Genomic DNA, 115,343 nt, shown 5'->3' on the forward strand with positions numbered 1-115,343 from the left:
AAAAATCCAAAAAAAGTATCAAAAACTATTATGAAATAAATATTTATTAAATTATAATTTGATAAAATAAAAAACATTTTAACAGAAGGATAAAGAAAAATGAATAATCCAATATTTATTTCGATAAAAGGTAGTACACAAGGTTTAATTACAGAAGGTACATTTACACCAGAATCAGTAGGTAACTCATACCAAAAAGGGCATGAGAATGAAGCATTAATAAAAGGTTTTGCACATAACATTAATATACCAAGAGATCCACAGTCAGGACAACCATCAGGACAAAGAGTACATGAACCATTAGTAATATCAAAACTATTTGATAAATCATCACCATTATTATATAACGCATTAACAAAAGGTGAGACATTAACAGAAGTAGAATTAAAATGGTACAGAACAAGCTATGCAGGGAAACCAGAGCATTACTTTTCAATCGTATTAGAAGATGCAGTAATCGTAGATATAGACGCATACATGGATAATGAAGAAGGACAAGCAAAAACACAAGTAGCACCTTTAGAAAAAGTATCATTTGCATATAGAAAGATTACATGGAGACATGAGACAGCAAGTACATCAGGAGAAGATGACTGGAGAATTGGTGTAGGATTAAATGCCTAAACATAAATAAAAATAAGGAGGGAACTCCTTATTTTTTATATATCAAAAAGTAATAGAAAATAAAAAAAAGATAAAAATAAGAATAAATAAAATAATAAAAGTAGCGAGAAAAAATATTATTTTTTAATATATAAGATAAAAAGAAGTATAAAAAAATAAGTAAGGCTAAAAATTGTCCGAAGAAATAAAAAAAAGAATAAATGAGATAGAAAATAACTTACAAGAAGAAATAGAAGAAGCATTTAGTTTAAAAGAGTTAAGAAAAGAAGTAAACCAAGAAATAAGCTGTAGACTAAAACTATTAAATTATAAAGAAAATGAAATAATAGGATTAGGAATATTAGATGGAAGCTATAGTGTATATAAACTAAAAGGGAAAAGTCAAGTAAATAAACCCTATAGCTTTGAACTAATATTTGTAAGTGATGAGTTTATAAATATAGAAGAACTAGTAGATACAGATGTAGAAATAAAACTACAAGATGAAATAAGTCCTATAATAAAAAAAACAATATATGGGAAAATATATAAAGCAAGTGAAGATAGTATAGTAGCAAGAAAACATCTATATAAAATAGAAGTAGTATCACCTCTATATTATTTAGGATTAAATAATAGATATGAAATATATCATGAAAAAAAAACAAGTGATATAATAAAAGAGATAATAAATAGATATAACCAATTATTAAACCTTCAAATAGATATAAAATTAGATTTATTAAAAGCCCCAATAAGAGAGTATACAACTCAATATAATCAAAGTGATTTAGAATTTATACAAATGCTTTGTGAAGAAGAAGGATATAGCTTAATAATAGACTATAGCTCAAATGATCCATATAAACTAATATTGTGTGAATTAAATGAACATGTAATAGTAAATACATACTCTTCAACTTGTTCTTTTAATCATAGTAAAGAGTTTAAAGCAAGTAATCATATAGAAGACTATTATGATAAAAATAAACCAAGCCAAGAATATAAAACACAAAGTGGAGCAAATATAGTAAGCTCAATAAAAGATAATGAATCAACATCACAATTAAGAAATGATATAAAGAAATATACATTAAGAGATAAATTAAACTTGTTAGATGAGAGTTACTATAAAGATTTAAATAGATATACAAAAATAGATTCTCAAAGAGAATATGTACAATCAAATATAATAGAAGGAAGTTCACAAGAGTTAAATATAGAAGATAGCTTGTGTATAAGATTAGAAGATGAGAAAGCAAATAAAAAGATAGATAGTATCATCATAGAAGTAGAATATAAAGGACATTTCCCAAATGCCCTAGATGAATATAGACAAAATATAAATGAACAAGTAAAACATCAACTGCAATATGAAGTAGAATTTAAAGCCATACCAAAAGATATAGAATATAAACCCGAAAAAACGATAAAGAAACCAAGAATAAACTCAATATTAACAGCAAAAGTATCAAATGGGAATTCAAATACAAAAGATTATGATAATAGTATAGATGTAGATGAAGAAGGAAGAATAAGAGTACTGTTTGCATTTGAAGAGAATCAAATAACATCAACATACCTAAGAGTATCAAATATACAATCAGGGAATGGGTATGGGAGTCAATTTATACCAAGAGTAAATCAAGAAGTAATAGTAGGATTTATAAATGGGGATCCAGATTGTCCTATAATAATAGGAAGTTTGCATAATGGGGAGAATAAGAAGGCATATAACTTGCCAGAGAATAAGACACAAAGTTATATAAGAACAAATTCAATGCCACAATATGAGGAGACAAAAGGGTATAATGAGTTATTATTTGAAGATAAAAGAGGAGAAGAGAGAGTATCAATAAGAGCACAAAGAGATTTAAATTTCCATGCTTTAAATAATCAGAATATACAAATAGAGAATAATTCAAAGACCATAGTACAGAAAGATAAAGAGGAGACGATACAAGAGAATTCAAATTTAACAGTAGGGAAAGATTTAAATGAGAATGTAAAGTATAATCATATTTCGACGATACAGAAAGAAAAACTTACTTCTGTTTTGGAAGATTATGAATTACATGTATTAAAAGATTTAAATACAATAGTAAAAGAAGATTTAAAAACAATAGTAGAAAAAAACTATGCTCAAAGAGTAAAAGGGAATAAAACAACATTTGTAGAAAAAGATGTAAAGAAAAAGTATTTACAAAATTTATTTACACAAATAGCAAAAAACTATAGACTAGATGTGCAAAAAGCATATCATATAAAAGCAAAAACAATAAAACAAACAGCAGATAAAGTTGAAATAGTAGCAAGTAATGGGATTAGCTTAAAATGTGGAGGAAATGTATTAACTGTAGATACAGGAGGAATACACCTAAAAGCAGGGACTATAGATACATCATCTGGTAATGGTGGAGTAAGTGCTCAAGAAGTAGAAAAACCAGAAATACCAAAACCACTTTATAATAAAGTAAGAGTATTAAAGCTAATTCCAAGTATCACAAAACAAAATGAAATAGAAGAAGTTCTAACATATACAGCAGAAGTAGAAAGATATGAGAATGATGCATGGGTAAAAACAACTCAATTAACAAAAGGGCAAGAAACACAACTGCAATGGGTGTTTATAAAAAATAATGATCAAACAGATAAAGATATTTTACTAGATAATCCAACAGAAGATAACATAACAATAAATGGTTTAGAGATGAGTGTAAAACTAAATAAAGAGAATAGATATAAGTATGGACATGCCCATTGTTATGTTGTAAACTCAGAAAAAGAGGGATATGCTCAAAGTGAACTAAAAAGATACCTAGAAGTAGAAGATATAATACCAATACATACCTCACAAGAAGAGGGAGAGTGTAAAGCAAAATTAAATATAGAAGAACCAAGAGAAGAAGAGCTTTCACTTATAAGATGGACAGTAGAAGGAAGAGAAGAGAGTAAATATAATGGTAGAAAAGTTATAAACCATAATTTGAAAGAAGAAAAAGTATATGAGATAAACTTCACAGCGTATATAGAAGGAAAACCAGAAGATGCCGCAAATGCAAAAATGAGTTATGATGAGAAAGCTAAGATTATCACAGATTTAAAGGCAAAACGTGGATAAATACACTCTAGAAGAAAAAATAATTATTTCTACAAGAACAATAAATGTAGAAATAGGAAAAAAAGTAAGAGTTGTATTAAAATTACAAATACATGAGGTAAAAAAAGGTGAAAACCTATCTTCTATAGCACAGCAATATAATACAACATATCAAGAAATAACTTCAATAAATAAAATATTAAATCCAAATCTAATATATCCACAACAAAAATTAATTATCCCTCAAGAAGATAAAGAGAAAGAATTAAATAAGATTAAACTTAATGGAACAATGATTCCTTTGGGAACTAAAATTAATGTTGTAGCTAAGGGAACAAGAGGAAGTACAGCTACTATAAAAATATTAGTTAAAGATTCTATATTTGAATTTTTGAAAGATAATCAAAATATAACACAATTTGATGTGACATTTGATGAAAATTGACAAGCTATTACACCTATAACATTAAGACCCAAAAGTGATGAAAAACTTAAACAACTTATAGATAGACTTTCTCCAAGTATCAGAGGCTTTATAAAAGAAGAAAAGTTAACTTTAAAAGGTGAAATAAATAAAGAGAATTATCAATCTTTATTAGAAACAGATGATATGAATACAATAGGACTAGTTCATTATCAAACATATATAAAAAAAGCCTATATAACTAACCCAAATACAAGACAGGTCCAAACAGAACTTACTGCTAAACAGCAAGGTAATGATATAATATTTTTTGATGAAAATAATCAGGCAGTAGCTAGTACAAGTATGGATAATATTGTAAATACCCTTGGTAATATTAATAATGGTCTTGGAGGATTAGCAACAGGTATGGAATATGTTGATGGAACCTTTGCCTTAAAAGATACAAAAGGTATCCATATAAAACACTATGAAAGTGGTTGGCATGGTAATCAATATGTGAAGACTTATAGTATGTCTAAGTGGGCAGGTAGAATTAGCAATGGAACATTTGTTATTAGTGTGGTTATTGGTGCAGTACAAATTAATTCAGCTCTTGATCAAGATAAAATAGAACTTGAAAGTCAAGGGATTAAGACTTCATCATTTATAGATGGAATTGGACAGCATACAGAAAAACAAATAGGAAGTACTGCTTTAGGGTTTGCTGGGGGAACAGCTACTGGTATTATTGCTGTTGCATTACTTCCGGCTAGCGCAGGAATATTATTAACTCTTGGTACCTTTACAATAGTTGGAGGAATTGTAGGTTGGGCTCTTTCAGAAATAGGAAGTGAAGGAATTGAACTAATACAAGAAGTAAAAGGGAATACAATATTAAATGATTATTCACTATACTAAAACTAAAAAGAAATTTCAATGAAACAAATAGAATATTTTTATAATATAATATATTACTTTTTTTATAGAGGAGCTATAAGCTTTGCTAATGGGAGCATATATTTAGGAATGCCTATAATCAAGGTATTTTATTTTTTTGTAAATAAAATACCTTCAATTCGTAAGTATTATGTAACTGAAGATAATGATGATCCTCTGGATGTTGCACTTAAAAGAACAAAAAAAGTTACAGAAAATCCATCATTAGGTTTAGGAACAATTATAGGACATGGCTTTGCCACATCAGTTATACTCTTTTTCTATATGGGTATATATCATATAATTAAATATCTTTTATTTCCTACTTTTGAAGATGTTTTTGTATATGTTATAAGTATAAGTGCAATATTAGCGTACGCAACAGATATTATATTTACTCAAACATATGATAAAAGTGAAAAATATATAAAAGAGTTTGATAAAAAGAAAGGCTGGTGGAGAACTAAATGGAAAATCATAACAATAGCTTCACTTTTCTTAAGTCTTTGGTTTTCTTTATCCACTTCTAGTGGAGGAATGATAGGACAGTATCTTATAAGCTTACATAATTAAAAAAGGTCAATTGAGTTTGAATACACAAATATTAGCAATTCGTTACTTAATAGGTTTAAGTGAAATATTAAGTATAAACTTCCTTAATAATACATATAATATAAAAATAAATAAACTTATTAAATAATTTTTGATATAATTATTAAAACTTATTAAGGTATTAAATGTTAACAAATGAAAAAATAAATAAGTTGAATTTGATTAATGATTCTGCAATATTACAGATTAAAGACGATAGTTTAAATTTTGATGTATATGCACAAGTTTTATCAGAAGCAGTACTTCAAACTCCAACACCTTTTACTATTGGAATATATGGAGAGTGGGGTAGAGGTAAAACTTCTTTATTAAATTTTCTTATGAGAGAAATCGAAGTAAATAAAAAGTCAAGCAATACAATCAATATATTTTATGATGCATGGAAATTTGAGAATGATAATAAACCTTTATTATCTTTACTTAATGTAATTGAAAAAAATATAAAAAAAGTAAGATTTGAACATGATGAAGACTTAATATTAAGTATTTTAGAATATATAAAATATACTAAAACGGCAGTAAGTAATATAAGTGACGAATCTAAAATGGATGTTGCCGATATAGAATATGAAAATATTGATGGTGATATAAATAGGCATATAATAAATCAAAGCACATATTTTGAAATTTATGAATTATTAAGAGGTTTAGAAAAAATTTTAGAAAAAGAAAAGTTTAGAATTATAGTTTATATTGACAATTTAGATAAATGTAAATCACAGAATACTTTTAAAATTTTTGAAAGTATAAATTTGATTTTGGACCTTAAAGGCTTTTCTTTTATATTTGCAGCAGATAGAAATATTCTTGAAACAAGTTTAGAGTCAAATATTTCAAATAGTAAAGATTATTTGGATAAATTAGTGCAACTTCCTTTTATCTTACCAAGTTTTGAAGGTAAAATAAATACCTTGCTAGAAAATATATCTTCTAAGAATGGAAATAGTTTTGTTTTGGAAGATAGTATAAAAAATGTGATTAATTCTATATCTTCTTTAAATAAATTGACACCAAGGTTAATTATTAGATTAATAAATAGAATAAAAGTTTCTAGTGAAATTTATATAAGATTAAATAATCAAGATAAATCAAAAACAGAAGAAATATTCTCTTTATTTTCAATTTCATGTACTATAGATGAATTATTTAAAGAACTTCATTTAGAGCTAATAAAAAATGATAACTTGATTAAATACTTAGTTGGTTCTTTACGAAATGAAACTTTTATTAAAGAGTCAATACCTCTAAGTTTAGTTGATTCTGATAATAAATATATAATTGAAATTATAGAAAAGTATTTTAATATATTGAAAAGGATTTTTAATACAGAACAAGGTAAATATTGGTTAGAGAATAAACAACTAAGAATAAATACTTATGAATTCTTACAATTAAATAATATCTATAAGAATATAGAACCCAAAGCATCTACTTTGTATAAATCAGATTTTCTTGAAAATGCAATAATCACACATAAAGATTTCGAAGTAAAACCAAAAGAATTTATTCAAATACCAAATCAAGATTTTGAAATGAGTAAATATGTGGTTACAAACAAATGGTTTAAGGAATTTATTTTAGCAGAAGGATATAATAATTCTAAGTATTGGAAAAGTATTGCTGCTAATGTATGGCTTATGAACAATAAAATAAATACTCTTGATGAAAAATATGAAAAAATGCTTGAAAAAGAATCTGAGTTTTTTCAAAAGAAATATAAAGAACAACTATTAAAAGAGAATTTCAACAAGGACTTACAACCTGTGGTGTATGTAACTTATTATGAAGCAGAGGCATTTTGTAAATATTTAAGTGATATCGATCAAGAATATACTTATCAAATTCCAACAAAAGAACAATGGGAATATGTGGCAAAAGCAGGAAGTGAAAATAGAATTTATCCCTGGGGAAATAATTGGAATCCAAACTATTGTAATAATGCTATCACACAATTAAATAAGACTTCTGAAATTGGGATGTTTCCTCAAGGAGATAGTAAATTTGGTGTAAGTGATATTGCTGGTAATGTTTGGGTTTGGACTTCTTCTCTTGAAGAAAATGAATTTAATTATTTAAAAGGTGGTTCTTGGGATTTTTCAGATTCATCTTATTTTAGAGTATTTGGGGATTACTCAACATTTTATAATAATCCTTCATATCAACATTATGATATAGGATTTTATTGTATAAGAAAAAGAAAGTAAATTTAGATAATCATAAAACTTTTAGTTTTTATGATTATCAATTCTTTGTTTTACTTCTTTGACTATATTTGACCAGTCTTTTATAAAAGGTTTATATTCTGTCTTTTTTTCTTCAGAAAGTGATAGATAAGTTCTAAGATAACTTCTTTTTTTACCTAATGATAAATTTATTATTTCATTACATTTTGATAGTCCCAAAACCTTTAGTTTTTCAAAGCTTGGATATTGCATTTTGGTTTTATTGAAAGCAAACATATTTTCTTTTAAAATATTATTTTCTACACCTGTTGTAATAAAAAGCAAATTATTATTTAAGTCATATAAATTATCCGCTGTTATAAGACACCCAGCATGATCTAAATAAGGATTTTCCCCTGTTGGTAGTATTATTAAATTTGATTTTTTAATAAGTTTTAGAATTGTTTTATCAATAAAAAAACATCCTGCTAGATCAATAATTACAATTTTAGAATTTTTAATCTTTTCATCTATCTCAAAATCATAAGTTAAATATGTATGTTCATAAAACTTGATTGCGCCAGATATAGCAGAACCTTGATCGTTTGTAATATATGGGGCATTTAATTCTTTTGCAAGACCTAAAGAAATTACTGATTTTCCAATACCTCCTTTATATCCTGCTCCAAAAATTATAAATTTATTTTCTAAAGCATTCAAAAGATTTTTATTTAACATGAATAAATTCATTGTTGCATACCTAATATAATTATTTTTATGCATTATACTAAAGTTGTTTTAAACTAAGTTTAACAATTATTTTGTAATAATTATGACAATTATATAGAAGGGTTATATAAAGTGAATTTTGAAAACTATAATAAAATATATCAAGAAATTTTAAATGATGAAAATAACGAAATATCAGCTAATTATCTATTGAATAAGTATGAAATAAGTCATGATGAAGAATTAATAAATATATTAAATCAAATAAAAAAAAATGAGTATATTAGTAGTGATAGTGAAATAATAAATAAACTTCTAAAAGAACTTGATGACAATGAAGAATTGTTAAATATTTATGACATAATAAATGTGAAAGAAAAAGTAATAAATTCTGATACAGTTGAAACATATATTAATGACTCAGAAGTAGAAGAAGATAGTATTAAAAATTCCTTAAAGGATGAAGAAAAAACGAAATTTGATTTAACTAAAATCAAAATATATTTAGTTTATTTACTTGGGTTTTTATTGATTATTGCTTTAATTATATATCTTACAAATACTACTAATGAGGTAGAAACACCTAAGTTGGAAGCTGATAAAAATATCGCCAACGCAAATATATCGAAAGACCTTGAAGAAAAAACACAAAATAATATAATAGAAGAAAATATAGAAGTTCTTGAGAATTCAAAAGAAGAAAAATCTGTGAAGCAAGAGATAAAGAAAATTGATTTAGAAAAAACTTCAATAATAAATGAAGAAAAAATTGATGATAAATTAAATGAAGATATTAAAATAAATGAAGTTAATCAAAATAATGAAAATATTGAATTAGAAAAATCAATATTAAATGAAGTAAATCAAAAAGAAGAAGTTAATAATGATGAAAAAACTAAACTCAATGAAGATTCAGATATAGAGTACAGTGTTGAAGAAAAGTTAAATATACTTATGACTAATTCAAACAAACAAGACGAGATAAAGTTGAACTCTCTTGATGATATTCAAAAGTATGTAAAAGAATTTACGTATAAAAATGGACAATTATCATTTAGAAATAATTTATATAAAGAAGATGATAGTTTATTTGGTTTTAAAATATATAAGATAACTTCTATCTATATTAAGTTCCAAGATGAAAAAAAACAAATTAGAAAAAGATTTTTATTAAAATAAACAAAAAAGGAATGTATATGAGAAAAAATTTAGTATTAATTAGTGTTTTATCTATGCTTTTTATTGGATGTGCAGCTCAAAATAAAGTAGAAAAAGAAGATGTACCTGTTGAAAAAGAAGAAGTCTTAACAAAAGATAACAATAAAGAATCTTATTCTTATGATATTGAAGTTAAAAAGAAAAAAGTAAAAAAAGTAAAATTTACATATTATAGAATTATACCTTCTAAAATTGAAACATTTCAATATAGACTAGGAAAAAACACTATAATTGATGATAGTAGACTTAAGAATTCTTTTTATCTTAAAGGAGATAGAATTAGAATTGAAAAGATTTATACGTCAAAGATTGGCGATAGATATGGAAAAATTGCAGGGAAAAACTTAATAGTATCTATGGATGATTTAAAGAAATAAATATAAAAGACTATTTAATAGTCTTTTATATTATTTAAAAGCTATATTTTGGAAATTAAGTCAAAAAACAATTTAAATAAAAATATTATTATCATATTTTTGATATTTCTTGTAGTGTCTTTTTCATATATCTTTTATTTAAATTTAAATATTTTGGATTTAAAAAAAGATATAGAAATAAAAAACAATGTATACAAAATCCAAATAAATAATAGAATAAATGAAATTGAACAATTGAATACTCAATTATCAGATTTACAAAATTTATTAGATATTGGATTAGATTTATCTTTATCTCCCAAAATTTATATGAATGAAGAACTTACTAATAAGGATAAAAAGTATATTTTATCTTCTATTCCTAGTTCTTCACCTTTAAAAAAGGTTTTCATTACTTCTGAGTATGGATATCGGATTCATCCTATTTTAAAAACAAATAAGCTTCACTCAGGAGTGGATTTAAGAGCAAAAATAGGAACTAATATTCACTCAACAGCTAATGGTATAGTTTTACTAGTGAGAAACTATGATCCTGGTGGATATGGGAAAATGATTAAAATAATACATAATTATGGATTTCAAACTCTATATGCTCATTTAGATGATGTTTTTGTTGAAGAAGGAGATATCATAAAAAAAGGAGACATTATTGGATTATCTGGTAATACAGGAAGAAGTAATGGTCCTCATTTACATTATGAGATTAGGTTTTTAGATAAACATATTAATCCAAGAGATTTTCTTTATTGGAATATAAAAACTTTTGAAAAAATATTAAATAGAAATATAAATTTAATAGATTGGGAAAAATTAATTAAATCAATAAAAGATAATAATTTAATAAAAAGCGAGGGGAAAAATATTGTCAGATAAAGAAATATACCAAAATATTTTAGCGCAAATGCATGAATTAAATAGACAAAATCTTTTAACAGAATATGAAAGAAATGAAAATATTGTTACTAAATTAACTTTAATTGAAGAAGAAATAAAAAAGAAACAAACCAAAAATGATTTGGACTTAACAAAAAAAATACTATTTATAATAATATCTTTATTAGGAGTTAATATAATCTTAACTTTATTTTTACTTTTTTCTTCAAATAATGAAGAAAAAACATTAAAAAATGAACCTATTACAAAAGAAAATATTGTGCCAACTTTAAAAGAACCTAATATCGATAATACTATTATAGATATTGAAGATAAAACTCTTAAGAATGAAAAAACAATTATATCTAATGAAAAAGATATTACTGTTTTTGATAAAAAGAAAATAGAAATTGAAGAAGAGTTTACAGAAGTAAAACCAATAATCAAAGTAGGGACTACTTATACTTGTGAAGATGATAATTATATGCAAAAATATAAAATACCATATACTGTAGAAATTAAAGGTAAATTATATACTGATAGGTTTGTTTTTATTCTTAAAAATGGTTCTGAAAGAAAAGTTTGTAAAATAAATAAGTTAGATATGTGAGTTATTTAAAGACTAAATTTAGTCTTTAAATAATGTTGAACCAACTCTTATCATATTTGAACCACAAGCAATAGCTAGTTCATAGTCAGAGCTCATCCCCATAGAACAATATTTTGCTCCTAAAGGTACTAGTTCATCAAAAACTTTTTTAGTAGTTTTAAAAGATTCTTTTATAATTTTTTCATCCTCAACATGAGCTCCAATACTCATAACACCTTTTAATTTTAAGTTTGGACAAGTATCTAATATCTCTTTATAAGTTGATACAGCTTCCTCTGGCATTACACCTGCTTTTGTATCTTCTTTTGCTGAGTTTATTTGAAGTAAGGCATTTATCTTTTTATTTCTAGCTTCTAGTTTTTTATTAAACTCTTGTGCTAGTTCAAGAGAATCTATTGATTGAACTAATGCAGGATTTAAATCAATAAGATTATTGATTTTATTTTTTTGAAGTCTTCCTACAAAATGCCATTCAATTGGTAGTTCATCAAGTTTTTCACTTTTTTCTCTTAAGTCTTGTACCTTGTTTTCTCCAAAAGCTCTTTGACCTGCTTCATAAAGTGTAGCAACATCATCTGAACTTGAGTATTTACTAATACCAATTACTTTTACAATATGGTGTTCAGATACTCTAAGTCTAGCACCTTCCACTCTTGTAATAATATCATCTAAATTTCTAGTAGCTGTTTTTTTATCCATAATATGCCTTTATTCTTTTAAAAATATTCTATTTATATCATTATATATACCAAGAAGCATAAGCCCTGCTAGTATCACCCAACCCATTATTGTTAAAAACATAAATACCTGATCACTTGGCTTTCTTCTAAGAATCATTTCATATAAATTAAACATAATATGTCCTCCATCAAGTGCAGGAATTGGAAGAAGATTTAACACTCCAAGATTTACAGATATTAAAGCTGTTATACTAAGTAGTGCAATTATACTAGATTCGCTTGCGTCTGAAATTACCTTTCCTATAGTAATAACTCCACCAATTTCTGAACTTGGAATTATTCCTTGAATTAGTTTTTGAACGCCTTGGAATATCATAGTTGAAGCGAAGATTGTTTTTTCATAAGCAAATACTAAAGATTCACTAAAAGATAAGTCAAGATTGATTATTTTACCTGATGGTGAAATTCCAATCATTCTTTTTTTTATTTTTTCTTTAAACATATTTTGTGAATCAGAAATATAAGGGTTAATTGTTTTTGCTAAATATTTCCCCTCTCTTTTTATATAAAACTTTAAAGGACCTTGTGTTGATGTTATAATTTTTCCAATATCATTCCATGTTTTAACTTCTGAATTATTTATTTTTAATATTTCATCATTTTTTAGAATTCCTGCTTGTTTCGCAGGGGAATTATCTAAAACTGTTCCTACTTGAGGAGCTAAAGCACTAGCTCCTAAAACAGCTATAAAAAAGTATAACACCGCAGCCAAAATAAAGTTAGCAAAAGGTCCTGCAAAAAGTATTACTATTCTTTGCCATGGTTTTTTATTATTATAAGAATCATCTCCTTGCTCTTCAAGGCCTGGTTTTGAATCATCTTGACCTTTCATTCTTACATATCCACCAAGTGGTATTAATGCAAATTGCCAAACTGTACCTTTCCATTCTTTTGCAAAAAGTTGTTTTCCAAAACCAATTGAAAATACATGAACTTTAACACCAAAATAACGTGCTGCTAAAAAGTGTCCTAATTCGTGAAAAAATACTAAAAAAGATAATACAAGTAAAAAAGTAATAGTACCCAAGATAATCTCCAGTTAATTATTTAGTTTTTGAAATAATCTCTAGTATATTCATATCCAGAGTAAATTGTAAGGGCAACAGCTAGCCAAAGTAGTGCCGTTGCAAAAGGCCAGTTCATTATTAAAAATCCTATAGCTATCATTTGAACTACAGTTTTAATTTTACCTGCCATTGTCGAAGCAACATCTTTTCCTTCACCAATTGCTACAACTCTAAGGCCTGTAATAAAAAACTCTCTTGAAAGAATCAAAAATACAGCCCATGCACTTGCTCTATCAATTGCCATAAGTCCTAAAAAACCTGCAAGCATAAGCATTTTATCTGCTAAAGGGTCTAAAATTCCACCTAATTTTGTCATTTGGTTCCAAGATCTTGCTATAAAACCATCAAAAAAATCTGTAACAGATGCAATTACAAAAATAAGTCCTGCAAAATAATCAAGCCATGAGGGGTGCCATGTTTCAAATATTGCATTGTCTCTATCTACTAAAAACCATAGCATTAGCGGAGCTAATGCTATTCTAAAAAGAGCAAGTGCGTTTGGTAAATTTAAAGTTTTTGTCATTATTTAAATGTAGTCCCACCATCAACGATTAGTGTATGACCTGTAACCCATGAAGCATCATTTGTACATAAAAAGTAACATGATTGAGCTAAATCTTCTGGTTGACCAATTCTATTTAATGGCGAGTATTCAGCAGTTTTTGCTTTAACTTCTTCATAGTTTGTAAAAGCTTTAAGTGCATCTGTGTCAATTGGACCACCAGAAACTGCATTTACTCTAATATTCATTTCACCAAGTTCTGTTGCTGCATATCTAACCATAGCTTCAACAGCTGCTTTATTTGTACCATGTCCTGAATAGTTTTCAATATACACAAGATTACCTGTAGAAGATAATGAAACAATTGCCCCACCACCTACTTTTTGCATTCTTTTTGCAGCTTGTTGTGCACCACAAACAAATGCATTTACAGTTGCTGTATAAATATTATTTAATCCTCTTGGTTTTAATTTCATAAATTTACCATATCCACCAACTACTGCTCTTCCGTAAATCATAGCATTTGAAATAAAGAAGTCAACTCTATCAAAATCATTATCAATTTCTAAAAATAACTCTTTAGCAGTTTCAGGTTCTAAGATATTATATGCATAACATCTACATTTTACACCAAATTTATCTTCTACATCTTTACAAATATCTTGTGCAATTTGTTCATTTGAATTATATGTAAAAGCTACATTTACTCCATTTTGTGCAAATTTATATACACACTCTTTACCGATACCTTTTGTACCACCTGTAATTACTAAAGTTTTACCTTTCATTTCGTTACTCATTATTTTATTACCTCATATAATTTTAAAGTTTCTTCTAATTTTTTCATTGTTTCAGCACTTGGTGCTGTTAATGGTAGTCTATATTCTAACGTATCAAGTAATCCTGCTAAATACATTGCTGCTTTAATTGGAATAGGGTTACTCTCCGTGAATAATACACTATTTAATGGATATAAATCTTCATTTATTTGTCTTGCTACATTAAACTTTCCTTCTTCTACACTATGAACTAGTTGAGATTTTAAATTTGGTAATATGTTAGATGTTACAGAAATGATTCCTTTTCCTCCGTTTACTAACATTGGGAAATCAATTGCATCATCTCCTGAAACTACTACTAAATCTTTTCTTCTTGATAAAAGCTCTACTGTTCTTTCAAGTGAACCAGTTGCTTCTTTTATTGCATAGATATTTGATACATCATCAAATAGTCTAATAGCTGTATCAGCTTCTAAGTCAACACCAGTTCTCCCTGGCACATTGTAAAGCATAAATGGAATTTCTACAGAATTAGCAATTGCTTTATAATGCTGATATAAACCTTCTTGAGTTGGCTTGTTGTAGTAAGGAGTTACAGATAATAGTCCATGTGCTCCTACATCTTGAGCATGTTTTGCAATATCACAAGCTTCATGAGTTGCATTTGAACCAGCTCCTGCTATAACTTTTACATTAGTTCCTTTACAAGCTGCAACAGCAACAGAAATACAATCTTTATGCTCTTGATGTGAAAGTGTAGCACTCTCTCCTGTTGTTCCAACTGGAACTACTGCGTCCATACCTTGCTCTATTTGTCTTTTAATTAAAGACTCATATTTTTCTAAATCTACTTTTCCATTTTTAAATGGGGTAATAAGTGCCGTCATTGCACCTGTAATAATTTCCATATTATTTATCCTTTCCTACTACTAAATCTTAAAGTCTTCACTCACAGGAGTATTAACTGTATGTTTTGAAAATTTTTCTAAAAAATCCCAGAAGCTTTGTTTAGCTTCATCTGAAATATCTGTTTTTCTAAGAATTTCTTCCATTGTTCCAAGCCATTCTCTTCTTGCTTTTTCTGTAATTGAGAATGGTTCATGGGCTTTAACCATATCAAAGTGTCCTACAGTTTCACTATAATGTTTAGGTCCACCTGCTGCTTCTATAAAAAACTTCACATTATGAGCTTTAACTTTTTCTAATTCTTCTTCCTCTTGTGGGAAGAAGTTCCCAATATCACTATCTACAATTAAATCATAAAATTCATCAAATAGTTTTATTAAGCCTTCTTCTCCAAGCTCTTCAATAAAGATTGGTTTTGGGTATTCAAAGTCAGGTTTTTCACCAAAATTTGTTTTGCTTACATGATAATCCATACTATTTTTCCTGTTTTAAAATTACTGTAGTTGAATTATTTTTTATTAAATATTTATTGGCAACTTTAATTAAATCTTTTTTACTTAATTTTTCAACTTCATTTTCATAAGATAATAAAGGCTTTATATTATCTCTTACTAAATATGAACCAAATAAATTAGCAACTGATGAAGAGCTTTCTAATGAGAAAATAAAATCAGCTTTTGTATTGATTTTGATTTTTTCAATATCTTTTTTAGTGATTTTACCTTTTTTTACTTCATCAATTATTGCTAAAATTTCTTTTTCAATTTTTTCAGCTTTTACCCCTTCATTTGCAACTGCAACAAATAAGAAAAGACCTGGATCTTTTAATTCTAAATTATAGGCATAAATAGTGTTAACTAATCTTTTTTCATCTACTAATCTTTTTTGTAAAATAGAGCTTTTACCTGAACTTAAAAGTTCACTTAATGCAGATAAAGCAACTTGATCTTTATGTTCAAAATTTGGTAAATGGTATGCAATTGCAAGCATTTGTACAGCTGAGTCTTTATTTATAGTAACTCTTTTTGCTCCATCTTGCTTTGGCTCTACTGTATGAATAGTACTTGGAATTTCTTTAGTATTTTTAATTTTGCTAAAGTGTTTTTTTGCTGCTTTAAACACTTCTTCTTTTGTAATATCACCAGCAACTACAACTATTGCGTTTTTTGGTTGATAATATGTACTATGAAAATCTTTTATGTCTTTAATAGTCCAGTTTTTGATATCACTCATAAAACCAATTGGTGTCCAATGGTATGGATGATAAATATAAGCATTATTAAAAAGTCTAAATTGTAAATATCCCATAGGGTTATTATCAGTTCTCCATCTTCTTTCCTCTGCAACTACATCTCTTTCTGGTTGAAATTCTTCATCTTTTAATGTAAGGTTTTCCATAAGCTCAGCAAATAAATCTAAAGATTTACCCATATTTTTTGAAGCTGATTTAATATAGTAGTGAGTGTAGTCAAATGATGTTGAAGCATTATTAACTCCCCCAAAACCTTTAACTATTTCATCAAACTCTCCAGCATTTAAATTTTTAGTAGATTTAAAGTTTAAGTGTTCTAGCATGTGAGCTATTCCACTTTTTCCCATTTTTTCATCTCTACTTCCTACTTTATAAAAAATATCTGTTGAGACAACATTTGATCCATTGTCCATAGGAATAGCTACTATTTGTAGCCCATTTTCTAAAGTTTTTGTATAATATTTTGGTAAACTACTACTCATTAATTCTCCCGAAATTATAATTAATAATGAAAAATGAATTAGTAATAATTTAAATGTACTTCTCATTTTTCTTTCCTTTTACTTTAAATCTGCGCCAATTGCTTCACTAATATGTGAATATCCATCTTTTTTTAGAAGTTCTAAAAGTTCTTCATTGATATTTTTAACCATTGAAGGACCATCAAAAACTAAGCCTGAATAAACTTGAACCAAAGAAGCACCTGCTTTTATTCTTTCATAAGCTTGTTGTCCTGTTGAAATTCCTCCAACTGAAATTAAAATAGTTTTACCATATAGGGCTTTAGCTAATTCTTTAAATAAAGAGTATGACTTTTGCGTTAAACAAGCACCACTTAAGCCACCAAAATTTTGACAGTTTGGAACTAAACTATAATCTATTGTTGTATTTGTAGCAATTATCCCAGCTGCTCCTGCATTTACAGCACAATTAGATAATTCAATTGCTTGTTCTATTTCCATATCAGGGGCAATTTTTAATAGTATTGGTTTTTGTGTTAACTCTTTTGCCATTGTAAAAAGTTCAGTAATAAATTTTTCATTTTGTAAATCTCTTAAATTTGGAGTATTTGGACTTGAAATATTTATTACTAAATAATCACTTATTTTTTCAAATTTTTTTATAAGTGTTTTATAATCGCTTAGTGCAAACTCTTCAGGTGTAGTTTTGTTTTTCCCAATATTTACACCTACTGGAATCTCAAAAGGGTGTACTTTTTTTAAGTTTTTTAAAACTGTGTGTGCCCCTTTATTATTAAAACCCATAGCATTTTGTACTGACTTATGCTCAGGATATCTAAACATTCTTGGTTTTGCATTTCCATCTTGTGGTCTTGGAGTCATTGTTCCAATTTCAGTAAATCCAAATCCCATTGCTGGCATTGCTTTTATCATTGTTGCATTTTTATCAAAACCAGCAGCAAGACCAACAGGATTTACAAATTTAACATTAAAGATTTCTTGCGTAAGTTTTTCATCACTTATAAAATTCTTTTTTTCCATAGGATTTTTTAATAGTTTACAATTACCTACTAATTTTAAACCTACTTCTGCAATATTATGAGCTGTTTCTGGCTCAAACTTGAATAGAACTTTTTTGATATTGTCGTAACTTAACAAGTGAATCCTTTTTTAAAATTTAGATATTTTATCTAAAAATCGTTAAATATAAGTTTTAATGAGGTTTTAAAAGTATTTCTAGCAAATATTTTTTTAAATATTTGCTAAATTATATAGTCGTTGATACTCTTCACAAGTATTTAATAAGTTTTTTTCATTATCAATTGCTATAATTTTCCCATCTTTAAATACAGCAATTTTGTCAGCATTTTTAATTGTGCTTAATCTGTGAGCTATAACAAAGGTAATTCTATTTTTTGATATTTCGTCAATTACTTCTGAGATAATTGATTCACTTTCATTATCTAAGGCCGATGTGGCTTCATCAAGAATTAAAATCTGTGGTTGTTTATATAAAGCTCTTGCTATGGCAATTCTTTGTCTTTGACCTCCACTTAAATTTGTTCCAGATTCATCTAATTTAGTATAAATGCCATTTTCAAGTTCATTTATAAAATCAAGTGCATGTGCTTGTTTTAAAGCCTCAATTACTCTTTGTTCATCAATTTCATAACCGTAAGCTACATTTGCTGCTACTGTATCATTAAAGATGTAAACCCTTTGTGTAACAACTGAGATATTATTTCTTAATGAGTGAATATTTAAATCTTGAATATTTTCATTATTATATTTTATAAAACCTTTGCTAATATCGTAAAATCTGATTAAAAGATTAATTACAGAAGATTTTCCTCCTCCACTATCTCCAACAAGGGCAAACTTTTCACCTTTATTAACTTTAAAGTTTATATCTCTTAATGCCGTAAAATCATCATATTTAAGCTCTACATCTTTAAACTCAATAGTATTTATTTGTGAAGGGAAGTCTTTTTTCCCACTTGTTATTTGTGCTTTTTGAGCAAATATTTGTTTAATTCTTATATCTGCTGCTATTGCATCTTGCATCTGGTTATATAAAGATGAAAGTCTTTTTATAGGAGTGTATAAAGAGAATAGGGCAGTTGTAAAAGATAAAAATGAACCTGTAGTTAATTCACCACTAATTACTTGTGACCCTCCTACTATAATTACAACAGCAAATCCAATAGAACCAATTATTTCCATAATAGGAGATACTAAAGCATTTGTTTTTACAGTATTAATTGTAACTCTAAAAAAATTATAATTGTGTTTTTTGAAATTATCTAGTTCAATTTGATTTGTAGAGTTAGCTTTTATAAGCTCAACATTATTAAAAGTTTCACTTAAGTGAGATGTAATATCTGAAATAGATTCTTGGGATTTAAAAGATAGTTTTTTCATCTTTTTAGCTAATTTTGATAAAGGAATAATTGCTATTGGAAGTACTACTAATCCATAAAAAGCAAGTTCTGCACTTTGATAAATAGCAACTGCAACTAATCCAATAATAGTTAGAATTTCTCTTATCATATCTGCAACAAAGTTTGACACTGCTTGTTGAATTCTATTAATATCATTTGTAATTCTTGATATTAATTCACCACCATGCTTTTTTTGAAAAAATTCCATATCAAGTTGTAACATGTGTTTTAAAAGTTTATCTCTAATAATTCTTACTATATCTTGACCAATAAATGAAATATAATATTTTTGGATATATCCACCCACTCCTTTTATGGCATAAATTCCTACAACTATAAAAGGCATTATATACAATAACTCTTTGTCTTTGTTAATAAATATATCATCTAGTAAGGGTTCGATTATATAAACAGTTCCAGCAGTTCCTCCTGCTACCATTATCATTCCCATTACTGCAAAAAAGAATTTAAGTTTATAGTTTTTTATATATGGTAAATAGTGTTTGTAAAACTCTCTCATTATTATCCTAATTTTATAAATAAGATAATATTATATCTAAAAGAAATTTAATACCTAAATAGGCTTTTTAAACATAATATAAAATTTTTTAAAACCAAACTCTTTTAATGTTAAGCCAAATAATATAAAACCGCTAAGTGTTGAAGCAAAAGCAAGTCCTGCTGCACCATAAGGTTGTATTAAAAGTAGTGAAAATATTATGTTGAAACCTAGACTTTTCATAGCAATTTTTGCAGCTAAAAACTGCTGTTCTTTTGCATATAACCAAAGTGAAAAAATCTTAGCAATTCCATAAGGAATAAGACCAATTAGATACATAGTTAAGATTAAAGCTGTGTTTATTGTATCTTCTTTGTCAAAAGCACCTCTTTCAAATAAAAGCCAAATAATAAACTCATCAAAAACTATACCTATAAAGGTTGCTAAACTAAGTAAAGCAAATAAAATTAATGAAGATTTTTTCATAAGTTTTAAGGCTTTATTTTCATCTTTATTTTTAATGGCTTTTGCTATCATTGGAAATAGTGCTATTGATGTTGCTATGGCAAATAAAGCTAAAGGTAATTGAAAAACTCTATTTCCATAATAAAGATAAGAAATAGAACCTGATACTAAAAATGAAGCAAGCCAAGTATCTAAGAAAGCAGAAATATGTGCAGTTGAAGAACCTAGTGTTGCTGAAAAAAAGTTTTTATAAAATTTGTTTTCTTCTTTTTTCTTATGTTTTTTAAAGTGAAATATTTTGCACAAGCTTAGATTTTTAATAGCTATTAAGTGAACTACTATTTGCATTAATCCTCCTGCTAAAACCCCATAAGATAAATAAAAAGTAATGTCATATTTTTCCATATCTTGTGAAATTAACAATGCAGCAATCATTCCTAAGTTTAAAAGTGCTGTAGCATAAGCTGTTGTAGCAAAATGATTTTTATATTGAAGTAGAGCAGCCATAAAAGTAACTACAAAAATCATAGGTAAATAGTAAAAGTTTATAGCAAAAAGTGGTGCTGCTAAATCAATAGTTTTTTCATCAAAACCTATGGCAATTGCTTTTGCTACTAAATGGGAAAAAGCAGTTACTAAAAGTGAGAGAATTATTAAAAATCCAAAGAGCTGCAAAAATATAATAGATGAAAATCTAATTTTATGTTTTGATTTTGCATAAGCTGGAATAAAAGCTTGTGTAAAAGCTCCTTCTGCAAAAACTCTTCTAAATAAATTTGGTAATTTAAATGCAACAAAGAAAATATCTGAATAAATATTTGCACCTAATATTGAAGCTGTTAAAAGGTCTCTAATAAAACCTAAAATTCTTGAAGTTAAAATACCTGTACTATTTGTAAAAATTGATTTAATTAACATTAAAACTCTACTTTATAATCTGATTTCTTGTGAATATTAATTTGAATATTACCCTTAAAAGTTGTTAAATGACCTGAAATAATTTTAATTTTAGAATTATTTGGCGGTAGTAGGTCTTTATTTTTTGAATAAAGTTTAATTTCTTTATCTTCAAAATATAATTTATTCTTTTTCACAAGACCTTTTAAGTTAGTAACTATTTCATTTTGATATGTCGGATTGAAAATATCTATATTTTTTGCATTTAAATATAGTTTTTTATAAGAAAAATCATTTTTTTCTTCTTTTAAAACTTTAAATTCTTTTACTTCTTTTAATCCATAAAAATTTTTTATTTCAAAGATATTTAAACTATAAATATACCCAAGTTTTAATTTTTCTGCATTTTTATAAAAGTATACTGCTCTATTATTTTTTTGTTTTAATATAGCATTATTTTTATTTTTGTAGATTACAATGGCATTTTTAATTAAAAAAGAATCTTTTATTTTCTCTTTTTCATATAATTTTGAGATTAATATTTCTTTATTTTCATTAGAATTTATATTAGAAATTAAATTTCTATTTTCATCTTTTATACTAAATTTAGCAAGAATGGGTAAATGATCAGAATATCCATATCCTAAATGAATTTTATTTTTCATTTGCCATCTATTAATTTGTTTATTTTTGTATAAATAATCTGCTTTAAGAACTTTAAAAGAGTAGGGAATATAAGATATTTTTTTTGTATCAAATAATGCTTTTGGTAAAATGATATTATCAGGTGTTTGATTTTGATTTCTAAATTTGTTTGAAAATCTTTCATGATTTGGCAAATCAAGCCATAGATTATAATGAGAAATTTTTTCTTTTTCCATTAAATCATCATAGGTATTAAACTCTTTTTTTAATTTGGTGTTTAAAACTTGATTTATTCCTGTAATACCATAGGTATCATTGAGTTTATTATATTTAAAAGTTTCATCTTCATTGTAATTTGAATTAAAGTCTCCCAGTAATATATAATCATAATCTTTTGGAAGTTCTTTTATTCTATTATATAATTTTTTTGCGAATTTTATTCGAAAACTCTCTTTTACTCTTTTTGAAGGCCAGTGATTATTAAATACTTTAAATTCATAATTTTTTATTTTAAAAGTAGTCTCTAAAATTGGTCTAAAAGTCTTATTTGAAAATTTTACATTAATATCTTTTGAATCTGTAATTTTTATTTTTGAGATAAAACCAAGACCAATTGCTGAATTTTTATACTTTGTAAAACTGTAATATTTATATTCAGGTAGTTTTTTAAGTAAAAGTCTTATTAGTTCTTTATTTTCAATTTCTTGTAATGCTATAATTTCACAATTTATATCTTTAATCACACTTAAAGTATTGTTTAGTTTTTTTTGAAAAGTTTTTTTATTCCAATTACTTTTAGAAAAAGGTTTGTATTCTTTATACTCGGTTTTTTGGTTTTTTAAATCAAATAAATTTTCTACATTATAAGATGCTATACAAAAATCTTTTGCATTTAAATTTATTAGAACTAAAAGGAAAAAAAGAAAGAAACTCCTAAACAAATATAAACTCCAATATTTTTTATAATATTATCAAATATATTATATTTAAGAGGTAAAATTAAAGAAGCAAAAAAGAAAATGCTTCTTTTTTACTTATTTTTTAGTATTTAATCTTGATTGATACTCTTGAGGGTGATCACATACGGGACAAACTTTTAGAGCTTTTTTACCTCTGTGCACATGACCACATACTTCACAGATCCACTCTTCTTCTTCATCACTAACAAATTCTTTACCACTTTCAAGTCTATCTTTTAATCTTTTGTACATATTTTCATGTTCAATTTCAACTTTTCCAATTAATCCTAGCATTCTTGAAATATCTTTATGTCCTTCGTCACTTGCTACTTTAGAAAAATCTGGATACATTGTTTCATTTTCATAGCTTTCTCCATCAATGGCAATTTGAAGGTTTCCAACTGTATCTTCAAACTCTTTCCCATAATTAAGTACATTGTATGCTTTTAGTTCTAATTGAGCATGTTTTTTTTCATTATTAGCTGCTCTTTGGAAGTGTTCTGCAATATCTCTATAACCTTCTTTTTGAGCAATCTTAGCAAAATACTCATATTTATTTCTAGCCATTGATTCACCAGCAAATGCTTTCATTAAGACAACAGAAGTTAAGTCCTCTGTAATACAGTCCATCTTTTTACCACAGCAGTGAAGTTCTCCTCCCCCAACTTTAGATAATTCAACCTCATTTCCACATACACTACACTTATAACTTTCGTATTGTCTCATTTGTTTCTCCTTGAAATTTAAAATTGTATTATTCTAACATCTGAAATTTAATTTGTTATTAAACTTGTAAAAAAACTTAACCTTTAGTCACGTCTTTATTTCTTTTCTTAAAATATTCTTTTTCAACTCTACATAAAGGACAGGCACCTGGAGGTTTTTTCCCTCTATGAACATGACCACAAACTTCACATACCCACTCTTCTTCAACATCAGACTCTAAGAATCCTTCATCAATTAAGGCTTGTTTTAATTCTAAATATTCATTTTCATGTTCAACTTCAACTTTTCCTATAGCTTTGAACATTCTAGCAATTTCTTTTAATCCTTCTTCTTTCGCAATTGCTTCAAAGTTAGGGTACATCTCTTCATGCTCATATTTTTCACCATCTGCAGCATATTGAATATTTTTTGCAGTTGAATCTAATTCTACATTATGAACTAATTTATTATATGCTTTGAATTCTGCCATTGCATGATATTTTTCATTATCAGCAGCTTCTTGGAAAAATCTTGCAATTTTGTGTAAGCCTTCCTCAAATGCTACTTCGGCAAAGAATTCATATTTGTTTCTAGCTTGTGACTCTCCTGCAAATGCTTTCATTAAATTTACTGCTGTTAAATTTTCTGTAATCATTTCCATTTCTTCACCACAGCAAGATAATTTTGCATTTGTTCCTGTTTCTTGTACTTCTACTTCACAACCACATTTGTTACATTTGTAAGTTTCATATTGTCTCATAATTTAATCCTATTATTAATATTTATTTTCTATGGAAAATTTTTTTCCGTTGAAGAAATTATAGTACATCTAAACTTAAAGGAAAATTATTCTCATTTAATAAAATTTATGTTATAATTAAACTTATGAAAATAAGTATATAGTTTTTCAAGATTATATATGAGATTATGTGAAATTAAATGATATATATTGTATTATTTCACGAAAGGAAGAGAAGTTATGACAAATTATACTACTTTATTAAAAGATTATGATTTAAAAGTTACTCCTCAAAGAGTAGCAATTGTAGAAGAACTTTATAAAAATGGTCACATGAATATTGACGATTTATATAAAAAATTATTAGAAAAATTTCCATCAATATCTTTAGCAACTATTTATAAAAATATAAATGCAATGGTTGAAAAGGTATTTCTTTCAGAAGTTAAAATCCCAAATACTAAATCAGTATATGAGTTAGTAAAAGAAGAACATGCTCACATGGTTTGTTCATCATGTGGTTATATAGAAGATGTTGTTGTAAATAGCTCTAATATTTTAGAAGAAGCTACTGTAAAGAGTAATTTTAAAATTCAAAGTGCTGATATTGTGATATCAGGTCTTTGCCCAAAATGTGCAAAATAGTTTAGCTTATGCTAAACTATTTTGAATCACTAATCCTAATACTACCATTAAAACAATTCCTGCACTTTTATTATAAAGTTTATTAGCTGTTATAAATACTAACATAAGTGATAGTATTACTGCTGCTGCAATATCAAAGAAGTATAAGTTTAAATCTACATTTAAAGGATTTAATAAAGAAGACAAACCTAAAACCATAGTGAAGTTAGCAACATTTGATCCTATAATATTTCCAATTGCTAAATCTGCATTGTTATTCATAGCAGATTTTATTGAAATTGTAAGCTCTGGTAAAGATGTACCAAAGGCAACTAGGAAAAGACCAATTATCCATTCACTAATACCAAAGTTTCTAGCAATATTTCCTGCACTATCAATAGCAAAATCAGCTCCACCCACTACAAATACAAATCCTATAATAAGTAAAAAAGATGTTTTTCCCCAAGCAAATTTTTCTTTTGCTAACTCTTCATCTATTTCTTCTACTTGATTTGAACTAATTAAGAAAATTAAATATGCAGCCATTAATAATAAAAATAAAATACCATCAATCATATTTAGTTTTCCATCAATTCCCATTAGAATAAATACAAATACAGGGAATACAATCCATGCTGAATCTTTAGCAAATAAATCTCTTTTTGGAGCTATTTTTTTAGCAACTAGGAAAACAGCACCTAAAACTAATGCAATATTAAATATTGTACTTCCAATGACATTGGCAACGGCAATATCTGCACTCCCTTTTAATGAAGCAGACATAGATACAGCCATTTCAGGTAAAGAAGTTCCAAGTGCTATTAATGTTGCTCCAATTACAAAGTGTGAAATATTATAATGAAGTGCAATTTTTTCACTTTGTTCAATTATAAAATCAGCACCATAAATAAGTGCAGCCATTGCTACTGTAAAAATTATAAAATCCATTTATGAATTCCTTACTATTAAACTTTTTGGTAGATTAAATTTATTAATCAACTCTTCTTCTTTATTTCTATGCTCACCATTGTCAACTTCATGATCATATCCAACTAAGTGAAGTAAGCCGTGAATAAATAGAAGAAAAAACTCATCTTCTTCTTTATGTTTATATTCATTCGCTTTACTTTTTACAAAATTTTCTGAAATTACGATAGAACCTACTGGCATATTAGGCATATCAAACTCTAAAGGGAAACTTAATACATCAGTTGGCTTATCTATATTTCTATGTTCATTATTTAATTCTTGAATTTCTTCATTATTTGTGATAATTAATTCAATATCTTTTGAAGTTACATATAAAGCTATCTCTTCTAGTTTTGATAAATCAAATTCTAAAGAGGAGTTGTTTTCTATATCAATCATCTTTTTCCCTTTCAATTTGCGCGATTGTATCTAAGTTTTGCAAATTAAAAGATAAAAAGAAAAAATTAGTTTAAAATAACTCAATCATTTTAGGTACTTCATCTACAGCAAAACATTTTAGCTTAAGGTTTAGGTTTGGTTTTTGAGATATTACAGCTTTTTTTATACCTTGTGCTTGTGCTTCTTTAAGTCTCATATCCATAGAATAAACATCTTTGATTTCACCTGTTAGTGAAACTTCTCCAATAAATACAGACTCTTTAGAAATAGGTCTATCCCTAAAAGAAGAAATGATAGCTGCAACCACTGCTAAATCTGCTGAACTCTCTTTAATTTTGATACCACCACTAATATTTACAAATACATCATAATGATTTAATGGTAAATCAATTTTCTTCTCAAGTAAGGCTAAAAGCATATTTAATCTATTTACATCAAAACCTGTAGCACTTCTTTTAGGATTTGGATGTGTTGATTCTGTAACTAGGGCTTGTACTTCAAGTATTAAAGCCCTTGAGCCTTCCATTGATACAGTTAAAGCTGAACCACTTTGGGCTTTTGTTTTATCAAAAAACTTTGAAGCTATATCTTTTGCACTAATTAATCCTTCTTGTGTCATTTCGAAAATACCAATTTCAGAAGTTGAACCAAATCTATTTTTAAAACCTCTTAGCATTCTAAGCTCTTTTGAAGCCTCCCCTTCAAAATATAAAACAGTATCAACCATGTGTTCAAGTACTCTAGGTCCAGCAATACTTCCATCTTTTGTTATATGACCAATAATAAACATCGCAATATCCGATTCTTTTGCTTTTCTCATAAGCTCAAAAGTAATCTCACGAACTTGACTTACACTACCTGGGGCTGATGTTAGGTTTGAAGAGTAGATAGTTTGAATAGAGTCAATAATACATACTTCATAATCTTGTCTAAGTAGTTCATCTTGAATTTCTTCAAGTTTTATTTCACTTAATAAAAACATATTATCACTATTTGCGTCAAGTCTATTTGCTCTTAGTTTTATTTGTCCAGCACTCTCTTCTCCTGATACATATAAAACCTTCTTCCCTGAAAAGGCAATGCTTCCTGCAACTTTAAGTAATAAAGTAGATTTACCAACTCCTGGGCTTCCTCCAATTAAAGTTAAACTTCCAGGTACAATTCCTCCTCCTAAAACTAAATCAAACTCTTCATTATATGAACTAAATCTTGTTACGTCATCTTGAACAATTTGAGTAATTGCTTTTGCTTTAGAAGCAGTGGTACTTACTTTTGATACTTGTTTTAGTACCTCTTGCTGTTCTTGGTTTAGCTCTACAAAACTATCCCATCCTCCACAGTTTGGACATTTACCCAACCATTTAGTAGATTGTTCTCCACAATGTTGACATTCAAATAATACTTTTTTCTTTTTAGCCATAATACTTCCTATTTATATCTCATGCAATTATAATCAAAAATTTTTAAGGAAAGTAAAAATATATCAAATTGTAATCTATTAAGATTTAGAATTAAGTTTTATGTTACAATATTTAAAAATTAAAAGGAGTTTTAAATGTTAAAAAAAACTATTTTATTTCTTATTTCAACTGTAGTTTTAAGTAGCTCACTGTTTGCATCGCCTTCTTTAAATGATATGCAATCATGTCAAGGTTTACTAGATTTTATTGATAAAAAACTTGAAAAAGCACCGTCAAAATACCCTTCTTCTGATATAAAACTTATAAAAGATGGTCTTAATGAGTATAATAAATATATCCAAAATGAAATTATAACACCAGGTTTAGCTAATTTTAACAAAGGTGATTATTCAAAAGCAAAATTAATGCAAAAACAAGTTGATGCTTATAAAGCAAATCTAGTTAAAGCTTATTCTAAAAAATATCCTCAAAATCGTTTATATAGTGATTATGCTATTGCTGTAAATAATTGTGCAAAGCTTGCAGTACCAAAAGGTAAAGCTTTAGAAAAATTAAAAGCTTCTTTACACACTATAATCAAACTAGCTAAAATGAAATAAGTCTATTTAATGATAAAACTATTTTGTGATGGAAGTGTTAATCCTCAATTAAAAATAGGCTTTGGGGCTTATTTTGTATTTGAAGACAATAGTGATTTAGAAATACTAAAAAAAAGTATAAAAGTAAAGATGTTTGAAAACACTTCTTCTACAAAACTTGAATTAGAGGTTTTATTATGGGCTTTAAAACAAGAGTCTGATAAAATCCAAAAATTAGAAGTTTATACAGATTGTCAAAATATTTTAAGTCTACTTCACAGAAGAGAAAAACTTGAAAGTAACAATTTTAAAACATCTACAAATAAAACAGTAAAAAATGAACTTTTATATAAAGAATTTTATAGTTTTATTGATGTTTTAGAAATTGATTTTATAAAAATAAAAGGTCATAAAGCTTCAAAGAAAAAAGATGAGTTTGATAAACTTTTTAATCTTGTGGATAAAGCTTCAAGAAAAGCTTTAAGACAGTATTTAAATAATGAGGAAAAATAATGATTATATATATACACGGATTTGGTAGTAGTGGACATGGAGGAAAAGCTTCATTAATAAGAGAATATTTCGATGATGAAGTAATTGCACCTTCTTTATCTTATGTACCAAATTTAGCAATTGATACTTTAGAACAGTTAATACAAATGCTTTTAGAAAAAGGTGAAAAAGTAGGTTTGGTTGGTTCTTCTCTAGGAGGTTATTATAGTATATATTTAGCAAATAAGTATGATTTAAAAGCTGTTTTAATTAATCCTGCTATTTATCCATATAAAACATTAGATAAAGTTGGAATGGCAAGAAACTATTATGATTTATCTACTTTTGAAGTTACAGCTGAACATATTCAAGCCCTAAAAGGTTTAGAAGTTCAAGAAATAAAAAAACAAGAAAATTTTATAACACTTCTTCAAACAGGAGATGAAGTTCTTGATTATAATGATGCTGTTGAAAAATTAGAACAAAGTGAACTTGTAATAGAAGAGGGTGGAACTCATTCCTTTGAGAATATAGAGAGTTATTTTAGAAAAATAGGTAGTTTTTTATCGTAAATTGATAGTTTGTAAAAAATAAGAAGTTTTTACTTCTTATTTTTCTTCAGGAGTGTAGATTTCATCTAAAATACTATCTACAAATTCATCAGGGCTAAATTCGATTAAATCATCTTGTTTTTCTCCCACACCTACAAAGAAAATAGGTAATTCAAGTTGATTTGAAATTGAAAATAGGGCACCCCCTTTTGCAGTACCATCAAGTTTTGTAACAATTATACCATCAACACCAACTATTTCATTAAAAGCTTTTGCTTGAGCAATTGCTGTATTTCCTTGTGTACCATCTAAAATCATTAACTTTTGATGAGGTGCGCCTGAGTATGCTTTATCACACACTTTTACAATTTTTTTAAGCTCATTATTCAAGTTTGTTTGAGTTTGTAATCTTCCAGCTGTATCAATAATCACATTATCAATATCTCTTGCTACTGCTGATGAAATTGTATCGTAAGCAACTGCACTTGAATCATGCCCTTGTTTTGTTTTTATAATCGGAACATTAAGTTTATCTGCCCATGTAGCAAGCTGTTCAATAGCCGCTGCTCTAAATGTATCTCCTGCTCCAAGAATTACTGATTTACCTTCTTTTTTAGATTTGTTAGCAAGTTTTGCTATTGTAGTAGTTTTTCCTGCTCCATTTACTCCTATGATTAATCTTACAAAAGGTTTTGGAAGATTTGATAAATCAACATCTGGTGCATGTTCAAATAGCATTACAAGTCTATGTCTTAATTGTTTTCTTGTAATCTCCTCTGGAAGTCCATCCATTGCTTTTTCAATAATTTCATATTCCATATCAGCTTCAATAAGCATTTCTTCTATATCGTCAAAGGCAATTTTTTCTTGTTTTTGAGGAATTACTGATTTGATATTTCCAAAGGTTTTTTCTAAAGCTCTTGAAAAAAATCCTTTCTTTTCTTCTTCTGTTTCAGATTCTTCTTCTACTTTAGATTCTATTTGGGTATTTGTATTATTTGCTTCTTCTTTTACAATTGTTTCTTCAATATCTTCTTCTTTTATATCTTTTTCAATTGTGTCATTTAAAACAACTTCTTCTTTAGTTTCAATTTCTTGTTTTTCTTCTTCAAAAGAGTCATCTTTTTTTACATCCTCTTCAAGATGTTCGCTTTTTACTGGTTCTTCTTCTTTTTTCTTTTTCTTAAAAAAACTAAACATTTATGACCTTTATTTTTTCAATAGTTTATTTATATCTAGTTCCATCATTTCAACAGGAACTATTCCAACGTATTTTTGGAAAATGCTACCATCTTTTCCTAACATAAACATAGTTGGTATTGATTTTACTGGACCAATTTTATTAGCAAGTTTATAGTTGTCTTCACTATTTGTTACATCATAGTTTATATTAAAGCTATTTGAAAACTCTAATATTTCTTCGTTTGTTTTATTTTTTTCAAGTAAAACTGAAATTACTTTAAAATTACCTTGGTATTTGTTTTGTAAAGTTATTAAATTTGGAATCTCTGCTTTACAAGGTGGACACCAAGTTGCAAAGAAGTTTAATAATATGATTTTGTTTGGGTACTCTTTTACTTTGTAAGTACCATTTTCTTCAATTAATGTTATTACTTTATTATCAATTGTTTTAAGATTAATTGTATTTGTATCTTTTACTGCTATGTCTTGTTGTGCTTCTTCTTGTTTTTTTTCTTTTTGTTCACAACCTGTGAATAATAATATAGATAAAATAGACAAAAATGCCAAGGTTTTAAACTGCATTTTAATTCCTTTGGGTAAAATTATTTATTGGGTTGAAATTTTACCCAAGTGAGGCTTAAATATGAATGTAAATCACAAAAGTGATTTTAGAAAATCGTGTATTAAAAAGTTAGAGTTTTCGAGTCGTTTTTCGAAGTTTTATAGAGATAAAATTATTATTAGAAATATAGAAAACTTGATTGATAAGAGTAAAGCAAAAAACATATTATTGTATATACCTTTAGGAACAGAGGTTGATACAAAACCTTTAATAAATAAATTAAGAAAATATAAAAATAAAAATGTTTATGTTCCATATATGTATAAAGATAGTTTTAAAATAGTGAAATATAGACTTCCTTTAAATAAAAAAAAGTTTGGAATAAAAGAGCCTAATAACTCTTTTTTTAAAACTGATAAAATTGATATGGCGATAGTTCCTATTGTTGGAGTTGATTGTATTGGAAAACGTATAGGTTTTGGAAAAGGCATGTATGATAGATTTTTTGATAGATTAAATTATAAACCAACAATAGTTTTTACTCAATTGACACTTTGTAAAAGTGACAAGATACTCACAGAAAACCACGATATTCAAGCAGATTATATAATTACTAGTTAAGGTTTAGAAAATGGAATATATTATTGTAGGAGGAGTTGTAGCACTTTTAAGTTCTGCAATCAGTATTTTTGTAGTCAGGAAAATAGATAAGGCAAAGTTGCAGGTTTTTATAGAGCAAGCAAAGGCCAAAGCAAAAGTTATTGAACATGAAGCAGAGGTTGCACTTAAAGAGGCACAACTTAAAGCTAAAACTGACTGTGATAGAGAATTCAAAAATGCAAGAAGAGATTATGATGCTATGCTTGCAAAAATTGAAAAAAAAGAAAAAGAACTTAATGAGCATTTAGAAAAAGAGTTAAATGCTATAAAAGATCAAAAAGAACAAATTATTGAAAAAAATAATAAGCTAAGTACTTTAAAAGAAGGACTTAAAAAACAGAAAAAGACTTATGAAGAGAAAACAGCAGAAGCTATTAAAATTTTAGAAAATGCTTCTGGACTTACAGAAGACGAAGCAACTGATTTAATGATTAAAAAAGTAAAAGAAGATTCAAGAGCAAAAATAGCTTCCATTTTTAGAAAAAAATATAAACATGCTGAACAAAACTGTAAAAATGAAATTAATAATATGTTATCTCATGCTGTTACAAGATATGCAGGAGAGTTTGCAGCAGAAAGACTTATCAATAATATTCCTTTAAGTGATGAAGAAACAAAAGGAAAGATCATTGGTAAGGAAGGAAGAAATATTAAAGCTCTTGAAATGCTTATGGGTGTTGATATTATTATTGATGATACTCCAAATACTATTACTATTTCTTCTTTTAATCTTTACAGAAGAGCAGTTGCTACTAGAACAATAAAAGAGTTATTAGAAGATGGAAGAATTCAACCAACTAGAATTGAAGAAGTTTATAAAAATGTAAAAGCTGAATTTGATAGAAATATTCATAAAGAAGGTGAGGATGTTGTTCTTGAATTAGGAATAAAATCAATGCACCCAGAACTTGTAAAATTAGTTGGGAAATTAAGATATAGAGCATCTTATGGTCAAAATGCTTTAGCCCATACCTTAGAAGTTGCACATCTTTCAGGACTTTTAGCAGCTCAAATGGGTGGAGATGCTATTTTAGCAAGACGTGCTGGTCTTTTACATGATATTGGAAAAGCTTTAACGCATGAAATGCCAGGTTCTCACGTACATCTTGGGGCTGAAATTTGTAAAAGATATGAAGAACCAGACACAGTATTAAATGCTATTTATGCTCACCATGGACATGAAGAACCTATAAATGTAGAGAGTGCTGCTGTATGTGCAGCTGATGCTTTAAGTGCTGCAAGACCGGGTGCAAGAAGAGAAGTTTTAGAGAGTTTCTTAAAAAGAGTAGAAGAAGTTGAAAAAATATCTACATCAAAAACAGGTGTTATAAATGCTTATGCAATTAATGCAGGTAGAGAAGTAAGAGTTATTGTAAAAGCTGAACTTGTAAATGATGATGAAGCAGTTTTATTATCAACAGAAATTGCTCAAGAAATTGAAGATAAAGTTCAATATCCAGGTGAAATAAAAGTAAATGTAATAAGAGAGCTTAGAGCAGAATCTTATGCAAGATAAATTTTAAAGAAAAGAGAAAATGAAAAATAATAAACCAACAACTAAAATAATTGCAGGAAAATATAAAGGAAGAGTTTTAGAACTTCCATCTTTAGAGGTTACAAGAAGTTCAAAAGCAAGACTTAAAGAGTCATTATTTAATGTATTACAATTTGATATTATAGATAAAATATTTGTTGAAGCCTTTGCCGGTTCTGGATCTATTGGTTTAGAAGCTTTAAGTAGAGATGCAAAAAGAGCTTATTTTGTAGAACTTAATAGAAACTCTTATAATATATTAGTAAAAAACTGTAAGTCTTTAGATATGAATTCATGTCAAACTATGCAAGGCGATACTTTTACTCAAACACCAACAATTTTAAATAGTTTAAAAAATTCAGAAGATGAGATAATTTTATATGTTGATCCACCTTTTGATTATAGAGAAGGTATGGATGATATTTATACAAAATCTTTTAAAATGATTGAAGAAATTGAAAATGATAATATTTATATAGTAATATTAGAACATGTATCAACACTTGAAATACCTGAGGTTTTAGGTAAATTTAGCTTAGATAAGACAAAAAAGTTTGGGAAAAGTTCCCTTTCATATTATACTTATAAGGATGAGAAATAAGATATGTTTAAATTGGCTTTATATTTACTAGTTACAACAGTTTTATTAGTATTTTTATTGCCTTTTTTTTATACTGTTTCTCCTTATGAATTAAACCCAAGTAAAATTCTTCAAGCACCATCTTGGGAACATCTTTTTGGTACGGATAGATTAGGAAGAGATGTTTTAGCAAGAGTTTTACTAGGTGGACAAACTTCACTTATTATTGGTTTTTTAGCTGCTTCTATTTCTTCTATAATAGGACTTTTTATAGGAATAAATGCAGGCTATTTCAAAGGTAATATAGATAAATCAATTACTATTATAATTGACTTATTTTTGACTTTTCCTACTTTTTTCTTACTTTTAGCACTTGTTTCGTATATTCAAGCTTCGGCACTTATTTTAATCATAGTTATTTCAATTACAGGTTGGATGGGAATGGCAAGATTAATTAGAAGTGAAAGTTTTGCTATAGGAAATAGACCTTTTATTAAAATATTAAGACTAGCAAATGTTTCTACTTTAAAGATTATTTTTAAATATTTTACACCATTATTAGCACCTATATTTTTAATATCATTTACCTTTGGAGTAGGTGGTTCAATTTTAGCTGAATCAGGACTATCTTTTTTAGGTCTTGGTATTAATCCTCCTGATATGTCTTGGGGGTCACTGCTAAGCGATGGGAAGGCAGTTATGGATATAGCGTGGTGGGTTAGTTTTTTCCCTGGACTTATGATTTTTATTATCACATTTTGTCTGATGCAAATATCAGATTTCTTACAAACTAAAGCTAATCAAAAAGAAATTCAAAAAACTTAAGTAAATGCTACTTATTTGTTATGTTTTTATTTTATAATTTAATTGTTGAGTATATGACTCAACAAAAAAGTATAAAAAGGGAGCTAAGGATGAAAAGGATAGCAGTTATTCTCGTATCTTTGTATAGTTTATCATTTGGAGTAGAATATGACGAACTTCAAGGAAAAATGTTGTCACTGTCATGTGCATCATGTCATGGAACTGATGGTAAATCTGAACTTATTACACCATATATTGCAGGTATGGAAAAAACAAGTATGTATCAAACACTTCTTGATTATAAGTATGGGAAAAGAGAAGGTACAATGATGCAAAAACATGCAAAAGGTTTTACTGATGCGGAACTAGAACAAATAGCTTACTATTTTTCAAAAGTAAAGAGATAAAGGATAAAAGATGATGAATAGAAGAAATTTTAATAAATTACTTATTGGATCTGTTGCTCTTTCTTTTACTGCTTGTAGTAGTCTTACAAGTGTTTCTTTACCAAAAGATAAAAAAAGAGTTGTTGTTGTAGGTGGTGGTTTTGGTGGTGCAACTGCTGCAAAATATCTAAAAAAATTTAGCCCTGAAACAGAAGTTATTTTAATAGAGCAAAATAAAGAATATTATACTTGTCCATTTGGAAATACTGTAATTGCTGGATTAAATGATATCGAATATATTAAACATGATTATAAAACTTTAGAGAGTAAATATAAAGTAAAAGTAGTTTATTCAAAAGTAAAAAAAGTTGATGGTTCAATAAATAGTGTGATTTTAGAAAGTGGAGAAATAATACCATATCATAGAGCTATTGTTTCTCCTGGAATTGATTTTAAATATGAAAAAGGTTATGAAAAAGGTTCTGAAAGATTTGCACCTCACGCTTATAAAGCAGGGGCTCAAACAACACTTTTAAGAGAACAACTTGAAAATATGAAAGATGGTGGAACTTATGTGATGGTATCACCTCCTAATCCATTTAGATGTCCTCCTGGACCTTATGAAAGAATCTCACTAGTGGCTCACTATTTAAAAACAAATAAACCAAATTCTAAGATTATCATCTTAGATCAAAAAAATAAGTTTTCTAAACAGGGATTGTTCCAAGAAGGTTGGGAAAAGCTTTATGGAGATATGATTGAATGGAGAAGTGCTGAGTTTGGGGGAAAAGTATTAGAAGTTAATCCTAAAAAACTTGAGATTACAACTGAAGATGAGGTAGTGAAAGCTGATGTTTTAAACTATATTCCTTCACAAAAAGCAGGTCAATTAGCCTTTGATTCTGGTTTAACAAAAGGTGATTGGTGTCCTGTAAATACTAAAACATTTGAATCAAGACTTGTAAAAAATGTACACGTAATTGGAGATGCAGCAATTGCTACAAAAATGCCAAAATCAGGTTTTTCTGCAAACTCACAAGGAAAAATTGCTGCTTTACAAGTATCAAGACTTCTAAGAAAACAAGCTGTAGTTAATCCTCCTAAATTAGCTAATACTTGTTATAGTTTAGTTGCTCCAAAATATGGAATTTCTGTTGCTGCTGTTTATGAAGCCCATGAAGATAAAATCGTAAAAGTTGAAGGTGCTGGTGGCTTAAGTCCTATGAATGCTGATCCTTCATTTAGAATGCAAGAAGCACAATATGCTGTAGCTTGGTATCAAAACCAAATGGCAGATGTATTTAGATAGATTAAAAAGAGAGTAAACTCTCTTTTTAATTACAATTTTTTTGTTTTTCTAATGTTGTTAAATTTTCAAGTCTAGTTTTAGCTGACTCTTTTGCTTCATTGTATTCTAATCTATTACCAATACCTAAATCTCCCAAGATACCAAATACATACTCTTTGTCGAACTTATTATTTTTTGTTTCTATGTTATTTATAAATTTTTGTGCTTTATCTATCTCTACTTTTATTGCTTGACAAGTTAAGTATTGACTTTCTAATTCTGTAACATTTTGAAGTCTTCCATATCTTTTTGTTGAACAAGCTGTAAAAATAGAAGCAATTGATACAGCAAGAAGTGTTGTTAAAATTGTTTTTTTCATGTTTTTCCTTTTTATGGTTATATTTTTAAAAGTATATATTTTTAATATGTGTAAAATATGTGAATAAAAATTTGATATAATCTTTCTTATGAAAAATGAAAAGTTTAAAAATATTAGATTACTATATGTTGATGATGAAGATCTTATTCGTGAAAATGCAATAGAGTATTTAAATAGATATTTTGATGAAGTTTATGAATCAAGAGATGGCTTGGAAGCTTTACAATTAATAGAAAAAGTTAAACCTCATATTGTTATCACTGATATAAAAATGCCAAATTTAAATGGTATAGAGTTAGCAAAAAAAATCCGACAAAGTGATAAAAAAACACAGATTATAATAGCTACAGCTTATACAGATACAAATTTTTTAATTACTGCAGTTGAATTACAACTTGTAAAATATATGGTAAAACCAATTTTAGAGACAAAATTAATTTCTGTTTTAAAGTCTTGTATTGAGACTATAAAAGAAGATGATACTAATATTAAAAAGTTTTCTTCAGATGTTTTTTTTGATATTTTTAATAAAACTCTTTTAGTAAATAATAAACTTAAAAAACTTACAAAAAATGAGATTTTATTTTTAGAACTTTTATGTTTAAATTCAAATAGAGTTGTTTCTTATGAAGAAATACAAACTTATATTTGGTATGACAATTATATGAGTGGTGATGCTATACGTTCTTTAGTAAGAGCCTTGAGAAAAAAACTACCAAATGGAATTATTGAGAATTTTTCAGGACTTGGATATAAAATAAATATTCTAACTTAACATTTTTTCAACATATTTTTTTATTATTATAAAATAAAAAAGGTTTTTTATGAAACTACTTTTTATATGGTTTCTTTTTATTGTTAATTTATTTGCTTTTTCTGATGATCCAATTATTTCAAAAATGGAAGTTTCAAAAGATAATAAAACTTATATAGATATATCTACTATAAAAGATGAAAACTATTTTGATAAATTTTATTTAAAACTATTTTTAAACAAAGATATTATTCAAAATAAGAAATATTTTCTTAGAATTTTACATAATTATAAAAATATAAAAGACATAAATATAGAAGCTTTTAGAAATGATAATGAATTAATAATAGAAATAGACAAACTTACTCAAAATGAAATAGTTATTGAAATAGATACAAGTGATTCTAAAGCAGGGCCTTATCTCAACTTAGAAATATTTGATGAAGAAGGCTTTAAAAATATTTTAGATACTGAAAAACTATATTTTGGTTTAGCTTATGGTATTGTTTTTTGTGCTTTTTTATATAACTTCGTTTTATTTCTTTATAATAGAGAAAAAAGCTTTTTATATTATTCATTTTTACAGCTATCTTTGCTTTTATTTATGATTACAAATATTATGACTTTGGATTTTTTTAAACCTTTGTATGAATATATTCATGTATCTGATTTCCTAGGACAACTATCTTTTATATTTGCAGTTTTATTTAATAGAGAATTTTTGGATTCTAAAAATACTATTCCCAAAGTTGATAAGTTATTATTAGTACTACTTTTTTTAGTTATTATTGACACTATTGTTTATGTTATTATTGGAAATAGCATTTTATTTGATTATCTACCAATTTCTATTTTTGTTGGTATTTTATTGTTATCATCATTTTTAGTTTATAAACAAGGATATAAAATAGCTTTATTTTATATTTTAGGTTGGAGTGTGATTTTTCTATGTCTTATTGTTGTAGAGTATGATTTTTTTATGGTTTCTGATATTTATGCTTTATATATTGGGTTTCCTTTAGAGTCCTTGATTTTATCTTTTTCATTAGGATATAAAATGAAGGAGTTAGAAAAAAAGAAAACTATGCATGAACAGATGCTTATTCATCAAAATAAACTCGCTTCAATGGGACAAATGTTAAATAATATCGCTCATCAATACAGACAACCTTTGACTCATCTAGGATATATAATGATGAATATAAATAGTGCTTTTGAACATGGGGAGTTAGATAAGAAATACTTGGATAAAAAAATAAAACAAGCAAATAATCAACTTCTGTTTATGTCAAATACTATTAATAGTTTTAGAGATTTTTATAAGCCAAAAAAACAAAAAGAATTGTTTTATATAAAAACCGCTATTTCAAATGCAGTCTTTATAATTAAACCAATAATAGAAGAATACAGTATAAAACTTGAAGTAAAAGTAGATAAAGATATACAAATTCTTGGCTTTGAAAATGAGTATTCTCAGGTTGTTTTAAATTTGTTAAGTAATGCTAAAGATGAATTAGTAAAAAATAGTATAGAAAATGCAAAAATAGAAATAAATTTTGAGAAAGGTAAACTTTTTATAAAAGATAATGCCAATGGAATACCCAAAGAGTTAGAAGAAAAAATCTTTGAACCCTATTTTACAACAAAAGAAAAAAGTAGTGGAATAGGTCTTTATATGTCTATGCTAATTATTCAAGAGCATTTTAATGGTGAACTTCTACTTCAAAACTCAAAAGAAGGGGCAACATTTATCATAAAAGTATGATTTTATAAACTTTATATTTATTTTTACTATAATTAATTAAAGAGTCTAAAATAAAAGGATTTTTATGAAGTATATGTCAGTTTTATTGATATTTTTTATATCTGTGTTTTTTACAGCATGTTCCTCAAAAAATCAAGTAAACTTTAATAAACAAATGAAGTCTATTTCTTTAAATGAAAATATAATAGTATCAAAACCTGTACAAACTGTAAAATCTCCTGTATCTTTAAATTTAGGTTTTGGAAGATATATTTCTCGTCATATAGGTATTCATGCAGGAACTAGTGTAAGACCTGATATAAAAAATAGTGAAGGTTTAAACTTTCAAAGAGCTTTAAATAAGTTTGATATTTCTTTAGAAAATCAGATAAAACAAGAGTTCAAAAAACAGATGAGAGAAGATAGTTTTTATAAAAATAAATTTGTTCCTTTTGGTGCAAATAATGTTATAAATTTATATGTAAAAAAATATGAAATTGATGAAAGTTTCTTTTCCAATACAGCTTATATAAAAATCTATATGCAAGTAAGAATAGTAAATACACAAAATGGGAAAGAATTATACCTAAATGATTTAGTAAATGAAACAGCAGTTTCTTCAAGAAAGTATAAACTTTCAGATATTTTTAGAAATAAGAGTGCTTTTTTAGAACTATTAAATAGTTCTATTTCTAATCTAATTAAAAAACATATAAAAGAAATGAAAGAAATATAAATACTATAAAAAACTAACTTATTGTAACTATTTTGTAACTTTAAAGTAAGTTAAGAGTATAATAATAAGTTTGATTTTTTATAAAAGGATTATTTTGACTAGTTTTTTAAAAACTTTTATACTAGTAGCTATTCTTCCTATAGCTTTACTAGCAGATACAAAAGATAATTCTGTTACCTTTGGAGCTTTAACCTTACTTCCTCCATTAGTTGCTATTGTATTAGCATTTGTAACAAGAAATGTAATCTTTTCTTTATTTATGGGTATATTTACAGGTACATTTATGGTAAATATCACTGGTGCGAATATTTTCGCTTCTTTTTTCAATGCTTTAGTTGATATGTCATCAAAAATGGTTGGTTCGCTTGCTGATTCATGGAATGCAGGTATTGTTCTTCAAGTTCTAACAATTGGTGGTATGATTGCCGTTATTACAAAGATGGGAGGGCCTAGAGCTATTGCTATTAAACTTGCAGCAAAAGCTAAAACTCCTGCAACTGCACAACTTTATACTTGGGTTATGGGATTCTTTATATTCTTTGATGATTATGCAAACTCACTAGTTGTTGGGCCTATTATGAGACCTGTAACAGATAAACTAAAAGTTGCTAGAGAAAAATTAGCATTTATTATTGACTCAACTGCTGCACCTATTGCAGGACTTGCACTTATTTCTACTTGGGTTGGTTATGAGTTATCACTTATTAAAGATGCTTATGTTGCTATTGGACAGCCAGAGGTAAATGCTTTTGCTGTTTTTGTAGAAACACTTCCTTATAGATTTTATAATATCTTAATGCTTGCTTTTGTTTTCTTTACAGCTTTCACACTTAGAGACTTTGGTCCTATGTATGAAGCTTCAAAAAGAGCTTATGAAAAAGGTGAGTTAACAAATCCTAAAACAGATAGTACTTTGATGAATCAAGAAAACTCATTTATGATGCCTAAAGAAGATGTTACTTATTCTATTTTTAATGCAATTATTCCTATTTTTGTACTTATTATAGTTTCTATTGTAGGATTTTATATAAATGGTGTTTCAGGTTTAGAAGGTGAAGCTTTAAAGATTGTAGAAGCTGCTCCTTACTCTTTTGAAGCAATTAGAGAAGCTTTTGGTGCTGCTGATGCGTCTATTGTTATTTTTGAAGCTGCATTATTAGCTTCACTTGTTGCTATTGGTATGGGATTACAACAAAAGATTTTCTCTCTACATGAAGCAATTGAGACTTGGGTTTATGGAGTTAAAGCCTTAGTTATTACGGCTGTGATTTTAATCCTTGCTTGGTCTTTATCTTCTGTGATGAAAGAGCTAGGAACTGCTCAATATCTTGTAACACTTTTATCAGATAGTACACCTCAGTTTATTTTACCAACTGTGATTTTTATACTTGGTTCTATCATCTCTTTCTCAACAGGAACATCTTATGGAACAATGGGAATTTTAATGCCTTTAACAATTCCTTTAGCAAGTGCTGTAGGAATTCATACAGGTTTAGAAGGGAATGAACTTCATAGTTATATTGTTCTAAATGTAGGTGCTGTATTAACAGGTGCTATTTTTGGGGATCATTGTTCGCCTATTTCTGATACATCTATTTTATCATCAATGGCTTCATCTTGTAACCACATGGATCACATCGCTACGCAATTACCTTATGCATTATTTGTAGGGGCTGTTGCTATTGTTTGTGGATATATCCCAGCTGCATTTGGAGTACCTGTATACTTCTTACTACCAATTGGATTACTTGTAGTATTCTTAGTAATCAGATTTTATGGGAAACCTTATATTACAAAATAAAAAGAAAGGAATTTAATTCCTTCTTTTTATGTCCTTACATATCTTATTTTATATAATTTTATTATTTTTTTAAATTTTTAATATATAATACTTTATTAAAATATTATTTAAAAGAGTACTATGTCAAACAACGAAAAACTATTAACAAAAAATGATGATTCAGCTTTAATAGTAGAATGTCACCATTGTGAAGAAGAAAATACAATTAATCTTTCTCAAACAATTAAATGTAAAAATTGTAAAAAGCCAATAAATGGCTCTATGATTAAATATAAGTCAAATGGAATTGTAGTTTTAGGAAGTTTAATGGCTGGGGTAACTGCTGGAGCAGTATTAGAAGATAAAGAGTTAGTTTCAAGTGAGGTTTTATATGTATCAGGAACAGCTGTGGTAACATACGCAGTTATTGCTAGAACTAAGCTTGAGACTGAATACAAAATGATGAAAAAATGTATTGATAAATTTGGCTCCACTGATGAGGTTAGAGATAATTGTTTTTGTGTGGTTAAAAAGTTAAGTTCTTTTATGACTAAAGCACTTTCAAAAGATAAAGAATGGGTTGAAGATGAATTAGAAAAAAAATATGAAAAATGTTCTTCAAAAGAAGATTAATCGAACCAATGTTCGATATCTTCATCTTTTAATAGTTCATGTTTAAAATATGAACTTTTTATAAACTTATAGTATTCTTCAAGTTCAAGATATGTGTTATTTTGAAAGTTGTTATTTGTTCCTACTCTTTCTTCCCATCTTTCAAGTTTTCTTTTTAAATTTTTTGCTGTTGTCTCGATATGAGGATTTTCTTCAATGTAATATTTACTAAATCCATGTAGTGTTTTAGGGGTAAATTTTTTGTTTGTTTGAACTTCTTTATAAAAGATTTCCCATAATTTTCTAAAATTTTTATTACTATCAATTTTTGTCCCCAATTTTGTCCCCTTGTTCTTTGTAATACTTACATTACTGATTAAATATTTAATTATATTATCAGGAAATTTAAAAGGAGGTTATTATGGCAAATAATAATCATAAAGCAAACCAAGCTAATTCAAACAAAGGTACAAGTGGAACAAATAATGCAAATGCAAAAGTTCATGGAAATAGAGGTGCTCAAATGAATCCAAATAATAAAGGTTCTAAAGGTAAATAAAAATATAGGAAGTTCTACTTCCTATATAAAAACTAAGGAAAAATATGAATAATAAAAAAGTGACAGTTTTTATTGATTGTGAGAATATAAGTAGTGAATATATTCCTCAAATATTTGAAAACTTAAAAAAATTTGCTTCAATATCTTTTGCAAAAGCCTATGGAAATTGGAAAATTCTAGGTAAGAATTGGGAAAAAATGATTTTAAAGTATGGAATAGAAGAAGAACATGTAATTTCTACAATAAAAGGTAAAAATAGCGTTGATATAAAAATGACTATTGATATTTTAAATATGAGTAATAAAAATAATGTAGATTCAGTAGTTATCATTTCAAGTGATAGTGATTTTAGAAGTTTAGTTTTAGATTTAAAATCTAAGAATATTGAAACAATAGGTTTTGGTGAGGTAAAAACCCATGAATCTTTAAAAAATGTATACAATACTTTTATAGAATTACCAATTAATTTAAATATTAAAAAAAATGATAAATTGTTAATTATTTTAAAGGATGCTATAAAAAATGTAAAGTCATTTAGGGGTGTTACTTTAATCTCTCAAATAGGTAGTTATTTAAAAGAAAAAGATCCTTATTATAGACCTAAAAATTTTGATGTTAAGTCTTGGACAGAAGCATTTAAAAAATATGAAGAAATTTTTCAAATTGGTTATTTAGATAAAAGAAAAAGTATTATGTATGTAAAAGAACTTAAATAGGATATAGATTATATCCTATTTAGAAGCTTATCTAAAAGTCTTGTAGATAAAACTCTTTTGAAGAAACCTAAGATATATGTAGCTTTTGTTACATAATATCTTGGTTTTGGATTGTTTGATTTCATGATTTCTAAAATCACATTTGCTACTGATGTTGCTGGAAGATTAAAAGGTGTAGTATCTTTGTCATTTTCAAGTCTAGCTTTTAGCTCTTTTTTGTATGTATCTTTGAAAAAACTATTTTCTATATCTATATTTTTATTGAATTTTTTTAGGGCATTTTCTCTAAACTTTGAAGTAACAGGGCCTGTATTTATCGATGAAATAAAGATATTTGTTCCCATAAGCTCTTGTCTCATAGTATCGGCTAAACCTTCAATAGCATATTTTGAAGCATTGTAAGCACCTCTGAATTTAAGTGAGATTATTCCTAAAACAGATGAGTGTTGTATGATTTTCCCATAGCCTTGAACTCTAAAAATTTTCATAGCTTGTAGTGTAACTTCATGTAGTCCAAAGAAGTTTGTTTCAAACTGTTCTTTTAGTGTTTCTACACTTACATCTTCAACTGCTCCTGGTTGTCCATAACCTGCATTGTTGAAAACAGCATCTAGTTTTTCATCTTTGTTTAAAATATATTTTAAAGCTTGTGAAATTTCCTCTTTTTTTGTAACATCAATCTTAAGTGCTTCAAAACCTAAAGCTTTTAATGAGTTGACATCTTCTATATCTCTTGCACTCGCATAGACTTTGTAACCATTGTCTTTGAGTGTTTTTGCTGTTTGCAGTCCAATACCTGTGGAACATCCTGTGATTAAAATATTTTGCATTTATTATCCTATTTTTGAAAAGAGTTTAATACTCTCCCATGATTATCTGTTCTAAAGCCCTTTTGGGTACACAATGAGTGTCATTTTTTTCTCTGTAGTAGTTCGTATCAAAGTTTGTTGTATCAACTAGTTTGATATTTTCATCTTCAACACCTACAGCTATTCCTATCATAACATCTAGATTATCTGGAATTACAAAAAGCTTACGACATAACTGTTTATCTATTGAAGCAAGTGGTGCTGTAGCTAAACCTTTTGCTTTTGCAGCTAAAGAAATAGCTGTAAAAGAAGCACCTGCATCAAACATAGGAAAACCATCTATCATTTGATCATTTAACATCAAAATAAAAGCACTTGGTCTCTCTTCTTCACTTTGAGACCAGTCTTCTAAATGACTAGCCCAAGAAGCACTTCTAGCTAGTTTTAGTACATCTTCTTCTTTTGTAACAAGGATGTATTTTATAGGTTGCATATTTTTAGCACTAGAAGTTATTCGTGCTAGGTCAATAAGCTCTTTTAAGTCTTCAAGATTTACTTTTGTATCTTTTTTAAATCTTCTTGTAGTTCTTGCATTTTGGATTAAAGTTTTTAGTTTTTGATAGTTCATTTAAACTCTTTTTTTTAATTTCTTGTTATTATACCAAACTGAAAATTAGGTAGGATTATGAAAGATATAAAAGAGCTTTTAGATAAAGAAGTTTGTAGTAGAAATAGTAACTGTGAGTTGTCATACGATAAACCAGACCCACTTTTAGTGGCAAGTAGATATGATGATGAGTTTATAATACTTATATGTGCACTTTTTGCTTATGGAAATGCAAGGTTGATAGTGAAGTTTTTGGATTCACTTGATTTCTCACTTCTTGATAAAAGTGAAGAACAAATAAATAAAGCACTATATGGATACTACTATAGGTTTCAAAATAGTGAAGATGTAAAGATGATTTTTCAAACTTTTAAAAAACTAAGATCTGAGGATAGCTTAGAAAATATCTTTTATGAAGGCTACAAAAAAGAAAACAATATCCTAGAAGGTTTAGATACACTAATCACAAAAATCCACCAAATAGCAAACTATAAATCTCAAGGTTTTACTTTTTTGGTTTCAAGTCCTTTCAAAAGAGATAAACAAGGAAATATAAAACAAATAGGAAATGCTCCATACAAAAGATGGAATATGTTTCTTCGATGGATGGTAAGAAAAGATGAACTTGATATGGGACTATGGAAAAAAATAAGCAAAAAAGACTTAATCCTTCCCTTAGATACCCACACTTTCAAAGTATCACAAAAACTAGGCTTATGTGAAAGAAAAACTTATGATTTAAAATCAGCACTTTTAATAACTGAAAAACTAAAAGAGTTTGATATAAATGATCCTGTGAAGTATGACTTTGCACTTTATCGGATTGGGCAGGAGAGGATGATATAAGTAAATATTGTATAAGTAGACTTTATTTTGAAGAGTTTAAAACACATACTTTCACGTAGTTCATCAGGCTTTCAATATTTAAACTGAATTTGAGAAAAGATACAATGAAAGTCTTACAAAACATTAGGTGTTGACTGATTAAAAAACTGTCTACTCTTTTGGGTCATTCCATCAGGAGATGTTTTATATACATTTATTCTTATTTTTATTTGATTTAGTAAGTCTTCTTTCAATTAGAACCTTTTTTATTAATTTTTAGCTTTTAGAGTGTATCTTAAATAATATGAGTTAATTATATTTAAATATAGTATAATATAATATTAGTTTTTGTTTATTTTAGTTAAAATATATAATTTATATAATTATTAATGTTGAAATAATCTAATAAGGAGTGTAGGTGAACTATCCATTACATGATCTTTCTTGGCAAGAATTTGAAGATGTTGCTATCTCTATTTGTGAAGAAATACTAGGAGTAGCAACAATAAAATTTGCTGATGGGAAAGATGGTGGAAGAGATGCAAAATTTACAGGAACCGCAAATCATTTTCCAAGTAATGCAAGTCCATGGAATGGCAAATTTATTATTCAAGCAAAACATACTACTAATATGGTTGCTAGCTGTACAGACAGTGAATTTAATACACTCTTAAAAAAAGAAGTGAAAAGCATTAAAGCCTTAAAAGATGATGATAAAATAGACAACTATATAATGTTTACAAATAGAAAATTAACAGGACTTCAAGACCCTAAAATTGAAGATTTTATAGAAGAAGAACTTAACATAAATAATCAAATATTAGGTGTTGAAAGAATCCAAAAATGGCTGCAAGACTATCCCCAGATAGCAAAAAAACATAAGTTAGATAATTTATTATTACCATTACAATTTTATGAAAAGGATTTAAAAGATATAATTCTTTCTTTTTCAGATATTGACTTTAGTAATGATGATTTACAAGAAATACAACGAAAAAATGATAAAATAAAAATTGAAGATAAAAATGACTTAAACAAATTAAGTAAAGAATATTTTAACAACTCTTTAAAACGTTCAATGAAAGACTTTGCAGAAATAGAACATTTTTTTAAAAGTCCAAAGAATAAAAAATTAGCAAAAATGTATGATAATACAATTGATGATATTCAATCAAAAATATTGGTAAAAAGAAGTGATTTCCATACTTTTGAGGAAATTATCGAATATTTATATGATTATATGCTAAATAAACAAGAGTTGTTTTTAAAAGATAATAGGAGATTAATAAGAGTGTTTTTACATTATATGTATTTTCATTGTGACATAGGTATTACAGAATGAGTTATTTAAAACCCACTAAACATATTAACTTACAATATTCTATAGTTAATATTTCTGCTAATATACTAAAATTGTTAAAAGAAAATACAATTATTGAATATACTGAATTACTTGATGTATTAAAACAAAAAATTGGAGATGAAGTAGGTGAAGTTTTTTTACTTAGTTTATCATTTCTATATATGCACAAAAAAGTTGAATATATAAAAGATTTAGATGTGATAAGGCTTATAGATGAAAATATCTAAAATATATGCAAATAAATTTTTTAAAAATGTTTCTTTTAATGAAACTGGACTTAATGTAATTGTTGGAAAAATATCTGATAGAGAGAATACAGAGCTTGACTCTCATAATATTGGGAAGTCTTTATTGCTTGAAGTAATTGATTTTTTATTACTAAAAAAAGTAAGTAATAAAAATAAATACTTTTTAACTAAACATCAAATATTTGAAGAGTCTATTTTTTTCGCTGAAATTAAATTAAATAGTGGTCAATATCTAATCATTAGAAGATCTACTGAAAACAATACTAAGATATCATTTAAAATTAACGATTTTAAACTTGAAGATTTCATTACTGATATAGAAGAATGGGATGAAGAAAATATAGCTATTGATAAGGCTAGAGAAACTCTAAATAGCTATATATGCTATGATATTTTACCAAATTGGAAGTATAGAAAAGTAATTAACTATTTTATGCGATATCAAAATGACTATATTGATGTTTTTAAACTTAGTAAGTTTCAAGGTGTACATAAAGATTGGAAACCTATGGTTTTTGACTTATTAGGATTTGATGGAAAACTTATTGACGAGAAGTTGAGTTTAGAAGAAAGCTTTGAAGAACAAAAAGCATTATTAAAAACACTGGAAACTGAAAATAAGGTTTCTAGTGAAGATGAAGATAAAGTTGTTGGTTTAATTGCAATTAAACAAAATGAATTTGACACACTATCAGAAGAAGTAGATAAATTCAATTTTTATGAAAAAGATAATGCAGAAAAAGAAAAACTAATTAATGATATTGAAAGTCAAATTAAATATGCTAATACAGACCATTACAATATAAAATATGAAATAGACAAGATTGAAAGCTCTTTGAATACAGATGTTGACTTAATTGACATAGAGGATATAAATGAACTCTACAAAGAAGTAGAAATATTTTTTCCAGATACTCTAATAGAAGAGTATGAAAAAGTATTAAATTTTAATAAAGAAATTACGAGTGAAAGAAATCAATATTTATCTGAAAATTTGACTTCATTAAAAAAGGATTTGGAAGAAGTTGAATCTTTATTAAAAAATCTTGAAGAAGAAAAATCTGTTATCTTTATGGATATTACAGAAAAAACAACATATGATAAATTTAAAAAATATCAAAAAGATTTAGCAAAAACAGAAGCAGATATTATAATACTACAAAATAAACTAACAAGTATTAATAAAATGTCTTTAATACAAGAGAAAATTAATAACCTAGAAACTGAAATAAAAACAAAAGTAGCAGAACTAAAAAAAGAAATATTGAAACAAAACCATAAGCATATTAGAAAACTATTCAATGAATTTACAACAAAAGTTTTAAATACTCCAGCAGTATTATCTGTTAAATCAAATAAGAGCAATAATATTGAGTTTGAAGCGGAGTACCAAAATCAAACAGAACTTATAACAACAGATTTAGCTAGAGGTAATACCTATAAAAAAATATTGTGTGCTGCATTTGATACTGCATTGCTTCAATTTTATAGTGACAAATCTTTCTACAAGTTTGTATACCATGATGGAGTTTTAGACAGTTTAGATATTAGAAAAAAAGAAAAATATATAGAACATGTTAGAGATATCTCGAATACACATAATATTCAATATATTTTAACAGTAATAGAATCAGAAACATTTGATTTAAGAACTGAATTTAAATTTACTGAAGATGAAGTTCGTTTAGTATTATCAGATGAATCATGTGAAGAAAAACTTTTTGAACATTGTTTTTAAAGATAATTGAAACAGTTTATCAATCTGGATAAAATAACTTATACTTAGAAGTTCAAATTATCTAAGTTAATATAGTAAGTTCAGCAACCTGTAGTTTTTGGAGTATATTCCAAAAGTAAGGTTTTTAAATTACATAATTTAATATATTTTATGTGGTTTAAATTTTATTATAGATAATCTAAAAGTAACTACCATAACATATTTTTAGTAAATTATTAATAAATTCACACATTGATAAAAATACGATAATCGTATATAGTGACTAAACAAAAGGGGGTATCAAATGACACAAACAGAAATTAGTAAATATTTAGATATACCATTGACAACATTAAATGACTGGAAAAAAGAAGATAGTAATAGATATAAATTATATCAGTTATTGATAAGTCTTGATAAAAGTGATGTTGTCAAAAAATTAAATAAAAAAGTTAATCATAGGTTTTTTAATATTTTAAATAGAAATATTGATGATAACTCAAAGTCAACATTTGATGAAATAAGAAAAGCTTTTAGTAAAAAAGATTATAATGATGGAACTATCAAGGAACAAACTATTTATTCAAAGTTTTTTAAAGAATTAGAAGTAAACGAATTAGAAGATTTTGTTAATACCTTTAATGTTTCTAAAAGAGATATAAAAAGTATTTATATTTCAAGTCCATTTAGAAACTTAAGTCGTGTTGCAAAAAACTGGGATAAAAGGTTTAGATTAAAGCATCTTCCTTTACAAAAAGAACATAACAAATTCCCTTTTAATATTTAAGTTTTATTCTATTAGTAAATCTAATCATATATTATTCATATTCATTTTTTATCTTTTGATTCTTTTATACTTTTTTATCACTTCTAGTTTCAATTATCAACACAACTTATCCAAAAATTATCACTTTTTGAGTTATTTGTGTGGGTAAAATATAACTTTTTTATGTTATTATATGTCTCAATTAGGGGTATATGATGATATTTGAAGACGAAGAAAAATTATTAAAAATAATAAAATACTCACCTACAGTTTTTATAGTTATAGTAACAACTATATTTCTTATAATCCAATACACAAAAACAAAAACAAGTTTTGAAAATGAAAAAAACAATATTCAAGCAGAATATTCTCAAAAAAATAAAGAACTTATAAAACAAAGAGTTTCAGAAGTTTATGACTTTATAAAAAGAGAGCAAGAACAAACAGAAAACAAACTAAAAAGCTCACTAAATGAAGCTGTAGATAATGCCTATGCTATTGCTTCTAGTATCTATTTAGAAAATAAAGATAAAGACATAGAAACTGTAAAAAAACTGATAATAGATGCCCTTAGAAATATTCGATTTTTAGATGGTAGAGGTTACTATTTTGTATATGAGAATAGTGGTAAAAACCTACTTCTTCCTCATAATCGTGAGCTTGAAGGTAAGGATTTTTGGAATCACCAAGATGCAAAAGGTACTTATATCATAAAAGATATGACATCACTACTTAGCAAAAATGATAAAGCATTTTATGAATGGTACTGGTTCAATCCCAAAAATCCTGACAAACAAAGAAAAAAACTTGGTCTTGTAAAAAACTTTGAACCCTTTAACTGGTTTATCGGTACAGGAGAATATATAGAAGATTTTGAAAAACAGATTCAAGAGAGGGTTTTACGACATATACGTGAAATAAGATATGGTAAAAGTGGTTATATTTTTATCATCAATTATGATTCTATTTATTTAAGTCATATAAGAAAAAACTTTATAAATCAAAGTGCAATAGATAATAATGACACTATTAATATAAAAAAAGTTATTGATGATCTATTTGAAATATCTAAAAAAGGTGAAGGATACTATACCTATATTCAAAATAAAAAACCAGGTATTGATGAGCCAATCAATAAAACAAGTTATGTAAAAGGTTTAAATGAATGGAACTGGATGATAGGAACAGGTTTTTATGAAGATGAAATAGAAAACTCAATAAAACAAAGAAAAACTCAATTAGAAAAGCAATTTGAACAGTATCTTTTAAATACTTTAGAAGTTACAATCCTTGTAACAGTTGTTTTACTTACAATATCGACTTATCTTTCACGGATTTTGAGAAAAAGATTTTTAAGATATAAAAGAGCTATAGAAGAAAAAGCTTTAGAAAACACAAGACAACAAACCTTATTAGCTCAACAATCAAAGATGGCAGCAATGGGTGAGATGATAGGTAATATAGCCCATCAATGGAGGCAACCTCTTTCTATAATATCAACAACAGCAAGTGGACTAAAGCTTCAAAAAGAGATGAGTATTTTAAGTGATAAGTGTCTTATCGAAGGTCTTGACAATATAAATAACACAGTTCAATACTTATCAAATACAATAGATGATTTTAGAAACTTTTTTAAAACAGATAAAGATAAAAAGTGTTTTTATCTCCAAGAGGCTTTAGATAATGCTTTATCTTTAGTGAAAACAAGTTTTAAAAATAAAGACATAACGATTATACGAAATAATGAAGACTTTCAAATAAATTCTTACAAAAATGAACTTATTCAAGTACTAATAAATCTTTTGAATAATTCAAAAGATGAACTTATAAAAAAAGATAAAGATTTTGAAAAGTTAGTATTTTTAAATGTATCAAAAGTCGATGATTCAATTAAAATCCAAATAAAAGACAACGCAGGAGGAATTCCTAAAAATATTATAAATAGGATATTTGAACCATACTTTACTACAAAACACCAAGCACAGGGTACTGGAATAGGGCTTTATATGAGTAGAGAGATTATCGTAAAAAATATGAATGGAAAAATAGAAGCTTATAATACTTCTTTTACTTACAACAGCACACTTTTTAAAGGTGCTGTTTTTGAGATAGTATTGCCTTTTGATAGTTAAGTATTTTTACTAAACTTCATTCATCCTTTTTTCAAACTGAGCATTTAGTTTTTCAAGTTCAGTTTGAAGTTCTATAAGTCTTGCTTGTTTTTTCTGTTTTTCAACTCCATCTAAAGCTTCAATTTCTTCTATTTCAAGTTTTAGTGGTTTAGTTGCTTTACTTTTTTCAGCTACGATTATTGATCTTAATTTTCTTATTTCTTTTTTGTTTCTTTTTGGTTTTGCTACTTTTTTCTTTGGTTCATCTTGACCATCATCCCAACCACCTTTTTCTAAGAACTCATCATAAGTTCCATTGAAGTAATCAGCACCATCATTTGTAAAGATAATAAGTCTATCACAAACAGCTCTTAGTAACTCTTCTGAGTGAGTAACTATCATACAAGAACCTTCAAAAGCTTTGATAGCATTTGTAAGAGCATCAATTGAGTCTATATCTAAGTGGTTTGTTGGCTCATCTAGGAAAAGTAAGTTAACATCTTGTGCGATAATTTTACCAAGCATTACTCTTGATTTCTCACCACCTGAAAGAAGTGAGATTTTCTTTTTTGCATTGTCTCCACTGAACATCATAAGACCACATATACTTCTAATAACTGCTTCTGGAAGTTTATGATTTACACTGTAAATTTCGTCCATAATAGTATTATCTTTATTTAAGTGTGAGATATTTGTTTGTCCAAAATGTCCAAAAACACAAGATGGATGAAAATCTACACTTCCACTTAAAGCTTGAAGTTCTCCAGCTATTGTGTTTAATAAAGTTGATTTTCCTTTACCATTTTTACCTATGATACCTATTGTTTCACCACGACTAAGTGCAAAAGTTATATTTTTGAATAGTATATTATCGGGTGTGTACCCAAAGCTTAAATCTTTTACTTCAAGTAAAAATTTAGCTGCTGTGTCTTTGTAGTTAAAATCAAACTTTAAGTTTGCATCATAATCTATATCTTCAAGGATTTCCATTTTTTCTAAAATTTTTATTTTTGATTGTGCAAGTGTTGCTGTAGCTGCTCTTGCTTTGTTTTTAGCAATAAACTCTTCTAAATCTTTTATCTTTTTTTCTTGGGCAATTTTTTGTTTTTCATGGTGTTCTTCATTTGCCAATATTTGCTCATAGAACTTTCTAGTACCACCTTGAATCATAAAGGCACTTTTTCTTACGATTCCTAAAGTATGAGTACAAACACTATCCATAAACTCTCTATCGTGAGTGATTAAGATAACTTCTCCTTGAAATGACTTCAAGAAAGCTTTTAGCCATCTAATAGATAAAATATCTAAGTAGTTTGTTGGCTCATCAAGTAAAAGCATATTAGGTTCAGTAAGTAGAAGTTTTGCTAGATTTATTCTGATTTGATAACCACCTGAAAAAGATTTTGGATCTTTTTCTAAATCTTCTTCACTAAAACCAAGACCAAAAAGCATTTTTTCAGCTTTGTAAATATCATACTTATCATCTTCACTTAAAGCAAGTGCTGTTTCATCTATAAGTTTCTTTTCCGTAAAATCAAAATACTGTTTTAAAGCACCAATTTTATAAGCCTTAGGAAATTTAATCTCTCCCATGTCTTGTGGTTCTTCACCTAGTATTAGTTTAAATAGGGTTGATTTTCCTGTACCATTTCTTCCAACTAAACCTACTTTATCTCCTTGATTTAGTCTAAGGTTTAGCTCACTATAAAGCTCTCCTGTTGGATAGCTTTTTGATATATTTATTAATTCAATCATGATTCTCTTTTTGCAGTTTTTTAAGAAGGGGATTATATGATATACGTGATTATAAATCTATAAATTAAGTCTATTTTATTTATTTAAATCCATAATTTTATAATTGTCTGTTTTTTACATATAATAGTCCGTTTTTTACCTTTATATATTTTAGACTACTTGTTAGAATACATAAAAATTTAAAAAGGTTAAAAATTATGAAAACAAAAATATTATTCGCAGTTCAAATATTAGTAGGTATCTTACTTCTTGTATTTGGTCTAAATAAGTTTTTACATTTTATGGCAAATCCTCCTGTTTCAGAAGAAATGGGTATGTTTATGATGGCGTTAGCAAAAACAGGTTATATCTTCCCTATAGTAGGAGCTATTCAAGTATTATCAGGTTTATCTTTTATTTTAAATAAATTTACAGCATTGATGGCTGTAGTTATTGTTCCTGTTATGTTAAATGCTGTGTTAGCTCATGCTTTCCTAGATCCATCGGGTATTGCAGGCTCATTAGTGATTTTAATTTTAGTTATAGTAGTTATGTTTAAAAATAAAGAGGCTTATTCTTTAGTTTTAAAGGCTTAATTATTTATAATATTAAAAAAATAAGTATTAGAAAGAAAATAAATGAATAATGATTTTTTAGAAGTACCTTTTCAGAAATTAGATGATGAAAATATAGAGTTTCAAATTTTAGATATGAAAAAACTTCTAAAATCTACTAGCTTTCAACACCAATTAGAAAAACATCATAGAATAAAGTTTAATTCAATTATGATTGTTATTGAAGGTTTTGGTGAACATAATATAGATTTTAAATCATATACATACAAAAAAGGAACAGTTTTATTTATAGCTAAAAATCAAGTTACTTCTTTTAAGTTAAATCCAAATATGAAAAGTTATATTTTAGAATTTACAGAAGACTTCCTTTGTAGTGTTGTAAAAGATAATATAACTGATATGTTTGATTATATGAGGTATTCTCCTGCCTTGGAATTAGATGAAAGTAATTTAAAATCAATATTCAAAAATATAAAACTTCTAACTCATCAGTTGCAGCAACCAGCTGATGAGTATAAAAAGCCTATAATACAATCTTTATTTCAAGCTTTATTATTTCAACTAAAAAGACAAAGAGTAAAAGATTCTACTCCTATTAAAACAAAAGATGAAAAGCTATATAATGAATTTGTATATTTAGTAAGAAACACTCACAAATATACATTTAGAGTAGAGGACTATGCAAGAAAGTTAGATATTTCTAGTAAAACACTTTCAAGAGTTTTACTTAAATACACAAATAGAACAACAAAAGCTTATCTTGATGAGTCTTTATTAATCAAAATAAAAAGATATCTTTTAGATGAAAAACTCACTTTACAAGAAATAGCAAATAAACTAGATTTTGATGAAATTACTAATTTAATAAAGTTTTTTAAAAAGTTTGAAAAAATAACTCCTTCTGGGTTCAAAACTAGCCAAGAAAAAAGTAGAAATTCTAAGGTATTATAAGCACAAATTTGATAAAATCTATACCTTATAAAAGTTTCAAAATCAAAAGGTTTAATAATAATGAGTGAAAATAAAGATTTTTTACGTCTTAAAGTTGAAGAAGACTTAAAAGCTGGCAAGTATAATGAGGTAGTTACAAGATTTCCTCCAGAGCCAAATGGCTTCCCTCACATAGGACACGCTAAATCTATTTGTATAAATTTTGGTATTGCAAGTGATTACAATGGGCATTGTAATCTTAGAATGGATGATACAAATCCTACAAAAGAAGATACTAAGTATGTTGAAGCACTAAAAGATGCTGTTCAATGGCTTGGTTTTGACTGGGGGAAAAGTGTGTATTTTACTTCTGATTATTTCCCAAAAATATATGATTATGCAGTACAGCTTATCAAAATGGGTAAAGCTTATGTTGATAGCATTGATGAAGAGCAGATGAGAGAATTCAGAGGTACTGTAACACAAGCTGGAAAAAGAAGTGAATATGCAAATAGAAGTATAGAAGAAAATTTAGACCTTTTTGAAAAAATGAAAAATGGTGAGTTCAAAGATGGTGAACATGTATTAAGAGCTAAGATTGATATGGGTGCTGCTAATATGAAGCTTAGAGATCCCCTTCTTTATAGAATCAGACATGCACATCACTTTAGAACAGGTGATGAGTGGTGTATTTATCCTATGTATGATTTTGCTCACTGTTTATCTGATTATATTGAGGGTGTAACTCATTCTATTTGTACTTTAGAGTTTGAAAACAATAGAGATATTTATGATTGGGTTTTAGATACTTTAGAATTAACTCCTCCAAGACCATATCAACATGAGTTTGCTAGACTTGGTATAAATTATACTGTTATGAGTAAAAGAAAGCTTTTAGAGTTAGTTGATGGTGGCTATGTAAGTGGTTGGGATGATCCTAGAATGCCTACTATTGCTGGATACAAAAGAAGAGGGTATACAAAAGAGTCTATTTTAAACTTTTGTGATCAAATAGGTATTGCTAAAGCTAACTCTATGGTTGATGTAGCTCAATTAGAGTTTGCAATAAGAGATGATTTAAATAAAAAAGTGCCAAGAGTTATGGCTGTACTTGATCCTTTAAAAGTTACTATAGAAAACTATGAAGGTTTAGAGCAAATAGAAGCTTCTTATTATCCTCATGATGTACCAAAAGAAGGAACAAGAAAAATACCTTTTTCAAAAGAGTTATATATAGAAAGAGAAGATTTTACTGAAAATCCTCCAAAAGGCTATTATAGACTTACTCCTGAACAACCTGTAAGACTTAGACATGGGTATATTATTTCATGTACAGATGTAATAAAAGATGAAAATGGAAATATTACAGAAATAAAAGCTAAGTATTATCCTGATTCAAAAAGTGGAAGTGATACAAGTGGTATAAAAGTAAAAAGTGCTATTCAATGGGTGAGTGCAAAACAAGCTATTAAATCAGAAGTAAGAGTATATGATAGATTATATGCAAATGAAGCTCCAGAAAGTTTAGAGGATTTAAATCCTAATTCTCTTACTATTATTAAAGAAGCTTTAGTTGAACCAGCTGTAGTTACTGAGAAACCAGATGAAAGATTCCAGTTTGAAAGACAAGGGTACTTTTATGCTGATCCTATTGATTATAGTGAAGAAAAACCAGTATTTAATAAAATTGTAGGCTTAAAAGATTCATGGGCTAAAAAAACAACAAAAGTAAAGCCTAAAGAACAAGCAAAAAAACAAGAAAAAAAAGAAATGGTTCATGGTGAAGCCCAAGCAATGAATGAACAACAACAAGCTTTATTTGATAAGTATATAAATGAATTAAAATTAAATGCAGAAGTTTCAAATATTATAGCAAGGGATGAATATCTAGCTTCATTTTATGAAAAGGCTCTAATTGAAGTACCAAGTAGTAGTGTTTCTTTAGCAAATATAGTAGTTACAGAAGTAGCAAGACAAATAAAAGAAACATCTGTAGAAGAGCTTAAGTTTAATGCAAGTCAAATAGCAAGTTTAGTGAAAATGCTTGATGAAAAAACAATTTCAAGTAAGATAGCAAAACAAGTATTTGAAGAAATGACAAAAACAGGTGATGAACCAGAGAAGATTGTTAAATCAAAAGGCTTAGTTCAAATAAGTGATCCAGAAGTAATTACTCCAATAATAGTTGAGGTAATTGAAAAAAATCCTGATAATGTAGAGAAATTTAAAGCTGGAAATACTAAATTATTAGGCTTCTTTGTAGGGCAAGTTTTAAAAGCAACACATGGTAAAGCAAATCCACAAGTAGTGAATAAATTAGTTGCTCAAGCTTTAAAATAAAACAAAATAAAAGAAGTTAATTTTGTTAACTTCTTTTTTATAGATATAGAAAAAGGATTTTGATGATAAATACTAGTATAAATGCTTATATGCAAAATGGTGGAATTCAGAAATCAAACTTACAAAATCAAAATACAAACAAAGAATCAAGTATTGATAAACCATCAATGAGTGACGAAATAAAGCTTGAAATTTCAGATGAATCAAATGCTTTAATGAAAATTGATAGTTTACAAAAACAACTAGAAGATATTTTTGGAACAAAAAAAGTATTAACTTCTGATGAATTAAAAAAAGAAAGTGAACTTAAAGCTCAAATAAAAGAATTAGAAGTTAATAGTGAGCTACCTTATTCTCAAGATGATAAAGACATAATAAACAAAATCAATATAGAAATACAGAAATTATTAGAAAAAGATTATCATAGTGTTCAAGATGATGAACAGATGTTTAGCTTAACTAAACAGTTAGATGAAATAGGTAAAAAGTATGAAGATTCAACACTTTCTACATCTGATAATACAAAAAAAGAGAATTTAATAAAAGAGTTAAGAACTTTACAAGGACTTAAAAACCCAGACGCTTATGAATTGATTGAAGCAGATAAAATAAATAAAAAGATTGATATAGTTAAACTTGAATATCAGGTAAGTCAACTTGATAAAAATAGTGATTCTTACATTTCTGATAAGCAAGCACTTAGTGAAAAGATTTCAGCTAATTTTGAATCATTATCAAAACTTGATAATGAAAAAGAAAGATATAAAAGTGAAGAAGTAAGAGAAACTGCAAAAAAATCAATACAAACAAGTCTTTCAAATATTGATTCTATAAAAGATAATTTTTATAATTCAAAAACTTCATCTAATAGTTATGATAATCTTTTTAGTTTAAATAAAACTACTACAAATAGTTTAGATTCTAGCGAACCAGCAGAAGAAAAAGAAACAAATAAATGGTTGAACTTTTTACAAGATTCAAGAAAAGACCTTTATTCATCAAATATAAGTGAAAATGAAAAAATACAAAATTTAATGCAAAGAGTTAGTGTTTTACATGAGTAAAATATATTTTAAATATATCTAAAGTATATAAATCTTATTATAAAAAAAACAAAATAGGCTATTTTTAGTATGAAAGAAAAAAAAATTAGAAGATCTAAGACTCAAACAATCACAGAACAAGTATATAAACAATTAGAACAAATGATTGTTTTTTGTGAGATTGAACCAGGTAGTGTTTTAACAGAGAAAGAAATTTGTGATATGTTAGGCGCAGGTAGAACACCTGTTCATGAGGCTTTACTTTTATTGTCAAAACGCTTTTTAGTAAATTTTTCAAAATTAGGTATTATGATTCCTGATATGAATTCATCAATACAACTACAACTTTTAGAAATGAGAAGACCTATTCTTAAAACTTGTGTTGAGTGTGCAATAAAAAGACTTACTCAAGTAGATAAAGATAATATTGCTGAATTATTAGATTCAGTAGATGACTTAACAGAACCAGAATTTTTAAATTGGTTAGAGAAAAGACAAGAAGTTTTATCAAAAGCTTCAAAAAATTTTTTTATATATGAAGAACTTAGAAACGTTCAAGGTTTATCAAGAAGATTTTGGTATTACTATTCAAAAAAAGAAGATAATGATGTCGTAAGAGAACTACATAAAAAAATATTAAAAGCTGTACATGATGAAAATGAAAAAGATGCAGTAAAATATGTTGATGAAATAATAGACTATATAGAAAACTTTGTGAAAAAAAACTCAATCTAATAAAATAAGCTTATTCCCTTTGAGGGAATAAATCAAAATACTTTTAAAAATATTTATACAATTTTAATTCAATACTAAATTATTTTTAAGATAAAAATAAAAAATTAAGTATAAAATATATTTTATAGTTTTGATTAAATTATATTAAATAGCATTAAATTTTTAAATAATAAACTTACACTTTTTTTACACTAACCTTTATGTAAACTTATAATATATTTTAAGTTTACATAAAGTATTCATGGGATAAACTTTTTTTGTACACAATTTAAGGAGAGAAAAAGTGAAAAAATTAAGTCTTAGTTTAATAGCTACATTAGCAATTTTAAATACAGCAAATGCTAATAGTTTATCAGAAGCATTTTCAAATGGTAAAGTCTCAGGTGAGTTAAAATCACAATTTTATCAAAAAGAAAGTAATGACTCAAAAAAAGTAAATATATGGACAAATGGTATAAACCTTTCATATCATACAGCTGATTATAATGGTTTAAGTGCAAAAGTTACATTCCAAGCTGCCTCAGTGGCTACAGAGGATTTAGATGAAAATCCAAATGCTTATGACGCTGATCAAAATGTTAGTGGAGCAGTTTTATCTGAATCATATATTCAATATAAAATGAATAATACAACATTGAAAGTGGGTAGACAGTATTTAGCAACTCCACTAATTGCATCTTCTGGTTCTAGAATTTTTAAAGAATCTTTTGAAGCTGCAACTTTAACAAATACAGATATAAAAGATACTTCTATTTCATTAATGTATGTAGGTAAGTATCAAGGTAGAACTGATGGAAATGAAGGTGCTCCTTCTTTTGATAGTTTAGGCGATGGTGTATTTTCTATTTATGCAACAAATAATTCAATTAAGAATTTAAGTTTAGCAGGACAATACGTAAAGGCTAAAAATTTATTAGCTAATAATACTAAAGATGTAAGTATTTATTATTTAAATGCAGAATATGATTTTAATGCTTTTAAATTAGGTGCTCAATATTATGGGTCTGATGATAATGGTGCAGCAAATAATGATGGGAATGCCTATGCCTTAAAAGCTTCAACAAATATAAAAGATTTATCTTTAGCTGCTTCTTATAGTGAAGTTTCAAAAGATGGTGGTATTGATGCATGGCACTTAGGAAATGGAGCTGATTATATTTATACATGGAGTTGGTATGCTGGTTCAAGATATTCAGCAGATATGAAAGCAACAAAGTTTGAAGCAGGGTATAAATTTACAGATAAACTATCTGCAAATATCATGCATATAAGTTGGAAAACAAGTACAAGCTCTAGGACTAAAGAAACAGACTATATAATAGATTACAAAGTTTCTAAAGACTTTTCGCTTAGATGGTTACATGGTCAATTAGATAATGCTAGTAATGAATATCAATCAAGAATTTACGCATCTTATAAGTTTTAAATATCAATTCCTCTTTTAGAGGAGTTGACAAGAGTTTAAAAGGCAAAATTATTATTTGTTCTCCTAAATTTTAAATGATAGTTTTGTCTTCTAAGCTTTTCTTTCAATCTTTTATTCACTAAAAAACAATCATAATAATAAGACTATTTTTAATATAAATAAATATTTAAAAAAAATAGTTTACTTAAATTAAACTTGTAATATATTTTAAGTTTACATTAAGTAAACATGGAGTAAACTTTTTATATATCATTTATATATAAGATATGTAGATAAAAAAAGAAAAGGAAATTCATGAGTAATAAAAAAACACCAGTAAAAACAGAATTATTTGCTTCAAAAGCACCATTAGAGTGGGCAATCACAGCTAATAATACTTTATATACGGCACAAATACCAATTGATGAGACAGGAAAAGTAGTTGAGGGTGGAATAGAAGCTCAAACAAGAAAAACCTTTGAAAACCTTGTTCATACTTTAGAGTGTGCAGGGGTTAGTACAAATGAAGTACTTCAAGTACTAATTTATGTAACTGATAGAGAGTATTTAGCAACAGTAAATAAAGTTTATGCAGAATATTTTGAAGCTCCATATCCAAACAGAGCTGCAGTAGTTGTTGCAGGTTTAGCAAGAGAAGAGATGCTTGTAGAGTTTGTAGTTTACGCTGAAGCTACTAAATAATAATAAAATACGAAAATTTAATAAAGGAAGATAGATGACTTATAATTACGAAGAAGGTTTATACATTAATGGCAAATGGCAAAAAGGTGTTTCTACAATTGAAAATATTAACCCATCAGATATTTCAGAAAATATTGGAAATGTAGCACAAGCAAGTGTTGAACAAGTAAATGAAGCAATTACTGCTGCTAAAACTGCACAACCACAATGGGAAAAAACTCCATTAGAGCAAAAAGTTAATGTTCTTCAAGCAATTGGTGATGAGCTAATTGAAAGATGTGAAGAGTTAGGTGAACTTTTAGCAAGAGAAGAGGGTAAATCAAAAGCTGAGGGTAAAGGTGAAATTTACAGATCTGGTCAATTCTTCCAATATTATGCAGCTGAGGTTTTAAGACAAATTGGTGAAAATGCAGCTTCTGTTAGACCTGGTATTGATATTGATGTAACAAGAGAAGCAGTTGGAGTTGTTGGTATTATTTCTCCTTGGAATTTCCCCACAGCAACAGCAGCATGGAAGATCGCACCTGCTTTAGCATTTGGTAATGCAGTTATTTGGAAACCAGCAAACTTAACACCAGCATCAGCTGTTGCTTTAACTGAAATCATTTCAAGACAAGATATTCCAGCAGGTACATTTAACTTAGTACTTGGTTCAGGTGGAACAGTTGGTGATACATTAATTAACTCAAAAGATATTAACGCTATTTCATTTACAGGTTCAGTTGAAACTGGTAGAAAAATTGCAGTAGCAACTTCTGCAAACTTTGTTAAATGTCAATTAGAAATGGGAAGTAAAAACTCACTTGTTGTAGCATCTGATGCTGATATTTCTGTAGCAGTTGAGTCAGCAATTGCTGGTGCATTCTCTGGTACTGGTCAAAAGTGTACAGCTTCTTCAAGATTAATCGTAATGGAAGATATTCATGATGAGTTTGTTGATGCAATGGTAAAAAGAATGGCTGAATTAAAAGTTGGTCATTGTTTAGAAGATGGAATCTTTATGGGTCCTGTTTCTGATAAAAATCAATTTGAGTCTAACTTCAAATGGATTGAAAGAGCAAAAGAGCTTGGTGGAAAACTAGTATTTGGTGGAGAGAAATTAAACTTAGAAAAAGAGGGATACTACATGAGTCCTACTTTATTTATTGATACAAAAAATGATTGGGATGTAAACCAAGAAGAAGTATTTTCACCTATGGCTTGTGTAATTAAAGTAAAAGATTTAGATGAGGCTATTAAAACTGCAAATGATACAAGATTTGGATTAACAGCTGGAATTATTACTCAAAGTTTAAAAACAGCAGCTATTTTCAAAAAAGAAGCACAAAGTGGTTGTGTAATGGTTAACCTTCCAACAGCAGGTACAGATTATCACGTACCATTTGGTGGAAGAAAAGAGTCAAGTTTTGGACCAAGAGAACAAGGTTCGTATGCAAGAGAATTCTACACAATTGTAAAAACAGCATACCAAAAACCTTACTAAGGAATAATATGTATAAAGATCAAATTATTATTGATGGTTTACAGTATTGTAAATGGGACAGAGACTATTTCCTTTCACTTCAAAAAAGTGGGATAACTGCTGTTCACGTTACACTTGTTTACCATGAAATGGCAAGAGAAACTCTAACAAGATTTGCTCAATGGAATAAATATTTTGAACAAAATAGTGATTTGATTATGCCAGTAATGAGTATGGAAGATGTTCATAAGGCAAAATCTACTGGTAAAGTAGGTATCTTCTTTGGAGCGCAAAATTGCTCTCCAATAGATGATGAAATAGGTTTAATTGAGGTTATGAGAAAACAAGGTTTACTTATTATGCAATTAACTTATAATAATCAAAGCTTATTAGCAACAGGGTGTTATGAGCAAAATGATAGTGGTATTACTAGGTTTGGTAAACAAGCAATAGAAGAAATGAATAGAGTTGGAATGATTGTTGATATGTCACATAGTGCTGAACGTTCAACATTAGAAGCAATTGATATTTCATCAAGACCTATTTGTATTTCACATGCAAACCCGACATTTGCCCATGATGCTTTAAGAAATAAATCAAATGAAGTTATTAAAGCATTAGCTTCAAGAGGTGGTTTATTAGGTTTTTCTTTATATCCGTTTCATTTACCAAATGGAAGTAAATGTACTTTAGATGATTTTTGTGAAATGATAGCAAAAACTGCTGATTTAGTAGGGGTTGATCATTTAGGTATTGGAAGTGACTTATGTCTAAACCAACCGCAAGAGGTTTTAGAGTGGATGAGAAATGGAAAATGGTCAAAAGCAATGGATTATGGAGAAGGGAATGCTTCAAATTCAGGATGGCCTGATGATTTACCTTGGTTTAAAGATGAGTCAGGGATGGAAAATATTTATAATGGTTTACTTAAATATGGATTTCAAGACAAAGAAGCTAATCAAATTCTTGGCGGGAACTGGTATAGCTTCTTAAAAGACGGTTTAGAACCTAAAAGTTAATCTTTTGAGAAAAACTTTTAGGTGATATTATCAAAAATATCATAAAAAGGATATGAAGATGGAAACGAATGTGGATACTTTAGAGCAAGTAGAAAGTCATGATGAAAAAATTGAAAAAAAACCACAATTAGATAAATTATCTTTGATAATTAGTAGTGGTTTTTTAGTAGCTTTTGTTATCTTAGCATTAGTTGATTCTAAACTTTTATCATCAATTGTAAATGGTGGTTTTGCTTGGTCATCAAAAATGTTTGGAGCTTATTGGCAGTTTTTATTATTTGCTACATTTATAGTAGGAATTGGTTTAAGTTTAGGAAGAACTGGTTCTGTAGTTTTAGGAAATTTAGAAAAGCCAGAAATGAGTACATTTCAATGGATAGCTATTATTCTTTGTACATTACTTGCAGGTGGTGGTGTTTTTTGGGCGGCTGGTGAACCTATTGCTCACTTTATTTCTCCTCCACCATTTTATGGAGCTGAAACTGATTTATTTCAAAAAGCTATAAATGCATTATCTCAATCTTTTATGCACTGGGGATTTTTAGCATGGGCTATTTTAGGGACTTTAACAACTATTGTTTTAATGTACCTTCATTATAATAAAGGGTTACCTTTAAAACCTAGAACTTTACTTTATCCTGTTTTTGGAGATAAAGCTATAAAAGGTCCTTTAGGTTCAATTATTGATGCTTTCTGTATTGTTTCAGTTGCAGCAGGAACTATTGGGCCTATTGGTTTCTTAGGCTTACAAGTTTCTTATGCTTTAAATAAATTATTTGAAATACCAGATACTTTTACGACACAATTTACTATTATTTTATGTGCAATTGTTATTTATACAATCTCTGCTTTAAGTGGTTTAACAAAAGGTATTCAGATTTTAAGTAGATGGAATATTATTTTAGCAGTATTCTTAATGTTTTTCATTTTCATTTTTGGACCAACTGCATTTATTATTGATGCTTATGTTCAAGGTGTAGGATCTGTTATTCAAAACTTTATACCAATGGCTACATTTAGAGGTGATACTTCATGGCTTGGTTGGTGGACTGTATTCTTTTGGGGATGGTTCTTAGGTTATGGACCAATGATGGCAATTTTTATTGCTAGAATCTCAAGAGGAAGAACAATAAGAGTTTTAATTTTAGCTGTAAGTATTTTTGCTCCACTAATTACTATGTTTTGGTTTACAATTGTAGGTGGAGCTGGATTATCGTTTGAAATTGCACAACCAGGTGTTATTAGTGAGGCATTCAAAGGTTTCAATTTACCTGCTTCTTTATTAGCAATTACACAATCATTACCATTACCAATGGTTATGTCAATTTTATTTTTAGTTTTAACTACAATTTTTATTGTAACAACAGGGGATTCTATGACATATACTATGAGTGTTGTTGTAAGTGGAAGTACTGAGCCTCATCCTTATCTTAGAATGTTCTGGGGTATTTTAATGGGAGCTTTAGCAATTATATTAATATCAATAGGATCAGGAGGGATATCGGCATTACAATCATTTATTGTAATTACAGCAGTGCCTGTATCTTTAATCTTATTACCTGCATTATGGAATGCACCGCAAATAGCCATCAAAATGGCAGATGAACAGGGTTTAAAATAGTAAAAAGAAGTATTTAATACTTCTTTTTACAAAAAATTTCAGGAGAGAGAAATGAGTAAAAATATTAATAAAACACAAAAACCAATATTAAGAGATCCAAGTGTAGTAATGGATTTAAAAAGAATGGGTGCAATGCATCAATCAAGAATCAGTTTTACAAGAACATTAATAAGAAAAATGGCAAATGAAAACTGGAAAATAACAAATACAAAATGGGATTTATGTAAAGATGGATATGGAACAGCTATCTATGAACTTAAAACTCCAAATAATACATATAATGTAGTGATTTTTTCTAATCATATAAAAGATGAAGAAAGAAATGATAGGGTAATTGCTGAGAAATGGGATACAACTTTTACATTAATTGAAGGTGATGTTAGTAATAAGTTATTAGAAATACTTAAAAGCAATGTTCCTTTACAAGAAGCAGGTCGAAATACTAATAGAGCTTTTGTATTAGCAAGAGCTAATAAAAGTGTAAGAGTTTTTGATCATGTTATTGATTCTTTAGCAGCAGGTGAACAGCCTAATATTCAAGAAGTAGCAAAAGTTGGATACATTCTTAGAACAACTGCTGTTTACGGTAGTGGTAAGTTTGGAATTAATGATTATGTTGCATTGGAAAGTAACCCAGATTTCTCTCAATCTTTTAGTGCTGAAATGTGTGCTGTATATATTTTAAGACAGTTTTCTTTAGATTGGGCTAATTATATTGCTAAAAATAAAGGTGGAGATAAAGCCGTTACTTTGGATAAAGATATTCAAAGATTTTTAGGAATAGGAAATGCAACAGGTTTAGGAATGGCTCCTTATTTAATAAGACATCCAAAAGTTGTTGATAATTGGTTATATCAAAGAGAACAGGCATTAGGAAAAGTATCATTAGAAGAAATTACACAAGAAAAAGCTGAAGAATTAGTTGGATATTTAAATAGAGCTATTACTCATCTTGAAGATGTTATAACTATAAATGAAAATCAAAAAAAGTTAAATATTCAAGCATCATTAGAACTTCCATCAATTATAGAAATGACTAAAAAATTAATTGGTAGTACTTATAAAGATTTAATTGAAAGTTCAACAAATGTATCTTATGAAGCACAAGAAGTTTTAATCTCTTCTATTATTGAGTTATATCCTGAACTTGTAGATTCTCATCAAAACCATATGAGAGTAGATGAACAACCTTTAGAGTTAGCAGGTGTTAAGATTAAAGCTTTAAAAGAAAAAATCAAATCTCATTATTCTTGGGCTTTAAACTATGACTTTTCAACACAAAAAAGTAATTATTGGTTTTGGTATGTTTCAGAAGACAAAGGTGAACCAAGACTTGGAGTTAGAAATGTTGATAAAGGACATGAACTAGAACTTCCTTTAGATATAGCAAGAAGAGTTACTAATCTAAATGCAGCTTTAAAAGATGTGAAAGATGATGAACCAGTAACTAAGTATTTACTTGAAAACCCACAATACTCTGCAATTGTAAGAAGAGTTTGGACTATGGGTGCTTGTAAGATGGGTGAAATTCAAGCAAATGTTTTAGATGAAGATTTTCTACCAATGGATTTATTAAGAGCTAAACTTGCTATGTTTGGAGCTACGAAGTTTGATCCAAGATCAGATAGATGGGTTCAAGTTACATTTTTCCAAAGCGCACCTTTATCAAATGAGATTCATAATGGGGAGTGGTTATTCCCTCAAATTCCAAAAAGTAAAGATGATAGATTAAACATTGAAGAGGGAAAAATATCTGTTTCAAGAACAGAATTAACAACTATGTGTAGTAATGCATTTAATGGATTAAAAAGAGATTCAGGGGAAGCTGACATAATTTCTAAAATGGTTGTAGATACTGAAATGGTAGGTTTAGATGGTGTAAAACATTATGCAAATGCTTTAAAATTTTTAAAAGATGGTAATAAAACAGCTTTAAATATTACTTCTAAAGATTCTCATATTGTTGTAGATTTAAATAATGATACTATTTTAGCTCATATTCAAATACTAATAGCTTATGCTTTAGAATTTATACCAAATAATGAAACAGTAACTTTAGAGATTAAAAATTGTCATAATAGATGGCTTGTATTCCCACAAGCTCTTAGAATTGCTAAAAAGGGTTTAAGTGCTAGATTCTCTTGGAATAATTCATCAGATGATAAAAGTATTTCATATTTAATAGGTGCAAATGATGAGTTACCAGAAGTTTGTATTTCTTCAAATAATGATTTTGATGAAAGAACACTATTTATTGAAATTAGTACAAAAGATATAAAGACTAAGTGTGATAGTTCTGAATTAATAAGTCCAAAACAACTAAAAAAAGCCTTTAATGATGCTTGTGAAAATGGTCTTGTAATTAATTTAGAAGATTGGAATGCACTTAAAGAAGTAGCAAAAGCAATCTATGTTGAGTCAAGTGAAAGCTCAAGAAATGATGCTGGTGGAATTGTAGAGAAATAAAAATGGAAAATCAACATTTAAATGTAAAAACAGCTGGAGGGTGGGGTGCACTTATCTCCTCTGGCAAGTTTTTAATGAGAGAGGGATTTTTTAAAGGTTCTAAAACGCTTTTTAGTCTTAATCAAGTAAAAGGCTTTGATTGTCCTGGGTGTGCATGGCCTGATCCTAGTGATAATGAGCGTTCTATGACAGAGTTTTGTGAAAATGGTGTAAAAGCTATTGCTTTTGAAACAACAAAAAAAAGAGCTTCAAAAGAGCTTTTTGAAGAGACTACAGTATCCCAATTAAATGAATATGATGTTTATAATATTACTAATCAAGGGCGTTTAACTGAACCTTTTTATTATGATAGATATAAAGATAAATATGTACCTATATCTTGGGATACGGCTTTTGGAATAATTGCTAAACATTTAAAAACTTTAGAAAAACCAGATGATGCAATATTTTATACATCAGGTAGAACATCTAATGAAGCTGCATTTTTATATCAACTTATGGGAAGAATGTTAGGAACTAATAATTTCCCTGATTGCTCAAACATGTGTCATGAAAGTTCTGGTGTAGGAATGGGCGAATCTGTAGGAATTGGAAAAGGAACAGTATCTTTAGAAGATTTTGATAAAGCAGAATTAATAATGATTTTTGGTCAAAATCCAGGAACAAATCATCCAAGAATGTTAAGTGAATTACAAAAAGCTTCAAAAAGAGGTGCTAAAATTGTTTCTATAAATCCTTTAAAAGAAGCAGGTTTAGTTTCATTTACTCATCCTCAAGATGTAGGACAAATGTTAACAAATAATGCAACTCCTATTTCAACTCACTATTATCAGGTAAAAATGGGTAGTGATATGGCTTTAATTCAAGCTATTATCAAATATATTTTAGAAAATGATGAAGCTTGTTTGGATAAAGAGTTTATTGATGAGCATACAGCTGGTTTTATGGAGTATAAAAATGAGATACTTAAAAAAGATTGGAAAAGCTTAGTTGAAGAAACATCACTTCAAGAAGAAGAGATTATAGAAATTGCTAAACTTTATGCAAATTCAAATAAAACTATTTGCTGTTGGGCTATGGGATTAACTCAACATCAACATGGTGTTGCTACTATTGAAGAAGTTATGAATTTATTACTTTTAAAAGGTAATATTGGAAAAGAAGGAGCTGGGGCTTGTCCTGTACGAGGTCATAGTAATGTTCAAGGTGATAGAACAGTAGGAATTAGCGAAGCACCTAAAGAAGAGTTTTTAAAGAAAATAGATAGTGTTTTTGATATTGTAAGTCCTAGAAGTCATGGTTATGATGTAGTTCATGCAATAAAAGCTATGAAAACAGAAAAAAACAAAGTATTTATAGGACTTGGTGGAAATTTTGCAGATGCAGCACCTGATACAAAAATAACTTATGAGGCTTTAGAGTCTTGTGCTTTAACTGTTCATATTTCTACACATTTAAATAAAAGTCATTTAATTTGTGGACAAGAAGCTTTAATCTTACCTTGTCTTGGGAGAACTGAATTAGATATTCAGCAAAATGGAGTACAAAGTGTAACAGTAGAAGATTCTATGAGTATGGTTCATGCTTCAAAAGGTAGTAATATCCCAGCTTCACGAGATTTAAAATCAGAACCTGCCATTATTGCAGGAATAGCAAATGCTACTTTTGGAAATGAAAAAGTAGATTTTTTAGACTTGATTACAGATTATAATAAAATTAGAGAAAAAATTGAGGAAGTATTACCTTTATTTACTTCATATAATACAACTATGGAAAATAAAGAGAGTTTAGAGTTATATAATAGTGCAAAAAATAGAGTATGGGAAACAAAGAGTAAAAAAGCAAATTTTATTGTAAATGAATTACCTACTTTAAAGCTAGAAGACGAACATCTTATTTTAATGACAATGAGATCTCATGATCAGTTTAATACAACAGTATATGATACAAATGACAGATATAGAGGGATAAAAAACAAAAGAAAGATTATCTTTTTAAATGAAAAAGATATAGCTAAACTTGGATTTAAAAATGGAGATTTAGTAAATATTCAATCACATTCTAAAGATAATATAAAAAGAGAAGTGCATAACTTTGAGATTATAGCTTATGATATAAAAGAAGGCTGTGCAGCAGCTTATTTTCCTGAGGCAACACCTTTAGTTTCGATAAACCATTTTGATAATAAAAGTTTTACTCCTTCATATAAGTTTATTGATATTACACTACAAAAAGTTTAATAAAAAAAGAGTTTATTATGAATAAGTCTAATCTTATATCTAATGGAATAGAGTTTAATAAAAACTGTGAAGAAAACTTTCTAAATATAAAAATACCTTTAAGTTTGGAGAATCAACAAATAATAGATTGGTTCTTCAAAGAGTTTAAAAAAATTGAAATAAAGCATATATGTGATAATTGGCTTTTAGATGAAAAAAATAGTGCTGTAATAAGTCCTAATAAAACTTTTTTTTTAACAAAAAGGGAATTGACTTTTTTTAAACTATTAATTAAAAATAAAATTGTTACCTATGAGCAAATGAATTGGTTTATTTGGAATGGAGAGTTCGCAAGTGAAAATGCAGTAAAAGGTTTTGTTAAAAATTTTAAGAAGAAAATACCTCCTAGTATTTTAAAAAATTTAAAAGGAATTGGCTATAGATTGATTGATGATATAAATGTATAGTTAATATATTTAAAATATATTTATGTATAATAAAAATACAAATCTATATTTTAGGTAGTGCAATGAAAAAAAAATTAAAACGAGATAAAAATAAAACAATGACTGAACAAGTTTATGAAAAACTTGAAGATCTTATTGTTTTTTGTGAAATTGAACCAGGAACAGTCTTAACAGAAGCAGAAATATCTGAAATGATAGGTGCAGGTAGAACTCCTGTTAGAGAAGCTTTAAGGATGTTAGCAAATGAATCTTTGGTTAATGTATCAAGAATAGGAGTTTTAATACCTGAAATGAGTGGCTCAACTCAACTTCAACTCTTAGAAGTAAGAAGAGCTATTTTAAAATTATGTGTTGAAAAAGCAATAGATAGATTAACAGAGATTGATAAAAAAGCTATTCAAGAGTTATTAGATGTTGTTGATGAACAAGATGATGTTGAATTTTTATATTGGTTAAAAAGAAGACATAAAGTATTAGCAAAATGTTCAAAGAATCAATTTATCTATGAAGAACTTAGAAATGTTCAAGGACTATCTCATAGATTTTGGTATTTTTATGCAAAAAAAGAAGACCATAAAGAAGGACAGACTTTACATAAATATATTTTAGAAGCTGTTTTAGAACAAGATAAACAAAAAGCAGCAGCAGCTGTTGATGATTTAATTGACTATCTTGAAGCTTTCACTAGAAAAAATTTAATTTAATTTATATACCTTTTTTGGGTATATAGATTTTATACAAAAAAAACTATAAAACAATCAAAAAACATTTATTATTATAAAAAGATATAGTAAAATTATATTATATTTTATGTAGTATATATTTTAAACATATTTAGAATATATCTTAAGTATATTTTAAGTTATTGAGGTGTAAACTGACAATATATAAATTAAAAAGGAATAGATATGTTTAGAAATAAGTTACTAGGAACAGCATGCGCACTATTATTAAGTGCAGTTAGTTTAAGTGCAGAGACATGGAAGTTTGCAAGTGAAGAAGCAAAAAAAGATGTACAAGACATATATGCTCAAGAGTTTGCTAAAGTAGTTAAAAAGGAATCTAATGGAAAAATTAAAGTTAGAATCTATTACTATGGGCAACTTGGTGGTGAAAATGACATTGTTGAACTAACTTCAAACGGTTCAATTCAATTTGTATCAGTTGGAACTGGACATTTAGGTTCTTATGTACCTGAAGTTCAAGCAATCTCAATCCCTTATGTATTAACAAATAATGAAAATGCAGCTTATGAAGTTTTAACTACAAGTAAAACTATTTATGAAGATTTAGCACCTAAATTTGAAAAAGCAAATTTAAAACTACTTTCTATGATAAGTGAAGGTGAAATGGCATGGGGTGCAAATAAACCTATCAGAACGCCAGAAGATTTTGCAGGTCAAAAAATAAGAACATTTACTTCAACAATTCCTGTTGAAACATACAAAACTTTTGGAGCTGTTCCAACACCTTTATCATGGGGAGAGGTTTATTCTTCTTTACAATTAGGAACAATTGATGGAATGGTAAATCCTATGTATTTCATCTATAATGCAAAATGGCACATGGTTCAAAAATATATTATGTTCCCAGGACAACAGCCTTATATAGGAACAATTTCGACAAACGCAAAATGGTATGCAAAACAAACACCTGAAAAACAAGCGATTATTCAAAAAGCAATTAAAGCAGCTAATAAAGCAGCCTTTGAATATCAAAAAAGAATTAACAAAGAAAACACTCAAAAAATGTTAAAAGAAAATCCTGAGTTAAAACTTATAACTTTAACGCAAGAAGAAAGAGCAAGATTTAAAGAGTTAAGTAAATCTCTTCATGGGACTTTCCTAGATGTTGTTGCTAAAGCATATCCAAATGGAAAAAAAGAACAAGCAAAAAAAGAAGCTAAAGAGATTCTAAGTGATTTAATCCAAGAAGTAAAAGAAGCTGAAAAAAGACATTAGTATAAGCCCCTTTGGGGCTATAAAAGGTTAAATATGGAAATTAGAATTTTAGAAAAAGAGTTAGATAATCAAATTTCATATAATGGAAAAGTAGGTTTAATTCTTTTAGCAACAGATCAAATAACTTTATATGAGTTTGAAGCAATTTTTAAAGATACAGGAATACTTTATTTTCCATCTAGAGTTATGTTAGATTCAGTTGAATTAAGTCCAGAAGTTTTAATGCAAGTTAAAAATCAATTATCAAGCGCTACAAACTCTATCGTTCCTGGTATGAAACTTGATGTGGTTGCTTTTTCATGTACATCTGCGTCTATGACAATAGGTGAAGATGAGGTTTCTAAAATCATTAAAAATAGCGATTTAAATAGACAAATAGATGAAGTTACAAATCCTTATAGTGCTATTAAAAGTATTTGTAAATTTTTAGATATAGATGAGTTAGGAGTTATTACTCCTTATAGTTTAGAAGTTACACAAGGAATTGTTGATGGGATGTTACCTGATATTAAAGCTGTAGATGTGGCTACGTTTAATAATCCAAATGATAACTTAGTTCCTATTATAACTCCTGCTTCTGTAAAAAATGCAGTAATTGATATGGCTAAAAATGAAGATGTAAAAACTATATTTGTTTCTTGTACAAATATTAATATTTGCAGATATATAGATGAGTTAGAAAAGATTACTGGAAAAACGATTTTAACAAGTAACCAAGTTATGGCTTGGGATATTCTAAGGTTAGCAAAGTATAAAAAGCCTATTTATGGCTTTGGTTCAATCTTAGAGAAAGAAAGATAAGATGAAAAATATTTTAGCAAAAGTAAATTCTCTTACAGCAAAAATAGAAAAAGTTATTTTAGCTTTATCTATTATGCTTATGATGATAAATACAACAGCAAATGCTTTAGGAAGATATATCTTTAATCAAAGTATATATTTTTCTGAGGAATTAAATCAATTTTTAATGGTGTCAGTAACATTTATTGGTCTAGCTTATGCTGTAAGAAATGGAAGAAATATAAGAATGACAGCAATATATGATTCTTTAAGTCATAAGAAAAAGAAAGCTCTTATGATAATAATTGCTATTTGTACGTCTTTTTTAATGTTCTTATTAGCTTATGAAGCTTTACAGTATGTATTACAATTAAAGGGCATGAATAGGCAAAGTCCTGCACTTCAAATTGAAATGTATTTAGTTTATATGATAGTTCCAATAGGCTTTTTTATGGCTGGGTTACAATTTTTTATCAGATTTGTTCAAAACTTATTATATGAAGAAATATATCTTTCTTATGATGTAATTGAGCAAAAAGATACAGACTTAAAGGATCAAGCATGTTAGAATTTTTTCAAAATGTAATAAATGGTGAGCTTGATGTATATGTAATTACATTTACGCTTTTAAGTGTAATGGTAATTTTATTGTTTTTAAGTTTTCCAATGGTTGTGCCTTTAACAATAGCTACAATGATAGGTTTTTTACATTTTTCTGATTTGCCTTTACAAAATATCATACAGCAGATGATTACAGGGATTACACCAAATGCTTTAATCGCAATTCCTATGTTTATTTTTGCAGCTGATATTATGACAAGAGGTCACACAGCAAATAGATTATTGGACTTAATTGAGGTTTTTATAGGACACTATAGAGGTGGTTTACCAATAACAACTTGTTTAGCTTGTACTTTATTTGGTTCTGTTTCAGGTTCAACTCAAGCTACAGTTGTTTCAGTAGGTACTATTATGAGACCAAAACTTTTAAAAGCAGGGTATAAAGATAGTTTTATTTTAGGACTTATTATAAATGCAAGTGACATTGCTTGGTTAATACCACCTAGTATCGGACTTATCTTATTTGGAGTTTTAGCAAATGCAAATATTGCTGAGTTATTTATTGCAGGAATTGGTCCTGGAATTGTATTAGCAGCTTTATTCTCTGTTTATTGTTATATATATTCAATAGTTCACCAAGATAGTATTGCTCTTGCTCCTAAAGTTGATTGGAAAGGAAGATTTAAAGCAGTAAAAAAAGCTATTTTACCTTTAGGTTTCCCTGTATTAATAGTAGGTGGAATTTATAGTGGAGCTTTTACTCCAACAGAAGCAGCAGCATTTTCTGTTTTATATGCAATTATTTTAGAAGTGATTATTTATAAAAAACTTGGAATAAATGATTTAATTGATTCATCATTAAGTACAGGTCTTATTACAGCAGTTGTATTTATTTTAGTTGGTGCAGGACAGGCTTTTTCTTGGTATATCTCTTTTGAAATGATACCTCAAGAGTTACTTGGAGCTCTTGATTTAGAAAATGCAAGTCCTGAGTTTATTTTGTTTGTAATTTCTCTTGCTTTTGTAATTGGATGTATGTTTGTTGATTCAATAGTTGTATTACTTGTTTTAACACCTGTATTTATGCCTATTATTGATAGTTCAGGAATTGACCCAGTTTTAGTAGGAGTTGTAATTACTTTACAAATGGCAATTGGTTCTGCTACACCACCATTTGGATGTGATATTTTTACTGCAATAGCAGTGTTTAAAAAATCATATATGCAAGTAATTAGTGGAATTTTACCATTTTTCTTAATCTTAGTATTAATGTCAGCGATTTTGATTTTCTTCCCTGACACAGCGCTATTTTTAAGAGATTTAGCATTTGATAAATAAAAAATTAAATTTAATAAAAAAGGAAAACAATTATGATAAACAATTTTAAAAAATATTTAGAGCAAACGGAACTTTTTGATAATACAAAAAATTTAAGAGTTGAGGAGTATAAACATCAAGATATTTTAAGCCTTGAAGGTTTTGAAAAAGCTTCAAAAGAGATTACTTCTTGGGATGGTTTTGAGCAAACACCTCTTGTTAGTTTAGATGATTTAGCAAAACAAACAGGAGTTTCAAAATTATATTATAAAAATGAACACTATAGATTTTCACTAAAAAGCTTTAAAGCTCTAGGTGGAGCTTACGCTGTTGCTAATCTTTTAATAAATAAATTAAAAGAGCAAGGAATTGAAGCAAATTCAAAAGATTTATTAAGTGGTAAATACAAAGATATTACTAGTAAGATAACTGTTTCTTGTGCAACTGATGGAAACCATGGTAAATCAGTAGCTTGGGGTGCTTCTATTTTTGGTTGTAATTGTGAGATTTTTATTCATAGTCATGTAAGTGTTACAAGAGAAAAAGAGATTGCTAAATATGGTGCAATTATGCATAGAATTGAGGGTAATTATGATGATTCAGTTCATGAAGCTTCAAGAGTAGCAAATGAAAAAGGATTTTTTACAGTTTCTGATACATCTTATGAAGGATATACAGAAGTTCCAAAAGATGTAATGCAAGGTTACACAATAATGGTTGATGAGGCTTTAAGACAAATGGGTGAGAAACCAACTCACGTATTTTTACAAGGTGGTGTTGGTGGAATGGCAGCAGCAGTTGTGTCATTTATTCACGAAACTTATGGAGAAAACTCACCAATCTTTGTAATGATAGAACCAACAAATGCAGATTGTTTACTACAAAGTGCAAGAAATGGTGAACCAACTGTAGTTCATGGAGATTTAGACACGGTTATGGCAGGTCTTTCTTGTGGAGAAGTATCATTATTGGCTTGGAAAATTTTAGAACATACAACAAAAGCATTTTTCTCTATTCCTGATGAGCCAATTGCTGAAACTATGAAATATTTAGCGTCTTTACCTAATCCTGTTGTTGCAGGAGAGTCAGCAGTTGCAGGTCTTGCTGGCTTTATGATTACTCAGTTTGATGAAGAGTATAGAAAAATTTTACAATTAGATGAAAACTCTAAAGTTTTATTTTTAGGAACTGAGGGTGATACTGATGAGCAAATTTATACTGAACTTGTAGGTAAAAGTTCACAAGAAGTCTTAAGTAAGGCATAGAGGAAAATAAAATGGAAAAAATATTTGAAGGTATTCCTTTTGAGCAAATAAAACAAAGAGCCCAATTTTATAAAGAAGATATTTATAGATTCACAAGAGATTTAGTTAGATGTCCAGGTGGTTCAGGAGATGAATCTTTGGCTGCAAAATGTACTATTGATGAAATGAAAAAGCTTGGCTTTAATAAAATAGATATAGACCCAATGGGAAATATTTTAGCTTATATTGGAACGGGAAAACATTTAATAGCAATGGATGGTCACTTAGATGTGGTAGGAGCTGGAAACCTTGATAATTGGGATTATGATCCTTATGAAGGTTTTGAAGATGAAAACAGAATCATAGGTCGAGGTACGACTGATATGAAAGGTGCGATTGCTTCTATTGTATATGCAGCTAAGATTATTACGGATTTAGATATTAAAGATGATTTTACATTTTTAGTTTCTGCTTCTGTTGCTGAAGAAGATTGTGATGGTTTATCTTGGAAATATATGATTGAAGAACAAAATATTAGACCTGAATTTGTACTTCTTGCTGAACCAAGTGATGGAAAGATTTGTAGAGCTCAAAAGGGAAGAATGGAGATTTCTGTTACAACTTATGGAACATCAGCTCATGGATCAATTCCTCATACAGGAGATAATGCAATTTATAAAATGTCAGGAGTTCTTCAAGAATTAAGAGCTTTAAATGAAAACTTATTAGTTGATGATTTACTTGGAAAAGGTTGTTTAACTGTATCTGAGATTAGTTCAACATCACCATCAAGATGTGCTGTATCAGACTCTTGTACTATTTCTATTGATAGACGTTTAACTTGGGGTGAAAAACCTGAGGATGCACTTCAAGAAATAAGAAATTTACCAGCAGTTAAAACAGCAGATGCAAAAGTAAGTATTTATAACTATGAAGAGCCTTCATATACAGGTTTAGAGTATGGACAAGAGTGTTCTTTTAAACCGTGGAAAATAGAAGTAGAACATGATGTTACACAAAGTGTAGCAAAGGCTTACAAAAATTTATTTGGAAAAGAAGCTGTTATTGATATTTGGCCATTTTCAACTAATGGTGTATCTATCATGGGGGAACATAATATTCCTGTTATTGGATATGGACCAGGTGAATTAAAGTTTGCCCATGCACCAAATGAAGAAGTAAAAAAAGCAGATTTAATTTTATGTGCAGCTTTATATGCAGCTATTCCTTCTGTTTATGTGAGAATGTTGAAAGGAAACTAATATGTTACAAGTACCAAAAAGAGGCTTTGAGAAACAAGAGTATGAAAATAGATTAGCAAAAATTCAAAGGTTGATGTTTGATGAAGAAATAGATGCTATTTTATTAACAACTCAAGTTGATATTGAGTATTACACTGGTTTTAAAACACAGTTTTTTGAGAGTCCAACTAGACCTTGGTTTGTATTAATACCTTTAGATGATAAACCAAAAGCTATTATTCCAGTAATTGGTGAAAGTGGTATGAGAGATACATGGATTGAAGATATTCAAACATGGACATCTCCTAATCCACAAGATGAAGGAATATCTCTTTTATCATTAAATATTAAAGCATTAATGAAAAGATTTAGAACTTTAGGTATTCCAAAAGGGCATGAAAGTACTCTTAGAATGCCCCTTGAAGATTATGATAAATTACTTTCATCTCTTGATGATGTTCAAATAAAAGATGCTACAAAAATTTTAAGATATGTAAGATATATAAAATCTCCTGCTGAGATACAAAAGATTAAATATATTTGTGAAGTAGTATCTCAAGGTTTTGAGGATTTACCAAGCTTACTTAAAGTCGGTCAAAGTGAAAGAGAAAATTGTCAAAGATTTAAAAATCATCTTCTATCTTTAGGAGTTGATGATTTTCCATATCTCATAGCTGGTTCAGGGCAGGGTGGATATGGGTCTATTATTATGGGGCCTACACAAAGAGTATTAGAAAATGGGGACATTTTTATCATTGATACGGGGTGTGTTTATGATAGTTATTTTTGTGATTTTGATAGAAACTATGCTTTTGGATATGCAAGTGATGAAGCAAAAAAAGCTTATGAAGTAGTATTTAAAGCCACACAAGCAGGTTTTGAAGCAAGTGTTGTTGGTAATACAACAAGTGACGTTTTTAACGCTATGAATAAAGTAATGCAAGAAGGTGGAGCTTTAGGAAATAGTGTAGGAAGACTAGGACATGGCCTTGGAATGCAACTTACAGAGTGGCCTTCTAATACTATAAATGATAACACACCTTTAGAAGAAGGAGTTGTTTTAACTTTAGAGCCAGGAATGGAATATCTTCCAGGTAAAGAGATGGTTCATGAAGAGAATATTTTGATTACTAAAGATGGTCCAGTATGGTTGTCAAAAAGAGCTTCAAGTGAGCTTCCTATAATAAAATAATAAATTAAAAATATCTTTTGATACTATTTTCTTAAATTAAAATTTGTTATTTTACATAATTATTTAATTTAGATATGATTTTATACAAATTTTTATGGTATTAGGGGTATGGATGAATTCAAAACAGAAAGTTATTATCTCTTTAATTGTATTGCTAATGACGTTTTTTATAGCAATGAGTGTAAGTACACTATACAATTTTAGAGATTATGGGCTTAAGTCAGCAGAAAAAAAAGCTCATTTAACTGCTGAGGTTATAAAATCAGGTTTAACAGCTCACATGGTAAATGGGATGATGGATCACAGGGAGTTTTTTTTAAAGCAAATTGAACAAGCTGAAAATATTAATGAACTTTGGTTATCACGATCCCCAACAGTTATTAAGCAGTATGGGGAGGGCTTTAATAATGAGATTCCAAGAGATAAAATAGATAAAGAAGTTCTAAAAACTGGAAAAGAAATAACCAAAACTACAGAAACTACACAAAAAAGTCTTATGAGAGTTACTATTCCTTTTGAAGCTTCAGCATTTGGTAATCCAAATTGTATGAATTGTCATAATGCAAAAGAAGGAGAGGTTTTAGGAACGGTTAGTATGGTTATGGATATAACTGATATTCGAACAAGTAGCTTCAAAACTTTGATGTATAATATTGTGTTTACATTAATTCTTATTGGCTTAATATTCCTATTAATAAATAGATTTATAAAACCTTATGTTAGTATTTTTTACTCTATTCAAGAGGTTATGAAAGCTGCATATAGAGGTGATTATAGTTTAAGGGTTAAAAATTTTGGAAATGAAGAGAGCAAAAATGTTTCAGAATTATTAAACACACTTTTAGAAAAACTTCAACATACACTAGAAGAGTTAGATAGAAAAGTATATATTTTTATTAAAAACAAAAACTATGTAAAAGAAGCAGATCCTTTAAAAAATGTAAACAATACAATTGATAGATTATCGGATATATATAAATTTAAGCAAACAATTGAAAATGATAAGGAGTTAGAAGATATTTACAATAGAATAGCTTATGTTTTAGAAAATAGATTTAAATTAGATGATTTTACATTAATTGAAATTGATAATAATAGTAAAACAAAAAAGATAGTTTATAGTAAAAATGAATGTCATTGTAATATTCTTGAAGGAGAGTGCAGAGCAAATAGAATTCATGCAAATGTAGATTCAAGTGTTTTTGCTAAATCGTGTTCTTTATATAATGACAAAGAGGGTGAAGAGTATATTTGTACACCTTATACAATCTCAAATGATATAACTTTAGTTTTAACAATTGTAACAAAATCAAAAGAAAAAACTGCACTAGTAAGAGAGTTTATAACTGATATTGAAGATTACATAACAACAGCAAGACCTGCAATTGTTAGTAAAAAATTAATGCAGATGTTAAATCTTATGGCAAGAGTTGACCAACTAACAGGAATGTATAATAGAAAATTCTTAGATGAGTTTGTAGATGTATCTATTCCACAAGCTGCAAGAGCAAAGATAAATTATTCTGTTCTTATGATAGATATTGATTACTTTAAGATGATAAATGATACTTATGGTCATGATGTTGGTGATGATGCAATTAGAATTGTTTCAGGAGTGATTAAAAATAATATACGTAAGGCAGATATTGCTATAAGATATGGGGGAGAAGAGTTTCTTGTATTACTTTACAATTGTGATGCTACTCATGTTATAAATGTAGCAGAAAATATAAGAAAAGCTTTTTCAAAAGAAAAAATTAGTGCAAATGGTGAGACTTTTACTAAAACATTAAGTGTAGGATGTTCTATGTTTCCACAAGATAGTGATAGTATTTGGAAATGTATTAAATTTGCAGATATGTCTCTTTATGAAGCTAAACAAACAGGAAGAAATAAAGTTGTTAAATTTTCAAAAGAACTTTTAGAAAAAGAAAATATTGGCGAAAGCTTCTAAAAACACTTACTTACTTTAAATATCATAAATCCCTTTATTTAGGGATTTATGATTACTTTAAATAGAAATATACTTAATAAAATCTAAACAAAAAATTAAAAATAATCACACAAAAATATAAAAAATAATACACTTAATCTATAAAATGTTATAAAATTAAGAATAATTTAAGATAAGTTATATATAATTTTGACAGACTTTATGTAAAATATTTACATAATTTATGTAAATATAAATCAAAAATAAAGTTTAAAAGGAAAATATTTTGAATAAAAATGACATAGTATTAAGAAAACCAAGAAAAGAAGATGGTAAAAAAATCCATAAACTTGTTGAGAGTACTAAGGTTCTTGATGTAAATTCTGAATATTTATATCTTTTACAATCAACACACTTTCAAGATTTATGTTCTGTTGCTACTTATGAAGATAAAGTAATTGGCTTTGTTTCGGGGTATATAATACCTAATGAACCAAGTACTTTATTTATCTGGCAAGTAGCAGTTGATAGTGATTTTAGAGGAAATGATTTAGCAAGAAGACTTATTATGGAAATAATTCAAAGAGAAGAGTTAAATATTAACTATCTACATACAACTGTTTCTCCAAGTAATAATGCTTCAATTAGAGTTTTTGAAAAATTAGCAGAGCATTTTAAAACAAATATGAAAAGTGCAGAGTTTTTCACAGCAGATGATTTTGAACACCAACATGAAGAAGAGGTTCTATATAAAATAGGACCCTTTAAATAAATAAAAATAATACGAATAAAATTAAGGAAAGATACACAATGAGAATTTTTGAAAATTTAGAGTCAGAAGTAAGAGGTTATATAAGAAGTTTCCCAACCATTTTTGAAACATCAAAGGGTGCAGTTTTAACAAATGAACAAGGTGAAGAGTTTATCGATTTTTTTGCTGGTGCTGGTACATTAAATTATGGACATAATAATGATCATATTAGTAAAGCTTTAATTGAATATATCCAAAAAGATGGTGTTGTTCATGGTCTTGATATGGCAACAAGTGCTAAAAAAGATTTTTTACAAACTTTTCAAGATACTATTTTAATTCCTAGAAACTTAGACTATAAGGTTCAATTTACAGGACCTACAGGAACAAATGCAGTTGAAACAGCATTAAAACTTGCAAGACTAGTAAAGGGTAGATCAAATGTCGTATCTTTTACAAATGGGTTTCATGGTTTAACTCAAGGTTCATCTTCTGTAACAGGAAACAATGACTATAGAGATGAGAGTTATATTAGTAGATCAAATGCTACATTTATGCCATTTGATGGTTATTTTGGAGATATGAATACTATGACTTTCTTTAGAAAGTTTTTAGAGGATAGTAGTAGTGGTTTAGATATTCCAGCAGCTGTTATTGTTGAAACTATTCAAGGTGAGGGTGGTATTAATGTTGCCTCTAAAGAGTGGTTACAAGAACTAGAATCAATTTGTAGAGAATATGATATTTTATTAATTATTGATGATATTCAAGTTGGTAATGGTAGAAGTGGTGAGTTTTTCTCATTTGAATTTGCAGGAATCAATCCTGATATTGTAACTATGTCAAAGTCTGTTGGTGGTGGTTTACCTATGGCACTTGTACTATTAAAACCTGATTTAGACCAGTGGAAACCAGGTGAGCATACAGGAACATTTAGAGGTAATAATTTAGCTTTTGTTGCAGCAAAAGTTGCTATTGAGCAGTATTGGCAAAATGATGATTTATCAAATGCAGTAAAATATAAAGAAAAAATCATAAAAGAGAAACTAGAAAAAATTGCAGATAAACATAAAGATGAATTAGATGTTACTGTAAGAGGTAGAGGTTTAGCTTATGGTTTTGATATAAAAGGTGACAATTCAATAGCAAGTGATTTATCTTCTATGGCATTTGAGGAAAAACTTATTGTAGAAACTTGTGGTAGTGAAGATCAAATTGTTAAATTTTTACCACCATTGATTATTGATGAAGATACTTTAGTTGAAGGATTAAATAGATTTGAAAAAGCTGTAGATAGATTAATGGCACAGAAAAAAGAAAAGCTATCAGGAGAGTTTTAAGATGATTGTAAAAGATATTAAAAAAGATGTAATAGGAACTCAAAGAGAAGTTTTTGCAGATGGTGGTCAGTGGGTTAGTAGAAGAATGCTTTTAAAAGATGAAGGAATGGGATTTTCATTTCATGAGACTATTATTAAAGCAAATACAAAAACACATATTCATTATCAAAACCATTTAGAAGCTGTTTATTGTGTATCTGGAAATGGAAAAATTGAAGACTTAGCAACAGGTGAGGTTCATGAAATTTATGATGGTGTGATGTATGCTCTTAATAATCATGATGATCATAATTTATATGGAGGGAGTGAAGATATGAGACTTATTTGTGTCTTTAATCCTCCTATTAAAGGAACAGAACATCATGATGAAAATGGAGTATATCCTTTAGAGGATTAAAAATGCGTTTTATATACATAAAGAACTATTTAAAAATACCAAGAGAATCAAAACTTTTATTTTTTAAATTTGTTAGTGGATTAAAAAAGTGTAATCTTAAAAATCAAAAAGTAATTTTAAGTGATAATTCATTGATATTAGAGTTTAGCGATGACTCTAATATTAGTGTAGCAATTAAAGAAATTAAAAACTATTTTAAAAAAGAATCAAAAATAGAAGTAAAAACATTGCAGTCGCTTTTATTGGATAGTGAAGTTTTAACTTTAGTCTTTGATGAAAAAAACAAAAAAAGGATTTATATATAAGCCATGCGTTTATTATCATTAGATGTTAACAAAGATTTAATTAATAAGCTTGAGAGTGAAGAGCTTTATATTTGTGATAAGGCAAGTGATATAGAGGATGCTATTTATCATTGTGAAGTAAGATACTATAACTTAGTAATTATAAAAAGCAATTCTTATGTTGATTTAAAACAAATGTTAAAGTATATTGATCCAAGACTCACAGCTGTAGTTGTTTTGACTGATAATTGTGAAAAGCATTTTGAAACAAATTTATTAAGGTATGGAGCTTTATGTGTTCTTCAAGAGCCTCTTTGTAATGAATTGATTCTAGCAAAACTTGAATCAATTCATAGAGAAAATTTTCAGAATAAATTAACTTTTAAAAATAAATATATTATTGATACTATTGAAAATTCATTAACTGATGAAAATAACAATAAGTTAGTAATGAAAGGAAAACCTTTTAGTATATTAATGTATTTAGTAAAAAATAGACATAGGTCATCGATATCTAAAGATGAAATATTAGATGTGATTTGGGATGATCCTGAATGGGTAGTTAGAAATGTAGTTGAGGTAAACATAAATATTATTAGAAAAGGTATAAAAAATACATTTCAAGATAATTTTATAAACACTATCAGACACAGAGGCTATCAAGTAATATAAATACACGAATAATATAAGGAAAAATTAAAATGAATATTAAAGTTTGTAAATTTGGAGGTAGTTCAGTAAAAGACTCCTCCCAGATAAAAAAAGTTTTTGATATTGTAAAAAGTGATAAAGAAAGAAGAGTTATAGTTGTATCAGCACCAGGTCGAGATGATGAATATAATGAGAAAATTACAGATCATTTATTAAATTTAGCTACTAATGGAAAACATTTTTGTGAGCAAAAAATAGAAATATCTACAAAACAAAGTTTATCTGCGATTATTAGTAAATTTGAAAAACTTTGTGATGATTTACAAGTGGATAAAAAAGTGATATTGAATGAGTTAGAAAAAGATTTGGTTAATAGTACTTTAAAAGATGATAAAAAACAAGCTTTTTTCTTATCAAGAGGTGAACATTATAATGCTAAGATTATTGCACAATATATGAAAAAAAATGGCTTAAATATAAAGCTAATGTTACCAGAAGATTTTGGATTTTTATTGAGTTCTGATTATACAAATGGGAAAGTTCAAAAAGCAACGCATTGTAATATTGCAGATAAGTTTACTTTTGATAAACATGAAATGTATTTAGTTCCTGGATTTTATGGAGTTACAAAAGAGAATGAAATTGCAGTTATGAGTAGAGGTGGTTCTGACTTAACAGGTGGAGAGTTAGCTTATGCTTTAGATGCTGATATTTATGAAAACTGGACAGATACAAATGGTGTTTATGAAGTAGATCCAAGGGTTATAAGTGATGCAAATGTAATTCCAAGACTTACTTTTAAAGAATTAAGACTATTAAGTTCAAAAGGTTTTAATGTATTTCATTTTGATGCAATGCTAAATTGTAAGAAAAGTAAAATACCTATCAATATTAAAAATACAAATAATCCTGAACATGAAGGAACACTTATATTAAATGAAAGAGTTCCAATGGAAGATTTAGTTGGAATTGCCAAACTTGATAATATGGCTTCAATTCATCTTCAAAAAGATATGCTTGCTGACGAAATAGGTTTTACAGCAGAATTACTTAAAATCTTTAGTGAGTACTGTATTAATACTTATCATTATCCAACAGATAAAGATGATATTGCTATTTTAGTTGATCAAGAAGATTTAAAAGGTAATATTAATAATCTAAGAAGAGAAATTGAGCGAAGATTAAAAACAAGAAATATTCATGTAACATATAATTTATCAGTTATTACTTTAGTTGGTATTGGATTAAAAGAAAATACGTTTGCTATAGTTGATGCAATTACAGCTTTAAAAGAAAACAATATCACTTTTGATATGTTTGATATGAGTCCTTCAAAAGTATCATTACATATTGGTGTATCTCAAAATGTAGCAGAAGCTGCACTTCAAACTTTATATTCAAAACTTTTAACTAATTAATAAAACTTGTAGCCATAATAATCATATTATGGTTACAAAAACCATCAAAAAAATTTTAATAGCATTAAAAAACATAATAAAAGAACAATTTTTTTATAAATTTCAAAAAAAAACAACTAAGTCACACTTTTTTTAGTAAGTTTTATAGCAAAAATGGCTATACTTCTAAAAAAATAGCTATATTTGCTACTTTTGTATCAAAAGGTTACAAAAACCCTTAAATATAATAGTTTGCATTATTTAATAGCTAATTTTAGTCATTTTTCTTGTAAAAAGTATTGTTTTTATATGGTTTTTTTAGAGAATTTACGTAAATTTGCTTTAAATTATTTAAAAAATATCATATATTTATTTTTTTATTAATATATAATGCTTTATACATAAGTGCTACACAGAAAAATGTTATTATAATTTTAGAAAAAATAAAGATAAAGGATAATGTATGGAAAATTTAAACATTAACATCTCTATTACAGATGAAAACAATGAAAAGTTAAAGAGTAAAGTACAAAAACTTGATATCTCTTTAGATGAGTATGTAAGTAGACTAATTGATAAAGATATCAATAGTATTGTTCAGTTAGATAATGGTTTTTATTATAATAAAGCAAATTCAAAACTATTTAATAGTTTTAATGATGAAGTTAAGCTTACTAGAATTGAAGAGGCTTTATTCTCACTATTATTAGAAAATAGAGGTGAAATTGTTTCTATTGAAACTATTCATAATGTAGCTTGGAAAGGTAAAAATATGACAAGATTTACATTAAGAAATAAAGTTAAAACTTTAAGAGATAAAACTTATTATGATTTAATTAAGAATCATTCTAATATTGGTTATTCAATGAACTAATAAATAAGTTTACTACTTATTAAAAAACTTAAGTTTAAGACTTAAGTTTTTTAGTTATTTTTTTATAAAAAATTAGATATAAAAAAATAATTATTACTACTTTATAGTTCTTCCATCTTCTAATTTTATTTGATTTCTTCCATTTTCTTTTGCTTGGTAAAGTAGCATATCCGCTTTTTGTATAGCATTTTCATAGCATGAATGGCTACTTCTTATAGTTACACCAGCAGAAAATGTAACTTTGATTTTATTTTCTTTATATACGAAGTTATTAGAAGTTACAATTTGTTTTACTCTTTTTAGATATTGAAGTAGTTCTCTTGTTAGATTAAAATTAACTAGTGCTATAAATTCTTCTCCTCCATATCTAGCTACGATATCATGATCTCTTGTTGCTTTTTCTAAAATCTTAGCAAAAGTTTTTAGTATAACATCTCCACAATCATGTCCATAAGTATCATTTATTTTTTTAAAATGGTCTATATCAAAAAATACTACAGCATATTCATTTCCATTGCGTGTATGATCACTTTCTATTCTTTTTAATTCTTCTTCATAAGCTCTTCTTGTTAAAAGACCTGTTAAATGATCTCTCATACTTTCATTTCTTGATTTTTTTAACTCTTCTTCTAAAGTTTTTACTTTATCTTCAAGTTCTTCAACTTTTGATTTTCCAGTTTTAAGTTTTGTACTTACTGTATTCATCTCACTTTCTATTGAAGTTGCTGCACTAACTAACTGTTTTTGAAGTTCTGCTAATTCTGTTATCCCATTTTTTGATAAATCAATTGCTTCAATTTTTTCTTTTATATTAATAACATTTTTAGAACCATTCCCACTACTTGATATAGCATCATTTAAATATTGACCCATCAATGTTACAAATTGAGAAATATCAGAAGTTTTTTCTACTACTAGTTTTTTATCAGCTTCAAATCTTTTGAAAATAAAATCTTCAATTTTTTCTTGAACTTCTTTTTCAAATAGAATCTCTGGGTTTGCATCAATTTTGATAAACAGGTGTTCAATCTCATCATCAATTTCAATACAAATAGAAGGAAGTACTGATTGTTTTAGCAAAGATGCTAGTGGTGCAACGTTTTCTTTTGATACTCTTTTTAATAATAAAGATATTAATTTAGGCAAAGTATCAATATTGTTTATTTTAACTTCACTTTGCTCTCTTTCAGTTAAGTTATCAAAAAAGCTATTTACTTCCATGTTTTTCCTTATGTCTTTTATTTAAGATAAAAGTTTTTTAGTTGTTTCATTTATTCTTTTTCCATCAGCAACACCTGCAAATTTTTTAGTTGCCTGCCCCATAATTTTACCAATATCTTTCATTGATGTAGCACCTGTTTGTTCAATAATTTCTTTAAGTCCTTCTTCAAGTTCTTCATCAGTAAGTTGTTTTGGTAGATATTGAGCGAAAACATCAATTTGTTCTTGTTCTTTAGCTGCTAAATCATCTCTTGAAGCCTCTTTATATTGAGTTACAGCTTCTTCTCTTTGTTTAATACCTTTTTGAATTAGTTTAATGATATCTTCGTCATTTAATTCTTTTCTTTCATCAACTTCTATTTGTTTAATCATTGTATTAATAGCTCTAACTGAGTCTCTTTTAACAACATTTTTTTCTTTCATTGCAGTTTTTACATCATCTTTTAATTGCTGTTTTAAGCTCATTTATATCCTTTGTTTTTTAATAATTAAATTTAAATAATTATATCTTTTTATGAATTAAAGCTTTCAATTAACTCTTCAAGCTCTAAATACCTTTCAACTTTTTGTTCATAGATACTTTGTGTTTCTTCTAACTCTTTTGAAACTGCTACAATTCCTTTTTGTTCATAACAAGCAGGATTTGCTAAACAAGTGTTTATTTCTTCTATTTTTTTTTCAAGTTCTTCAATTTCTTGGGGTAACTTATCATAATCCCTTTGATCTTTGTATGAAAGTTTTGTTTGTTTTTTTTCAGAATTTTTAGCTTTAGAAATTGTTTGTTTAGAAGAATTTTTTTCTAAGTCTTCAAGTTCTCGAAGTTCTTTTTCTATTTCTAAATATTCAGTATATGCTTGGAAACTTTCTTCAACTTGTGCACTTCCTTTAAAAACAAATAATTTTTTTGCGATCTTATCAACAAAATATCTATCATGTGATACAAAGATAAGTGCACCTTGAAAGTTTTGTAAGTACTCTTCTAAAATATTAATAGTTGGAATATCTAAATCATTTGTCGGTTCATCAAGGATTAGACAATCAACATTCTTTGTAAAAAGTAGGGCAAGGGCAACTCTATTTTTTTCACCTCCACTTAAAACCCCAATTTTTTTATCTAAATATTCTCTTGGAAATAAAAAATTCTTTAAATAGCCATAAACATGGAGGTTCCTTCCATCATCAAGGACTACTCTATCTCCACCATTTGGACAAAATGTTTCCATTAAGTTTTTGTTATCATCTAACATTTCTCTTTGTTGATCAAAGTATCCTATATTGAAATCACCTTTTTTAAACCTTCCACTATCTATGCTCATTTTTTCCATGAAAATTTTAAGTAAAGTTGATTTTCCACTTCCATTTGGTCCTACAATAGCAATAGTATCTTTTTGTAAAATTCTAGTTGTAAAATCTCTTATAAGCTCTTTATCTCCTAGTTTTTTACAAATATCATCTAATTCATAAAGCATTTTCTTTTTATTTTGTTGCTTTTCTTCACTATTAAATGATTTTTGTTCTCTTTGAAGTTCTAGGCTCATTTTTCTAATAGCAGCTGGATTGGATTTTGCTTGTTTTTTTAACTCAAAATATTCTGATTTTCTTCTTTCATTTCTTTTTCTTCTAGCAGTAACACCTCTTTGCATCCAATGAGCTTCTCTTTTTACAAGTCTTAACAGATTATCATGGTCTTTTTGCATATTTTGAAGTATTTGCTGCTTTTGTTCTAAATATGAAGAATATCCACCATTAAATCTTTTTAATGTTCCACCTTCAACTTCAATAATTGCTGTTGCAATGTTATCTATAAAGTATCTATCATGTGATATAAAAAGTAATGTAAAATTGTTTTTTAGAAGTAAACTTTCTAAAAATTCAACCATATAAACATCAAGGTGGTTTGTTGGCTCATCAAGTAAAAGCACATCAGGTTTTTTAAGTAATAATCCAGCTAAACTAACTCTTCTTTGCTCTCCACCACTTAAAAGATTTACATCTTTAAACTCATACTGTTTTAATTGGAACTCTTTTAAAACTCTCTCAATAGTGTTATCTAAATCCCAAGCATTATGAAAATCAATAAAAGTCACAAGTTGACTTTGTCTTTTTAATAGTTCTTGATTTTCATAGTCTGTAGCAATTTGTAATGTAATTTGTTCATATTCATTTTTTGCTTCTTTTATTTGTGTTAATTGCTCTTCAATAGCTTGTCTTACATTGATACCAGCTTTAAATTTTGGTTGTTGGTCAAGCATTTCAATTTTTAGAGATTTATCTATTGAAATTTCTCCACTATCAGGTTCTACTTGATTCATTATTATTTTAAATAATGTAGATTTTCCTTGTCCATTTTGTCCAATAACTGCAATTCTTTGACCTTGAGTTAAAGTAAAGTTTGCATCTTTTAAAATAGTTTTTATATCGTATTGTTTGTTTATGTTTTGTAGGTCTATTAGTGCCATAAAATAATTCTTCTTTTGTAAATTGATTTAAAATAGTTAGAAATCAAAATTTTCTTTAAATTTAAATAATGATATTACCTATTTTAAGGTCAAAAACTGCTTTAATAATATTTTTTATATATGTTATTGTTTTTGTTATATGTATTTACTAATATTATTTAATTTTTTTAATTATAAAAATCAAAGATAAATTTTTTTAGAATAAAAATGTTATCAAGTTAAAAAAAATCTTACAAACTAAAGAAAAATTGGGTATTATTATATTGTAAAACAATTATTAATAAACCAAGATAAAGATTTTATAATGAAATATATATTATTATTTTTTATGTTAGTGACAGTGTCTCTTGCTAATATTGCTAAAATTTCGACTGTTGTAGGTGATGCAAAAGTACAAAGAGGAAGTAGTAGTATTCCCATAAATGTGGGCTTAAAAATACTAGAAAAAGATATTGTTTATACTAAAGATAACTCAAAAGTCCAGTTGATATTTAAAGATAACACTATTATTACTTTGGGTAAGAACTCTTCATTAAATATAAGTGAATATTTATATGATCCTAAAACTCCGAAAAACTCAAAAGCAAATTTTAACTTTTTTAAAGGTGCTTTTAAAACAATAACTGGAAAAATTGGAAAAATAAATAGAGAAAAATTTAAACTTAGAACAAAAAATGCAACAATAGGTATTCGTGGTACAATTGTATTAGGTAACCAACAATTTGTTGCTTGTACACAAGGTGCCATAACAGTAGAATCATTTGGGCAAGAAGTTGATGTAGAAGCAAATGAAATAACAATTATAGAAAAAAACAAACCTCCTACTAAACCTAAAACTATCACAAAAGAAATACGAACAACTTTAGAAAATCAAGTATCTTTAAATGAAAATAATGTTTCAAATATTTCATCTGATACATCATCTAATATAGGAGAAATTCCTTCAAATGATAATGAAAATAATATAAATAATGATGTTGAAAATACAAATGATGAAGTTACTGATGAAGTTATTGAAGATAATGAAGCAGACAATAAAAAAGTATTTCTTGATACAATAAATGAAATTGAAGTTGCTTCTAACACTGTAGAGAATATAAAAAATACTTTAGAAGAACAAGAAAATCAAACAAAAAAAGATCTTGAAGATATACCAACTTCAAGTGAAGTTTTATCTTATAGTGAAACTTCTGAGAATATATTAACACAAACAAATACTAAAGTAGAGGCAATATTTAGTATTATTAAAAAAGATTTAGGCTTAGATGATTCATCTATTATAGACAACAATAATAATACACCTGAAAATATTAAAAGTTTAGCTACAAGTGAATTATCAAAAATTCAAGCTTACACAAATGATTTATCTATTAAAAGAGAAAAATTAAAAAAAGTTAAAGATGAAGTTCTAAAAGCAGAAAATCATTTAGAACGAAGTAAAAACAAAATTGATACTGTTAACTTATCTATTAAAAATGCAAAACAAAAAAAGTTAAATCCTTCATATATAAATAAGTTAGAAAGTAGACTTAAAAAAGCTGAAAATGATTATAAAAAAATACAAAGTTTATATACTTCAATAAAGAGTGAATATGAAGATAAACAAAAAGCAATAGATAGTTTAGATAAAAGTTTGTCTAATGCACAACAAGCTTATAATCAAGCATCTTTTTTAGTAAATATAGATAGTCTTAAAACTCTTTTATCTACTACTTCTACTGCAAACACGAATTCAAAAAATGCAAAGAATTTAGTACTTCAAAATACTAATTTAGCTAATGAATTTATTTTGAATCTAACAAAAGAAAATGAAACAACTACTTTAAAAACAAATAGTCAAAATGCAAAAGCTACAACAAAAACATCAATCAATAAAGTTATAAATACTCTTCAAACTTCAACATCAAGTAGTGATATTGATAATACATTATTAAATGAAGTATCACAATTAGTCTCAAACTCTAGCTTAAATACTACACTTTTAAGTAATGCAGAAACTTTGAAGAATACTGTAGATACAACTGAAAATAAAAATAAGCTAGACAATGCTAAGTTAAAACTTGATGTTGCTAATAATAATTTAACTATAGCTAAAACAAATTATGATTTATCAACTGTTGAATTACAGAAAGTAAATAGTTTAATAACTTCAGCAAAACACAATGACTCAAATGCACTAATAACTTCACAAATAGAAAATAGTTTTAAGCAAAAAGTTCAAGACAATTATAATCAAGCAAGACAAGCTTATGAAACAGCTTTAGAAAAGTATAATAATGCAAATAGTATTTATACTGATAGAAAAAATGCTTATGATAATGTACAGTTATCTATAAATGACGCACAAGAGGCTGTAAATGATGCAAAGATATTAAAAAAACTATCAGATATATTAAACCTAGTTGATACATCAAATAAGGCTACTTCAAGTGCTCTTTCTTTTAAAAGTGTAGTTGATGGTTTTAATCAAGAAGCAAAAGAAAAAATACAAACTCTTCCTCAATCAAGTGAAGTTGACATTATTGTAGGTAATTCCACTAGATCTTTAAATAACAATAATACAACACAAGAGAGCTTATCCCAAGCTATAAATAGTGCAGTTCAAAATTCATCAATTAATACTAATACTTTGGAGAATTTACAAAATGAAATTTCATCACGAAAAACATCTTCAAATACTATTTTAGTAAATGCAAACACTTTTAAATTAAAAGTTACAGAGGGTATTTATAAAAATAAATTAGATGAAATATCAAATAAGGTTGCAAGTGCTTTAATAGCAAAAAATAATGCTAATAATAAGTATTTAGAATCAAAAACAGCATACGAAAATATGTTAATAAATATTAATACTCTTGATAGTAGTACTTTAAATAGTTCTTTATCTACTTCTTTGATAAATAAATTAAAAAATAAAAAAGATGAAGCAAAAATAGCTTATGATAATGCTTTAATCGCTTATAATGAAATAAAAAATTTATTTGATAATAAGAATAATGAACTAAATACAAAAGCAACAAAGAGTGTAGATGATGCACAAAAAGCAGTTGATACTTTAACGATTTTAGATAATTTAGAAGATGTATTGGAGTCTTTAGAAGATTCAAAAAAAGCAAAAACAGATGTGAATACTCAAAAAAACATAGTTCTTACTGCAAAAACAAATACATCTACAGCTGTTTCAAATGCACAAACATCTTCAACTTCATTAGTAAATCATAAAGAAAGTGCTGTAAATGCAAAAACACAAGCAGTTGAAGCTTCAAATATTTCAAAAACATCTTTTAATACTGCAAAAGATCAAGACACAACAGATGTTCAAGTTGCATATTCTGCTAAAATAGTACAAGATCAAGCTTTATTAGTAAAAGAAAAATCTGATTTAGCAAAAGAAAAATCAGACTTAGCAAATACAGCATATACAAATTTAATATCTAAAGTGACACAAGCACAAACTCAATTATCAACAGCTTTAAATGCAAAAAATCAAACAGTAGAAAAGTTGGAAACTTTAAAAAATGAGTTAGATGAACTAAAAGTACTTGAAACAAAAGTATCTACTGCTTCAACTACAGCAAAAGCAAGTGTTCAAAGTGCTGTTCAAAAAGCACAACAATTATATGATTTAGCACTTCAAGAAAAAGAAGATGCTATTTTAGCTTACAATGAAGCAAAGGCTCTTCTGGATAATTTATCTGTAGATACATTTAAAAATCAAGCCTTAGCAAATAAAAATGAAGCAAATTCTGCTTATAATTTAGCAAAACAAGAATCAGATACAGCACAAGCAAATGCCACTGAATCAATTCAGTTAGCACAAACTGCAAGTTTAAATGTAAAAAATAAAATCATTGCATCTTCTAATAAAAGTGAATTTTTATCAAATGATACTCCTGATTCAATTAATTTACAAGATAAAGTTTTCGAATTATCTAGTGTAAAAACAAATGAAAAACTTTTAACAAATCCAGTTTCTCCATACAAAGGGCATAGTCAACTAGGAGTATTTAAAGAATCTTCTTCAAGTACTGATCCTTTATATTTAGTTCAAGCAGATAATTTACTGGAATATTTTGTTTCATATAGTTCAAGTTCAAATACTTCAAAAACTTTGTTTACTTACGGAGTTGATAATTCAGATAATTTTAACACTTCTAAAACATATATTTATAAAAGTTTCAAAACATTAATTGAAAATAATGATGGAACAAGGGTTTTAAATAATGATGAAACTATAGCTTATTATAATCCTAAAACAGGTTCTTTTACTCAATTTAAAAAAGACATATATTCACAAGGTGCAACAACATTTGTAGCAAGAAAAAAAGATCTACAAAGTAATAGTTTTGATGTGGTATTTTTAGAAAATAAATTTAATTATAATGGTTCTAATAATGAAAAATTAACTAGTATCGATACTTTTACTTCTTCTTCAGCTTCAAATATATTTTATGGTTCAATAGAGCAAGGTTTAACTCAAAAGTTTGATATAAAAAAAGGAACTGCAGATAGTTATACAAAACTAAATACATCTTTTTTAAGTAAACAAGAAACGGCAAAAGATATCAATAGTTCAAAAACACTTATTGGAGATACTGTTTTTATAGCTAATTTTAATATAGGAAGCACAGCTAAAACAGGAGATATTGAAATTAAACTCAACAAAATACAAAGTTATATAAATATTCATTCTACAATATCTTATAATAGTGATATTCAAGAAGATGACTCTACGTTAAATTTATTTTCATTATTAAATGTAACTAATCAAAATGTTTATTTACAAACTGCATTATTTGGAGGTAATGTTAGTGAAGATGGTAAAGCTTATTATATAAATGATGATATTTTTGGAGCACGTGTTCTTGAAGCTGATACTAATCAAAATGGAATTTTTATAGCTGTACCTGATGGTGGTTATAATAGTGTTGGTGAGTTTGTAATGTATGATGAAGAAGATAATCCCTTTATGTCAGATGATGGTAGTTCTTGGGGATATTGGGCAAGTAAAGAATATATATATCTTGATAATAATACTGCTTCAACAAGCCCATTATCTACTTGGGTAGCAGGTGAGGTTACTAATACTTCGTATATGGATCAAATTATGAGTGATACATCTGCTACTCAGAACCTTGAGTTTAATGGTAAAGTTTTAGGAACTATTGATTTTACAAATCCAATTTTAATGGATAATACAAATAAAGTAAAAATTAATTTTGAAGTTGGTGGTGGAGTCAAAAATATGACAGGTAATATGCAGTTTAAATCAGCTACTTCAAATTTATATAATATTGATTTAGCAGTAGATAGTGCAAATATTACAAATTCAGGTTTCAGTGGAGGTTTTAAACCAGCTGGAAACCCAACAGCTACAAAGAGTGGTTCTTTAAGTGGTAGATATTATGGAGGAAATAATTTGAAAAGTATTGGGGGTAAATTTGAATATGATAAAGCCAGAGGTGTATTTAAGGCTACAAAAAAATGATTAATAAATTAATATGTTCAAGTTTTACAGCAACAGTTTTTTTATCAATGCCTCTAGTTGCTCAATATAAACAAGAAAAGATTGGTATAAATAATGTATATAAAGCACAATATTCAAAAGCATTGAAGGCTTTTAAAAATAAAAATTATGATAAATCTTTTAAAGAGTTTAATTTATTGTTTCAAAATAATTTAGATAATATTTTAATAAATTACTATCTTGGTAGAAGTGCTTATGAATTAGGAAAATATGAGTTTGCTATAAGTGCTTATGATAGGATATTAATTCAAGAGCCAAATAATTCTAAAGTAAGACTAGAACTTGCACAAAGCTATCTTCAAATGGCTTTATGGGGACAAGCCTTAGAAGAGTTTAAAAAAGCTTCAAAGGGTAATCTTCCTGCTGTTATTAGTAAAAAAGTAGAAAAAACAATAGCTATACTTCAAAATAAACAAAAAAGAAGTCAAGTTTCTGCTTATTTTATTAGTTCAATTATTTATGATTCAAATGTAAATAATACTTCTTTAAATGATATTTTTAATATTTATAGTCCAAATTTAGGTTCAAATATTAGAGTAAGTACTAATGCACAAGAAGAATCAACTACTATATTTCATAATGTATTTAATTTAAATCATAAATATAAAATAGAAGATGACACAATATTAGATACAAATATTTCTTTTGTAAATAGAAAATATAAGAACTTTAAAGATAAAGATTTGCATGTCATATCATTAAATACAAAACCAGTATTTTTTAGCAAAAACTATAAAACTTCTTTTGCTTTTAATATTGACAAAGTATTTTTAGGACATAAACCATATCAGTTAAATTATTATTTAACTCCTTCTTACACTCAAAGTATTTCTAATAATGTTTTATTTAGTACTTCCTTAAGAGTAGGGCGAACAAACTATCATAGTGAAAAATATAAAGATGCTAAGGTTTATGATTTTAATACTATTTTTAAGTATTTAAATGAAGATTATGGACTTTTTACATTTGGAATTAATTCAGGTAGAGAAAATGAAGTAAGTGAAGATAGAACTGATATTTCAAATTCATATTCGAGGATTTATTTATCAAATTCGTATGAATTTCTTGATGATTATGTTTTGACTTCATCAGCAAGTTTTAAGATGACAAACTATAGAGATTATGATCTAAATTTTCAAAATAAAAGGGAAGATAAAGAAAGAGATTTCTCTTTATCTTTAGAGAAACGAATAAATAATAGTTTTACTGTAAATGCAGGTAGTTCTTATGAAAAAAGAGAATCAAATCAAGAACCATCTGAATATAATAAATATACATTAAATCTTGGAGCTTTTATCTCTTTTTAGCCTTTTGTTGAATGTTCATAAATTCCTATAAAGTTTGATGGAGGGTTTTGTATAAAATCCTCACATCTTTGAATATATATTTGGTATATTTTTTTATTGGATTTTTCTGGATTATTTTCAAGTTTTATGAATATTTCAAGTGCTTCTTTAAATTTTGAGTTTTGATATAGTTTTATTGCTTTATGATGTAGTTCTAATTCTTCTTTTAATTCTTTAGAAGCTTCACCTTTACCTTGTACTTGCCAAATTTCTGCTGGTTTTTCTTTTCCTTTTACTTTTACTAAATCTAAGAATCTTAAGATATATTGGCCTTTTAGTTTTTCTTTTGTATGATTTGAGATATTTATTTTAGAACCATAATATTTACATAGTGATTCAAGTCTTGCTCCTAGGTTAATAGCATCACCAATTACTGTGTAATCACTTCTACCAATACTTCCCATTTCTCCTACTACTGCTGTACCACTATTTAATCCTATACCTATATCAACTAAAGGTTTATTATCATTTTGTAGCTTTTTATTTAAAGCTTTTAAGCTTTCAATTTGTTCTATTGATGCTAATACTGCTTTATCTGCATGATTGTCTACATCAGCTGGAGCATTCCAGTAAGCCATAATAGCATCACCTATGTACTTATCAATAGTTCCTTGATATTTGATGATAATATTACTCATTGGATCCATGTATTCATTTAAATAGCTAATAAGTTTATTTGCATCTTTCATTTTTTCAGAAATTTTTGTAAAATTTCTTATATCACTAAAAAATACAGTCACTTCTTTTTCCATAGCTTGAAACTCATTACTATGAACATCTTTTAAAAGACTATTCATTACTTCTTGTGATACCTTAGAAGCAAATTTTTTCTTGATAGCTTCTTCTTGTTTTATTTCATAAAAATAATCAAAAAGAGTAGCTAAAATAGTTCCTAAAATGATTGTGGCAATTGGGAAAAATATATTTAATACAATTCCATAGGTAAATAATATTTTATATAAAGCATATAAAGATAATACTAAAAAACTTATGCTAATTACAGGATTCATCCAAAAAGGTGTATATTTTATAAGTAATACAATTAAAATAGATAAGAAGAATATTATGAAAATATTAGCTCCATCTACCCAAGAAGCTTTATATATAAAATCACCTTGAATTATATTATCAATTACATTTGCATGTACTTCAACTCCTGGAAAAACAGACTCAAAAGGTGTAGCTCTTAGATCAAGAAGTCCTGCTGCTGATGTACCAATTAAAACAATTTTTTCAGCTACTTCCTCTTTCTTAAAACTATTATTATATATGTCATTTGCAGAAATATAATTGAAAGTTTTCTCTTTCCCTCTAAAGTTTACTAAAACTCTACCATATCTATCTGTTGGTATTTCAATGTTTGCTAAACTAATAGTAGATACTCCTTCTTCATCATAGTTTATATAAACTTTGTCTGTATCAAGTAATATTCTTAAAAGTTCTAAACCTAAAGAAGGATATATTATATCATCATAACTTATTACTAAAGGTACACTTCTAATAATCCCTGATTCATCTGGAATATTATTAAAAAAACCACTAGAGTATGAGTTATCTTGAAGTAAAGGAATATTAAGTACAGTTCCTACACCTTTTATTAAAGATTCTTTTCCTAATTGTTTATTTTTTTCAATATAAATTGCTGGTATTTTAGGTGCTGCATTATTTAGAAATTCTCTTTTTTTTAGTTCAAAAAGATAACCTAGTATTGTAGGAGTTGAAGCTATTGTTTGTGCGAAATCTAAATCATAATTTGGAATATTGTCTTTTTTTATATTTAATTGTTTTAATACTTTATGTGGTGAACTATTGTCTTCTTCTGCAAAAACAACGTCAAAACCAATTATTGTAACACCTGCATCTGTTAAGTTTTTTAATATTTTTGATATTTTATTTCTTGGCCAAGGCCATTGACCTAGTTCTTGAAGTGAATGCTCATCAATATCAACAATTACTACATTATTAGAAGTGGGTATTTCTCCTCTAATTGTAAAAAAATAATCTCTAAGTCTATTATCAAGTGAATCGGGTAGTTTAGGGAAAAAGATATATATAAATGATAAGGTAATTGATAGAATTAACGCTACATTTATATATATAAAAAGTTTTTTTAGATTAAATTTTTTCATTTTAATATAACAATTGACTTTTATCTATTTGAGCGGGTTTTAAATTTTCATTTACATATTTTTTTAGTATATCATGCTCATGAAAGAACCTAAGTAGTCTTCCATCTATTTCATTATCTTTTACCATAAATGATAGTATTTTAAATACCTCTGATAGTTTTTTCCCACTTTTATATGGTCTATCACTTGAAGTTAAAGCTTCAAAAATATCTGCTAATATCATAATTCTATCTTCAAGGCTCAGATCTTCTTCTTTTAAACCTCTTGGATAACCTTTACCATTTAGCTTTTCGTGATGATTTGCAGCTATGTTTAGAACATCCTTATATTTTTTAGGAAAAGGTAATTGCATAAGCATCTCAAGTGAGAGTTTAGCATGGTTGTTCATTATGTCTTTTTCTTCTTTTGTTAAAGTACCTTTTCTAATAGAGAGGTTATATTTTTCATCTTCATTTAGTATTGTTTGAGTTACTCCATCTTTTAGATAAGTATATTGTGATATTTTTTCAATTCTTTCAATTTTACTATCATCCATAAACTCACCACCAATATTTGCTTCTTCTAAAAATTTATAATCTTCATCATATTGAGCAATTTGTTTTTCATACTCTTCTTGTGATATTTCACCTTTTAACTGTGCAATTTGACTATCTCTTTTTAATATTTCAAACTTCTCTTTTACTTGTTTGATTCTATCTGTGATTGCATAAAGTTTTGTTGATTTATCAATAATAGATTCAGGCATTGAAATTTTTCCAATATCATGCATCCATGCTGCAATTTTAATTTGTTGAAAATCATTTTGAGTATATTTAACATCTTTATAAATAGTATCATCGTCATTTATTGCTTGGGCTAAAAGAAGTGATATTTTTTCTACATTTGCTATATGATTCATTGTGTGATGAGATTTAGCATCAATTGCATGTCCAATGGTTGTAATAAAACTATTTAAAAATTCTTCTAAACTATTAATTAACCAACTATTTGTTAATGCCATAGCAGCTTGTGATGCTAAAGCTTTTATGATTTTTTCATCATTATCTGTAAAGTTTGTAATTAAATCTATAATTTTTGTTTTGTTAATAAGTTGTAATACCCCAATAACATCTTTTTCATGATTTTCTAATGGAATAACAAGCATGGATTTTGATCTATAACCTGTACTTTTATCAAAGTTTTTTGTTCCTTGAAAATCATATTTTGTTTCATCATAAACATCAGGAATATTAATAATCTTTTTTTCTAAGGCACAAGTTGTTGCTACCATATTAGTATTTTTTGAACCATCTTCTAAATAAAGAGGAATTGAATTCCATTGAATTTCATCTTTTGTTCCTCCCATATATATATTAAGAGGGTCATTTTGAATAACTTTAAAATCCAAATGTTTTTTGTCTTTTGAAAGTATATATAGTGTTCCAGCTTCACAATGAGTAAGCTCTCTTGTAAGAGTTAAAATCATTTCAAAAAGCTTGTCTTTATCAATCTCACTAGATAATTCTAAGTTTATTTCCATTATTCTTTCAAATTTATTTTGACTTATTAAATCACTTTCTGTTTGACCTTTATCTACATGAATTACATCTCCTTCATGTAGAATTTTTCCACCATTTTTTAAAATTCCATAATCTTCAATTTCTTTTTTTATTTCATTAAAATATAGAGGTTTTAAATGATATAAGAAAATTTGAATATCTTTTCTTTTAAATTCACTTAAAATTTTTGATACAAGTTTTGGAGTTAAGTGTTGACTATCAAAAGCTAATTTATTCATATAACTTGGAAAAGAACACTCAATAATTAAAGATTTAATTTTAGGGTTATTATCAATTCTTCTTTTTAACTCATCATTTTCATAAGTGTCTCCACTTATAATATATCCTGTATCATTATCTTTTATAATTTCATATCCAAAAGCACCTGGAATATGCTTTGCATCAAAAGCAGTGATTTTATAGTTTCTAAGGCAAACCGTTTCATTTGCATATATTTCAATAAACTCAAGGGCTTTTTTGTCGCTATTTAGTAAGTTGATTTTAGAAAAGTCAGGCCATATTGAGTCATTGAAAGTATGTTTTTTTAAAGAGTTTATAGTCTCTTTTGAAGCATAAATATATAAAGTTTCTTTTCTGCTCTCAAAAAAACTTTCAATAATAAATGGTAAGTCTAAAATGTGATCAGAATGAGAGTGTGTTAAAAAAATATGATTTATTTTTGTTGTATCCTCTCCTAAAATACTTATTACATTTCCTGCATCTATTAAAATATCAGTAAAAATTTGGAAAGATGTAGTTCCTGTATCTTTTGTTTTACTTCCACTAGCACCGAGAATATTTACAAAGTTCAAAGGGGTCCTTTTCTATATAGTTATTATAATTATATCTTTTTTTTATAATAATAATATTGAAATAATTTTAGAATTTGAAGAATTTGTATTAGTGAGTTGGAAGTTTTTGTTTGATCCAATCGTAAGTAAATCCATATTTTACGTTGTATATGTTTGTAAAGCCTTGGTAAGCAAGCAGATTTGAAGCTAGTTTTGTTCTTGAACCACTTCTACAAATAAGAATAATTCTTTTATTTAAATTTTTTTTTGCATAACTATAAATTTCATTTGAAAAATTTTTATTAAATACTCTTTGTTTATTTTTTTCATAAAAAATAGGAATGTTATATGAGTCTTTTGCTCTTAATTGTTCAAACTCTTTTTTTGTCCTTACATCAATTAGTAAAGCACCTTTTTGTTGTAGCTCATAAGCTTGTTTTGCACTAATATCAGCTTTATACAGTTTTGCAATTTGAAAGTTTATTTCATTTGAAAATAAAGAACTTGTGCATAATACTAATACAATACTAAGCACAAGTTTCATTTTATTTTTTATCCATTGTGAAATCATCATAAGGATCCATGTGAATATTTATAAGCCAATCTCTTTTTTCATCTAGTTTTTTGATTTTTCTTTCTATATCATCACTTGCTCTATGGGCATCCATAAGTGTAATAATGCAATCAAATACAAGATGAACTTCCACAAAAGTTTGATGACCAGCTTCTCTTGTTTTTAGTAAGTGATAAGTATTTACTCTATCATTATTTCTAATAATCTTCTCAATTCCTAAAACTATTTCATCATCAACAGCTCTGTCAAGTAAAACTAAAATACCATCATGTATAAGTTCATAAGCAGAGTAGATAATAAATAAAGCAATTGCACCACCTACAATAACATCAATAATTTCATAGCCAGTAAAATTTACTAATAGTAATGAAATTAAAACAGCAGCATTTGAGTATACATCAGTTTTATAGTGTAGGGCATCTGCTTTTATAACCATAGAGTTTGTTTTCTTAGCAATTTTATTTAAATATAAAACTAAAAAAATTGTAATAATCGTTGATAAAATCATTACTATAATAGATATATCCATATATTGAGATACAGTTCCCTCAGTAGCTTTTTTTCCTGCTTGATAAAGTAAGAAAAGACCTGAAATAGTAATAATAGTACCTTCAATAACAGAAGCTAAAGCTTCAACTTTTCCTCTTCCATAGTTAAAAGTTTTATCAGCTGGTTTTTCAGAATTTGAAATGGCAAAATAATTAAAAATTGATACGAACATATCAAGTATAGAGTCAACAGCAGAAGCTAAAACAGCTACAGATCCACTTGCAATACCAATCACAAGTTTCATAAGTGTAAGAAGTGCAGCAACAGAAGTTGAAACAACTGTTGCTCTTTTTTGTAAAGTCATAGGTTTATTTGTTTTCTACAAAATCTTTAATTCTTTTGATCCCTTCTTGGATACTTGCTAAATCTGTAGCAAAAGAGAATCTAAAGTATCCTTCTGTACCAAAAGCAAGTCCTGGAACAACAGCAACACCTTTGTCTTCTAAAAGTTGTTCACAAAACTTCATAGAGTTATCTGTAATTTCTTTGATATTTACAAATAAATAAAATGCACCTTGTGGTTCAATACAAGAAATTCCTTCAATATTATTAAAAGATTCTACTGCAATGTTTTTTCTTTCCTCAAAGGCTTTTCTCATCATTTCAATATCATCATCTGCTTGTCCTTCAAGGGCAGTAATTGCAGCATATTGAGTGATTGAGTTTACATTTGATGTAACTTGACCTTGAAGTTTAATCATAGCTCTTACAAGTTCAGTTTTTGGAGTTGCTATATATCCAAATCTCCAACCAGTCATAGCAACTGATTTACTTAAACCATTAATTGTTACTGTTCTTTCATACATATCATCACTAACACTTGCAGCAGCTGTAAACTCTTCACCATTGTACATAATTTTTTCATACATTTCATCAGAGAATACTAAAATATCAGTACCTTTTAAAACTTCACCAATAGCTAATAATTCTTCTTTTGTATAAACTGCACCAGTTGGATTTGATGGTGAGTTTAATAATAATACTTTTGTTTTATCTGTAATAGCTGCTTTTACTTGCTGTGCTGTTACTTTAAATGAAGTTGTATCATCAGTTTCAATAAATACAGGAATTCCATCAGAGTATTTTACTTGCTCAGGATAAGTTACCCAATAAGGAGCAGGAATAATTACTTCATCTCCTTCTTCTATTAGAAGTTGGAAAAGGTTAAATAATGAGTGTTTAGCTCCATTACTAACAACAATGTGTTCTAATGAATACTCTAAACCATGGTCTCTTTTAAGTTTATTAATAATTGCTTGTTTGGTTTCGATAATTCCTTCTACGGCAGTGTATTTAGTGTGACCATCTTCAATGGCTTTAATAGCTGATTGTTTAATAACATCAGGAGTATTGAAGTCAGGTTCACCTGCACTAAAACTTAATATATCTTTACCTTGAGCTTTAAGCTCTCTTCCTAAGGCTGTAATTGCCATAGTAACCGATGGAGACAAGTTCTCCATTCTCTTTGCAATTTTCATAAATCTTCTTCCTCACATATAATTTACATTATATTTTTATGATATAATTCGCAGATTATACAAAAATAATACTTAAGGTATAGTGTGAACTTTCAAATAAATATTGATTCTTTAATCCTAAATGTTGAGCTTTTAAATAAAAAAAGAATGAAACATTGTTATTTAAGAGTAACAGCTAAAAATACTATACAAATCAAGGCAAACAGCTATTTTACAAAATTTGATGCACTAAATTTAATAGAAAAAAAGAAAAACTGGATATTAGAAGGCTTAAAAAAACTAGAAAAAAATAGTTTAAAAGAAGATGAATTTTTATATTTTGGAAAAATACAAAAAAAAGAATTATATAATATTTCTAATTTAGATGAGTTTTATAGAAAGTTAGCAAAAGAATATATTCCTTATTTAGTAGATAAACACTCAAAAAAAATGAAACTTTATCCTACTTTATTAAAATATAGAAAAAATAAAAATACTTGGGGTTCTTGTAATTATAAAAATGAATTGAATTTTAATATTTATTTATGTAAGTTTCCCCTTGAAGTTATGGAGTATGTTGTAATCCATGAACTTGCACATATAAAACATAAAAATCACTCAAAGAATTTTTGGGATTTAGTTTCTAAATATTGTCCTGATTATAAACAAAGAGAAAAATTACTTAAGAGTTTTTTATAATTTGACGTATTTCTTCTAGTTTTTCATGTAGCTTTTCATCTTTTATGCTATTTTGAAAAATTCCATGGGCTCTTTCATTATAAAATGGTTTTGGTTCATTTTCATCATTATTGTCTTTTTTAAAAGGTGTTGAAAAATCATCAAAACTTTTTTTATCAAAATTCTTACTAAATGAGTATAGTTTATCATATCTAAAAACAGCTACTTCTTTTATATCTTTAAAGTCAGGAACCATTTTTGCATAATCCATAATCATCTTTTTTTGATAGTTAAGTTCACTTTGTGCAACAGGATGAAGTACAGCAATTGAGAGCTTATCATTTCTATAAAAAGCAAATAGTATATAATTTAATATTTTTTTTATAAGTATCTTTTCTAAAAAACTATGAAGTTTATATCTTTTTCTAACCTCTGAAAACTCTTTTTTATTTGCTAGATTAGTTAAAACATTATTTGTTGTTTTATAACTTCTATAATTTGGTATATTTTTATTTACTTTTTTATCTTCAAAAGTAAAAAAATTCTTTTTTAGCTCTTGTTTAAATGTTAAAAGTTCTTCTTTTTGCATATAAATATATCCCTTTAGTAAGGTTTTTATTAGTATTTCTTTAGTAGCATTAAGCAAATTATTTTGTACACAGGATGTAACAAGAATTATGAAATATTTAATTTACTTTATTATAGCAGGATTTATATTATCTTTTAATGGATGTGGATATAAAGGTGATCCAACTTATATAAAAGATGAAAAAAAGTCAAAAGATTTAAAAGAAGAAAACTAATGGTTTATGATTATATTATTATAGGAACAGGAATAGCAGGACTTAATGCAGCAAGATTGATTCCTGAGGATAAAAAAGTATTAATTTTATGTAAAAAAGAACCAATTGATTGTAATACTTATTGGGCACAAGGTGGAATAGCTAGTGCTGTAAATGATGAAGATATAAAAGATCATATACAAGATACCTTAGTAGCAGGTGTAAACCACAATGATAAAAAAGCAGTGGAACTTTTAAGTTCAAAGTCTCAATCAGCTGTTAAAAGTCTTATTGAAGCTGGTTTACAGTTTGATTTAAACTCAAAAGGTAAATTAGCTTATACAAAAGAAGCAGCACATAGTAGAAGTAGAATTTTACATGCTGATGGAGATGCTACAGGAAGGATGATTCATTCATTTTTATTAACTCAATGTAAGCATAAAATAGTAAGTAACACGGTAGTAAATGATTTACTTATTCAAGATGATATTTGTTATGGAGTTCAATATTTTACAAGTGAAACACAACAAGAAGTTGCTTATGCACATAATACCATTATTGCTAGTGGTGGAGTAGGTTCTATTTATAGATATCATACAAACTCTACAGCAATAGCAGGAGAAATTCAAGGAATTATTTTAGAAAAAGATTTAGCCTTGAAAGATATGGAAATGATGCAATTTCATCCAACAGTTGTAAAAGGAACTCATTTTGCTAGAAAACCTTTACTTAGTGAAGCATTAAGAGGAGAGGGGGCCTTTATTGTAGATGAACAAGATAATAGATTTTTATTTACATATCATAAAGATGGAGAATTAGCCCCAAGAGATGTAGTAAGTAGATCAATTTTTGATTATCATAAAAAAACAGGTTCTAAAATATATCTATCATTTGAAAGTTTTGAAAAAGAAGCTTTTCAAAAAAGATTCCCAAATATTTATGCAAACTTAAAAGAATTAGGTTATGAACTTCCTTATGATAAAGTTCCAATTTCTCCTGCCTTTCACTATAGTATGGGTGGGATAGAAACAACACTAGATGCAAAAGTTAAAGGAATGAAAAACCTTTATGCTATTGGTGAAGCAGCTTGTACAGGAGTTCATGGAGCTAATAGACTTGCTTCAAATTCATTACTTGAGGGTGTTGTATTTTCATCTATTGCTGTTGAAAATTCATTAAAAGATGAGTTTAAAATATCATATAAAAATTATACGAAAGATATAAAATCTTACACAAGAAACAAAGAAATTGATAAAGATATCAAAAATTGTTTACGAAAATCGATGTGGAATAGTGCATCTATTGTAAGAAACCCTAATAAAATAAAGGAAACCCTAGTCTTGGTGGAAAAATATTTACAAGAGGATGTGGGTAGACTGCTTTTTTTAAGGTTGCTTACGGCAAAATCTATTCTAACATCAGCTCTAAAGAGAAAAGAATCTCTTGGAGCACATTATATCAAGGAGAATTAATGTTGAAAGTTTTACTGACTTTACTTTTTACCTCAATGGCAGTTTATGCTGGTGGTGGTGCAGTAAGTACAGCTCAAACACCAGATTTAACTATGACTTGGGTTGGATTTGCGTGTTTATTTATTTTTGCGATAGGTTACTACTTTGTTGCTGCAGAAGAAAAATATGAAATTGATAAGGCAAAACCTGCTTTATTTATCGGTACATTTATGTTTATTTTAATTGCTATTTATTACGCATTAAATGGCTTAGATATCGGATTATTACAAAGTGAAGTAAATCACTTAATTTTAGAAATTGCAGGTATTTTCTTCTTCTTATTTGTTGCTATGACATATATTGAGTCTTTAATTCACATGGGTGTATTTGATAGACTTAAGTATAATCTTGTAACAAAAGGATATACATATAGAAAACTATTTTGGGTAACTGGATTTATTGCATTCTTCCTTTCACCAATTGCTGATAACTTAACTACAGCACTTATTTTAGCTACTGTTTTAATCACAATTGAGAGAGAAAGAAAAGACTTCTTAGTTCCTGGTGCAATTAATATCGTTGTTGCAGCAAATGCTGGTGGTGCTTGGTCTCCATTTGGTGATATTACTACACTTATGGCATGGACAGCAGGTAAGGGAACATTTGGAGATTTCTTATTCTTATTACCAGCTTCATTAATTGGTTATTTAGCAACTGCATTTATTTTATCAAGATTTGTACCAGAAGAAGTACCATTCTTTGATGCAGAAAATGAAAAGAAACCAGAAATGGCTGAGGGTTCAAAAGTAGTTATGGTACTTGGTATTTTCACAATTGCAACAGCAGTACTTTCACACCAAATTTTACATTTACCAGCAATGTGGGGTATGATGTTTGGTCTTTCTGTTCTTAAAGTTTATTCTTATGGTCTTAAGAAAAAATATGGTTCAGAACACTTTAATATTTTCCACTCAATTGCAAAAATTGAAAACAATACATTAATGTTCTTCTTTGGTATTTTAGCAGCAGTTGGTGCTTTATACTTTATTGGTTGGTTAGCATTAGCAGCAGTAGTTTATGATCCAAATGTATTAGGTCCAACATGGTCTAATATTGGAGTTGGATTCTTATCTGCAATTGTTGATAATATCCCTGTAATGTCAGCTGTATTAAAAGCAAACCCTCCAATGGATCACTCTCAATGGATGTTAGTTGTATTAACAGCAGGTGTTGGTGGATCAATGATTTCATTTGGTTCGGCAGCAGGTGTTGGAGTTATGGGTAAATTACATGGTGTATATACATTTGGTGCACACATGAAATATGCTTGGACTATTTTAATAGGATATATTATTTCTTGTTTAGTATGGTATATTCAATTTGAGATATTAGGAATAGGTGCTTATTAGTACTATTTTATATATTATTTAAAAGCTATCAAGATATTATCTTGATAGCTTTTTTTTTGCCTAAAAAATAGACTTAACTAAAAATTTACTTCTATTTCGATATAATCTGCTCTTATTAATGATTTTATTTAATCACATAGAGGATATAAAAATATGAAACATGTACCAATAGTAGTTTTAGATTTTGGTAGTCAATATACGCAGATTATTGCTAGAAAACTTAGAGAATCTGGTGTATACTCTGAGATAGTACCATATAGCGAGAGTATTGAAGATATTATGGCAAGAACTCCTAAAGGAATTATTCTTTCAGGTGGGCCAGCTTCAGTTTATGCGGAAGACTCTTATCATCCAGATGCAACAGTATTTGAACTTGGACTTCCAATTCTAGGTATTTGTTATGGTATGCAGCTTATTTCTCAACACTTCGGTGGTTCTGTAATACCAGCAGATCATCATGAATATGGAAAAGCTAAATTAAATTTTGAAAAAGAATCAGATATTTTTAAAGATACAAATGATGGTCAAATTGTTTGGATGTCTCATGGAGATAGAGTTGAAAATATCCCAGCAGGATTTGAAAAAATCGCTACTTCTGAAAACTCTCCTTATGCAGCAATTGCTGATATGGATAGATTAATTTATGCATTCCAATTCCACCCAGAAGTTTACCATTCAGAAGAAGGTTCTAAACTTCTTAAAAACTTCGCAAAACATATTTGTGGTTGTGAATCAACTTGGAATATGGGTTCATTTGCTAAAGAACAAATCAAAAAAGTACAAGACCAAGTAGGAAATAAAAAAGTACTATGTGGAGTATCTGGTGGAGTTGATTCATCAGTAGTTGCTACACTTTTAGCAGAAGCTATTGGTGAACAGTTAGTTCCTGTATTTGTTGACAATGGACTTTTAAGAGCAAATGAAAGAGAACAAGTAGAAGCTATGTTCAAAGCAAGAGGCGTTGACTTAATCACAGTTGATGCTAGTGAAACTTTCCTTTCAAGACTAGCAGGTGTTACAGATCCTGAAACTAAAAGAAAAATCATCGGTGAAACTTTTATTGAAGTATTTGATGAAGAAGCAAAAAAACATGATGGTATTGAGTTCTTAGCTCAAGGTACTTTATACACAGATGTTATTGAATCTGTATCAGTAAAAGGACCATCTAAGACTATCAAATCTCACCACAATGTAGGTGGATTACCTGATTGGATGACATTTGAGTTAATCGAGCCATTAAGAGAAATTTTCAAAGATGAAGTAAGACTTTTAGGATTAGAGCTTGGACTTCCAAAAGATATGATTGGAAGACATCCTTTCCCTGGACCAGGACTTGCTATTAGAGTTATGGGAGATGTAAATAAGCCTGATTTAGAGCTTTTAAGAAAAGCTGATACTATCATGTTAGATGTATTACATGCAACTGGTTTATATGACAAAACATGGCAAGCATTTACAGTTTTATTAAATGTAAAATCAGTAGGTGTTATGGGTGATAACAGAACTTATGATAATACAGTTTGTGTTAGAATCGTAGAAGCAACAGATGGTATGACAGCAACATTTGCTCATATCCCTCATGATATCTTAGAAACAATTTCAAGAAGAATCATCAACGAAGTTGATGGAATCAACAGAGTTGTTTATGATATATCTTCAAAACCACCAGCAACTATTGAGTGGGAATAAAAGCGAATAGCTTTTATTCTGCTCTCATTATATTTAGACTTTAAGTACTCATTTATCATAATTTAAATAAAATCTCTCACTTTAAACAATTTCTAATAGTTTCTTACAATAATAAAATCCTTAAAAAATCTATATTTATTAAAATTATGTTTATATTTTAGAAGATAAAATTATTTTTGTATAATATATTAGATATTATTACTTGTTTATAATAAAAATGGATATGCATTAAGTAATTATTTATGCATAAAAAATAATTAAGGATATATAATAATGGAAAAAGACAATCTAGAAAATATTGTAATTGAGTATTTTAAGAAAATAGATAATGGTGACTCTAGTTATCTTGAGTTATTTACAGATGATGTTGATTTTTTCTTTCCTAAGTTTGGACAAAAAAAAGGAAAAAAGGCATTAATAGAGTTTGGTAATAGAATTGGAAGTTCCTTAATAAGTATTTGGCATGACATAGATGGCTTTAAGATAATAAAAGCTGATAATAAAGTTGTTGTTGAAGGTCAAGAAAGAGGAGTGATGAGTGATGGAACTTCTTGGCCTGATAATAATATATCTATAGGTCGTTTTTGTAGCGTATTTGAGTTTAATGGGAAGTTTATTAGTCGTATGTATATATACGTAGATCCTGATTTTCCTAGTCAAGATCTAGAAAGAATTTCAGTACTGTCAGATGGACAATAATACATAAAGGTTTATCGAAGAGTAACTCATAATGTATGGAATTTTTAGTATTTGTTACTTTTTATAATTAAAACATAATATATTGTCATAAAAAGTGTAGTGCTATTAGGTGATTTTATATATTATAGTATTGATAAATAGTTATATGCTAGTTCAATTAAAAATTTGATATAATAGAAAAATATAAATATATGGGATAAAAAATGAAAATATGTAACTTAGATATTAATAACTATAAACAATTTAAAAGCTTAAAGTTAGATTTAACTTATCCAAGTGGACATAAAAGAGAAGGTCAACCTTTAGACAAGATTTGTATTATTGGACAAAGTGGAACTGGTAAAACAAATTTATTGGATATAATTAAAAAGTCTGTGGTTGATTTTTCTGAAAATAAGTACTCATATCAACCATTTAAAGAATTTAGTGATAATAGCTCAGAAGAAAAATATATAAGTAATGAATTTATTACAAAATCAAATTTAAAAGTAAAAACCTTATTTACAGAAAGTAAATCTGAAATAGATTTTGAAAAAACAAATAAAGCACTAATGGATGATACTGAAAAAAACTATTTTATAGGAACTAAAGACTACTCAATATTTAATGAAAAAATTGAAAAGCAGGAAGAACTAAATACTTTTGAAATGACAGTTTCAGATAAAGCATTACTTGACAAATTGACTACTGCAAAAGCAGAATTAACATTTGAACAAATAAATGAATCTAAAAATCCCTATTTGAATAGTTTAACCAAATTTGCTGGTGCTGGAATAGGTTATTATACAAATAATTTACTTGAACCGAGTCCAAAGGAAAAATTAAATAATATTAATAGTGCAATTAGAGATTTAGAAGCTAAATATTTAAGAAGTGATAATGTTAATAGTTCCCTAAAAAAGATAAAAAAGAAAAACTTTATAGATAGATATATCATTAATATAAATAATGAATTAGATAACTTATGGGATACAATGAAAAAAAAGATTGATAATTACCAATCTTTAAGAAGTGAATTTATAGACACACTTTCAAATAAACTATTAAATGATGATACATATACTAAAAATGATTATAAAATAGAAATAGTAAAGTGGGAAGAACAAAATGAGAATCTATTAAATAATATCTCATTTGAAATAAATGATATTTTAAATAAATTTAATTTAGAATTAGCAAAAATAGATGAAAATCAAATAAGTTATAATAGCTTTACAATTAAAGATTTATCTAATGGAAATATTATAGAATACGACAAATTAAGTACAGGTACAAAAAATCTACTCTCAACCTTTATACCACTAAAAACTTATTCTCCTCAAGATAGTATTATTCTTATAGATGAACCAGAGATGTCTTTTTATCCAGATATTCAAAGAGAGTTAACATTACTTTATTCTCATGTTGGAAATAACAATCAACTTATTGTTGCTACTCATTCTCCATTAATAGCATCTAGTTTTGAACCATGGGAAATAGTAGAATTGAAATTTGATGATAACAATCAAGTTTATAGAGAATTGTATTTTACTGATGACCGCCATATAAAAAACTATTTTTTAGATCCTAGGTATTTAACTTGGACAAGTATACTGACAGATATTTTTGATTTAGATGAAGATTCAAATTTTACTTTTAGAGAAAAAGGATTGATGGCTTATGCAACATTAAAAGCTGAAATAAAAATTATTGATAATTTAGAAGAAAAAGAAGAAAAATTTAAAGAGCTACAAAAGTTATCTGAAAAGCTAGGTTTAAATAATTAATGAAAAAAATAGATAAACATAAAATTTTATCAAAAGACTACAAAAAATGGCTAGATAGCTTGGGGAATAATAATCACCCAAGCTATAATAGTTCGAGTTTTAAACATTATCATGATATCAAAATGAGCCTTTTAAATTCGCAAGGTGCTTTGTGTGCTTACACAGAACAATTGTTATGTGATCCAAAATATATTTCTCTTGATAATTGGGATGAGAATAAATATACAAAAGAACTAATACAAGAAGACAAAAACTCAATTCAGGGAGACTTAGAACATTTTGATGAAAGCCTAAAACAAAATAAGGCTTGGCTATGGAGTAATCTTTTTGTAGTAGCTACTCATAATAATTGCAGAATAAAAGGTACAAAGCCAGTAGAGTATATTTTAAAACCTGATGATCCGAACTATGATCCCTATAAATATTTAGAATTTGATTTTGAAACAGGTATGTTTATAGCAAATAGCTCCCTCTCAAAGATTGAAAAAGAGAAAGTTGATTACATGATTCGAACACTTGGTATTAATTGCATTCATATTCAACGAACAAAACAGCTTAAAATGTTAAAAGATAGAAAAGATGTTGGTCTAGAAGTGAATCCTCATGAATATATTACTGCATGGAATATGACACTTGAAAATTTAGAAAATGACTAATTATAAACAATTAAGCATATAACAAATCTTAGAAATCAAACAAGGCTATACTATAGTTATTTAAGCTTTTATATTTTAAGTTAGTCAAATAAAACTAAAATTTTAATGAGTTATTATTGCTTTGTTGCTTAACTCAAACGTTGTATTTCTATGAAAGGATGAAACTTGCTTGAAGAGATAATTAAACAAGAAAGAGATATGAAGCTTTTATTTGAAAAGTTAATATCTAAAAAAACAAATCATAAATGTTTATACCCAGAATGTAATGAAGATGCAATATTATCTCATTCCATTTCTAAAAGTACATTAAAGAATATCGAATATGATAATCATCTTGTATTTCAGAAATTTAATCGAGCAGAATTTACTTTAAAAGACTTTATTAAACCAGAAAAAATAAATATGAGATTACAAAAAATAAGTACAAAACAAGCATCTACATTTAAAGGGTTTTGTGAAAAACATGATAATAATATTTTTGAAAATATAGACAATAATGGAATAACAACTTTGAGAGATGTTTTTTTACAATTTTATAGAACGGCATGTAAAAAATATTTTTTTAATAATATGACTCGAAATGCGGAATTAGAAACATTCAATAAAGAATATTATACTAATGAAGATTTTGAAAAAAATAAAATAATTAGCCTTAAAAATATAGTTTCATTTTTAGAAGATTTATTATTAGACTTTCCAGATTTAGATAGGAAATTTAATATCAAATATGACCAAGTTTTATGGTTAAAACCTTTTTCAGAAAAAGTACCATTAGATATAAATATTATGTTTAAGAAACTTTCAATTAAATATCCTATTGCGTTAGAAAGTAGTTATACATTAAGACTAAATAACAAATATTACTCTAATTTAGTTGTTATCATACCAACTACATCAGAGACATTATTGGGCATATTGTGTCATGAAGATTTAGTTACACAATATACACCATATTTTCAATCAGAATTAGAAATGTTAAATTTTATAGAATCTTTAATTATGACAGATTCTGAGTTTTATATAAGCCCAAATGAATTCAATACATGGAGTGAAGAAAAGGTAGATATAATAAGTAAAGACTTATATTTTTTTAATGAAAGAAAGTTTTTACAAAAATATGATGTATCTATATTTGATGAGATAAGAAAATCAATATTAAATAATCAACCTGTAGAAATCCAGAATCATGAAAATAACAAAATTAATACTAAACCTAAACGTTTAGATTTAGAAACAAGATTTTGGGATTTAGGACAATTTATTGAATCAAGTCGCGATAAAATGCAAAATATAACAAATCAGAGGAACCAATAAATTACCCTGCTGGCAATTTATTGGCTTATTTTAAACGTAATACCATAAGGAAAATATACAATGAAAATCATAAAAAGTAAAACTTTCAAACCCAAAAAAGCTTGGGATTCACAAAGTATTGCAAATATGAATGGTATTACTACTAAATTACATTGGACTAATAAACCATATAAATGGCACATTAATGATGGTGAAGAAGTTTTTGTAGTTCTTGATGGAACAGTAAAA

General features: G+C 27.4%; 107 protein-coding genes (1 of these 107 running past the window's edge). 74 read left to right on the forward strand and 33 right to left on the reverse strand.

Annotation, left to right across the window (positions count from 1 at the left end; translation table 11 throughout):
* Positions 1-99: 99 nt before the first annotated feature.
* The 6 genes from ACH5BH_RS00005 (at position 100) to ACH5BH_RS00030 (ending at position 7,861) form a co-directional block, all read left to right on the forward strand.
* Entirely contained in the window at positions 100-624 is a 525-nt protein-coding gene (locus ACH5BH_RS00005; protein ID WP_404307916.1) for an Hcp family type VI secretion system effector, read from the forward strand.
* Positions 625-796: 172 nt separating this feature from the next.
* Positions 797-3,724, forward strand: a complete 2,928-nt coding sequence (locus tag ACH5BH_RS00010; protein ID WP_423297030.1) for a type VI secretion system Vgr family protein — start codon at positions 797-799, stop codon at positions 3,722-3,724.
* Positions 3,717-4,148, forward strand: coding sequence for a LysM peptidoglycan-binding domain-containing protein (locus tag ACH5BH_RS00015; protein WP_423297031.1), 432 nt, complete (start codon positions 3,717-3,719; stop codon positions 4,146-4,148). The genes ACH5BH_RS00010 and ACH5BH_RS00015 overlap by 8 nt, the downstream gene beginning before the upstream one ends.
* Before the next feature lie 165 nt (positions 4,149-4,313).
* Positions 4,314-5,027: a hypothetical protein gene (locus tag ACH5BH_RS00020; protein ID WP_423297032.1), complete on the forward strand. Its 714-nt coding sequence runs from the start codon at positions 4,314-4,316 to the stop codon at positions 5,025-5,027.
* An 18-nt stretch (positions 5,028-5,045) separates the two neighbouring features.
* Positions 5,046-5,618, forward strand: coding sequence for a hypothetical protein (locus ACH5BH_RS00025; protein ID WP_423297033.1), 573 nt, complete (start codon positions 5,046-5,048; stop codon positions 5,616-5,618).
* A gap of 164 nt (positions 5,619-5,782) precedes the next feature.
* Entirely contained in the window at positions 5,783-7,861 is a 2,079-nt protein-coding gene (locus tag ACH5BH_RS00030; protein ID WP_423297034.1) for a P-loop NTPase fold protein, read from the forward strand.
* 21 nt (positions 7,862-7,882) lie between these two features.
* Here the strand turns inward: ACH5BH_RS00030 and ACH5BH_RS00035 are convergent, their stop codons facing one another.
* Positions 7,883-8,569, reverse strand: a complete 687-nt coding sequence (locus ACH5BH_RS00035; protein WP_404304632.1) for a hypothetical protein — start codon at positions 8,567-8,569, stop codon at positions 7,883-7,885.
* A gap of 111 nt (positions 8,570-8,680) precedes the next feature.
* Here ACH5BH_RS00035 and ACH5BH_RS00040 point away from each other — a divergent pair, with 111 nt between their 5' ends.
* From ACH5BH_RS00040 to ACH5BH_RS00055, 4 genes are read left to right on the forward strand one after another with little or no spacing between them, the layout of a single operon-like run.
* Complete coding sequence (locus tag ACH5BH_RS00040) at positions 8,681-9,727, forward strand: hypothetical protein (RefSeq protein WP_423297035.1); 1,047 nt, start codon at positions 8,681-8,683, stop codon at positions 9,725-9,727.
* Between the two features lie 17 nt (positions 9,728-9,744).
* Positions 9,745-10,143: a hypothetical protein gene (locus ACH5BH_RS00045; RefSeq protein WP_423297036.1), complete on the forward strand. Its 399-nt coding sequence runs from the start codon at positions 9,745-9,747 to the stop codon at positions 10,141-10,143.
* 48 nt (positions 10,144-10,191) lie between these two features.
* Positions 10,192-11,016: a M23 family metallopeptidase gene (locus ACH5BH_RS00050; RefSeq protein WP_404304626.1), complete on the forward strand. Its 825-nt coding sequence runs from the start codon at positions 10,192-10,194 to the stop codon at positions 11,014-11,016.
* The gene (locus ACH5BH_RS00055; protein WP_423297037.1) at positions 11,006-11,626 is read left to right on the forward strand and encodes a hypothetical protein; all 621 of its coding nucleotides are present in this window, start codon (positions 11,006-11,008) and stop codon (positions 11,624-11,626) included. Before ACH5BH_RS00050 ends, ACH5BH_RS00055 begins: the two co-directional genes overlap by 11 nt.
* An 18-nt stretch (positions 11,627-11,644) precedes the next feature.
* Here ACH5BH_RS00055 and ACH5BH_RS00060 read toward each other — a convergent pair whose 3' ends face one another.
* From ACH5BH_RS00060 to ACH5BH_RS00120, 13 genes are all read right to left on the reverse strand, one after another.
* Entirely contained in the window at positions 11,645-12,325 is a 681-nt protein-coding gene (locus ACH5BH_RS00060) for a YggS family pyridoxal phosphate-dependent enzyme (protein WP_423297038.1), read from the reverse strand.
* Between the two features lie 9 nt (positions 12,326-12,334).
* On the reverse strand, positions 12,335-13,393 hold the full coding sequence (gene rseP / locus ACH5BH_RS00065) for an RIP metalloprotease RseP (RefSeq protein ID WP_404304620.1): 1,059 nt from the start codon (positions 13,391-13,393) through the stop codon (positions 12,335-12,337).
* Between the two features lie 20 nt (positions 13,394-13,413).
* Positions 13,414-13,956 carry a CDP-diacylglycerol--glycerol-3-phosphate 3-phosphatidyltransferase gene (gene pgsA / locus ACH5BH_RS00070; RefSeq protein WP_404304618.1) on the reverse strand — a complete coding sequence of 181 codons (543 nt, stop codon included), beginning with the start codon at positions 13,954-13,956 and terminating at the stop codon, positions 13,414-13,416.
* Positions 13,956-14,735 (reverse strand): enoyl-ACP reductase, encoded by a 780-nt coding sequence (locus tag ACH5BH_RS00075; protein WP_404304616.1) that lies wholly within the window; start codon positions 14,733-14,735, stop codon positions 13,956-13,958. Before ACH5BH_RS00075 ends, pgsA begins: the two co-directional genes overlap by 1 nt.
* Positions 14,735-15,622: a 4-hydroxy-tetrahydrodipicolinate synthase gene (dapA, locus tag ACH5BH_RS00080; protein ID WP_404304614.1), complete on the reverse strand. Its 888-nt coding sequence runs from the start codon at positions 15,620-15,622 to the stop codon at positions 14,735-14,737. Before dapA ends, ACH5BH_RS00075 begins: the two co-directional genes overlap by 1 nt.
* A 21-nt stretch (positions 15,623-15,643) precedes the next feature.
* Positions 15,644-16,093, reverse strand: coding sequence for a globin domain-containing protein (locus ACH5BH_RS00085; protein ID WP_404304612.1), 450 nt, complete (start codon positions 16,091-16,093; stop codon positions 15,644-15,646).
* A 1-nt stretch (position 16,094) separates the two neighbouring features.
* Positions 16,095-17,420: a M16 family metallopeptidase gene (locus tag ACH5BH_RS00090; RefSeq protein ID WP_423297039.1), complete on the reverse strand. Its 1,326-nt coding sequence runs from the start codon at positions 17,418-17,420 to the stop codon at positions 16,095-16,097.
* A 12-nt stretch (positions 17,421-17,432) separates the two neighbouring features.
* On the reverse strand, positions 17,433-18,491 hold the full coding sequence (locus tag ACH5BH_RS00095; protein WP_423297040.1) for a quinone-dependent dihydroorotate dehydrogenase: 1,059 nt from the start codon (positions 18,489-18,491) through the stop codon (positions 17,433-17,435).
* A gap of 93 nt (positions 18,492-18,584) precedes the next feature.
* Positions 18,585-20,294 (reverse strand): ABC transporter ATP-binding protein, encoded by a 1,710-nt coding sequence (locus ACH5BH_RS00100; protein ID WP_404304606.1) that lies wholly within the window; start codon positions 20,292-20,294, stop codon positions 18,585-18,587.
* 54 nt (positions 20,295-20,348) lie between these two features.
* Positions 20,349-21,656 (reverse strand): murein biosynthesis integral membrane protein MurJ, encoded by a 1,308-nt coding sequence (gene murJ, locus ACH5BH_RS00105; RefSeq protein ID WP_423297041.1) that lies wholly within the window; start codon positions 21,654-21,656, stop codon positions 20,349-20,351.
* Positions 21,656-23,221 carry an endonuclease/exonuclease/phosphatase family protein gene (locus ACH5BH_RS00110; RefSeq protein ID WP_423297042.1) on the reverse strand — a complete coding sequence of 522 codons (1,566 nt, stop codon included), beginning with the start codon at positions 23,219-23,221 and terminating at the stop codon, positions 21,656-21,658. The genes murJ and ACH5BH_RS00110 overlap by 1 nt, the downstream gene beginning before the upstream one ends.
* Before the next feature lie 93 nt (positions 23,222-23,314).
* A complete protein-coding gene (locus tag ACH5BH_RS00115; protein WP_423297043.1) occupies positions 23,315-23,965 on the reverse strand; it encodes a ferritin family protein in 651 nt (216 codons plus the stop codon).
* Between the two features lie 76 nt (positions 23,966-24,041).
* Complete coding sequence (locus ACH5BH_RS00120) at positions 24,042-24,704, reverse strand: ferritin family protein (RefSeq protein ID WP_404304598.1); 663 nt, start codon at positions 24,702-24,704, stop codon at positions 24,042-24,044.
* A gap of 219 nt (positions 24,705-24,923) precedes the next feature.
* On the opposite strand from ACH5BH_RS00120, the gene ACH5BH_RS00125 reads away from it, so the two are divergent.
* A complete protein-coding gene (locus ACH5BH_RS00125) occupies positions 24,924-25,328 on the forward strand; it encodes a Fur family transcriptional regulator (RefSeq protein WP_404304596.1) in 405 nt (134 codons plus the stop codon).
* Between the two features lie 6 nt (positions 25,329-25,334).
* On the opposite strand, the gene ACH5BH_RS00130 is transcribed toward ACH5BH_RS00125, so the two are convergent.
* The 3 genes from ACH5BH_RS00130 to radA form a co-directional block, all read right to left on the reverse strand.
* The gene (locus ACH5BH_RS00130; protein ID WP_404304594.1) at positions 25,335-26,255 is read right to left on the reverse strand and encodes a calcium/sodium antiporter; all 921 of its coding nucleotides are present in this window, start codon (positions 26,253-26,255) and stop codon (positions 25,335-25,337) included.
* The gene (gene ybeY, locus ACH5BH_RS00135) at positions 26,256-26,675 is read right to left on the reverse strand and encodes an rRNA maturation RNase YbeY (protein ID WP_404304593.1); all 420 of its coding nucleotides are present in this window, start codon (positions 26,673-26,675) and stop codon (positions 26,256-26,258) included.
* Between the two features lie 70 nt (positions 26,676-26,745).
* Positions 26,746-28,095 carry a DNA repair protein RadA gene (radA, locus tag ACH5BH_RS00140; RefSeq protein WP_423297044.1) on the reverse strand — a complete coding sequence of 450 codons (1,350 nt, stop codon included), beginning with the start codon at positions 28,093-28,095 and terminating at the stop codon, positions 26,746-26,748.
* A 135-nt stretch (positions 28,096-28,230) separates the two neighbouring features.
* Between radA and ACH5BH_RS00145 the strand changes: the two genes are divergently transcribed.
* The 3 genes from ACH5BH_RS00145 to ACH5BH_RS00155 are packed head-to-tail and all read left to right on the forward strand — an operon-like array spanning position 28,231 to position 29,738.
* Positions 28,231-28,695, forward strand: a complete 465-nt coding sequence (locus tag ACH5BH_RS00145) for a hypothetical protein (RefSeq protein WP_404304589.1) — start codon at positions 28,231-28,233, stop codon at positions 28,693-28,695.
* A 9-nt stretch (positions 28,696-28,704) separates the two neighbouring features.
* Entirely contained in the window at positions 28,705-29,187 is a 483-nt protein-coding gene (locus tag ACH5BH_RS00150) for a ribonuclease HI (RefSeq protein ID WP_423297045.1), read from the forward strand.
* On the forward strand, positions 29,187-29,738 hold the full coding sequence (locus ACH5BH_RS00155) for a YqiA/YcfP family alpha/beta fold hydrolase (RefSeq protein WP_423297046.1): 552 nt from the start codon (positions 29,187-29,189) through the stop codon (positions 29,736-29,738). The genes ACH5BH_RS00150 and ACH5BH_RS00155 overlap by 1 nt, the downstream gene beginning before the upstream one ends.
* Before the next feature lie 36 nt (positions 29,739-29,774).
* Here the strand turns inward: ACH5BH_RS00155 and ftsY are convergent, their stop codons facing one another.
* Positions 29,775-30,698, reverse strand: a complete 924-nt coding sequence (gene ftsY / locus ACH5BH_RS00160; RefSeq protein ID WP_404304669.1) for a signal recognition particle-docking protein FtsY — start codon at positions 30,696-30,698, stop codon at positions 29,775-29,777.
* 228 nt (positions 30,699-30,926) lie between these two features.
* The gene (locus ACH5BH_RS00165) at positions 30,927-31,481 is read right to left on the reverse strand and encodes a TlpA family protein disulfide reductase (RefSeq protein WP_423297047.1); all 555 of its coding nucleotides are present in this window, start codon (positions 31,479-31,481) and stop codon (positions 30,927-30,929) included.
* Positions 31,482-31,542: 61 nt separating this feature from the next.
* On the opposite strand from ACH5BH_RS00165, the gene ACH5BH_RS00170 reads away from it, so the two are divergent.
* From ACH5BH_RS00170 to ACH5BH_RS00195, 6 genes are all read left to right on the forward strand, one after another.
* Entirely contained in the window at positions 31,543-32,082 is a 540-nt protein-coding gene (locus ACH5BH_RS00170) for a 5-formyltetrahydrofolate cyclo-ligase (RefSeq protein ID WP_423297048.1), read from the forward strand.
* Positions 32,083-32,092: 10 nt separating this feature from the next.
* Positions 32,093-33,637 (forward strand): ribonuclease Y, encoded by a 1,545-nt coding sequence (gene rny / locus ACH5BH_RS00175; protein WP_404304579.1) that lies wholly within the window; start codon positions 32,093-32,095, stop codon positions 33,635-33,637.
* Positions 33,638-33,656: 19 nt separating this feature from the next.
* Positions 33,657-34,256 (forward strand): 16S rRNA (guanine(966)-N(2))-methyltransferase RsmD, encoded by a 600-nt coding sequence (gene rsmD, locus ACH5BH_RS00180; RefSeq protein ID WP_423297049.1) that lies wholly within the window; start codon positions 33,657-33,659, stop codon positions 34,254-34,256.
* Between the two features lie 3 nt (positions 34,257-34,259).
* Positions 34,260-35,060, forward strand: coding sequence for an ABC transporter permease (locus tag ACH5BH_RS00185; RefSeq protein ID WP_423297050.1), 801 nt, complete (start codon positions 34,260-34,262; stop codon positions 35,058-35,060).
* A gap of 89 nt (positions 35,061-35,149) precedes the next feature.
* Positions 35,150-35,446, forward strand: a complete 297-nt coding sequence (locus ACH5BH_RS00190) for a c-type cytochrome (protein WP_404304573.1) — start codon at positions 35,150-35,152, stop codon at positions 35,444-35,446.
* Between the two features lie 10 nt (positions 35,447-35,456).
* Positions 35,457-36,734 (forward strand): FCSD flavin-binding domain-containing protein, encoded by a 1,278-nt coding sequence (locus ACH5BH_RS00195; protein ID WP_423297051.1) that lies wholly within the window; start codon positions 35,457-35,459, stop codon positions 36,732-36,734.
* A gap of 25 nt (positions 36,735-36,759) precedes the next feature.
* Here ACH5BH_RS00195 and ACH5BH_RS00200 read toward each other — a convergent pair whose 3' ends face one another.
* A complete protein-coding gene (locus ACH5BH_RS00200; protein ID WP_404304569.1) occupies positions 36,760-37,092 on the reverse strand; it encodes a hypothetical protein in 333 nt (110 codons plus the stop codon).
* 88 nt (positions 37,093-37,180) lie between these two features.
* Here ACH5BH_RS00200 and ACH5BH_RS00205 point away from each other — a divergent pair, with 88 nt between their 5' ends.
* The 5 genes from ACH5BH_RS00205 (at position 37,181) to ACH5BH_RS00225 (ending at position 42,739) form a co-directional block, all read left to right on the forward strand.
* Entirely contained in the window at positions 37,181-37,867 is a 687-nt protein-coding gene (locus ACH5BH_RS00205; RefSeq protein ID WP_423297052.1) for a response regulator transcription factor, read from the forward strand.
* Between the two features lie 49 nt (positions 37,868-37,916).
* The gene (locus tag ACH5BH_RS00210; protein ID WP_423297053.1) at positions 37,917-39,611 is read left to right on the forward strand and encodes a 7TM diverse intracellular signaling domain-containing protein; all 1,695 of its coding nucleotides are present in this window, start codon (positions 37,917-37,919) and stop codon (positions 39,609-39,611) included.
* A gap of 64 nt (positions 39,612-39,675) precedes the next feature.
* Complete coding sequence (locus tag ACH5BH_RS00215) at positions 39,676-40,326, forward strand: hypothetical protein (RefSeq protein WP_423297054.1); 651 nt, start codon at positions 39,676-39,678, stop codon at positions 40,324-40,326.
* Positions 40,327-40,420: 94 nt separating this feature from the next.
* Positions 40,421-42,127 carry a Na+/H+ antiporter NhaC family protein gene (locus tag ACH5BH_RS00220; RefSeq protein ID WP_404304561.1) on the forward strand — a complete coding sequence of 569 codons (1,707 nt, stop codon included), beginning with the start codon at positions 40,421-40,423 and terminating at the stop codon, positions 42,125-42,127.
* 120 nt (positions 42,128-42,247) lie between these two features.
* Positions 42,248-42,739, forward strand: coding sequence for a hypothetical protein (locus tag ACH5BH_RS00225; protein WP_423297055.1), 492 nt, complete (start codon positions 42,248-42,250; stop codon positions 42,737-42,739).
* Here the strand turns inward: ACH5BH_RS00225 and ACH5BH_RS00230 are convergent.
* Positions 42,736-43,056, reverse strand: coding sequence for a hypothetical protein (locus ACH5BH_RS00230; RefSeq protein WP_423297056.1), 321 nt, complete (start codon positions 43,054-43,056; stop codon positions 42,736-42,738). The genes ACH5BH_RS00225 and ACH5BH_RS00230 overlap by 4 nt on opposite strands.
* An 83-nt stretch (positions 43,057-43,139) precedes the next feature.
* On the opposite strand from ACH5BH_RS00230, the gene ACH5BH_RS00235 reads away from it, so the two are divergent.
* Positions 43,140-43,277, forward strand: a complete 138-nt coding sequence (locus ACH5BH_RS00235) for an alpha-amylase (protein WP_423297057.1) — start codon at positions 43,140-43,142, stop codon at positions 43,275-43,277.
* A 44-nt stretch (positions 43,278-43,321) separates the two neighbouring features.
* A complete protein-coding gene (locus ACH5BH_RS00240) occupies positions 43,322-43,993 on the forward strand; it encodes an NYN domain-containing protein (protein ID WP_423297058.1) in 672 nt (223 codons plus the stop codon).
* A gap of 8 nt (positions 43,994-44,001) precedes the next feature.
* On the opposite strand, the gene ACH5BH_RS00245 is transcribed toward ACH5BH_RS00240, so the two are convergent.
* Both ACH5BH_RS00245 and ACH5BH_RS00250 read right to left on the reverse strand, forming a co-directional pair.
* Complete coding sequence (locus ACH5BH_RS00245) at positions 44,002-44,823, reverse strand: SDR family NAD(P)-dependent oxidoreductase (RefSeq protein WP_423297059.1); 822 nt, start codon at positions 44,821-44,823, stop codon at positions 44,002-44,004.
* A 25-nt stretch (positions 44,824-44,848) separates the two neighbouring features.
* A complete protein-coding gene (locus ACH5BH_RS00250) occupies positions 44,849-45,430 on the reverse strand; it encodes a nitroreductase family protein (RefSeq protein ID WP_423297060.1) in 582 nt (193 codons plus the stop codon).
* A 57-nt stretch (positions 45,431-45,487) separates the two neighbouring features.
* On the opposite strand from ACH5BH_RS00250, the gene ACH5BH_RS00255 reads away from it, so the two are divergent.
* From ACH5BH_RS00255 to ACH5BH_RS00280, 6 genes are all read left to right on the forward strand, one after another.
* Positions 45,488-46,255, forward strand: coding sequence for a TIGR02757 family protein (locus ACH5BH_RS00255; protein ID WP_423297061.1), 768 nt, complete (start codon positions 45,488-45,490; stop codon positions 46,253-46,255).
* Positions 46,256-46,652: 397 nt separating this feature from the next.
* Positions 46,653-47,576: an ABC-three component system protein gene (locus ACH5BH_RS00260; RefSeq protein WP_423297062.1), complete on the forward strand. Its 924-nt coding sequence runs from the start codon at positions 46,653-46,655 to the stop codon at positions 47,574-47,576.
* On the forward strand, positions 47,573-47,824 hold the full coding sequence (locus ACH5BH_RS00265) for an ABC-three component system middle component 8 (RefSeq protein ID WP_423297063.1): 252 nt from the start codon (positions 47,573-47,575) through the stop codon (positions 47,822-47,824). The genes ACH5BH_RS00260 and ACH5BH_RS00265 overlap by 4 nt, the downstream gene beginning before the upstream one ends.
* Positions 47,811-49,583, forward strand: a complete 1,773-nt coding sequence (locus tag ACH5BH_RS00270) for a DUF2326 domain-containing protein (protein ID WP_423297064.1) — start codon at positions 47,811-47,813, stop codon at positions 49,581-49,583. The genes ACH5BH_RS00265 and ACH5BH_RS00270 overlap by 14 nt, the downstream gene beginning before the upstream one ends.
* Before the next feature lie 283 nt (positions 49,584-49,866).
* A complete protein-coding gene (locus ACH5BH_RS00275) occupies positions 49,867-50,349 on the forward strand; it encodes a hypothetical protein (protein ID WP_423297065.1) in 483 nt (160 codons plus the stop codon).
* Positions 50,350-50,543: 194 nt separating this feature from the next.
* Complete coding sequence (locus ACH5BH_RS00280) at positions 50,544-52,460, forward strand: sensor histidine kinase (protein ID WP_423297066.1); 1,917 nt, start codon at positions 50,544-50,546, stop codon at positions 52,458-52,460.
* Positions 52,461-52,469: 9 nt separating this feature from the next.
* Here the strand turns inward: ACH5BH_RS00280 and ACH5BH_RS00285 are convergent, their stop codons facing one another.
* Positions 52,470-54,194: an ABC-F family ATP-binding cassette domain-containing protein gene (locus tag ACH5BH_RS00285; RefSeq protein WP_423297067.1), complete on the reverse strand. Its 1,725-nt coding sequence runs from the start codon at positions 54,192-54,194 to the stop codon at positions 52,470-52,472.
* A 197-nt stretch (positions 54,195-54,391) separates the two neighbouring features.
* Between ACH5BH_RS00285 and ACH5BH_RS00290 the strand changes: the two genes are divergently transcribed.
* The 29 genes from ACH5BH_RS00290 to ACH5BH_RS00430 all read left to right on the forward strand — a co-directional run bounded on the left by ACH5BH_RS00290 (position 54,392) and on the right by ACH5BH_RS00430 (position 87,080).
* Positions 54,392-54,769: a hypothetical protein gene (locus ACH5BH_RS00290; RefSeq protein WP_423297068.1), complete on the forward strand. Its 378-nt coding sequence runs from the start codon at positions 54,392-54,394 to the stop codon at positions 54,767-54,769.
* Between the two features lie 42 nt (positions 54,770-54,811).
* Positions 54,812-55,699, forward strand: coding sequence for an AraC family transcriptional regulator (locus ACH5BH_RS00295; RefSeq protein WP_423297069.1), 888 nt, complete (start codon positions 54,812-54,814; stop codon positions 55,697-55,699).
* A 60-nt stretch (positions 55,700-55,759) separates the two neighbouring features.
* Positions 55,760-58,018 (forward strand): glutamine--tRNA ligase/YqeY domain fusion protein, encoded by a 2,259-nt coding sequence (locus ACH5BH_RS00300; RefSeq protein ID WP_423297070.1) that lies wholly within the window; start codon positions 55,760-55,762, stop codon positions 58,016-58,018.
* 62 nt (positions 58,019-58,080) lie between these two features.
* Positions 58,081-59,082, forward strand: coding sequence for a hypothetical protein (locus tag ACH5BH_RS00305; RefSeq protein ID WP_423297071.1), 1,002 nt, complete (start codon positions 58,081-58,083; stop codon positions 59,080-59,082).
* Positions 59,083-59,151: 69 nt separating this feature from the next.
* Positions 59,152-59,796 (forward strand): GntR family transcriptional regulator, encoded by a 645-nt coding sequence (locus ACH5BH_RS00310; protein ID WP_404304532.1) that lies wholly within the window; start codon positions 59,152-59,154, stop codon positions 59,794-59,796.
* A gap of 283 nt (positions 59,797-60,079) precedes the next feature.
* A complete protein-coding gene (locus ACH5BH_RS00315) occupies positions 60,080-61,222 on the forward strand; it encodes a porin (protein ID WP_404304530.1) in 1,143 nt (380 codons plus the stop codon).
* 294 nt (positions 61,223-61,516) lie between these two features.
* Complete coding sequence (locus ACH5BH_RS00320) at positions 61,517-61,903, forward strand: RidA family protein (RefSeq protein ID WP_423297072.1); 387 nt, start codon at positions 61,517-61,519, stop codon at positions 61,901-61,903.
* A gap of 34 nt (positions 61,904-61,937) precedes the next feature.
* Entirely contained in the window at positions 61,938-63,386 is a 1,449-nt protein-coding gene (locus ACH5BH_RS00325; protein WP_423297073.1) for an aldehyde dehydrogenase family protein, read from the forward strand.
* A gap of 8 nt (positions 63,387-63,394) precedes the next feature.
* The gene (locus ACH5BH_RS00330; RefSeq protein ID WP_404304526.1) at positions 63,395-64,384 is read left to right on the forward strand and encodes a membrane dipeptidase; all 990 of its coding nucleotides are present in this window, start codon (positions 63,395-63,397) and stop codon (positions 64,382-64,384) included.
* Between the two features lie 58 nt (positions 64,385-64,442).
* Complete coding sequence (locus ACH5BH_RS00335) at positions 64,443-66,005, forward strand: BCCT family transporter (protein WP_423297074.1); 1,563 nt, start codon at positions 64,443-64,445, stop codon at positions 66,003-66,005.
* A gap of 51 nt (positions 66,006-66,056) precedes the next feature.
* Positions 66,057-68,471: a DUF3726 domain-containing protein gene (locus ACH5BH_RS00340; protein WP_423297075.1), complete on the forward strand. Its 2,415-nt coding sequence runs from the start codon at positions 66,057-66,059 to the stop codon at positions 68,469-68,471.
* Between the two features lie 2 nt (positions 68,472-68,473).
* Positions 68,474-70,711: an FdhF/YdeP family oxidoreductase gene (locus ACH5BH_RS00345; protein WP_423297076.1), complete on the forward strand. Its 2,238-nt coding sequence runs from the start codon at positions 68,474-68,476 to the stop codon at positions 70,709-70,711.
* 17 nt (positions 70,712-70,728) lie between these two features.
* Positions 70,729-71,157: a helix-turn-helix domain-containing protein gene (locus tag ACH5BH_RS00350; RefSeq protein WP_404304519.1), complete on the forward strand. Its 429-nt coding sequence runs from the start codon at positions 70,729-70,731 to the stop codon at positions 71,155-71,157.
* Between the two features lie 62 nt (positions 71,158-71,219).
* A complete protein-coding gene (locus ACH5BH_RS00355) occupies positions 71,220-71,861 on the forward strand; it encodes a GntR family transcriptional regulator (protein WP_423297077.1) in 642 nt (213 codons plus the stop codon).
* 204 nt (positions 71,862-72,065) lie between these two features.
* The gene (dctP, locus tag ACH5BH_RS00360) at positions 72,066-73,118 is read left to right on the forward strand and encodes a TRAP transporter substrate-binding protein DctP (protein WP_404304514.1); all 1,053 of its coding nucleotides are present in this window, start codon (positions 72,066-72,068) and stop codon (positions 73,116-73,118) included.
* A gap of 33 nt (positions 73,119-73,151) precedes the next feature.
* Entirely contained in the window at positions 73,152-73,919 is a 768-nt protein-coding gene (locus ACH5BH_RS00365; protein ID WP_129090769.1) for a maleate cis-trans isomerase family protein, read from the forward strand.
* Position 73,920: 1 nt separating this feature from the next.
* Positions 73,921-74,466 carry a TRAP transporter small permease gene (locus ACH5BH_RS00370; RefSeq protein WP_129090770.1) on the forward strand — a complete coding sequence of 182 codons (546 nt, stop codon included), beginning with the start codon at positions 73,921-73,923 and terminating at the stop codon, positions 74,464-74,466.
* Entirely contained in the window at positions 74,460-75,797 is a 1,338-nt protein-coding gene (locus ACH5BH_RS00375) for a TRAP transporter large permease (RefSeq protein WP_423297078.1), read from the forward strand. Before ACH5BH_RS00370 ends, ACH5BH_RS00375 begins: the two co-directional genes overlap by 7 nt.
* A 32-nt stretch (positions 75,798-75,829) precedes the next feature.
* Positions 75,830-77,041, forward strand: a complete 1,212-nt coding sequence (locus ACH5BH_RS00380; RefSeq protein WP_129090772.1) for a diaminopropionate ammonia-lyase — start codon at positions 75,830-75,832, stop codon at positions 77,039-77,041.
* An 11-nt stretch (positions 77,042-77,052) separates the two neighbouring features.
* The gene (locus ACH5BH_RS00385) at positions 77,053-78,282 is read left to right on the forward strand and encodes a YgeY family selenium metabolism-linked hydrolase (RefSeq protein WP_423297079.1); all 1,230 of its coding nucleotides are present in this window, start codon (positions 77,053-77,055) and stop codon (positions 78,280-78,282) included.
* A 1-nt stretch (position 78,283) separates the two neighbouring features.
* Entirely contained in the window at positions 78,284-79,453 is a 1,170-nt protein-coding gene (locus ACH5BH_RS00390; protein ID WP_423297080.1) for a M24 family metallopeptidase, read from the forward strand.
* A gap of 112 nt (positions 79,454-79,565) precedes the next feature.
* Positions 79,566-81,407: a GGDEF domain-containing protein gene (locus ACH5BH_RS00395; RefSeq protein ID WP_423297081.1), complete on the forward strand. Its 1,842-nt coding sequence runs from the start codon at positions 79,566-79,568 to the stop codon at positions 81,405-81,407.
* Between the two features lie 265 nt (positions 81,408-81,672).
* Positions 81,673-82,158, forward strand: a complete 486-nt coding sequence (gene ectA / locus ACH5BH_RS00400; RefSeq protein ID WP_423297082.1) for a diaminobutyrate acetyltransferase — start codon at positions 81,673-81,675, stop codon at positions 82,156-82,158.
* Positions 82,159-82,196: 38 nt separating this feature from the next.
* Positions 82,197-83,477, forward strand: coding sequence for a diaminobutyrate--2-oxoglutarate transaminase (gene ectB, locus ACH5BH_RS00405; protein WP_423297083.1), 1,281 nt, complete (start codon positions 82,197-82,199; stop codon positions 83,475-83,477).
* Between the two features lies 1 nt (position 83,478).
* A complete protein-coding gene (locus ACH5BH_RS00410; RefSeq protein WP_423297084.1) occupies positions 83,479-83,874 on the forward strand; it encodes an ectoine synthase in 396 nt (131 codons plus the stop codon).
* A 2-nt stretch (positions 83,875-83,876) separates the two neighbouring features.
* Positions 83,877-84,179 (forward strand): hypothetical protein, encoded by a 303-nt coding sequence (locus ACH5BH_RS00415; RefSeq protein ID WP_404304494.1) that lies wholly within the window; start codon positions 83,877-83,879, stop codon positions 84,177-84,179.
* A gap of 3 nt (positions 84,180-84,182) precedes the next feature.
* A complete protein-coding gene (locus tag ACH5BH_RS00420; RefSeq protein WP_404304492.1) occupies positions 84,183-84,830 on the forward strand; it encodes a winged helix-turn-helix domain-containing protein in 648 nt (215 codons plus the stop codon).
* Positions 84,831-84,859: 29 nt separating this feature from the next.
* Positions 84,860-86,227, forward strand: coding sequence for an aspartate kinase (locus ACH5BH_RS00425; protein ID WP_404304490.1), 1,368 nt, complete (start codon positions 84,860-84,862; stop codon positions 86,225-86,227).
* A gap of 442 nt (positions 86,228-86,669) precedes the next feature.
* Positions 86,670-87,080, forward strand: a complete 411-nt coding sequence (locus tag ACH5BH_RS00430) for a winged helix-turn-helix domain-containing protein (RefSeq protein WP_404304488.1) — start codon at positions 86,670-86,672, stop codon at positions 87,078-87,080.
* Positions 87,081-87,176: 96 nt separating this feature from the next.
* Here ACH5BH_RS00430 and ACH5BH_RS00435 read toward each other — a convergent pair whose 3' ends face one another.
* The 3 genes from ACH5BH_RS00435 to abc-f are packed head-to-tail and all read right to left on the reverse strand — an operon-like array spanning position 87,177 to position 90,760.
* The gene (locus ACH5BH_RS00435; protein ID WP_423297085.1) at positions 87,177-88,301 is read right to left on the reverse strand and encodes a GGDEF domain-containing protein; all 1,125 of its coding nucleotides are present in this window, start codon (positions 88,299-88,301) and stop codon (positions 87,177-87,179) included.
* A 21-nt stretch (positions 88,302-88,322) separates the two neighbouring features.
* Positions 88,323-88,766, reverse strand: a complete 444-nt coding sequence (locus ACH5BH_RS00440) for a GatB/YqeY domain-containing protein (protein WP_404304484.1) — start codon at positions 88,764-88,766, stop codon at positions 88,323-88,325.
* A gap of 47 nt (positions 88,767-88,813) precedes the next feature.
* Positions 88,814-90,760 carry a ribosomal protection-like ABC-F family protein gene (gene abc-f, locus ACH5BH_RS00445; RefSeq protein ID WP_423297086.1) on the reverse strand — a complete coding sequence of 649 codons (1,947 nt, stop codon included), beginning with the start codon at positions 90,758-90,760 and terminating at the stop codon, positions 88,814-88,816.
* Between the two features lie 304 nt (positions 90,761-91,064).
* On the opposite strand from abc-f, the gene ACH5BH_RS00450 reads away from it, so the two are divergent.
* Entirely contained in the window at positions 91,065-96,248 is a 5,184-nt protein-coding gene (locus ACH5BH_RS00450; RefSeq protein WP_423297087.1) for a FecR domain-containing protein, read from the forward strand.
* Complete coding sequence (locus ACH5BH_RS00455; protein WP_423297088.1) at positions 96,245-97,594, forward strand: surface lipoprotein assembly modifier; 1,350 nt, start codon at positions 96,245-96,247, stop codon at positions 97,592-97,594. Before ACH5BH_RS00450 ends, ACH5BH_RS00455 begins: the two co-directional genes overlap by 4 nt.
* On the opposite strand, the gene ACH5BH_RS00460 is transcribed toward ACH5BH_RS00455, so the two are convergent.
* From ACH5BH_RS00460 to ACH5BH_RS00480, 5 genes are all read right to left on the reverse strand, one after another.
* The gene (locus ACH5BH_RS00460; RefSeq protein WP_423297089.1) at positions 97,591-99,762 is read right to left on the reverse strand and encodes a CHASE2 domain-containing protein; all 2,172 of its coding nucleotides are present in this window, start codon (positions 99,760-99,762) and stop codon (positions 97,591-97,593) included. The genes ACH5BH_RS00455 and ACH5BH_RS00460 overlap by 4 nt on opposite strands.
* 1 nt (position 99,763) lies before the next feature.
* Positions 99,764-102,112, reverse strand: a complete 2,349-nt coding sequence (locus ACH5BH_RS00465; protein WP_404304472.1) for an HD domain-containing phosphohydrolase — start codon at positions 102,110-102,112, stop codon at positions 99,764-99,766.
* A gap of 88 nt (positions 102,113-102,200) precedes the next feature.
* On the reverse strand, positions 102,201-102,665 hold the full coding sequence (locus ACH5BH_RS00470; protein WP_423297090.1) for a rhodanese-like domain-containing protein: 465 nt from the start codon (positions 102,663-102,665) through the stop codon (positions 102,201-102,203).
* Positions 102,637-103,518, reverse strand: a complete 882-nt coding sequence (locus tag ACH5BH_RS00475) for a cation diffusion facilitator family transporter (RefSeq protein ID WP_423297091.1) — start codon at positions 103,516-103,518, stop codon at positions 102,637-102,639. The genes ACH5BH_RS00470 and ACH5BH_RS00475 overlap by 29 nt, the downstream gene beginning before the upstream one ends.
* 4 nt (positions 103,519-103,522) lie before the next feature.
* A complete protein-coding gene (locus ACH5BH_RS00480; RefSeq protein ID WP_423297092.1) occupies positions 103,523-104,692 on the reverse strand; it encodes a pyridoxal phosphate-dependent aminotransferase in 1,170 nt (389 codons plus the stop codon).
* Positions 104,693-104,776: 84 nt separating this feature from the next.
* Here ACH5BH_RS00480 and ACH5BH_RS00485 point away from each other — a divergent pair, with 84 nt between their 5' ends.
* The gene (locus ACH5BH_RS00485; RefSeq protein ID WP_423297093.1) at positions 104,777-105,370 is read left to right on the forward strand and encodes a M48 family metallopeptidase; all 594 of its coding nucleotides are present in this window, start codon (positions 104,777-104,779) and stop codon (positions 105,368-105,370) included.
* Here ACH5BH_RS00485 and ACH5BH_RS00490 read toward each other — a convergent pair.
* On the reverse strand, positions 105,354-105,938 hold the full coding sequence (locus ACH5BH_RS00490; protein ID WP_404304463.1) for a hypothetical protein: 585 nt from the start codon (positions 105,936-105,938) through the stop codon (positions 105,354-105,356). The two genes, ACH5BH_RS00485 and ACH5BH_RS00490, sit on opposite strands and share 17 nt — an antisense overlap.
* An 88-nt stretch (positions 105,939-106,026) precedes the next feature.
* Between ACH5BH_RS00490 and ACH5BH_RS00495 the strand changes: the two genes are divergently transcribed.
* The 9 genes from ACH5BH_RS00495 to ACH5BH_RS00535 all read left to right on the forward strand — a co-directional run.
* Positions 106,027-106,152 (forward strand): hypothetical protein, encoded by a 126-nt coding sequence (locus ACH5BH_RS00495; RefSeq protein WP_404304461.1) that lies wholly within the window; start codon positions 106,027-106,029, stop codon positions 106,150-106,152.
* A complete protein-coding gene (locus ACH5BH_RS00500; protein ID WP_423297094.1) occupies positions 106,152-107,603 on the forward strand; it encodes an L-aspartate oxidase in 1,452 nt (483 codons plus the stop codon). Before ACH5BH_RS00495 ends, ACH5BH_RS00500 begins: the two co-directional genes overlap by 1 nt.
* Complete coding sequence (gene nhaD, locus ACH5BH_RS00505) at positions 107,603-108,991, forward strand: sodium:proton antiporter NhaD (RefSeq protein ID WP_404304457.1); 1,389 nt, start codon at positions 107,603-107,605, stop codon at positions 108,989-108,991. The genes ACH5BH_RS00500 and nhaD overlap by 1 nt, the downstream gene beginning before the upstream one ends.
* Before the next feature lie 153 nt (positions 108,992-109,144).
* Positions 109,145-110,680, forward strand: a complete 1,536-nt coding sequence (gene guaA / locus ACH5BH_RS00510) for a glutamine-hydrolyzing GMP synthase (RefSeq protein WP_423297095.1) — start codon at positions 109,145-109,147, stop codon at positions 110,678-110,680.
* A gap of 273 nt (positions 110,681-110,953) precedes the next feature.
* Positions 110,954-111,379: a nuclear transport factor 2 family protein gene (locus ACH5BH_RS00515; RefSeq protein ID WP_423297096.1), complete on the forward strand. Its 426-nt coding sequence runs from the start codon at positions 110,954-110,956 to the stop codon at positions 111,377-111,379.
* A 203-nt stretch (positions 111,380-111,582) separates the two neighbouring features.
* Entirely contained in the window at positions 111,583-113,145 is a 1,563-nt protein-coding gene (locus tag ACH5BH_RS00520) for an AAA family ATPase (RefSeq protein WP_423297097.1), read from the forward strand.
* A gap of 122 nt (positions 113,146-113,267) precedes the next feature.
* Positions 113,268-113,801, forward strand: a complete 534-nt coding sequence (locus tag ACH5BH_RS00525) for a hypothetical protein (protein WP_423297098.1) — start codon at positions 113,268-113,270, stop codon at positions 113,799-113,801.
* 165 nt (positions 113,802-113,966) lie between these two features.
* Entirely contained in the window at positions 113,967-115,115 is a 1,149-nt protein-coding gene (locus tag ACH5BH_RS00530) for a hypothetical protein (protein ID WP_423297099.1), read from the forward strand.
* A 60-nt stretch (positions 115,116-115,175) separates the two neighbouring features.
* A protein-coding gene (locus ACH5BH_RS00535; RefSeq protein ID WP_423297100.1) for a cupin domain-containing protein crosses the window boundary here: on the forward strand, positions 115,176-115,343 show its 5' portion. 144 nt of this gene lie beyond the right edge of the window; the window shows 168 of its 312 coding nt (coding positions 1-168); the start codon lies at positions 115,176-115,178; the stop codon falls past the right edge of the window.

The sequence above is a fragment of the Arcobacter rhizosphaerae genome (assembly GCF_049472155.1).
Classification (GTDB): domain Bacteria; phylum Campylobacterota; class Campylobacteria; order Campylobacterales; family Arcobacteraceae; genus Arcobacter_B.

What these genes read in the sequence shown, in the direction of transcription:
- ACH5BH_RS00005 (WP_404307916.1), top strand. Translation starts at nt 100, where the DNA reads ATGAATAATCCAATATTTATTTCGATAAAAGGTAGTACACAAGGTTTA.
- ACH5BH_RS00020 (WP_423297032.1), top strand. Translation starts at nt 4,314, where the DNA reads ATGAATACAATAGGACTAGTTCATTATCAAACATATATAAAAAAAGCC.
- ACH5BH_RS00025 (WP_423297033.1), top strand. Translation starts at nt 5,046, where the DNA reads ATGAAACAAATAGAATATTTTTATAATATAATATATTACTTTTTTTAT.
- ACH5BH_RS00030 (WP_423297034.1), top strand. Translation starts at nt 5,783, where the DNA reads ATGTTAACAAATGAAAAAATAAATAAGTTGAATTTGATTAATGATTCT.
- ACH5BH_RS00035 (WP_404304632.1), bottom strand. Translation starts at nt 8,569, where the DNA reads ATGAATTTATTCATGTTAAATAAAAATCTTTTGAATGCTTTAGAAAAT.
- ACH5BH_RS00045 (WP_423297036.1), top strand. Translation starts at nt 9,745, where the DNA reads ATGAGAAAAAATTTAGTATTAATTAGTGTTTTATCTATGCTTTTTATT.
- ACH5BH_RS00060 (WP_423297038.1), bottom strand. Translation starts at nt 12,325, where the DNA reads ATGGATAAAAAAACAGCTACTAGAAATTTAGATGATATTATTACAAGA.
- pgsA (WP_404304618.1), bottom strand. Translation starts at nt 13,956, where the DNA reads ATGACAAAAACTTTAAATTTACCAAACGCACTTGCTCTTTTTAGAATA.
- ACH5BH_RS00075 (WP_404304616.1), bottom strand. Translation starts at nt 14,735, where the DNA reads ATGAGTAACGAAATGAAAGGTAAAACTTTAGTAATTACAGGTGGTACA.
- dapA (WP_404304614.1), bottom strand. Translation starts at nt 15,622, where the DNA reads ATGGAAATTATTACAGGTGCAATGACGGCACTTATTACCCCATTTAAA.
- ACH5BH_RS00085 (WP_404304612.1), bottom strand. Translation starts at nt 16,093, where the DNA reads ATGGATTATCATGTAAGCAAAACAAATTTTGGTGAAAAACCTGACTTT.
- ACH5BH_RS00090 (WP_423297039.1), bottom strand. Translation starts at nt 17,420, where the DNA reads ATGAGAAGTACATTTAAATTATTACTAATTCATTTTTCATTATTAATT.
- ACH5BH_RS00100 (WP_404304606.1), bottom strand. Translation starts at nt 20,294, where the DNA reads ATGAGAGAGTTTTACAAACACTATTTACCATATATAAAAAACTATAAA.
- murJ (WP_423297041.1), bottom strand. Translation starts at nt 21,656, where the DNA reads ATGTTAATTAAATCAATTTTTACAAATAGTACAGGTATTTTAACTTCA.
- ACH5BH_RS00115 (WP_423297043.1), bottom strand. Translation starts at nt 23,965, where the DNA reads ATGAGACAATACGAAAGTTATAAGTGTAGTGTATGTGGAAATGAGGTT.
- ACH5BH_RS00120 (WP_404304598.1), bottom strand. Translation starts at nt 24,704, where the DNA reads ATGAGACAATATGAAACTTACAAATGTAACAAATGTGGTTGTGAAGTA.
- ACH5BH_RS00125 (WP_404304596.1), top strand. Translation starts at nt 24,924, where the DNA reads ATGACAAATTATACTACTTTATTAAAAGATTATGATTTAAAAGTTACT.
- ACH5BH_RS00130 (WP_404304594.1), bottom strand. Translation starts at nt 26,255, where the DNA reads ATGGATTTTATAATTTTTACAGTAGCAATGGCTGCACTTATTTATGGT.
- ybeY (WP_404304593.1), bottom strand. Translation starts at nt 26,675, where the DNA reads ATGATTGATATAGAAAACAACTCCTCTTTAGAATTTGATTTATCAAAA.
- radA (WP_423297044.1), bottom strand. Translation starts at nt 28,095, where the DNA reads ATGGCTAAAAAGAAAAAAGTATTATTTGAATGTCAACATTGTGGAGAA.
- ACH5BH_RS00145 (WP_404304589.1), top strand. Translation starts at nt 28,231, where the DNA reads ATGTTAAAAAAAACTATTTTATTTCTTATTTCAACTGTAGTTTTAAGT.
- ACH5BH_RS00150 (WP_423297045.1), top strand. Translation starts at nt 28,705, where the DNA reads ATGATAAAACTATTTTGTGATGGAAGTGTTAATCCTCAATTAAAAATA.
- ACH5BH_RS00155 (WP_423297046.1), top strand. Translation starts at nt 29,187, where the DNA reads ATGATTATATATATACACGGATTTGGTAGTAGTGGACATGGAGGAAAA.
- ACH5BH_RS00165 (WP_423297047.1), bottom strand. Translation starts at nt 31,481, where the DNA reads ATGCAGTTTAAAACCTTGGCATTTTTGTCTATTTTATCTATATTATTA.
- ACH5BH_RS00170 (WP_423297048.1), top strand. Translation starts at nt 31,543, where the DNA reads ATGAATGTAAATCACAAAAGTGATTTTAGAAAATCGTGTATTAAAAAG.
- rny (WP_404304579.1), top strand. Translation starts at nt 32,093, where the DNA reads ATGGAATATATTATTGTAGGAGGAGTTGTAGCACTTTTAAGTTCTGCA.
- rsmD (WP_423297049.1), top strand. Translation starts at nt 33,657, where the DNA reads ATGAAAAATAATAAACCAACAACTAAAATAATTGCAGGAAAATATAAA.
- ACH5BH_RS00185 (WP_423297050.1), top strand. Translation starts at nt 34,260, where the DNA reads ATGTTTAAATTGGCTTTATATTTACTAGTTACAACAGTTTTATTAGTA.
- ACH5BH_RS00190 (WP_404304573.1), top strand. Translation starts at nt 35,150, where the DNA reads ATGAAAAGGATAGCAGTTATTCTCGTATCTTTGTATAGTTTATCATTT.
- ACH5BH_RS00195 (WP_423297051.1), top strand. Translation starts at nt 35,457, where the DNA reads ATGATGAATAGAAGAAATTTTAATAAATTACTTATTGGATCTGTTGCT.
- ACH5BH_RS00200 (WP_404304569.1), bottom strand. Translation starts at nt 37,092, where the DNA reads ATGAAAAAAACAATTTTAACAACACTTCTTGCTGTATCAATTGCTTCT.
- ACH5BH_RS00205 (WP_423297052.1), top strand. Translation starts at nt 37,181, where the DNA reads ATGAAAAATGAAAAGTTTAAAAATATTAGATTACTATATGTTGATGAT.
- ACH5BH_RS00210 (WP_423297053.1), top strand. Translation starts at nt 37,917, where the DNA reads ATGAAACTACTTTTTATATGGTTTCTTTTTATTGTTAATTTATTTGCT.
- ACH5BH_RS00215 (WP_423297054.1), top strand. Translation starts at nt 39,676, where the DNA reads ATGAAGTATATGTCAGTTTTATTGATATTTTTTATATCTGTGTTTTTT.
- ACH5BH_RS00225 (WP_423297055.1), top strand. Translation starts at nt 42,248, where the DNA reads ATGTCAAACAACGAAAAACTATTAACAAAAAATGATGATTCAGCTTTA.
- ACH5BH_RS00235 (WP_423297057.1), top strand. Translation starts at nt 43,140, where the DNA reads ATGGCAAATAATAATCATAAAGCAAACCAAGCTAATTCAAACAAAGGT.
- ACH5BH_RS00240 (WP_423297058.1), top strand. Translation starts at nt 43,322, where the DNA reads ATGAATAATAAAAAAGTGACAGTTTTTATTGATTGTGAGAATATAAGT.
- ACH5BH_RS00245 (WP_423297059.1), bottom strand. Translation starts at nt 44,823, where the DNA reads ATGCAAAATATTTTAATCACAGGATGTTCCACAGGTATTGGACTGCAA.
- ACH5BH_RS00250 (WP_423297060.1), bottom strand. Translation starts at nt 45,430, where the DNA reads ATGAACTATCAAAAACTAAAAACTTTAATCCAAAATGCAAGAACTACA.
- ACH5BH_RS00255 (WP_423297061.1), top strand. Translation starts at nt 45,488, where the DNA reads ATGAAAGATATAAAAGAGCTTTTAGATAAAGAAGTTTGTAGTAGAAAT.
- ACH5BH_RS00265 (WP_423297063.1), top strand. Translation starts at nt 47,573, where the DNA reads ATGAGTTATTTAAAACCCACTAAACATATTAACTTACAATATTCTATA.
- ACH5BH_RS00270 (WP_423297064.1), top strand. Translation starts at nt 47,811, where the DNA reads ATGAAAATATCTAAAATATATGCAAATAAATTTTTTAAAAATGTTTCT.
- ACH5BH_RS00275 (WP_423297065.1), top strand. Translation starts at nt 49,867, where the DNA reads ATGACACAAACAGAAATTAGTAAATATTTAGATATACCATTGACAACA.
- ACH5BH_RS00280 (WP_423297066.1), top strand. Translation starts at nt 50,544, where the DNA reads ATGATATTTGAAGACGAAGAAAAATTATTAAAAATAATAAAATACTCA.
- ACH5BH_RS00285 (WP_423297067.1), bottom strand. Translation starts at nt 54,194, where the DNA reads ATGATTGAATTAATAAATATATCAAAAAGCTATCCAACAGGAGAGCTT.
- ACH5BH_RS00290 (WP_423297068.1), top strand. Translation starts at nt 54,392, where the DNA reads ATGAAAACAAAAATATTATTCGCAGTTCAAATATTAGTAGGTATCTTA.
- ACH5BH_RS00295 (WP_423297069.1), top strand. Translation starts at nt 54,812, where the DNA reads ATGAATAATGATTTTTTAGAAGTACCTTTTCAGAAATTAGATGATGAA.
- ACH5BH_RS00300 (WP_423297070.1), top strand. Translation starts at nt 55,760, where the DNA reads ATGAGTGAAAATAAAGATTTTTTACGTCTTAAAGTTGAAGAAGACTTA.
- ACH5BH_RS00305 (WP_423297071.1), top strand. Translation starts at nt 58,081, where the DNA reads ATGATAAATACTAGTATAAATGCTTATATGCAAAATGGTGGAATTCAG.
- ACH5BH_RS00310 (WP_404304532.1), top strand. Translation starts at nt 59,152, where the DNA reads ATGAAAGAAAAAAAAATTAGAAGATCTAAGACTCAAACAATCACAGAA.
- ACH5BH_RS00320 (WP_423297072.1), top strand. Translation starts at nt 61,517, where the DNA reads ATGAGTAATAAAAAAACACCAGTAAAAACAGAATTATTTGCTTCAAAA.
- ACH5BH_RS00325 (WP_423297073.1), top strand. Translation starts at nt 61,938, where the DNA reads ATGACTTATAATTACGAAGAAGGTTTATACATTAATGGCAAATGGCAA.
- ACH5BH_RS00330 (WP_404304526.1), top strand. Translation starts at nt 63,395, where the DNA reads ATGTATAAAGATCAAATTATTATTGATGGTTTACAGTATTGTAAATGG.
- ACH5BH_RS00335 (WP_423297074.1), top strand. Translation starts at nt 64,443, where the DNA reads ATGGAAACGAATGTGGATACTTTAGAGCAAGTAGAAAGTCATGATGAA.
- ACH5BH_RS00340 (WP_423297075.1), top strand. Translation starts at nt 66,057, where the DNA reads ATGAGTAAAAATATTAATAAAACACAAAAACCAATATTAAGAGATCCA.
- ACH5BH_RS00345 (WP_423297076.1), top strand. Translation starts at nt 68,474, where the DNA reads ATGGAAAATCAACATTTAAATGTAAAAACAGCTGGAGGGTGGGGTGCA.
- ACH5BH_RS00350 (WP_404304519.1), top strand. Translation starts at nt 70,729, where the DNA reads ATGAATAAGTCTAATCTTATATCTAATGGAATAGAGTTTAATAAAAAC.
- ACH5BH_RS00355 (WP_423297077.1), top strand. Translation starts at nt 71,220, where the DNA reads ATGAAAAAAAAATTAAAACGAGATAAAAATAAAACAATGACTGAACAA.
- dctP (WP_404304514.1), top strand. Translation starts at nt 72,066, where the DNA reads ATGTTTAGAAATAAGTTACTAGGAACAGCATGCGCACTATTATTAAGT.
- ACH5BH_RS00365 (WP_129090769.1), top strand. Translation starts at nt 73,152, where the DNA reads ATGGAAATTAGAATTTTAGAAAAAGAGTTAGATAATCAAATTTCATAT.
- ACH5BH_RS00370 (WP_129090770.1), top strand. Translation starts at nt 73,921, where the DNA reads ATGAAAAATATTTTAGCAAAAGTAAATTCTCTTACAGCAAAAATAGAA.
- ACH5BH_RS00375 (WP_423297078.1), top strand. Translation starts at nt 74,460, where the DNA reads ATGTTAGAATTTTTTCAAAATGTAATAAATGGTGAGCTTGATGTATAT.
- ACH5BH_RS00380 (WP_129090772.1), top strand. Translation starts at nt 75,830, where the DNA reads ATGATAAACAATTTTAAAAAATATTTAGAGCAAACGGAACTTTTTGAT.
- ACH5BH_RS00385 (WP_423297079.1), top strand. Translation starts at nt 77,053, where the DNA reads ATGGAAAAAATATTTGAAGGTATTCCTTTTGAGCAAATAAAACAAAGA.
- ACH5BH_RS00390 (WP_423297080.1), top strand. Translation starts at nt 78,284, where the DNA reads ATGTTACAAGTACCAAAAAGAGGCTTTGAGAAACAAGAGTATGAAAAT.
- ACH5BH_RS00395 (WP_423297081.1), top strand. Translation starts at nt 79,566, where the DNA reads ATGAATTCAAAACAGAAAGTTATTATCTCTTTAATTGTATTGCTAATG.
- ectB (WP_423297083.1), top strand. Translation starts at nt 82,197, where the DNA reads ATGAGAATTTTTGAAAATTTAGAGTCAGAAGTAAGAGGTTATATAAGA.
- ACH5BH_RS00410 (WP_423297084.1), top strand. Translation starts at nt 83,479, where the DNA reads ATGATTGTAAAAGATATTAAAAAAGATGTAATAGGAACTCAAAGAGAA.
- ACH5BH_RS00415 (WP_404304494.1), top strand. Translation starts at nt 83,877, where the DNA reads ATGCGTTTTATATACATAAAGAACTATTTAAAAATACCAAGAGAATCA.
- ACH5BH_RS00420 (WP_404304492.1), top strand. Translation starts at nt 84,183, where the DNA reads ATGCGTTTATTATCATTAGATGTTAACAAAGATTTAATTAATAAGCTT.
- ACH5BH_RS00425 (WP_404304490.1), top strand. Translation starts at nt 84,860, where the DNA reads ATGAATATTAAAGTTTGTAAATTTGGAGGTAGTTCAGTAAAAGACTCC.
- ACH5BH_RS00430 (WP_404304488.1), top strand. Translation starts at nt 86,670, where the DNA reads ATGGAAAATTTAAACATTAACATCTCTATTACAGATGAAAACAATGAA.
- ACH5BH_RS00435 (WP_423297085.1), bottom strand. Translation starts at nt 88,301, where the DNA reads ATGGAAGTAAATAGCTTTTTTGATAACTTAACTGAAAGAGAGCAAAGT.
- ACH5BH_RS00440 (WP_404304484.1), bottom strand. Translation starts at nt 88,766, where the DNA reads ATGAGCTTAAAACAGCAATTAAAAGATGATGTAAAAACTGCAATGAAA.
- abc-f (WP_423297086.1), bottom strand. Translation starts at nt 90,760, where the DNA reads ATGGCACTAATAGACCTACAAAACATAAACAAACAATACGATATAAAA.
- ACH5BH_RS00450 (WP_423297087.1), top strand. Translation starts at nt 91,065, where the DNA reads ATGAAATATATATTATTATTTTTTATGTTAGTGACAGTGTCTCTTGCT.
- ACH5BH_RS00455 (WP_423297088.1), top strand. Translation starts at nt 96,245, where the DNA reads ATGATTAATAAATTAATATGTTCAAGTTTTACAGCAACAGTTTTTTTA.
- ACH5BH_RS00460 (WP_423297089.1), bottom strand. Translation starts at nt 99,762, where the DNA reads ATGAAAAAATTTAATCTAAAAAAACTTTTTATATATATAAATGTAGCG.
- ACH5BH_RS00470 (WP_423297090.1), bottom strand. Translation starts at nt 102,665, where the DNA reads ATGATGATTTCACAATGGATAAAAAATAAAATGAAACTTGTGCTTAGT.
- ACH5BH_RS00475 (WP_423297091.1), bottom strand. Translation starts at nt 103,518, where the DNA reads ATGACTTTACAAAAAAGAGCAACAGTTGTTTCAACTTCTGTTGCTGCA.
- ACH5BH_RS00480 (WP_423297092.1), bottom strand. Translation starts at nt 104,692, where the DNA reads ATGAAAATTGCAAAGAGAATGGAGAACTTGTCTCCATCGGTTACTATG.
- ACH5BH_RS00490 (WP_404304463.1), bottom strand. Translation starts at nt 105,938, where the DNA reads ATGCAAAAAGAAGAACTTTTAACATTTAAACAAGAGCTAAAAAAGAAT.
- ACH5BH_RS00495 (WP_404304461.1), top strand. Translation starts at nt 106,027, where the DNA reads ATGAAATATTTAATTTACTTTATTATAGCAGGATTTATATTATCTTTT.
- ACH5BH_RS00500 (WP_423297094.1), top strand. Translation starts at nt 106,152, where the DNA reads ATGGTTTATGATTATATTATTATAGGAACAGGAATAGCAGGACTTAAT.
- nhaD (WP_404304457.1), top strand. Translation starts at nt 107,603, where the DNA reads ATGTTGAAAGTTTTACTGACTTTACTTTTTACCTCAATGGCAGTTTAT.
- guaA (WP_423297095.1), top strand. Translation starts at nt 109,145, where the DNA reads ATGAAACATGTACCAATAGTAGTTTTAGATTTTGGTAGTCAATATACG.
- ACH5BH_RS00515 (WP_423297096.1), top strand. Translation starts at nt 110,954, where the DNA reads ATGGAAAAAGACAATCTAGAAAATATTGTAATTGAGTATTTTAAGAAA.
- ACH5BH_RS00520 (WP_423297097.1), top strand. Translation starts at nt 111,583, where the DNA reads ATGAAAATATGTAACTTAGATATTAATAACTATAAACAATTTAAAAGC.
- ACH5BH_RS00525 (WP_423297098.1), top strand. Translation starts at nt 113,268, where the DNA reads ATGAGCCTTTTAAATTCGCAAGGTGCTTTGTGTGCTTACACAGAACAA.